Source organism: Arthrobacter sp. NPDC080082, from assembly GCF_040686595.1.
Lineage (GTDB): Bacteria > Actinomycetota > Actinomycetes > Actinomycetales > Micrococcaceae > Arthrobacter.
This window is the reverse complement of sequence record NZ_JBFBKQ010000004.1, coordinates 1-115343: the sequence shown is the minus strand read 5'-3', so window position 1 is coordinate 115343 and position 115343 is coordinate 1. Positions and strand designations below refer to the sequence as shown.

Genomic DNA, 115343 nt, shown 5'->3' with positions numbered 1-115343 from the left:
GCGAGCAGGGCCAGCAACAGCGCCCACGGCACGGGGCCGGGGCCGAAGAGGGACAGTCCGGTCAGGCCCGCGCCGGCGTCGAAGCGCAACGGCTGGCCGAGTGCCTGCTGCCAGAGCGGCGCGGCGTCGAAGCCGAGCGGCAGTCCCGGGTCAGCGAGCAGGGCGCGAGGGCGGTCCAGGGCGGAGAGAGCGAACGGAACGAACAGCGCCAGGCTGGGAAGCAGCGACCACCAGAGCGTGCGTCCCCGGCGGCCCAGCAGGACCGCGCCGAGGACGATCAGGACCAGGGCAGGCACCAGGAGCGAGGGGGCGGCGGCGGTGACGACCGCCAGGGCGAGCCCGGCGGCGGCCGCGGCGGTCCAGGACGGCGTCCCGTTGATGCCGGGTTTGATGGGGGGCTTCTCGGTAAAGCGGCGCTCCCCCGGCGCGGGCACCGCGAAGCGGCCGCGGCCGGGGACGGTGCCGGTGGCGCGCAGCAGCGCCAGGACCAGCAGCGGCAGCATCACGTGGGCCACCAAGGCACCCAGTCGGCCCTGGTTCAGGGCCACCTGCAGCGCCGGGGCGCCGGCCCAGGCCAGCGCGGCGATGAACCGCAGCCGGCGCCGCCGGGTCAGGGCCCCCGCGGCGAACCAAGCCGTCAGGGCCGCCAGCGGCATGGCCAGCAGCAGCAGCCACACGACCGAGGCGTTGGCGTTCCCCGCGCCGAGGACGCCCAGGAACCAGAGCACGAAACCGAAGGGATCCCCGCGCCCTGGCAGCCCGGCGCCAAGTTCCACCCACCAGCCGGTGGCGTGGTCCCAGATCCTGCCCAGCCCGGTGGAGAGCGGGATCAGTGCGCCGCCGGTGACGGCGTCGGCCCGGAAAATGTTCAGCAGCCCTGCCACCGAGGCCGCGGCCGCGAGCAGCATCGCCAGCAGCGCGCCGGCTCCCACCCAGCCGCGGTCCGTTGCGGCCAGGGCGGCGAAGTCGTCGGCGGCGTCGCCGCTGGGCTGCTCGCCCAAAGGGTCGTGGCCCGGCATACCCTCGGCGTCGTCCGAGCCGAGGGACTCGATCAGGGAGCGCCGATGGGCCCAGACCTCGCGGCGGTGGGTCTGCAGGCCCTTGATCACGGAGCGGCGGATCCGGCGGGTGCGCGCGGCGTTGCGGCGGCCGCGGAGAACGGCGGCGGGCCGGGCCAGGGCGCCGAGGGTGGCTACCAACTGGGCCAGTCCATGGCCGGGGTCCTTGAGCGCGATGCTCAGGACAAGTTTGAACAGGCTTCCCAGCAGGGCGCCGATGGCATGCAGGGGCACCTTCCAGGCCGAGGCGTGCTTGAGCCGCAGGTGGACCTGGGCCTTGCGGGCGGAGGCGGGGGTGCCCTGGCCGTGCGGGCGGTGCGCCACGTGGAACATGCGTGCCGTCGGGACCACCACCACGCGGTGGCCGGCCAGGCGGTTGCGCCAGCAGAAGTCGACGTCGTCGCCGGTTCCGGGCAGGGCCGGGTCGAATCCGCCCAGCTGCTCCCAGACGTCCCGGCGGACCAGCATGCCGGCGGAGTTGACGGCAAAGATGTCGCTGCGGCCGTCGTACTGGCCCTGGTCGAGCTCGTCCGCCTCGATCAGGGTGAGCCGCTCGGCCCAACGGCTGATGGAGAGTCCAACGTCGATCAGGCGCCGCTCGGAGTGCCAGTCGAGCTGCTTGCAGCCCGCCACCGTCACCGAGGGCGCGCGTTCGACGGCGTGCAGCAGTTCCGCGAGGGCCTCGGGGGCCGGGGCGGCGTCGTCGTGGAGCAGCCAGACCCATTCGGCGTCGGCGGCCATGCCCTCCCGGCGCGGGGCCAGGGCGGCCAGGCCGGCCTGCACCGCTCCGCCCATGCCGGTCCGGGAGTGTTCAACGGCGGTGACGTTACCGGCGCCGAGCGCCTGCGCCAACAGGGCCGCCGAATGGTCGCGGGATCCGGTGTCGACCCCGATCGCGGCGTCCGCGGGGCGCGTCTGCGCCGCCAGGGCCGCGAGGGTTCTGGGGAGGTAGTCACCGCCGTCGTGGGCTACCACGACGGCGGTGACTCGTACTTCTTGAAGAATTAGACTGCCCGCTTCCTAAGCCTGCGGCGTTCCCGCTCGGAGAGGCCACCCCAGATGCCGAAACGCTCGTCATTGGAGAGTGCGTACTCCAGGCACTGCGAGCGGACGTTGCACGCGCCGCAGACCTTCTTGGCGTCCCGGGTGGAGCCGCCCTTTTCGGGGAAGAACGCCTCGGGGTCCGTCTGGGCGCACAGCGCGTCCGTCTGCCAGCCCAGCTCGCCTTCGTCGTCGAAGTCCTGCTGCGCGGGGAGACCGATCCAGATCGCCTGGGTTACGGTGCCGGCGTCGGGGGCCTGCACCTCCATGGGCGGGTCCAGCGGATCGTCGTCGAGATCCGGGTTCCCCGCCAGGAGAGCCTCGTGGGCTGCGAGGAAGGCCGTGGCCTGGTCCTCCAGCGCGTCCTTGGTCTGGCCGTTGTAGCGGTCCGCGGCCTCCGGATCGGCCGGGTCCACGTACCAATCGCTCGGCACTCCGCGTGAACGGTATTTGGCCGTCGCCTGGCCGGCGACAACTTCCTCTTCATGGATACGCTCTGCAAGCCCCATTGGCGTTTCCCTCTCTGATTGGCAGCCCCTGCTTGACCCACGGACACTCGGTTGAGCGCCGGCTGTTGTGCGGTGGCTTTCGTTCCCTAATTACACGTGTGTAAGTATCGGGGAGTCAAGCGGCAGCAGGGATAATAATCAATTCCTTGGGAATTCCTGAGGCACGCCACGCCCGTGATTTTTTGCGCGGCCTGCGGCCCATCCCCGCCAAATGGGAAGCATGCTGACCACCTTCGGGGGCCTAACGGCGATTTCTGCTCCCTTTTGGCCGACATTCCGGCATCATCGGCGGCGTCCCCCTCCCCCGCGGTGACCGCGCACGTGACGGCACCGATCCGCCCGGCCCCGCGCGCCGTGACCGAGATCACTCGCTGCGGGACGAGGGCAGGTCCGGGGTACTGCCAGGCGGGGCGCGGCGGCCGCCGTGGCAAGATGAACGCCATGAACATCCCCGCCGCCGACCTGATGTCGGCCCTGCGTTCCGGCCAGTCCACCGCCCCGCGCCTGACCTGGTACGGCCCGGACGCCGAGCGCGTCGAGCTCTCCGGCCGGGTGCTGGATAACTGGGTGGCGAAAACCAGCAACCTGCTGCAGGACGAACTGGACGCCGAACCGGGGACCCGGCTGCGGCTCGACCTGCCGGCACACTGGAAATCGCTGGTGCTGGCCCTGGCCGCCTGGCAGTTGGGGATGGAGGTGGTGCTGGCGGACGGCGACGCCGAACTGCTCGCCACGGCGGATCCCGGCCCGGCCGCGGCCGCCGGCGGAGTCGACGCCGTGCTGGCCGTGGCGCTGCCGGCCCTGGCGATGCGCTGGCCGGGCGAACTCCCCAGCGGCGTGCTCGACTATGCGGCGGAGGTCCGCAGCCACGCGGACTTCTTTATGGCCTACGTTGACCCGGAGCCGGACCGGACCGCGCTGCGGGACGCCGCCGGCGTCGACCATCCGCACGGCCGGCTGGTCGAGGACTTCGGGGCCCTGCCAGGGGTTGCGGACGACGGCGCTACTCACAGCGCTGCGGCGCCGCGGTTGCTGGTGCAGGCCGGGGACGGCCTGGAGGCGGCGCTGTCGCGGGCGCTGTGGGCCTGGTCCAGGGACGGCTCGGTGGTGCTGGTGCACCCGGACGTTGCCCTGACCGAGCGGCTGCTAGGCGACGAACGGATCAGCCTCCGCTGATCCGTCGTGCTCTGCCCTGGCCCGAGAAGCAGCCCTACGGGGCCTGGCGTCCGTCCGCCGTCGCGCCCGGGCTTCCGGTCTCGCGGCCGGCAGGCACTGATCCGGCGGCGTGCGGGTGGCGTTCGATGATCTCATGGTCGCCGGAGAACTCGGGCTCGTCGTCGAGTTCCTTGTTGAAGACCAGGAAACGGTAGGCGAAGAAGCGCACCACGGTTGCGACCAGGATGCCGACAACGCCGGCCAGGAACAGCATGTTCTTGTCGGTGATGCCCATGCCGTACTTGGCGAGGGCGGTCAGGCCGGTGGAGATGCCGATGCCGATGCCGTTGATCAGCACGAACATCACGAACTCGCGCAGCACGTTGGCCTGGCGGCGGTGCCGGAAGGTCCAGAAGCGGTTGGCGATCCAGGAGAAGATGGTGGCCACGGTCGCCCCGACGAAGCGGGCCTTGGCCTCGCTGTCGGACATGGGGCCGTGCATCAGGTAGTAGGTCAGGCCGTTGTCGATGACAAAGGCGACACCGCCGACGGCTCCGAACTTCGCTACTTCGCGCCAAAAGAGCGAGGCGAGCCCGCGGATCCGGTCTGCAAGTGTGGTGATCATGACCCTCCGAGGGCGTTGCTGTCTGTGGGGGCCGGGTGGCCGACGGCCCATTTTAGCGCCGTTTCCCCGGAGATTGCCCCGCTGCGGGGACTCACCGGCCCAAATCACGGGTCCGGGGCCTCGTCCGGCGCCGGGTTCGGTAGGCTGGTCGATGTGACTTTTCCAGTAATCGGCGTGGTTGGCGGCGGCCAACTAGCCCGCATGATGGCCCCAGCCGCGACCGCTCTCGGCTTCGAACTCCGTGTCCTCGCCGAGGCTGAGGACGTCTCCGCGGTGGCCGCGGTGGCGAAAGCCCCGGTCGGTGACTACAAGGACCTGGACCACCTGCTGGAGTTCTCCCGCGGGCTGGACGTCCTCACCTTCGACCACGAGCACGTGCCCACCGACCACCTGCGCGCCCTGATCGATGCCGGCGTCAACGTCCACCCGGGCCCCGACGCCCTGGTCAACGCCCAGGACAAACTCGTGATGCGCGCCGCGATCGACCGGCTGGAACTGCCGAACCCGCGCTGGGCCGCGGTGGACGACGTCGACGCCCTCGTCGCGTTCGGCGACGACGCCGGCTGGCCCGTGGTGCTGAAGACCCCGCGTGGCGGCTACGACGGCAAGGGCGTGCGCGTCATCGCCTCGGCCGGGGACGCCGCCGCGTCGGCCGACTGGTTCGAGTCGATGTCCCCGCTGCTGGCCGAGGCCAAGGTCGAGTTCAGCCGCGAACTCTCCGCCATGGTGGCCCGCACCCCGGACGGTGAATGCCGAGCCTGGCCCGTCGTGCACACCATCCAGGTCGACGGCGTCTGCGACGAGGTGATCGCCCCCGCCCTGGACATCCCGCTGGAGGTCGCCGCCGCGGCGGAAGACGCCGCCGTGCGGATCGCCAACGAACTCGGCGTCACCGGCGTCATGGCCGTGGAGATGTTCGAAACCCCCGGCGTCGGCTCCGGCTTCCTGATCAACGAACTGGCCATGCGCCCGCATAACACCGGCCACTGGACCCAGGACGGCTCCGTCACCAGCCAGTTCGAACAGCACCTGCGCGCCATCCTGAACCTGCCGCTGGGTGCCACCGACCTGCTGGGCCCGGTGGTGGTCATGAAGAACTTCCTCGGCGGCGCCAACCAGAACCTCTACTCGGCCTACCCCGCGGCGCTGGCCACCGAGCCGGCCGCCAAGGTCCACAGCTACGGCAAGGCCGTGCGGCCGGGCCGGAAGATCGGCCACGTCAACCTTGTCGGCGGCTCCACCGCCGACGTCGACTCCGTCCGGCAGCGCGCCGGCGCCGTCGCCGCCATCATCCGGGACGGCCGGCCCCAGGCCGCCGCGCCCGGGACCACCGGGGAGACCGAATGACCACCACTGACACCACCGCCGCCCCGCTCGTCGGGCTCGTCATGGGCTCCGACTCGGACTGGCCGGTCATGGAGGCCGCCGCGGAGGCGCTGGCCGAGTTCGGCATCCCCTTCGAGGCCGACGTCGTCTCCGCCCACCGAATGCCCACCGAGATGATCCGCTACGGGCAGACCGCCCACGAGCGCGGCATCCGGGTCATCATCGCCGGCGCCGGCGGCGCGGCCCACCTGCCCGGGATGCTCGCCTCGGTGACGCCGCTGCCGGTGATCGGGGTGCCCGTGCCGCTGAAGACCCTCGACGGCATGGACTCGCTCCTCTCGATCGTCCAGATGCCCGCCGGCGTGCCGGTGGCCACCGTCTCTATCGGCGGCGCCCGCAACGCCGGCCTGCTGGCCGTGCGCATGCTGGCCGCCGGGACGGACGCGTTCGCCGCCGAGCTGCGCACCGAACTGCTGCGCTTCGCCCAGGACCTCAACGACGCCGCCACCGCCAAGGGCGCCAGCCTGCGCGCCAAGGTGGCCGAGGTGTTCTCCGCCGAGAACACCGAACCGCGGGGCGGCCGGTAAGGATTCCCACCATGAGCGAAGGATCCGCCGGCGCGCCGGACACTGACCGGCCCGGGCGGACCCGGCTGACGGACCCGGTCCGGTATCCGCGGGGAGCCGCGCCCGCCACCCTGACCCGCCGCGGGATCCTGCTGATCCTGCTGACCCTCCTGGTTCCCGGCAGCGCGCAGCTGGTGGCCGGCGACCGGCGGCTGGGACGCGCCGCCCTGCGCGTCACCCTCACCGTCTGGGCCCTGGTACTGGTGGGGCTGATCCTGCTGGCCGTCGCACGGCCCACGCTGATCAACCTGGTCGCCAACCCGATCACCTCGCTGATCCTCGTGATCGTGCTCGCGGCCCTCGCCGTCGGCTGGGCGGCCCTGTTCCTGAACACGCTCCGGCTGATCCGGCCGGTGCTGCTGCCCGCGGCCCGCACCCGCGCCGCCGTCGTCCTCGGCCTGGTCGTCGCAATGGTTCTCAGCGCTGGCGGGCTCGGCTACACCGCCTACCTGCTGAATGTCGGCCGCGAGGCGATCGGCACCATCTTCGCCGACGGCCCCGCGATGGAGCCCTCCGAAGGCCGCTACAACTTCCTCATGATGGGCGGCGATGCCGGCGCGGACCGGACCGGCCGCCGCCCGGACAGCCTCTCGGTGATCAGCGTGGACGCCAAGACCGGCGCCTCCGCGATCATCTCGATCCCCCGCAACCTGCAAAACGCCAGGTTCAGCGACGATTCGCCGATGCGGAAGATCTACCCGGACGGCTATAACTGCGGCGACGAGTGCCTGATCAACGCGATCAACACCGAGGTCACCAACGAGCACCAGGACCTCTACCCCGGCGTCGAGGATCCCGGGGCGCAGGCCACGCTCGAGGCCGTCTCCGGCACGCTGGGCATCAAAGTCCAGGCCTACGTCCTGGTGGACATGGACGGCTTCGCCAAGCTCATCGACGCGATGGGCGGGATCCGGATCAAGGCCGGCGGCTGGGTCCCCATCAGCGGCGAGACCATCGACGAGGCCAACGGCATCCACGGCATGCCGCTGGGCTGGATCCCCGCCGGGGACAACACCCTGGACGGCTACCACGCCCTCTGGTACGGCCGTTCCCGAGAATTCGTCGACGATTACGCCCGCATCGCCCGGCAGCAGTGCGTCCAGCAGGCCATGCTCAAGCAGCTCGACCCGGGCACCCTGCTGACAAAGTTCGAGGACATCGTCAAGGCCGGCACCAAGGTGGTGGACTCCAACGTCTCCGCCGGCCAGCTGGGCAGCTTCGTTGACCTCGCCATGAAGTCCAAGGGCCAGCCGGTCCGCCGCCTGACCATCGGGCCGCCGGACTTCGAGGCGTACTTCTCCACCGTCCCGGACTTCGACCGGATCCACCAGGCCGTGGACAAGCTCCTCGGCCCGGCGCCGCAGGCGGGCGCCGGCACCGATGAGCTGCTGCGCCCGGCCGCGGTCCCCGGACCGCTCTCCGCCGCCGGCACCATCTCCGGGCTGTCGGCTCAGACCGCATCCCGCACGGTGCCCGGAACGTCGCCGGCGCCGTCGTCGTCCTCGGATTTCACCCCGGTGACCACGACGCCGGACGGTGAACCCATCACCGAGGAGATGCTCAACGACTTCAAACGCCAGGGCGACGAGCAGTCGATCCGCAACCTGGTTGCCACCAACGGCCAGTGCGCCCCGCTTTAGGATAAGGATCCATGTACGCACTCGAGAACGTCCTCCGCCCCTACGCATGGGGCTCCCCCACCGCGATCGCCGGCCTGCTGGGTCGCCCGGCCTCCGGCGGCCCGGAAGCCGAGCTGTGGATCGGGGCGCACCCGGACTCCCCCTCCACCGCGGCGCGAGCGGACGACGGCGGACCGCTGGCACTGGACGCGCTGATCGCCGGCGACCCGGACCACTTCCTGGGCAGTGAGAGCGTCGCCGCGTTCGGCCCGCGGCTGCCCTTCCTGCTGAAGGTCCTTGCCGCCGACCACCCGCTCTCCCTGCAGGTGCACCCCACCCTGGAACAAGCGCGGGCAGGCTTTGCGCGCGAGGAGGCCGCCGGCGTGGACCGGTCCGCGGCGACCCGCAACTACAAGGACGACAACCACAAGCCCGAGATGATCTTCGCGCTGACCCCGTTCGAGGCGCTCTGCGGCTTCAGGCCGGCTGCCGAGTCCCGCGCCGTGTTCGAGGACCTGGCCCGGGCCTTCGAGCAGGGCGGCCGCGAGGTGCCGGCCCTGCTGCCGCAGCTGGTCGGTGACCTCGCCCGGCCGGAGGAGGGACAGGCCCTGCGCGCCGCGTTCGAACGGCTGATCGGCGGGGGCGACAACGTGGCCGCCGCAACGGCCGCCGTCGTCGAGCTGCTGGCCGCCGGCACCCCGGACGGACCGGACGCCGCCGCCCTCGACACCGTCGGCATGCTCAACGCCGAATACCCCGGCGACCCCGGCGTGCTGATCTCACTGCTGCTGAACCGGATTTCCCTGGCCCCCGGCGAGGCCGTCTACCTGCCCGCCGGTAACGTGCACGCCTACCTGCACGGACTCGGGATCGAGGTGATGGCCTCCTCGGACAACGTGCTGCGCGGCGGCCTTACCCCCAAGTTCGTGGACGTGCCCGAGCTGTTGCGGACCATCGCCTTCGAGGCCGTGGGCGTCCCGGAGCTGCGCGCCGAGCAGACCATGCTGGGCCAGGAGCTGTACCGGCCGCCGTTCCAGGAATTCGCGCTGCAGCGCATCGAACTCGCCCCGGGCGGCGAGGCCGTTCCGCTGGCCCAGTCGGGCGCCGCGGTGCTGATCGTGGTGGCCGGGTCCGTGATGCTGGATTCGCCGAAGGGCGACCTCCGGCTGGACCGCGGCGGCAGCGCCTTCGTGCCGGCCGCCGAGGCGCCGGTGAACGTCCACCCGGCTGGGGACACCGCCGAACCGGCCGTTGTCTTTGCCGTGACCACCGGAATGAAGGCCTGATCATGGACCACTTCCTGCAGGGCCCGGACTGGGCCCGCGTCCAGCGCGACCTGGGCCGCACCGTCCACGAGGAGTCCGGTGACGGCTGGCGCTACCTCGCCATCGAGGAAAGCAACCCGGCCGGCAAGCTCCTCTACGTCCCCTACGGCCCGGTGGCCGGGTCGGTGGCCGCCTTCGACGCCGCGCTGGCCTCGCTGACGGCCCGCGCCAAGGCGTCCGGTGCGGTCTTCATCCGGGTCGAGCCGGTCAGCGCCGGGTTCTCCGCCGCGGAGGCCGACGCGGTCCTGCGCAGCCGCGGCCTGCGTCCGGCACCGGCGAACCTGCAGCCGGAGCTGAGCTGGATCGTGGATCTTGAGCCGGACTTCAAGGAGGTCCTGGCCGGGATGAAGCCGGTCAACCGGAACCTCTACCGCAACATCCACAAGAAGGGCGTGACGTTCCGGGCCAGCCAGGACCCCGCCGAGATTTCGGTCCTGCTGGGATTCCTGCACCAGACGGCGGCCCGCAACGGCTTCAAGCCGCAGAGCGATGAGTACCTGACGCAGGTGGCGCGGACGCTGATGCCCTCGGGCGCCGCGACCCTGTTCATCGCCGAGCTGGAGGGATCACCGATCGCGGCGGCCCTGACGTACGACTCGGCGGACACCCGCACCTACGCCCATGCGGCGCTGGATGACACCCACCGCAAGCTCAGCGCCGGCATCCCGCTGGTGGTGACCCTGATGGCGGACGCCAAGGACAAGGGCCTGAAGCACGTGGACCTCTGGGGCGTCGCGCCGGCGGACCAGCCGGACCACAAGTGGGCCGGGTTCACCGCCTTCAAGAAATCCTTCGGCGGCCGGGAGGTCGCCTACCCGGGCACCTGGGACCTGCCGGTGAACACGCTGCGCTACGGCGGCTACCAGCTGGCCCGGAAGGGCGCCCAGGTCCTGAAGGGGCTGCTCCGCAGGCTGCGGAAGTAGCCCCCGCGGCGGGTTTCGCCGTGCGACACGCAAATACGCCCGCGCCCCCGGAATGTTCGGGGCGCGGGCGTTTTTGCGTGTCGCCAGGCCGCTGGGCGCCGTTACTTGGCCCCGGCGCGCCTCTGCGCCTCGTAGGCGCTGGCCACCATGTCCTCCACCGTGTGCCGCATCTTCCAGTCCAGGTCCCGGGCGGCGCGGGTGCCGTCCGCCACGATCCGGTCCGGGTCACCGGGGCGGCGCGGGCCGATCTCCGGTTCGAAGTCGATGCCGGTCACGGTGGCCATGGCGGTCATGATCTGCTTCACGGACAGGCCGTCGCCGGAGCCCAGGTTGTAGACCCGCTCCAGCGGCTTGCCAGCGGCCAGTGCCTGCGCGGCGGCGACGTGCGAGGCGGCGAGGTCGGCGACGTGGACGTAGTCGCGGACGCAGGTGCCGTCCTCGGTGTTGTAGTCGGTGCCGTTGATCTTCGGCGTCTTACCCGAGGTCAGCGCCCGGAGCACGATCGGGAACAGGTTGTGGGGGCTCGTGTCATAGAGTTCCGGCGAGCCGGAGCCCACCACGTTGAAGTAGCGCAGCGAGGTGTGCTTGAGGCCGCGGGCCACGCCCTGGTCCCGGATCAGCCACTCGCCGATCAACTTGCTTTCGCCGTACGGGGACTCGGGCGAGGTGGCCGTGTCCTCCGTGACGATGTCCACCCGCGGCGTGCCGTAGGTGGCGGCCGAGGAGGAGAACACCAGCTTGTCCACGTCGGCCAGTTCCATCGCCTTGAGCAGGTTGGCCGTGCCGGTGACGTTCTGTTCGTAGGTGAGCAGGGGTTCCTGCACCGAGACGCCGGCGTACTTGAAGCCGGCCAGGTGGATGACGCCGGTGACGCCGTGGTCCACCATGCTGCGGGCCACCACCTCGGTGTCCAAGATGCTGGCGTGCACGAACGGCACGTCCTCCGGGACGAATTCGCGGTGGCCGCTGGAGAGCGAGTCCACCACCAGGGAAGGGATCGAGGCCGCGCGCAACGCCGCGACCACGTGGGAGCCGATATATCCTGCACCGCCGGTTACAAGCCAAGTCATGGCACCACCCTATCGGGGTAAAGCTGATCCCGGCACGCGGGCGCGTACCGGGATCAGGAAATGACGAAGCGGGTGGCCGCTAGTGCTTGCGGGCGTAGCCCTCCCACTTGCTGGCCTGGTGCTCGCCGTCGACGAAGCGGATGGTGCCGGACTTGGAGCGCATCACGATGGACTGGGTGAGGACCTTGTCCTTGGAGTAGCGCACGCCCTTGAGCAGGTCGCCGTCGGTGATGCCGGTGGCGGCGAAGTAGCAGTTGTCGCTGGAGACGAGGTCGTTGGTGGAGAGCACCCGGTCCAGGTCGTGGCCGGCGTCGATCGCCTTCTGCTTTTCCTCGTCGCTGGTGGGCCAGAGGCGGCCCTGGATGACGCCGCCGAGGGACTTGATCGCACAGGCCGCGACGATGCCTTCGGGGGTGCCGCCGATGCCCATCAGGGCGTCGACACCGGTGCCGGAGCGGGCCGCGGCGATGGCGCCGGCGACGTCGCCGTCCATGATGAACTTCGTACGCGCGCCGGCCTCGCGGATCTCGTCCACCAGCGGGCGGTGCCGGTCGCGGTCCAGGATCATGACGTTGAGCTGGTTGACCTTGACGCCCTTGGCCTTGGCGATCAGGTGCAGGTTCTGCTTGACCGGCAGGCGCAGGTCCACCATGTCGGCGGCCTCGGGGCCGGTCACCAGCTTCTCCATGTAGAAGACGGCGGAGGGGTCGAACATCGAACCGCGCTCGGCGACGGCCAGGACGGCCAGGGCGTTGTTGATGCCGAGGGCGGTCAGCCGGGTGCCGTCGATGGGGTCGACGGCGACGTCGACCTCGGGGCCGGTGCCGTCGCCGACGCGTTCGCCGTTGAACAGCATCGGGGCCTCGTCCTTTTCGCCCTCACCGATGACCACGACGCCGTTGAAGTGGACGGTCTGGAGGAAGGAGCGCATGGCGTCGACGGCGGCGCCGTCGGCCTTGTTCTTGTCGCCGAAGCCCACCCAGTGGCCGCCGGCGATGGCCGCGGCCTCGGTGACGCGGACCAGTTCCAGGGCAAGGTTGCGGTCAGGCTCGTCGATGCCGACGGCAAGCGACGGGGAAAGCGTGGAGTACTGCTGGGTGATGGACGCAGGTGACACGTGAACCTCTTCTTCGAGTGGCAATCATCGAACCCGCCCGGCCGGGTGGCGGCCGCAACGGTCGTTCGTCTCTTATCGATCATAGTCACGGCCGCGTCCATCGGTCAGTGGATGACGGCCCCTTACCGGAACCTACTGCCCGGTAGCGTCCCGGCAGGGTCCGGACGGGGGCGCCGGAGGGGGCACCGTGGAATGGGAGATCGGTGCGCCATGGGCGACTATAGAAGGGTGAACGAATTGCAGGAAACGCCGTCCGAGGCGCCCCGAACGCCGGCCCCGGCGGACCAGCCCGTCAAACCCGTCATCCGCGCCGCCGCAGCCAAGCGCGCCAACGCGTCGGTGATCGGCATGATCGTCGCCCTGGTGCTGAGCATCGCGGCGTTCCTTCCGGTGGTGCTGATGAACCCGGCGCCCAAGAGCGACGGCTACCGTCCCAGCATCGACGTCGCCGGCATCGCCGCCAACGCCGCCGGAGTGGCAGGATTCACACCGGTTGCGCCGCAGGCGGGCGACGGGTACCGGGCCAACTACGCCCGGTGGGAGTCCGGCATCGCCACCGGCGTCGCCACCTGGGAGGTGGGCTACCTGACGCCCAAGGATTCCTTCATCGGCCTGGTCCAGACCAGGCAGTCCAACCCCACCTGGCTGCGGGACCAGACCAAGAGCGCCCCGGTCACCGGCACCCGGAACGCCGGCGGCAAGGACTGGGAACTGCGTGACACCGGCAAGGGCGAAAAGAGCATGGTCCTGAACTACCGCGGTACCACCGTGGTGCTCAGCGGACCGGCGACCCTGGCCGAGTTCTCCACCCTGGGCGCGGCCGTGGTCGCGGCGCTGGACAGCAACCCCGCCGCAACAGTTTCTGCGACGGCGGCACCCTCGACGTAAAGTAAGCAGGGTGACCACTCAACTGACTCCCGCCCTCGCCTGGCGCCGCCTGCAGGAAGGCAACCAGCGCTTCGTTGCCGGTGAATCCTCGCACCCGAACCAGGACGCCTCGCGCCGGTCCTCACTGGTGGAGAACCAGCACCCGTTCGCCGTCATCTTCGGCTGCGCCGACTCCCGGCTCGCCGCCGAGATCATCTTCGACCTGGGCCTGGGGGACGCGTTCGTCGTCCGCACCGCCGGCCAGGTGATCGACGACGCCGTCCTCGGCTCGCTCGAGTACAGCATCGGCGTGCTCGGCGTGCCGCTGATCGTGGTCCTGGGCCACGACAGCTGCGGCGCCGTCATCGCCACCAAGGACGCCGTCGAATCGGGCGAGATGCCCGGCGGCTTCGTCCGCAGCCTGGTCGAGCGCATCACCCCGGCCGTGCTGACCTCGCTGCGCAACGGCCACACCGAGGTCAACGACATGGTCGAGGAAAACGTCAAGCAGATCGCTCAGCGGCTGGTGGACAGCTCGCGCACCATTTCCGACGCCGTAGCCAACGGCAGCACCGCGGTGCTGGGCGTGACCTACCGCCTCGCAGAGGGCCGGGCCGACCGGGTCTCCGGGATCGGCGAGCTCTAGGGTCCTCCGCGTGCACCTCATGGGGTCCGGTGGCGCCGGTTCACGGTTTTCGAAGCGGCGCCCCGGCCCAATAAGCTAGCCCCATGACTTCCACAGCAGATTTGACCAACGAAGAATTCCGCATCGAGCACGACACGATGGGCGAGGTCCGCGTCCCGGCCAACGCCCTGTACCGTGCGCAGACGCAGCGTGCAGTCGAAAACTTCCCGATCTCCGGCAAGACCCTGGAGCGCGCCCACATCGAGGCCCTCGCCCGGGTCAAGAAGGCAGCGGCGCAGGCCAACGCGGAGCTGGGAGTGCTCGACGGCGAGCTGGCCCAGGCGATCGCCGACGCGGCCGACGAGGTCGCCGCGGGCAAGTACGACGGCCACTTCCCGATCGACGTGTTCCAGACCGGTTCCGGTACCTCCTCGAACATGAACACCAACGAGGTCATCGCCGAGCTCGCCTCCCGCGCGCTGAAGGCCGGCGGCAGCGACAAGGTGGTCCACCCGAACGACCACGTCAACGCCTCGCAGTCCTCCAACGACGTGTTCCCCACCTCCGTCCACGTCGCCGCAACCTCCGCGCTGATCAACGACCTGATCCCGGCCCTGGGCTACCTGGCCGAGTCCTTGGAGCGGAAGTCGGCCGAGTTCAAGGACGTCGTGAAGTCCGGCCGCACCCACCTGATGGACGCCACCCCCGTCACCCTCGGCCAGGAGTTCGGCGGCTACGCCGCGCAGGTCCGTTACGGCATCGAGAGGATCAACGCCTCCCTCCCCCGCGTCGCCGAGGTCCCCCTGGGCGGCACCGCCGTCGGCACCGGCATCAACACCCCGGCCGGCTTCCCGGAGCGCGTGATCGAGCTGCTCGCCGCGGACACCGGCCTGCCGCTGACCGAGGCCCGCGACCACTTCGAGGCCCAGGCCAACCGTGACGGCCTGATCGAGGCCTCCAGCCAGCTGCGCAACATCGCGATCTCCTTCATGAAGATCAACAACGACCTGCGCTGGATGGGTTCTGGCCCCAACACCGGCCTCGGCGAGATCGCCATCCCGGACCTGCAGCCGGGCTCCTCGATCATGCCGGGCAAGGTCAACCCGGTCATCTGCGAGGCCTCCATCATGGTCGCCGCGCAGGTCATCGGCAACGACACCGCCATCGCCTGGTCCGGCACCAACGGCGCCTTCGAGCTCAACGTCGGCATCCCCGTCATGGCCGCCAACCTGCTCGAGTCCGTCCGCCTGCTGGCCAACACCAGCCGCGTCATGGCCGACAAGATGATCGACGGCATCACCGCCAACATCGAGCGTGCCCGCTTCCTGGCCGAGGCCTCCCCCTCGATCGTGACCCCGCTGAACAAGTTCATCGGCTACGAGAACGCCGCCAAGATCGCCAAGAAGGCCGTCGCCGAGGGCCTGACCATCCGCGAGACCGTCGTTGCCATGGGCTTCCTGGAGCGCGGCGAACTGACCGAGGAGCAGCTGGACACCGCCCTGGACGTCATGTCCATGACCCGTCCGCCGCACAAGGCTTAGGGCCCAGGGGCAGCAACCGGACCCCGCAGGGGCGGAACGACGACGGCGGCCGGTACCTTCCCGCGAAGGTGCCGGCCGCCGCCGTTTGCGGTGTCTGGAGTGCCCGGATCTACCGGCGGACGTGGACTATCGGCGGAAATAAGCGGCCCCGTCGGCCTCGCGGGCCCGCTCGATGTCCTCCAGATGGCCCGGCAGCAGCTCCGGGAAGTCTTCCGCGTGGAACCAGCCCACGGCGAGGGATTCGTCGTCGTTGACCCGGGCCTCACCGGAGACGTAGCGGCAGCGGAACACCAGGGTCAGGAAATGGCAGCTGTCCCCGTTCGGGTAGACCGTGGGTCCCACCGTGTCCACCGAAACCAGCCGCTCGGCCACCGCCACGACGCCGGTTTCCTCCAACACCTCGCGGAGCATCCCGGGCGCCGGTTCCTCGCCGGGTTCCAGGATGCCGGTGATCAGGCCCCAGCGGCCGTTGTCCGCGCGCTGGCCCAACAACACCCGGCCCGCGTCGTCGAACACCACCGCGCGGGCGCCGGGAATCCAGAGCATGTCGTGGCCGACTTTTTCGCGCAGGGTCAGGATGAAGTCGGGGGTGGCCATGCCTGCCAGCCTATCCTGCGGGCAGGAGCAGCATGGCCGCCGCGGAGCCGGCCAGCATGAAGGGTCCGAACGGGATGTCCGACTTCAGGGTCCCGCGACGGGAGGCCAGCAGTGCCACGCCCCAGAGCCCGCCGAAGAGGAAGGCCGCGAAGGTGGCGGCGAACAGGTGCCCCCAGCCCAGGAAGCCCAGGTACAGGCCGAGGACCCCGGCCAGCTTCACGTCCCCGAAGCCCATCCCGGCCGGGTACACGGCGCGCAGCAGGAAGTAGAAGAGCCACAGCGCGGCCGCGCCGGCCAGCACCCGCAGGCCCGGGACGCCGAACAGGGCGGCGGACGTCCCGCCGTCGTGCCCGGTCATCGCCGCCAGCAGCGCCGCGCCCAGCAGCAGAACGCCGGCCACCGGGTAGGCGGGGAAGACGATGCGGTTGGGCAGGAGGTGGTGGCGGACGTCGATCACGGTCAGCCGCACCGCCAGGACCAGGAAGTACAGGCAGGCCAGGGCCGCCAGCCAGAAGGCCGGCGTCGCCGCTCCCAGCTCGCCCAGTCGTTGGATCACCCTCGGATGCTACTCGATGTTGCCCGGCGGACGCTGCGGACGCGGTGCATTGGTGTGACTGGTGTGACTCCGCCGGCATGGGTAGGCTTCCCCGATGACCGATACCGCCGCTTTCTGGCCGCCCTTCGCCCTGAGCCTCCGCACCCCGCGGCTGACCCTGCGCCCCATCCAGGACGGAGACATCCCGGCAGCCATCGACGCGGCCCTCTCCGGCGTGCACGAGCCGGGGCGGAACCCGTTCAGCTCGCCATGGGCCGAGAAGCCCGCCGAGGAACTGGGCCCGAACATGGCGAAGTGGTACTGGCGCTGCCGGGCAGGGATGCGTCCGGAGGAATGGACGCTGCTGCTGGGCATCTGGCACGACGGCGAATTCATCGGCTGCCAGGACGTCGGGGGCAAGGACTTCGCCACGCTTAAGACCGTCGGCACCGGGTCCTGGCTGAAGCGCAGTGTCCACGGCCAGGGCTTCGGCAAGGAGATGCGCGCCGCGGTCGCGCTCTACGCCTTCGACTGGCTGGGCGCGGAGGTGGCCGAGTCCGAGGCGGCCGCCTGGAACCAGCAGTCCCTGGGCGTCTCGCGCTCGCTCGGCTACGAACTCAACGGCACCGTCCGGGTCAACTGGGGCGGCGACTTCCAGGACTCCCAGCGCGTCCGCCTCACGCCCGCCACCTTCAAGCGCCCCGACTGGCCCCTCACAGTCCACGGCCACGAACCCACCGCACGGTTCCTCGGCATCTCGTAGGTAGTTCCCTGCCGCCCTTGGCCGGGTTCCGGGGGCACGTCGGGTGCGGGGCGGCGGCGTCCCGCACGGGGGGCACCCCCGTGGCTGGGTTCGCGGGGTACGTCGGGTTGCGGGGCGACGGCGCCCCGCCGTCGCTTAGACACCTCCCGTCGCTGCGCTGCGGTCGCTGGGCGACCTTCGCTGCGCTCTGGTCGGCGATGCGCTCCTTCGCGGGCCCCCGCAGCCCCGCGCGGGTGCTACGCACGAGCCGCGCCGCGGGCTCTTCGCGTAGTCGCGCATCGCGGCACATTGGCCTCCAGAGGTCGCCCAGCGACCGGCGGGGGCCAATGGGACGTGTCTAAGCGACGGCGAAGGGGCCGTGGCCCGGCGAACCCGGCCACGCCGACAAACGAAGGGGCCGTGGCCCGGCGAACCCGGCCACGCCGACAAACGAAGGGGCCGTGGCCCGGCGAACCGAGCCACGGCCCCTTCGACAGGTGCGCCTAGATCTCAGCCCCCTCGAGCAGGTCCGTTACGAGGGCGGCGATCGGCGAGCGCTCGGAGCGGGTGAGGGTGATGTGGCCGAAGAGCGGGTGGCCCTTGAGGGTTTCGACGACGGCGGCGACGCCGTCGTGCCGGCCGACGCGGAGGTTGTCGCGCTGGGCGACGTCGTGGGTGAGGACGATCTTGGAGTTCTGGCCGATCCGGCTCATGACCGTGAGCAGGACGTTCTTCTCAAGGGACTGTGCCTCGTCTACGATCACGAAGGCGTCGTGCAGGGAGCGGCCGCGGATGTGGGTCAGCGGCATGACCTCGAGCATGCCGCGGTCCATCACCTCTTCGACCACCTCCTGGCTGACCAGCGCGCCGAGGGTGTCGAAGATCGCCTGCGCCCACGGGTTCATTTTCTCCGCCTCTGAGCCGGGCAGGTAGCCCAGTTCCTGGCCGCCGACGGCGTAGAGCGGCCGGAACACGATCACCTTGCGGTGTTCCCGGCGCTCCAGGACGGCCTCGAGGCCGGCGCAGAGGGCGAGGGCGGACTTGCCGGTGCCGGCCCGGCCGCCGAGGGAGACGATCCCGACGGAGGGGTCCAGCAGCAGGTCGATCGCGAGCCGCTGCTCGGCGGAGCGGCCGTGCAGTCCGAAGACGTCCCGGTCACCCTTGACCAGCCGGACCTGCTTGTCCGAGCCCACCCGGCCCAGGGCCGAGCCGCGGCTGGAGAGCAGCACCAGGCCGGTGTTGACGGGCAGTTCGCCGGCGGCGGGGATGAAGACGGGTTCGTGGCCGTAGAGGGTGGCCACGTCCTCCTCGGCGGCGTCGATCTCGGCCAGGCCGGTCCAGCCGGAATCCTTGACGAGCTCGTTGCGGTATTCGTCGGCCAGCAGGCCCATGGCCGAGGCCTTGACGCGCATCGGCAGGTCCTTGGACACCACGGTGACGTCCCGGCCCTCGTTGGAGAGGTTCTTGGCGACGGCCAGTATCCGGCTGTCGTTGTCTCCGCCGCGGAAGCCGGCGGGGAGCACTTCGGCGGAGATGTGGTTCATCTCCACCATCAGGGTGCCGCCGTCGGCCCCCAGCGGAATGGGGCGGTCCAGGCCGCCGTGCTCAACCCGTAGGTCGTCCAGGAGGCGGAGTGCCTTGCGGGCGAAGTAGCCCAGTTCCGGGTCGTGCCGTTTGCTTTCCAGTTCCGTGATCACCACGATGGGCACGATCACCTCGTGTTCGGCGAAGCGCAGCAACGCTCGCGGGTCCGAGAGCAGGACGGAGGTGTCGATGACGTAGCTGCGGGTGGTATCCCCCTGCGGGGCGGCCGCACCGGCGGTGGATTTGGCTCGCGTGGTGCGAGAGGTAGCTTGCGTGCCCTCGGTGGAACTGACGGTGGGCAGTGCTTCGGAAATAGCCACATCGACTCCAGCCCCGGGCCCCCAGGCCCGGAAAGGTTAGTGGTGAGGCGGTTCGGCCCTGAGGCCGGACGCGGCCTCCCATACACCCGGTGCGGACGTCCGCTCCATGTACTGGCCTCCCCGATCAGCCGGCGGTTTGCCCGCTGATGGGATTAACGTACGTCCACCGCGCGTCGATTGCCGGATTATTTTTCGGCGATTCTTGCGGACATCAGGTGATGGGCGGGTGAACGCTTCAGGCCCCGAAGCGGCGCTGCCGGCCGGCGTAGTCGCGCAGGGCGCGCAGGAAGTCGACCTTGCGGAAGGCGGGCCAGAGGGCCTCGCAGAAGTAGAACTCGCTGTAGGCGCTCTGCCACATCAGGAACCCGGAGAGCCGCTGCTCGCCGGAGGTGCGGATGACCAGGTCAGGGTCGGGCTGGCCCCGGGTGTAGAGGAAGCGGGAGATGTCGTCAACAGTGAGCTCGTCGGCGAGCTTGCCGATGTCGGCGCCGCGCGCGACGGCGTCGTGCAGCAGTTCGCGGACGGCGTCAACGATCTCGCGCCGGCCGCCGTAGCCGACGGCGACGTTGACGTGAATCTTCTCGTGCGCCGGGGTGCGGGCGGTGAGTTTGTTCAGCCGCTCGGCCAGGTAGTCCGGGAGCAGTTCGGGGGCGCCCATGGCGTGGACCGAGACGTCCTCGTCCTCGTCCAGGCGGTCCAGGGTGTTGGCGATGATGCCCATCAGCAGCTCGAGCTCTTCGCCGGAGCGGTTCATGTTGTCCGTGGAGAGCATGTAGAGCGTGACCACCTTGACCCCGAGCTCCTGGCACCAGCCGAGGAATTCGTGGATCTTGTCCGCGCCGGCCTGGTGGCCCTGGCTGGTGGGGGCGTTGAACTGCCGGGCCCAGCGGCGATTTCCGTCGACCATCACGCCGATGTGCCGGGGGATCCGTTCCGGGTCCAGAGAGCGCTGCAGGCCGCGCTCGTAGAAGCCATAGAGGAATCCGGGCAGTTCCATCCGGGGATTCACCTGGCTTCCTTGGGTCTGACGGGAGTGCATTCCTAGGCTACCCGCCGCGCGGGCCGGGCCGCGCACCCGGGCCGGGCGATTTACCCCGGCCCACTTGCTACCCGTCGGTAACTTATCCGCGCGTCGAATATTATTGCCGTATGGAACGCAACTCAGCGGAACCCGGACCGAGCCTGTCTCCGCACGGCGACCGCGCCGCGGAGCCGGCACCCCCAGCAGGCGCCTCGCGGGGCAAGGGCGGCGCCGTCGACGAGGCGGCCGTCCGGATCGCCGAGCTGCTCATGATCAAGCCCAAGTGGCGCGGCTGGATCCACACCGTCACCGCCCCGCTGGCGTTCGCCGCCGGCCTGGTCCTGGTGCTGCTGGCCCCCACAACCGAACTGAAGATCGCCTCCGCCGTTTACGCCTTCACCGGGGTGCTGCTGTTCGGCGTGAGCGCGGTCTACCACCGCGGCAACTGGTCCCCGGGCGTGAAGATCGTGCTGAAGCGTCTCGACCACACCAACATCATGCTGGTCATCGCCGGCAGCTACACCCCTCTGGCATGGGCCCTCCTGGACCGGCCCAAGGCAGTGTTCCTGCTCTGGCTGATCTGGACCGGGGCGGTGCTGGGTGTGCTGTTCCGGCTGCTCTGGACGCACGCACCGCGCTGGCTCTACGTGCCGATCTACATCGCTTTGGGTTGCGCGGCCCTGTTCTACCTGCCCGACTTCTTCGCCGCCAGCATCCCCGCCGCCGTCCTGATCTGCGTGGGCGGTGCCCTCTACATCACCGGCGCGGTGTTCTACGCCTTGAAGAAGCCCAACTTCAGCTACAGCCACTTCGGCTTCCACGAGCTGTTCCACGCCTTCACGGTCTTCGCCTTCGCGGCGCACTACATCGCCATCGCGATGGCCGTCCTGGGCTGACCGGGTCTAGCCTGGCCCGCCCGCCGAATCTCCCCACGTGTGGAGCCCGACGGCGGGTTCGCGGCCCGGGCGCGCCGGTCACCGCCGTCGTACGTGGGGAATTTCCGCGCCGCAACCACGGGCCGCGGGACCGTGCCCGCGGCTAGCCCAAGATAGACAAACCCCTGTCAGGGGCGGCCGGCGGCGATCAGTTCCGGCAGCAGGCGCATGTCCTCGAACACGGTGGTTCCGGGCCCGGTCAGCCGCTCCGCGGGGGTCACTCCCCCGGCGTAGGCGAAGGCGTGCATGCCGGCGGCCCGGGCCGCCTGCACCCCGTAGGCGCTGTCCTCGACCACGGCGCAGCGGGCCGGGTCCACGCCGAGGGTCCTCGCCGCGTGGAGGAACAGGTCCGGGGCCGGCTTGCCGTTGCGGACCTCGGTGGCGCTGAAGATACGGCCGGCGAAGCGCGGCAGCAGCCCGGTTTGGCCCAGGGTACGCCGCATCTTCTCGTGGCTGCCGCTGGAGGCCACGCAGTGCGGCAGCTCCAGCCGGTCCAGGGCCTCCTCGATGCCGTCCACCGCGGTGAGGTCCCGTTCGAAGGCCTCGCGGTACCAGTGCTGGTAGACGCTGTCCCAGCCTTCGGCCAGTTCGATGCCGAGGTGGTTCTCGATGCTTGAGACGAAGTTGGCCTCGCTCTTGCCGACGAAGCGGGCGACGATTTCCTCCCGCTCCAGTTCCCAGCCGAGGTCCGCCAGGACCCGCTGGTCGACGTGGACGGAGATTACCTCGGAGTCCACCAGGACGCCGTCGCAGTCGAAGACGACGAGCTCGAAGGGACCTGGCTGAGCGGGGGTTGGGGTCATCCCGCCATGCTAGCCAGTTGCTCCCGCACCTGGGCGGCGGACACCGCCGGGGCGTGGCAGACCATGGCGCGGCAGAGGTACACCACCGGGTCCCCCGTGGTCTCGCGGCCGTGCAGCAGCGGGACCGGGCCCGGCGTGGTGCCAGGTCCCGGCTCGGCATCCTGGACGGCGATGACCAGGCCGGGGCTGGGCGAGCGGAGCAGTTCGCGGTGGAGCGCGGAGCGGGCGGCCGACGGCGGACCGGCGACCGCGGCTTCCACGGGACCGGCGACGGCGGCCTGGGCGGCGGCGAGCAGGCCGCCGGCGGCCCGGGGCGCCTGCCGGGCCAGCGGGGGCAGGAGGGCCAGGATTTGTTCGGCGAGGCTGCGGTGCCCGGTGGAGCCGGTGAGGGCGGCGTAGCTGAGCAGCGCACCGGCGAAAGCCGCCGCGCCGCTGGGGGTGGCGTCGTCGAACGGGTCAGCCCCGGCGCCGCCACCCTGGGCGTTGCCTACCTGGGCGGATTCCCCGGCGGCGTCGCGCAGGGTTCCGCCGGCGGCAAAGCGTTCGCAGGCGGCCAAGAGGATCCCCTCGGCCAGGGCGTACCAGCGGGTCTGTCCCGTTGCGGCGTAGAGCGCGAAGAGGCCCTCGCTGCAGAACGCGTAGTCCTCCAGCAGGCCGCCAATGCCGCGGGCCCGCTCGTCGTGAGAGACCCGGACCAGCAACCCCGGCTCGCCGTCCGTCCCCGGCGTCCAGTGCACCCGTTCCAGATACTCCGCGATCCGCTCGCCGGCGGCCAGGAGCTCTGCCCGGTTCAGTTCGGTTCCCAGTTCGGTTCCGTCCAGCACGGCGGCGGCGTCGGCAAGGGCGCCGAGGGCCAGGCCGTTCCAGCCGGCCACCACCTTCTCGTCCCGGGCCGGCTGCGGCCGCGCCGATCGTGCCGCACGCAGCGCCGGGCGCACCCGCTGCCAGAGCCGGCGGTCCTCCACGGTGAGGCCGGCAGCGGCGGCGCCGCCGGGGTGCAGCGGAACCCCGGACGGGCCGACGTGCATGAGCCGGGCGACGGCGGCCCCGTCGTCCCGGCCCAGGACATCGGCGAGTTCCGCGGCGGTCCAAAGGTAGGTTGCGCCCTCTTGATGGACGTCGTCCACCACAGTGTCCGCGTCCAGGGACGAGGCGAGGGCCGCCAGTTCGCCGGCGGAGTCGGTCAGGCCCAGGGCCGCCAGCATCCAGTCCGCGGTTCCGGCCGCGGTCTCCGCGGCCTCCGCGGCGGGGTACTCGTCGGAGCCGCCCAACCGGACCCAGTGCGCGCAGGCCCGCAGCAGCAGGGCATTGTCGTAGAGCATCTTCTCGAAGTGCGGGAGGGACCAGTCCCGGGTGACCGAATACCGGGCGAACCCTCCGTCGAGCTGGTCGTAGAGCGCGGAGCGGGCCATGGCGGCCAGGGTGCGGCCGGCGATCCCGCGGGCCGTTTCTGCTGTCGCGGACGGGACCGCGGCGTGCCGGATCAGGAACTCCAGGACGGCCGACGGCGGGAATTTGGGGGCGGCGCCGAAGCCACCCCCGGCGTCCTCGGCCGCCGCCAGCGCGCGGACAGCGTCGGCGAGCACCTCCGGGTCCGGGGTGCCCGGCCCGGCATCTGCCGCGTCGCTGCCACTGCCGGGGGGCTGCAGGCGCACGGCGGAGCGGGCGTGCAGGTCCGCCAGCCCGCGGGCCAGCGCCGCGGCGTTGGCTTCCACGGCCTCCCGGCGCTCCGCCCAGGCCACGTGCACCGCTTCCAGCACCTGGCGGAAGGAGGGCCGGCCCGGCATCGGCCGGGGCGGGAAGTAGGTTCCGGCGTGGAAGGCCCGGCCGTCGGGGAGCAGGAACACGGACATCGGCCAGCCGCCCTCGCCGGTGAGCGCCTGGGTGGCGGCCATGTAGGTGGCGTCGACGTCGGGGCGTTCCTCCCGGTCCACCTTGACGGAGACGAAGTGCTCGTTCAGGTACCGGGCGGTCTCCGGGTCCTCGAAGGACTCCCCGGCCATGACGTGGCACCAGTGGCAGGCCGCGTAGCCGATGGAGAGGAAGACCGGCACGTCCCGGTCCGCGGCGGCGGCGAAGGCCGCGTCGCCGAAGGGTTGCCAGTGCACCGGGTTGCCGGAGTGCTGGCGCAGGTAGGCGGAGGGCTCGCCGGCCATGGCGTTGCCCGTCACCGGTGGCTCCCCCGCCGAGGGGGTGTCAGCGGCTTCCGGGTCCCGCGTCACCGTTGGCCTCCGGGCGGGCCGGTCCGGATCCGTCCCTGCCGCCGTCGAGGGTCCCGGCGCCGGGAGTAACGTCGGCTCCCGTGTCAGCTCCGCCCTCGGCCGCGGCGCGTTCTTCCTCCACCTGGGCCCGGTAGCGGACCCGCCGGATCCGGCGCACCATGTCCACGATCAGCAGGGCGCTGAGGATGACGATGAAGGCGGTGAGCACGAATCCCAGCAGGCCCGGGCTGACCTGGTCCTGGTCGAGCCCGGGGCGCAGTGACGGCGTCGGGGAAGGCGCCGGGGCGGTGGCCAGGGCAATGAACAAGGAGTGCACGGGTAAACCTTCTGTGAGGAACTGGGGGTCAGGGCTCCGACGCCGCTTTTCTACGCGGCATAGAAGTCTCTGCTGGGTCTATCTTAGCCCGGCGAAGAAGTCCGTTTCCGGCAGTTCGGCGGGGACCCGGGAGGTGATCAGCGAGTAGTCCTCCCACGGCCAGGTCTGCCGCTGCATCGCCGGGGAGACGGCGAAGAAGAACCCTTCCGGGTCGATCTGCGTCCGGTGCGCGCGCAGGGCGTTGTCCCGGGCTTCGAAGTAGTCCCCGCACTGGATCTGGGTGGTGGTTTCGTGGGTGGGCGCCGGCGGGGTGTGGCCCTCGGCGTCGGCCTCAAGCCAGGCGGCGATCCGCTCGGCGTACGGCGACTGCAGGCCGGCCTCCTCCAGGGCGTAGTGCAGGGCTTTGAACCGTTCCGGGCTGAAGGCACGGTCGTAGTAGAGCTTGCTGGGGGTCCAGGCCTCCCCGGTGCCCGGGTAGCGGTCCGGGTTGCCCGCGGCCTCGAAGGCCTCGACGGCGACGCGGTGGGCCATGATGTGGTCCGGGTGCGGGTAGCCGCCGTTCTCGTCGTAGCTGAGGATCACGTGCGGCTTGAAGGACCGGACCAAGCGGACCAACGGCGCGGCGGCGCGCTCCAGCGGCAGCGTCGCGAAGGATCCGGCCGGCAGCGGCGGCAGCGGGTCGCCCTCGGGCAGGCCGGAGTCCACGAAGCCCAGCCAGCGCTGCCGGATGCCCAGCACCTTGGCCGCGTTAGCCATCTCCAGCCGGCGGGCGCCGGCCATGTCCCGCTTGGGGTGCGGCGCGGACTCCATCTGCGGGTTCTGGATGTCGCCGCGGGAGCCATCGGTGCAAGTGGCCACCAGGACGTCGACGCCGGCCGCGGCGTACATGGCCATGGTCGCCGCGCCCTTGCTGGATTCGTCGTCGGGGTGGGCGTGGACGGCGAGGAGCCGAAGCGGGGCGGACGGGCTGGGGGACGCTGTCATCGTCGGACGGCTCCTCTTTCTTCTCTGGGTGGTTCGAGCCGGGTGATTTCGGGCTGACCGATCCACACTAAACTGGACTGGTGACTTCCGAGGAGCAGCCTGCAGCACCCGCGCCGGCACCCACCAGCCTAGCCAATCGCTACGGCGGTCAAAAGCGCGCCATGGGCGGCAGCTTCGGCAAGGCCGGAAGCACCGCCGGGACCACCGACGGACGCAAGCGCAGGCGCAACCTCCTGATCGCGGCCCTGGCCGTCGCGGTGGCCTTCCTCGCCTGGGTGGCAACCTCCGCAGCCACCGGGTCCGTCAGCTTCAAGGACATCGGCTACAGCACCCCGGACGCCACCCTCGCCCAGCTGGACTTCCAGGTCACGAAGAACCCGGACAGCACCGCCGCCTGCGCCGTGAAGGCCCTTGATTCGAAGTTCGCGGTGGTCGGCTGGAAGGTCGTCACCATCGGCCCGAACGACGCCTCGGCCGGGACCGACGGCGGCCACACCACCGCCCAGCGCGTGACGCTGCGGACCGAATCTCAGGCGGTCTCCGCCGTCGTCGACAACTGCTGGCTGCCTCCCGCCAACAAGTAACGACCGCCCCACGCGTGTGACGCAACGCGTAACACGGTGTGACCTGCGCCGCTCAGGTTCTTTGGTTTATCCACAGCATTGACTACAATGGACCAATACCTTAACCCCGCTGAGCTGGTTGCTGAGTTCCATAAGTGGCCACCGTGGCGGGGTCTTTGCTTGTTTGACCAGTTCGTTTGACCCGTTTTGTTTGACCAGCTTGTTTATCCACCAAAGGAGAAGTCCGTGTCGACCACCAACAGCGCAACTGCAGCTTGGCTTACCCAGGAAGCTTTTGACCGCCTGAAGGCAGAGCTGGACCACCTCTCCGGCGCCGGCCGGGCGGAAATCGTTCAGAAGATCGAAGCCGCCCGCCAGGAGGGCGACCTCAAGGAGAACGGTGGATACCACGCCGCCAAGGAGGAGCAGGGCAAGATCGAGGCCCGCATCCGCCAGCTGACCGTCCTGCTGCGCGACGCCCACGTGGGCGAGGCTCCCGCCGACGACGGAATCGTCGAACCGGGCATGATCGTCGTCGCGAAGATCGCTGGCGACGAGGAAACCTTCCTGCTGGGCTCCCGCGAGATCGCCGGCGACTCGGACCTGGATGTCTTCAGCGAGAAGTCCCCGCTGGGCTCGGCCATCGTCGGCCACAAGGAGGGCGACAAGCTCAGTTACACCGCCCCGAACGGCAAGGACATCACCGTGGAGATCCTCTCCGCGAAGCCGTACGTCGGCTAGCCACCAACAGACGACGCCGGCCCGCCCCTCCTGGGGCGGGCCGGCGTCGGTGTTTAAGGCGCAGGTCCTAAGGCGCAGGTGTTTAGGGCGTCGGAGTGGCGCGCCGGCGCAGCAGCAGTGCCGCGACCACCCCGCCGGCGGCACCGCCCAGGTGCGCCTGCCAGGAGACGTAGCCGGCCACCGTGGGGAGCACCCCGAAGAGGATGCCGCCGTAGGCCAGGAACAGCACCACGGAGAGCAGGATCTGTCCCCAGTGCCGGTTCAGGAAGCCGCGCGCCAGCAGGAAGGCGAACAGCCCGAACACCAGCCCGGACGCGCCCACCGTGATGTTGTGGCCGCCGATCAGCCACACCGTCAGCCCTGAGCCGAGCCAGCTGGAGGCCATCGCGGTGAGGAAGACCCGCAGCCCGGAGAGGAACACCAGGAAGCCGAAGATGATCAGCGGCAGGGTGTTGGAGAACAGGTGGGCCAGGCTGGCGTGCAGCAGCGGGAAGGTGAGGATGTCCACCAGGCCCTCGGGCGTGCGCGGCCGGAGCCCGAACTCCCGGTTTAGTGAATGCAGCATCAGGGTGTTGACGAACTCCACCGCGTAGAGGAACGCCACGAAGGACCCCACCACCGCCAGTCCCTGCCGGGCGCGGGCCGCGGTGGTGCCCCGGCGCTGCTCCCCCTCGGGCGCTTCCAGCACGGCGGCTGCCTAGTGCACCACGATCGGCTGGAACCCCTCGGCCCGGAGCGCGGCCAGGACCTGCTCGCCGTGCTCGTGGCCCTTGGTTTCCAGGTTGACCGTGATGGAGACGTCGCCCATGCTGATCGATCCGCCCACCCGGGTGTGGTCCAGGCCGGTGACGTTCGCGTCGTTCTCGGCGATGATCCGGGCGATGGTGGCCAGCGAACCGGGCCGGTCGTCCAGCATCATCCGCACGGTCATGTACCGGCCGGCGGCGGAGAGGCCGCGCTGGATGACCTTGAGCATGAGCATAGGGTCGATGTTGCCGCCGGAGAGCACGACGGCGGTGGTGCCGGGGTTCTCGATCTTCCCTTCCATCAGCGCGGCGACGCCCACGGCGCCGGCCGGTTCGACGACCATCTTGGCCCGTTCCAGCAGGAAGATCAGGGCCCGGGCGAGGGCGTCCTCGCTGACGGTGACGACGTCGTCCACCAGTTCCCGGATGATGCTGAAGGGCAGCTGGCCGGGGCGGCCGACGGCGATGCCGTCCGCCATGGTGGAGACCCGTTTCAGCGGCACCAGGGCGTCCGCGGCGAGGGAGGGCGGGTAGGCAGCGGCGTTCTCGGCCTGCACGCCGATGATGCGGATGGTTCGGCCCAGTTCCTTGGCGCGGGCCTTCACGGCGACGGCCACGCCGGCGAGCAGCCCGCCGCCGCCGACGCCCATCAGGATGGTGTCCACGTGCGGGATCTGTTCGAGGATCTCCAGCCCCACGGTGCCCTGCCCGGCCACGACGTCGACGTCGTCGAACGGGTGCACGAACACGGCGCCCGATTCGTCCGCGTAGCGCTTGGCCTCGGCGAGTGCCTCATCGACGTTGTGGCCGTGGAGCACCACCTCCGCGCCGTGGCTGCGGGTCGCGGCGAGCTTGGGCAGCGCGACGCCCAGCGGCATGTAGATCCGGGCCTTGATGCCAAGGGCCTTCGCGGCGACGGCCACGCCCTGGGCGTGGTTGCCGGCCGAGGCCGCCACGACGCCCCGCTGCTTCTCGGCCGCGGACAGCTTGGCCATCCGGACGTAGGCGCCGCGGACCTTGAACGAACCGGCACGCTGCAGGTTCTCGCACTTGAAGTAGACCTCGCCGCCCACCAGGCCGCCGAGGGCCCGGGAGGACTCCACCGGGGTGCGGGTAATAATCCCGTCGAGCAGCTTCTGCGCCTCCAGGACATCGTCCAATGTGACGGGAAGGGTCTCGAGGGTATTCACGAACTAGTCTCCTTTTAGGGTTCCTGCGTCGGCGCGAGGGTGGCTTTCCTGCCCGTCGCCCGGGGTGTTGCCGGCTCCGGCCGGGGCGGAAAGGCCCGGTTGGTTGGCGGCTGCCAGCTCTCCATCATGTTCCCACGTTCTGGCCGCGATGTACCGAACGGCCGAGTTTGCTACGGCGAGGATCGGGACGGAGAACAGCGCGCCGGGGATGCCTGCCAGGTAGGAACCGGCGGCGACGGAGAGGATGACGGCCACGGGGTGCAGGGAGACGGCCTTGCCCATCACCAGCGGCTGCAGGATATGTCCCTCCAGCTGCTGGACCAGCAGCACGATGCCGATCATGATCAGCGCGTTGACCAGGCCGTTGGCCACCAGGGCCAGCAGCACGGCTATGGCACCGGTGACCAGCGCGCCGACCACCGGGATGAAGGAGCCGATGAAGACAAGGACGCCCAGCGGCAGCGCGAGCGGCACCCCGATGATCGCGGCGCCGACGCCGATGCCGACGGCGTCGACGAAGGCGACGAACATCTGGATCCGGGTGTAGCTGACCATGGAGCCCCAGCCGCGCCGCCCGGCCCCGTTGACCGCCGGGCGGGCCTTCCGCGGCATCAGCCGGACCAGGAACCGCCAGATCCGCTCGCCTTCGAGCAGGAAGAAGATGGTGACGAAGAGGGCGATCAGCATCCCCGCGGCGAAGTGGCCGGCGGTGCTGCCGAAGGTCAGCGCGCCGCTGACGATGCTGCTGCTGTTCTTCTGCAGCGCGGCGGTGGCCTCCTCGATGTAGGTGTCGATCTGCGCGGCGGTCAAGTGCAGCGGCCCCTCGGAGAGCCAGGTCTGGACCTGCTGGACGCCGGTGAGCGCCTGGCCCCAGAGTTCGCCGAAGCCGGCGGTCAGCTGGCGGCCCACCAGGGCCAGGGCGCCGGCGATCACGCCGATGAAGCCCAGGAGGGTGATGGCGACGGCGAGGCCGTTGGGGACCTTGCGCCGCCGGAGCCAGCGGGTGACCGGGCTGAGCAGCCCGGCGAGGAGGGCGGCGACCATGATCGGGATGATGAGGAAGCTGATCTTGCTCAGCAGCCAGATCAGCGCGCCGGAGACCAGCAGGATCAGGCCCACCCGCCAGGCCCAGGACGCGGCGATCCGGATGCCGTAGGGGATGTCCTCGTCCAGTTCGCGGTCGGTGCGCACGCGGGGCCCGGTTCCGGACGGGGCGGTCCCCTCCCCCGGGGTTCCCGTCGTGATCGGCACTCCCGCCGGCGCGGCGGACAGTGCGGGATCTGCGTAGCCCGGGAGGGTGATTCCGGGGCGGTCGTCGGGACCGGTGCTGTCGGTCGGCAGGGTGGGGCGGGCGTCATCAGCTGGCGTCATTACCCCATAATTGCCTAGCTTGCCTAGGAAAGGAAACGCTACTCGTCCAGCGTGGCGCGGATCCCCCAGGTCATGGAGAACTCCTCGCCGGCGGCGAGCCAGCGCAGCCCGTCACCACTGTTGTACGCGTTCGCCGGGCCGGTCATCGGTTCCAGGGCCACGGCCCGGTTCAGCCCGGGCAGCCGGTCGGTGACGAAGACGTGGACGTAGCGGCAGTGCTCGTCCTGCCAGAGTGTGACGCTGCGCCCGTCGGGGGCGTGCAGCGTGCTGCCGGCCTCGCCGCCGTCGAACTCCAGGTCCGTGTAGGCGCTGTCCAGGTCCAGGTCTCCGGCGCGGCGCCCGGAGCGAATGTCGTAGTCGCCGGCCACGGGCTCGGTATCGCGCGGGATCTGGCGTTCGTCGGTGACCAGGCGGGTGACGCCGGAGACGGTGACGGTGAGGTCCTCGGTGGGCACGTCGCCGATCCGCAGATAGGGGTGGGCGCCCAGCACGAACGGGGCGGAGTCGCGGCCGTCGTTGATGAGGGTCTGCCGGACGGTCAGTCCCAGGTCCTCGCCGAGGGAGTACCGGACCCGGTGCCGGAGCAGGAACGGGTAGCCGTGCTGCGGGAAGACCGCGGCCTCGAGCGTGACGGAGAATTCATCCTCATCCACCAAGGCGTAGCCGGCGTTCCGGAGCAGGCCGTGGCTGGCGTTGTTGTAGCCGACCTCGGTGATGTCCAGCTGGAGTTTCTTGCCGTCGAGGTACCAGATCCCGTCCTCGATCCGGTTGGCCCACGGGGCGAGCATGATGCCGGCGGCGCCCGGGGCGATCTCGTCGTCGGCGTAGGTCTCGGTCAGTGCCACGCCCGCACGGCTGTAGAGCCGCACGCCGCCGGCGAGTTCGGTGATGACGGCGAGAGCATCGCCGCGCCGCAGTTCATACTGCCGGCCGGTGGCGTAGCGGCGGGCCTCGGAGTCGGTTGCTGCGGGGCCGGTTGCGGCGGAGTCAGCGGCGGAGGGGGTGTCGGCGGGAGCGGTGGCGGTCGGTTCCATGGCACCACCGTACCCAACCCGCGGGCTCCCCTCCTAGCGCGCCTTTCCCGTGCTGCGATAGAGCCCCTGATAGACGAAACGGGCCCCGCCGTTAGGCGGGACCCGTTCCCTACTACTTTGAAGCCTGTCGGCCGAAGCCGGCGTCGTGTCAGTCGTCGCCGCGCAAGATGGCCAGCAGGCGGATGATCTCCACGTACAGCCACACCAGGGTGACGGTCAGGCCGAAGGCGGCGGTCCAGGAGAAGCGCTGCGGGGCACCGGCGCGGACGCCGGCCTCGATGCTGGTGAAGTCCATGATCAGCGAGAACGCGGCCAGGCCGATGGCCAGCAGGCCGATGAAGACGCCCAGCGGGATGCCGAAAATCTCGAAGGAGGTACGGAGACCGAACGGGGACTGCACGGCACCGGTCCACATCATCACCATGTTGATCAGCGCGAAAACGGCGTAGCCGATCAGGGCGATCATAAAGAAGCGCATGGCCCTGGGGGTGGCGCGGACCTTGCCGCTCTTGAACAGAACCAGGGTCACGGCGAAGACGGAGAGGGTGCCGATGACGGCCTGCAGGCCGACGCCGGGGAACATGCCGTCGAGGATCCGGGTCAGGCCGCCGAGGAACAGGCCTTCGAGGGCGGCATACGCCAGGATCAGCGCCGGGGAGGGCTGCTTCTTGAAGGTGTTGATCAGGGCCAGGACGAATCCGCCCAGCGCGCCGACCAGCATCAGCATCGAGGCGAGGCCCTGCGCGACGACGAGCGTCACGGCGGCGCCGGCGATCACGGCGGCGAGGCAGGCGGCGGTCTTCATGATGACGTCGTCGAACGTCATCCGGCCCGCGTCAGCGGGCCCGGCGGCAGGGCGGTTGTACAGGTCCTGCAGCTGCTCGCTGCTCATGGCCTGCTGGCCCGCGTTCCAGCCGGCCTGCTGGCCAAACTGGTTCTGCCCGTACTGGGGCTGTCCGTAGTTCTGGCCGTAGGGTGCCTGGCCGTAGTTCTGGCCATAACCCTGGCCGTACGCCTGCGGGGCCGGCGGTGCCTGGGTGGCTCCACGGAAGTTCTTTCCGTTGAAGATCGGATTTCCGCCAAGTGCCATTGCTGGTGTCCTCCAAATAAGGGGGTTGAGTGATGAACTGCGGTGGAGTTCGGTAGTTTCCACGCTACCAATTCCCACGGCCCGCGGGCAGGGTTAGTTCCCGCCGTCGGGCGTCGCAACCCAACCGTGACCTCCCCCGCCCGCCCCGCACGGGGATTGTTTAGGACGCATGGAGATCAACAAAAGTTTTCATTAGCTGAACTAATTGGATACCTGCGTCCAGCTTCACGGTTGTTATGTGATCGCGACGTAATACCTGCTCGGAGCGGCAATTAGCGTCCCGCCGGGGCGGTAACATGAGGCCAACGGGGTGACGGACATCACAACCAGCTTCACCATCAGCTCCATCGCATCGCACCACCGGCTCCACCCGTCCCCCGAACGTTCGCAGCGGTTGCAACGGCGCAACCCAGACCATCCCCACGTGGAGGTTTTCACCTTTGAGAAGCACAACACGAGGCCTGCCCCCGCGGCGCCGCGGCAGAATCATGACAGCTGTAGGCGCGGTCTTCGCCGCCGTCGCAGCCCTTCTGCTCATCGTCGCGCCGGCATCGCAGGCCACGACCCCATCGCCGACACCATCCCCGTCGAGCACCAACTTCCAGAACAGCATCAGCGGCTTCCTCCGCGGTGACGACAGGGCGCCGCTGGCCGGCGTCACCATCACCGCCAAGGGCGAGAACTTCACCGGCACCACCAAGTCGGCCGCCAACGGATCCTGGAACATCGGCGTCCCCACCCAGGGCACCTACGAAGTCGAGCTGGACACCAAGACCCTGCCGGAGGGCGTCAAGCTCGCCGAGGGCCAGGAAAACCCCCGCAAGGTCACCTTCAGCCAGACCTCCAACCTCTCCGTGGTCTTTGCCTTCGGTAAGGGCATCGTGGTCCAGCAGCAGGACTTCGGCCAGAACCTGATCAACCGCCTCGTCGCCGGCCTGAGCTTCGGCCTGCTGCTGGCCCTGGCGTCCGTTGGCTTGTCGCTGATCTTCGGCACCACCGGCCTTACCAACTTCGCCCACGGCGAGATGGTCACCCTCGGGGCCGTCCTGGTCTTCGCCTTCAACGCCATGAACCTGCCGTTCTGGCTCGCGATCATCCTGGCCCTCCTCGGCGGCGGCCTCTTCGGCTACGTCCAGGACGCCGGTCTCTGGAAGCCGCTGCGGCGCCGCGGGACCGGCCTGGTGCCGATGATGATCGTCAGCATCGGGCTGGCCCTGGCGGTCCGTTACGTCATCCAGTTCTACTTCGGCGGCGCCACCCAGCAGCTGCCGTTCGCGCAGAGCGCCGAGATCCAGATCGGCCCGATCTCCATCTCACCGAACAACCTCTGGTCCCTGCTGATCAGCGTGATCGTCATCGCCGTCCTCGGCGTCGTGCTGCTGAAGACCCGCCTGGGCAAGGCCACCCGTGCGGTGGCCGACAACCCCGCCCTTGCCGCGGCCTCCGGCATCGACGTCGACTCAGTGATCCGTATCGTCTGGGTCACCGGCGGCATGCTGGCCTCCCTTGGCGGCATCCTGTGGGCCTACTACCGGCCTGGCGTCACGTTCGACATGGGATCCCAGATCCTGCTGCTCATCTTCGCCGGCGTCACCCTGGGCGGCCTCGGCACCGTGTGGGGCGCCCTCTTCGGCTCCATCATCGTCGGTATCTTCGTGGAGCTCACCACCGTGTTCGGCCTCGCCGCCGACCTCAAGTACGTGGGAGCCCTCTTCATCATGATCGTTGTCCTCTTGTTCCGGCCCCAGGGCATCCTGGGCCGCCGCGAGCGCGTGGGTTAGGAGACAAACATGGACTTCGGATTCATTCTTTCCAGCGCTGCCGGGGAAATCTTCAGCCCGACGACGGCGGCGTACGCACTCGCCGCGCTCGGCCTGGCGGTGCACTTCGGCTACTCGGGCCTGCTGAACTTCGGCCAGGCCGGCTTCATGGCGGTGGGAGCCTACGGCTTCGCCATCTCCACCCTGAGCTTCCACGTGCCGTTTTTCGTGGGCCTGCTGATCGCCGTCGTCTGCTCGGCGATCTTCGCCCTGCTGCTCGGCATCCCCACCCTGCGGCTGCGGGCCGACTACCTGGCCATCGTCACGATCGCGGCCGCGGAAATCGTCCGTTACATCGTCACCACCAACCAGCTGACCTCGGTCACCGGTTCGGCCAACGGCCTGGCCGCCTTCGAGGGCGACTTCTACGCCATGAACCCGTTCCCCGAGGGCTCCTACTTCGGCATGAACAACCGCGACTTCTTCATCCGGGTCGCCGGCTGGGCCCTCGTGATCGTGTGCTGCGTCCTCGTCTGGCTGCTGATGCGCAGCCCGTGGGGCCGCGTCCTCAAGGGCATCCGTGAGGACGAGAACGCCGTCCGCTCCCTCGGCAAGAACGTCTACGCCTACAAGATGCAGGCCCTGGTCATCGGCGGCGTCCTCGGCGCCCTCGCCGGTATGGTCTTCACCCTCCCCCGCGGTGCGGTGCAGCCGGCCAACTACGGCACCGAGCTGACGTTCTTCCTGTACACCTGCCTGCTGCTCGGCGGCCTCGGCACCGTGTTGGGACCGGTCGTCGGCGCCATGATCTTCTGGGTGGTGCTGTCCCTGACCCAGGGCGTGCTCTACGGACTGATCGAGTCCGGCGCCGTCACCTGGCTGAACACGGTCCAGGCCGGTCAGCTGCGCTACATCCTGGTAGGCATCGCCCTGATGCTGCTGATGATCTTCAGGCCGCAGGGCGTCTTTGGCAATAAGAAGGAGCTGGCGTTCGCATGAGCATGCACAGCCAAGAACCCAAGGCCGGCGCCGGCACCACGGCCGACGCCGAGACCATCGATTACATGACGGACTCCCGTCCGATCGCGGCCGGGGAGATCGCGCCCGGCTGCAAGAAGCGGGACCCGATCGTGGTGGCGGAGAACGTCACCCGCAGCTTCGGCGGCATCAACGCCGTCGACGTCGAATACCTGGAAATCCCGCGGCACAAGATCACCGCCCTGATCGGCCCGAACGGTGCCGGCAAGACCACCCTCTTCAACCTGCTGACCGGTTTCGATACCCCGAACACCGGCAAGTGGCAGTTCGAGGGCAACAGCCTGGCCGGCGTCTCCTCCTACAAGGTGGCGCGGATGGGCATGGTCCGCACCTTCCAGCTGACCAAGGTCATGGGCAAGCTCACCGTGATGGAGAACATGCGCCTCGGCGCCTCCAACCAGTCCGGCGAGAAGCTCTACAAGGCGCTGTTCAAGGGAATCTGGGGCGGCGAGGAGAAGCGCATCACCGAGCAGGCCGAGGTGCTGCTGCAGAAGTTCAAGCTCGACGCCAAGAAGGACGACTACGCGGCGTCCCTCTCCGGCGGCCAGCGCAAGCTCCTGGAGATGGCCCGTTCCCTCATGGTCCGGCCCAAGCTGGTCATGCTGGACGAGCCGATGGCAGGCGTGAACCCGGCGCTGACGCAGTCGCTGCTGGACCACATCAAGAACCTCAAGGCCGAGGGCATGACCGTGTTGTTCGTCGAGCACGACATGCACATGGTCCGCCACATCGCCGACTGGGTGGTGGTCATGGCCGAGGGCAAGATCGTCGCCGAGGGCCCGCCCGCCGAGGTGATGAAGAACCCGGCCGTGATCGACGCCTACCTGGGCGCCCACCACGACGTCGACCTCGGCGACTCCGAGGGCATCAAGGAGCTCGCCGCCGAGCTCGAGGCCGACGACGAATCGATCGTCGGCACCGAGAACGCCGGCATCATCTCCTCCGATGTGATCGCGACGGAAACCGCCGACGCCGGAACCGCGCCCGCCGCGGGTGCGGCGCATGGGCGTCGGAGCGCCGAGGAGCCGAACCATGGCGAACAGCCGCACAGCACAGTGAAGGACGCAGAATGAGCGCCACGAGCCCCGCCCCCGCCGCGCAGAGCGGATTCGACGGCGACTCGGTCGTCAAGGTCACCAACCTGGTGGCCGGCTACATCCCGGGCGTCAACATCCTCAACGGGTGCAGCATCGAGGCCCGCAAGGGTGAACTGATCGGCATCATCGGGCCCAACGGCGCCGGCAAGTCGACCCTGCTCAAGGCCATGTTCGGCCTGGTCAAGGTCCATTCCGGCTCCGTGGTGGTCCGCGGCCAGGACATCACCGGGCTGAAGGCGAACAAGCTGGTCACCAAGGGCGTCGGTTTCGTCCCGCAGACCAACAACGTCTTCGCGGCCCTGACCATCGAAGAGAACCTGCAGATGGGCATGTTCCAGCGGCCCAAGGACTTCGCCAAGCGGTTCGAGTTCGTCGCGGACCTCTTCCCGGAACTGGCGAAGCGGCGTGCCCAGCGCGCCGGTTCCCTCTCCGGCGGGGAACGCCAGATGGTCGCCATGGGCCGGGCCCTGATGATGGACCCGGCGGTGCTGCTTCTCGATGAGCCCTCGGCCGGCCTCTCCCCCGTCAAGCAGGACGAGACCTTCCTGCGGGTGCACGAGATCAACCGGGCCGGCGTCTCCGTGATCATGGTCGAGCAGAATGCCCGCCGCTGCCTGCAGATCTGCGACCGCGGCTACGTCCTGGACCAGGGCAAGGACGCGTACACCGGCACCGGCCGGGAGCTGATGAAGGATCCCAAGGTCATCCAGCTTTACCTGGGCACCCTGGCCGACACCGTCGAGTAGTTCCAGGCTCCCCCTCCGAAGGGTCGTCACCACACCGGTGGCGGCCCTTCTGCATGCCTTGGCGCCCGCGGCCTGTATCCGCCCGGCGCCGAGGTTTCCGCTGCGATTTCAGACCTCCGCGCCCCGGACCCGAGGTGCCCTCGTCCGAAACCGCCGCGGGTGTCCGGAACCGCCGCCTCAGCAGGAGCACCCACGTTACTTAGTGACGGCTCAGGCGCCCGTTCAGGTCGCAGTGGACTCTCCGCGCTGATCCCGCCTCCACCGACCCCCACCGGCCCCGGACCTCCTCCGCGCGCCCGTTTCCGCCCAGCGTCGAGGTTTCCGCGGGGGAATCGGACGGCCGCATCCCGGACCAGCGGTGCCCCTGTCTGAAACCGCAGCGGACACTCCCCGCTGCTCCCACCTACACCGCGCCTTCACAGGCCCCGACACCCCACCGTCGCCACGTATCCGTCCGATGTGGAGTTTTCGCGCCGGTTTCGGACTTCCGCACCCGGGACCCGACGTGCGAATGTCCGGAACCGCAGCGGAAGTCCGGGACCGTCGCCTGAGGCGCCCCTGCCGGTCCACTCCCTGTTTCACCGCGTCATACGAATGTTTCCGCCCGGCGTCGAGGATTCCGCGGCGGAATCGGACCTGCGCACCCCGGACCCGGCGTGCCCGAGTCCGGAACCGCAGCGCAAATCCGGAACCCCTGCGGAGAGTCCAGGCAGTACCCGCAGACGCAGGAAACCCCCGCCCAGATGGACGGGGGTTTCCTGTATGTCAGTCAGAGGCGGGGCTTAGAGCTTGCCGAACTCTTCCTTGACGGGCTTGTAGCTGTTGTCATCCTGGTACTCGTAAATGCCGATGTAGGCTTCCGTCGGGTCACCGGCGTCGGAAAACGTTACGGGGCCGGACTGGCCGTCGTAGTCGATGTCCTTGCCGTTGCGGAGCAGGGTGACGCAGGTGGCGAAGCTGTTGCACTTCTCGCCGCCTTCGGAGACGTCCTTGAGGTGCTTGGCGATCTCCGTGCCCTTGGTGCTCTTGGCTTCCTCCGCGGCCAGGGCGATCAGGTTCACGGCGTCGTAGGACTCGCCTGCGTAGCTGTAATCCTTCAGCGCCGGGTCGATGCCGAGCAGCTTCTTCTTGAAGTCATCCTTGGCGAAGGTACCGGGGATGGTGCCCTGGGCGCCCTTGAGGGTGCCTGCCTTGAAGTCCTTGCTGTAGTCGGACATGTTGCCGTCCACCATGAAGATCTGCGTGGGCTTGACGCCCTTGCCGGTGATCAGCGGAACGATGCTCTTGGCCTGGTCGAAGGTGATCAGTGCGATCGCGTCCGGCTTGGCGGCGAGGACCTTGTCCACCTGGCTGCTGAACTGCGAGTCACCCTCGTTGAAGAGTTCCTGCGCCACAACCTTGCCGCCGGCGGCCTCAACTGCGGACTGGATGTTCTTGGCCAGGCCGGTGCCGTAGGCGTCGTTGAGGACGATCATGCCGACGGTCTGGGCGCCACAGGTGGTCATGTAGTTGCCCAGGACCTTGCCCTGCAGGACGTCGGAGGGAGCGGTGCGCCAGTAGAGGCCCTTGTCGTCCCAGGTGGTGAAGTCCGGCGAGGTGTTGGCCGGGGAGAACTGGATGACGCCCGCGCCGGTGATCTGGTTGATCACGGTCTTGGAGACACCGGAGGAGGCGGCGCCGATGATGGCGCTGACACCCTGGCCGAGGAGCGCGGTGGTGGACTGCGTGGCGATGTCGGTCTTGGTGTCGCCGGAGTCGCGGTGGATGACCTCGACCGGCTTGCCCAGGACGCCGCCGGCATCGTTGATTTCCTTGATGCCGAGGTTGACGCCGGCGATTTCCGGCGGGCCAAGGAAGGCGAGCGAACCGGTGGTCGGCAGCAGCGAACCGATCTTCAGCGGGGTATCCGTGGTGGTCGAGGAAGCGGGCACGGAGCCTGCGGCGCTGGCCGAGCTGCTGGCAGCTGCGGAGGCGCTGGGAGCCGGGCAGGAAATGCCGCCGGCCTGGCTGGAGGCCGAAGCCGAGCCGGAGCCGCTGGACGAGGGCGTGGACGAACCGCCACAAGCCGTAGCCAGAAGGGCGACGCCGATGCTAAGCGCGGTGAGCTTGGCAATGCGCGGCGCCGCCTGGGGGAGTGAAGTCATAGAGAGGTCTCCTCGATCGAAAGGTGCGAACGGCCTTTGACGCGAAAGATCAGGTGTTCCTGATTTAGCTTCAAGCTAGTGCAATTTCAGCCCGAAAATAAGTGACTACGGTCACATCCTTATAACACTCGTTGCCTAGGGGGAATCAGGCCCCCAAACCGCCCCCAAACCCCTCCCCGGGCCGCAAAGAGCACCCGAGAGGACGCACCCGGATGACACAAAACCGCCCCGGCCCTTCACAAAGGAAGGGCCGGGGCGGCGACGTTGTACCCCAGGTGGGACTCGAACCCACAACACGCGGATTTTAAGTCCGATGCCTCTGCCAATTGGGCTACTGGGGCGCCGGACAATCGTATCGTGCCGGCACCCCTCAGCCGTGGCCACCGTCGGCGTCGAAGGGCGCCGCGTACCGGAAGGTGCCGTTCACTCCCCCGGGCCAGAGCGCCAGCGGCAGCAGCTGGAAGTACTCGCCCCACGCCGGGTCCGGCGCCTGCACTCCGAGGGAGGTGGAGGGAACGAAGCCAAACCGAGCATAGTAGTCCGGGCTGCCGAGGAGGGCGATGCCCCGCTCCCCCGCGGCGTTGGCCCGGCTGATGGTCTCCTTCATCAGGGCCGAGCCGATGCCGTGCCGCTGCAGCCGCGGCGTCACCCCCAGCGGGCCGAGCCCCAGCAGCTCCAGCTCCCCCACCCGGCCGCGGGTGCTGATCACGTGGCCCACGATCTCGCCGTCGAGCTCGGCGACAACGCTGAACGCCGGCAGGTACTCCCCGCACTCGAAGAGGGCCGCCAGCAGCCCCACCTCCTCGGGTTCGCCCTCGACCGGCTCCCCGGTGACCGGGGAGATCGCGAACGCCGCGCGGGTCAGCTCGAGCAGGGCCGGGCGGTCCCCCGGATGCTCGTCGCGCAGCACCAGCCGCGGTTCCGGGGCCGGGGTGCCGCCGCTGGCGGACCGGTTGGCGGCGGACAGTTCGTGGAGCACCTCAAGGGCACGTTCGGCGTCGGGGACCGGGACGAGCAGGTGATCGTGGTGGAAACCGGCCAGGACTTTGACGCCGATCTTCGCCTCGGCCAGGGCGGCACTGATGGCGGCGGTCAGGCCGGCGGCCCCGTCCGCGGAGGGGACCTGGGCGGTGATCCAGGCCGCCGCATGGTCATAGGGCAGGTCCTGGGCGTCGGCGTCGGCGCGGGGCAGCACCACGGTGAGCCCGTCGGCCTCGCGGACGGCGGCGGCGATGTGGCCGCTCAGCGGCCTGCCCTCGGGCCAGCGGACGTAGACATACTCGCCTTCGCGGACCGCCGGATGCATCGAGGCGAGCAGGGCATGCAGGTCTTTCTCGGCCGGGGTCATGGCCCCAGTCTAGGCACGCTACCAGGGCCCGGGGCCAGGAGTGCGTCCGCCACAAGCGGTACAACGACGACGGCGGCCGCTCCCCTGCGTGGGGAACGGCCGCCGTCGTGGTGACTGCGGGTGGACTACTTGGCGTCCGCCGGCTTGGGGGCCGGGGTGGCCGCGGCGACGAACGCGCCGCGCGGGTTGTCCAGGTCCATCAGCTGGGTGGTGTCGCGGCCTAGGAAGAGCTGCCAGAACCAGCCGGAGATCACGCGGATCTTGCGCTCGACCGTGGGCATTGCCAGGCCGTGGTAGCCGCGGTGGGCGAGCCAGGCCAGCGGGCCCTTGAGGCCGATGCGGCCGATCAGGTTGATGTTCGCGACGCCCTTCCATTCGCCGAAGCCGGCGACGGCGCCCAGGTTCTTGTGCTTGTAGTCCTTGAGTTCCTTGCCCCAGCGGGAGGCCCACAGGTTCTTGGCGAGGCGCTTGGCCTGGCGCAGCGCGTGCTGGGCGTTGGGGACGCAGGTGCCGTCCGGGAGGCCCTTGCCCGTGAGGTCGGGCACGGCCGCGACGTCACCGGCGGCCCAGGCGTTCTCGATGATGCCTTCGTCGCCGGCGATGCGCAGGTCCGGGAGGACGCGCACGCGGCCGCGGGGCTCGAGCGGGAAGTCGGTGGAGCGGACCATCGGGTTGGCCTGCACACCGGCGGTCCAGACGAGGGTGTCCGACTCGAACTCCTGTGCGGGGGTCTTGTCCGGCAGGTTGATCAGCTTGATGGCACCCTCGGCGTTGTCCAGCGAGGTGTTCAGCAGCACCTCGATGCCGCGGCTGCGCAGGTGCTCGACGACCCACTCGGCCTGCTGGGCGGTGACCTCGGGCATGATGCGGCCCATGGCCTCGACCAGCACGAAGCGGATTTCTTCCTGCTTGACGCGCGGGTTCTTCTTGACCGCGGCACGGGCCAGGTCTTCCATTTCGGTGATGCACTCGATGCCGGCGAAGCCGCCGCCGACGACGACGAATGTCAGGGCGCGGGCGCGCTCGACCGGGTCGGTCATCAGGGAGCCGGTCTCGATCCGCTCGAGGACGCTGTTGCGCAGGGCGACGGCTTCCTCGATGGTCTTCAGGCCGATGCCCTTGTCCGCGAGGCCCTTGATCGGGAAGGTGCGGGTGATGGCGCCGGCGGCCAGGACGACGTCGAAGTACGGGATCTCGAAGTTCTCGCCGCCGTCGGCCGGGGCGACCACGGCGGTGCGGTTGGCGTGGTCGATCGAGAGGACGCGGCCCTCGATGAGCTCGGTCTGGGTCAGGTGCCGGCGGTGCGAAACGACCGCGTGGCGTGCCTCGATGTTGCCGCCGGCAACCTCAGGCAGGAACGGCTGGTAGGTCATGTAGGGCAGCGGGTCGACGACGGTGACAATGCCACCGGCGTTTGCGATCTTCTTCTGCAGTTTGAGGGCTACGTACAGGCCGACGTACCCGCCGCCGACGACGAGTACCCTGGGACGGTCCTGGAGCTGAGGAGTGGATGCCATGGGTCCAGAATACCGCACTTTGTGAAAACCTTCACTAACTATTCGGGGCTGTGACGTCGTCCGGCTCCGGGACCGTGGCGGCGGCCTCCGGGGCGCTCCCCCGAACCGCCCGGCGGAGCTGGATGGCCGCCCCGGCGATGATGCAGACGATCAATCCGCCGAAGCCCAGGACCACCAGCGCGGGCACGGCGGTATCCGCCGGGGACGGCGCCTGGGCCACCGGGACCGAGGGCTCCGGCAGGGCCGGCGCGGCGCTGGAGGGCGGGGGCGCGGCGGCCGGCGCCGAAGTCGCCGGAATGCCCCGCCGGTGCACGCGGATCCAGTCGGAAATGGTGCCCAGCGGGTTCACCGTGGTTTCTGGGACGTCAGCCTTCAACGCCGCCTCGGCATTGAGCACCCCGTAGCCGTAGAGCGGGTCCTTGCCGGGGGCGCCGGAGTCCTTGGCGGTGCTGACGATCCGGTTGATCACCTGGCTGGCGGTCATGTCCGGCCATTTGGAGCGGATCAGGGCGGCGACGCCGGCGACGATCGGGGTGGCACCGGAGGTTCCGGCCCACTCGGCGTAGCCGCCGCCGGGCAGCCCACCAATGAGGTTCTCGGCCGGGGCGGCGACGCCGATGCTGATGCCCTGGGAGGAGGAGTCGATGCTGGCGGCGCCCTTCCGGTCCAGTCCGGCCACTGTCAGCACACCGGGAATCGTGGCAGGGGCGCCGACCTGGACGTTGCCGCCCACGCGGTTGCCGGCCGCCGCGACGATGACGACGTCCTTTTGTTCGGCGTAGAGGAACGCCGCGTCCCAGCTCTGCGGCCACTCCGGAGAGGTGCTGCCGAGGGAGATGTTGATGACTCGGGCACCGTTGTCCACGGCCCAGCGCACGGCGGCCGGGATCTGGTCCTGGTCGCTCTTGCCGCCGGGGTTGGCCGAGCCGAGCCAGGTGGAGACGGAGAGGATCTGGGCCTCGGGTGCGACGCCGACGATCCCGTCCGGTCCCGGCCCGGAGGCGGTGGGACTCGGGCTGGGCGAGGGCGCGTCGGTGGCCGGGGCAGGCTGGTGGCCGCGGCCGGCGAGCATCGTGGCCACCAAGGTGCCGTGTTCGGGCTTGGCCCCGATGCTTTTCTGCCCGTCGGGCGCCCCTGCACCGGAGATGTCCGTTCCGCCGGCCAGCGCGCCGGCGAGGTCGGCGTGCTTGCCGTCCACGCCGCTGTCGATCACGGCCACCTTCACGCCGGCGCCCTTGGAGACCTCCCAGGCCTTGGTGATGCCGGATTCGGCGAGCCAGTATTCCTTATCCCGCGTGCTGTCGGCTACGGCGGCCGGGGCCACCGTCAGGGTGGCTGCGGCACTGGCGCCGGCGAGGGCCACGGCAATCAGGGCTGAGACGGTCCGGCTCAGCCGGGCTGGTGCTCTGGTCATTCGGGTCCAATCGGCGCTTCGACTGCCGGAGCCGCAGCGTGGCGCACGGCGCTAGCTGATGCTCAGGGCAATTCCGTCAAGAATATCGTGTTCGCTGGTCACGGCCGTGGTGATGACGCCGCCGGTGGCCTCCGCCATCCGTTCGGCAATCCGGCGCCACACGAGTCCGCCGGCGCCGATCACGTCCACGCGGCCCGGGTGCATATAGGGCAGCGCGGCCCGGTTCTCCCGCGGCATGTCCAGCAGCGAGGTGCATGCGGCGCGCACGGCGTCCAGTCCCAGTTCGGTGGCGTGGATGGCGTCCGCGGAGTATTCCGGCAGCTTCAGGGCGTGGGCGGTGATGGTGGTGACGGAGCCCGCGACGCCGATCAGGGCGGTGGCCCGTTCCAGCGGCACGGTCCGGGCGGCCTCGTCGATGGCAGCGTCGACGTCGGCGGTGGCGGCGGCGACCTGGTCCGCGGTGGGCGGGTCGGCTTTGAGGTGCCGCTCGGTCATCCGGACGCAGCCGACGTCGACCGAGCGGGCGGCGATGACGCCGTCGGCGTTGCCGAGGACGAATTCGGTACTGCCGCCGCCGAGGTCGACGACGAGGACGGGGTCGGTCCCGCGGAAGGGCAGGACACTGCTGGCGCCGGCGAAGGACAGCGCAGCCTCCTCGTCGCCGGAGATGACCTCGGGCTCGACGCCGAGGAGTTCGCGGACGCCGTCGATGAAGACCTGGCGGTTGCGGGCGTCGCGGGTGGCCGAGGTGGCGACGAAGCGCACGCTCGCGGCGTCGTGCCGGCGGATCAGCCCGGCGTAGTCGGCGGTGGCGGCGAGGGTGCGCTCGAGGGCCTCGGGCGCGAACTCCCCCGTGGCGTCGACGCCCTGGCCCAGCCGGACCACGCGCATCTCACGCACGACGTCAGTGAGCTTGGGCGCGGCCGGATCGGTAGTGTCGACGTCGGCGATCAGCAGGCGGATGGAGTTGGTGCCGCAGTCGATGGCGGCGACGCGGCTCACTGGGCCGCCCCGTCGGTCGTGCCGGCTGCAGAGGCTGCGGACGCGTCGGAGCTTTCGGCCCGGTTCCTGCGCACGGGTGCCGGCCGGCCGACGATATCGGGCAGGCCCTGCGGGCCGTGGCGGCTCAGGTCCCGGCTGGGGGCCTCGCCGGCGGTGTCCCAGGCACCGTCGCAGTAGCAGCGGTCCCGCGTCCACCATTCGGCGATCGCGTCGATGGCCTCGTCGCCGAGGGGGTTGACGCCGGGACCGGCGGCCAGGGAGTGGCCCACCAGGACGTGCAGGCATTTAACCCGGGTGGGCATCCCGCCGGCGGAGACGCCGTCGATCTCGGGGACCGGGCCGGTGCCCGAACGTTCGCCGATCTCGGCGCGGGACTGAAGGTAGGCCTCGTGGGCGGAGCGGTACCGGTCCGCGAGCTCTGCGTCTTCGACGAGCCGGTCGTTCATCTCGTTCATCAGGCCGGCGGCTTCGAGCCGGGACACGGCCGAGGTGATAACCGGGTGCGTCAGGTAGAAGGTGGTGGGGAACGGGGTGCCGTTGCTCAGCCGCGGGGAGGTCGCAGCGACCAGCGGGTTGCCGCAGACGCAGCGGGCGGGGATCTCGACGACGTCGCGCACCGGCCGGCCCAGCTGGCGGCTGAGGACGTCGAGGTCCCGGGCCGTCGGGGTGCGGTGGTCCGCGGCGGGGCCGCCGGTTCCGGACTGGGGGGCGTCCACTCGGTTCTGGTCCACGGGTGCGGCACCTTCCTGCCCTGTTGGGAGGACCGGGTCCGGTGCTCCGGCGGCGGGCGCCGCTTTTAGTCTGTTGCTGATCGGCGGATGGATTCCCAGAGGGAGTCCACCCACGGCAGGGTTTCCTGGCTGTCGCCGCTGGTCGCGGCGGCGCCGGTGGCCGGGGTGTCGGCGGGAATGTCGCTGCCGAACACCCAGTACCCGGTTTCGCCGGGCATAACCATGTTAATCCGGTCGCGGGCCTGCTGTTTGACGAAGTTGGGGTCCTGCCAGCGTGAAATCTGCCGCTTCAGGTCCGCCTGCTTGGCCTGGCTGGCGGTGATGTCCGCCTGGAGGCCGGCGATTTCGGAGCGCTTCTCGAGGAAGATCTTGACCGTGGGGGCCAGCAGGATGGTGATGGCCACCATGACCAGGGCCAGCGCCAGCATCCGGCCGGAGAAGGCCTTGGCGGGGACGGGGTCGGTGCTGTCCGTGACGCGCTCGACGACGGGCTTGCTTCCCGGCGTCGTGCCGGACGCGCCCTTGGGGGTGCCGGCAGCGGGGCGGGACGCGGGGGCGCCCGGAGTCGCGGCTGCGGTGGCGCCGTTGGCGGTCCGGCCCGGGGCGGGGTGTGCGGTGCGGCTGGTGCCCGGTCCGGGGACCTGCGACGGGGCGTGGGCCTGGCGGGATCCGCCGAAGTCGGCCCGGATCACGTCGCCGCCGTCGGGCTCCCCCCGGCCGGCGGCCGGTGCAGTAGCTGCCGGCGCGGCTGCCCTGGGAACTTTGGGACGGCGGGTTGCCATGTCACTCCTTCACAACTGGCCGGCACATTGGCCGGACCGGGGGCCAGCTCCGGCCGGCCAAAACAGAACCGGTGGCCATGGTTCTTTCCACCATAGCCACCGGTCACTGGTTATTGCGGGTACTAGCCCTTGAAACGCGGGAAGGCGCTGCGGCCGGCGTAGCGTGCGGCGTCGTCCAGCTCCTCCTCGATGCGCAGGAGCTGGTTGTACTTGGCGACGCGCTCGGAGCGGGCCGGGGCGCCGGTCTTGATCTGGCCGGCGTTGGTGGCCACGGCGATGTCCGCGATGGTGGTGTCCTCGGTCTCGCCGGAGCGGTGGGAGGTGATGGTGGTGTACCCGTTGCGCTGGGCCAGGGAGACGGCGTCCAGGGTCTCGGTCAACGAACCGATCTGGTTGACCTTGACCAGCAGGGAGTTGGCGGTCTTGGCGTCGATGCCGGTCTGCAGGCGCTCCGGGTTGGTGACGAAGAGGTCGTCGCCGACGATCTGGACCTTGTCCCCGATGCTGTCGGTGAGGGTCTTCCAGCCCTCCCAGTCGTTCTCGTCCAGCGGGTCTTCGATGGAGACCAGCGGGTAGTCGGCGACCAGTTCGGCGTAGTAGGCGCTCATTTCGGCGGAGCTCAGGGTCTTGCCCTCGAACTCGTAGGAGCCGTTCTTGAAGAACTCGGAGGAGGCGACGTCCAGGGCCAGGGCCACGTCCTTGCCGGGGGTGTACCCGGCGTTCTTGATGGCTTCCTGGATCAGGTCCAGGGCGGCGCGGTTGGAGGGCAGGTTCGGGGCGAAGCCGCCCTCGTCGCCCAGGCCGGTGGCCAGGCCCTTGGACTGCAGCACGGCCTTGAGCGCGTGGTAGACCTCGACGCCCCAGCGGAGGCCCTCGGAGAAGGTCTCGGCGCCCAGCGGGACAACCATGAATTCCTGGATGTCGACGTCGGAGTCGGCGTGCGAGCCGCCGTTGAGGATGTTCATCAGCGGTACGGGCAGGACGTGGGCGTTCGGGCCGCCCAGGTACTTGTACAGCGGCAGGTCTGCGGAGGCGGCGGCGGCGTTGGCCACGGCCAGGGAGACGCCCAGGATGGCGTTGGCGCCGAGCTTGCCCTTGTTGGCGGTGCCGTCGAGGTCGATCATGGCCTGGTCGATGCTGCGCTGGTCCGTGGCGTCGAAGCCGATCAGGGCCGGGGCGATCTGGTCGATGACGGCGTCGACGGCCTTCTGGACACCCTTGCCGAGGTAGCGGCCCTTGTCGCCGTCGCGCAGTTCCACCGCCTCGTGCTCGCCGGTGGAGGCGCCGGAGGGAACCGCCGCGCGGCCGATCTGGCCGTCGGAGAGCAGGACTTCAACTTCTACGGTCGGGTTGCCGCGGGAATCGAGGATCTCGCGGGCGTGGATGGCATCGATAAGCGCCATGGAAATGCTCCTTTGGGTGAAGCGGTGTGTTGGGTATCTGACTGCTGGAAACTCAGGGGTGGTCAAGCCATCGTGGACGTCCTCGTCACCCCCTAGCCTAGTCCAGAGGGGCCGGGGTTACGGAAAGTTATTAAGTCCCGGCTACGTCCCGGGACGGGGTGCCCCGGCGGCGGGATCCGGGGGTGCGGTCCCGCCCGCGGCGGCGGCCTGGAAGCGGCGGTTGGCGGCCCGGAGCGCCCGTTCGGCGTCCAGCCCCCGGGCCCGGGCGGCGGCCACCATGGCGAACAGGGCCTCGCCCAGCTCCTCCTCGGTGTGCGGATCGGGCGCGGGTTCGGTTCCGGCCCGGGTTCCGCCTGGTTCGGGCACGACCGCGGGCACGACGGCGGCCGGCCGGGCGGGCAGGCCGGCCCGCTCCGCGCGGTCGAGCAGCTTCTGTGTCCGGGCCAGGGCGGGCAGCGCAGCCGGGACGCCGTCGAAGGCATGGCCGAGCCCGGACTTCTCCGCCCGCTTCACCGCGTCCCAGGTCTGCACGATCTCCTCCACCGTGGCGGGGAAGGTCTCGTGGAGGGTGCCGTCGGGACGGAAGACGTGCGGGTTGCGGCGGATCATCTTCTCGCGCAGGCCGCGGGCGACGTCGACGAAGTCGAAGGCGCCGCGTTCCTCGGCCAGCCGGGCGTGCAGCACCACCTGGAGCAGCACGTCGCCCAGCTCGGCGCGGAGTTCGGCGTCGCCGTGCCCGCCCTCGATGGTTTCCGCCGTCTCGAAGGCCTCCTCGAGGAGGTACTCCACGAGGGAGTCGTGGGTGAGGGCGCCCATCCAGGGGCAGTGGAGTCGTAGCTGGGCGATCACGTCCAGGAGCGCATCCACTGCCCCGGAAGGAGCGGCCTCGGGGTTGCTAGCCAAGGTCGGCGTAGGCCTCGTTGATGTACTCGACCAGGGCTTCCTTCTCCTCCAGCGGGAGGAAGGCGGCCTCGGCGGCGTTGAGGGTGAGTTCCAGCAGGTCGTCGAGGTCGTAGTCGAAGGTTTCCACCAGCAGTTCGAACTCGTCGGTGAGGGTCACGCCGCTCATCAGCCGGTTATCGGTGTTGATGGTGACGTTGAAGCCCAGCTGGTAGAGCATGTCCACGGGGTGGCTCTCGATGCCCTCGCCGAAGCCGGAGATGGCGCCGGTCTGCAGGTTGGAGGACGGGCAGATTTCCAGGGCGATGCCCCGGTCCCGGACCCAGCCGGCGAGGTCGCCGAGGGTGACCATGCCGATGGTGTCGGGAACCTCGTCGCCCTCGGTCCCGTCGGCCTCCGCTTCCTCGAATTCGATGCTGACGTCCTCGGCGATCCGGACGCCGTGGCCCAGGCGGAGGGCGCGGCCGTCCACCAGGGCGGACTGGATGCTTTCCAGGCCGGCGGCCTCGCCGGCGTGCACGGTGGCCGGGAAGTTGTGCTGGGCCAGGTAGGTGAAGGCGTCCTTGAACCGGGAGGGCAGGAAGCCGTCCTCGGCGCCGGCGATGTCGAAGCCGACGGCGCCCTGGTGGCGGTGGCGGACGGCGAGTTCGGCGATTTCCTGGCTGCGGTCGGCGTGGCGCATGGCGGTGATCAGCTGACCCACCTGAATCTCGCGGCCGGTTTCGGAGACGGCCTCGACGCCGGCGTCGAGCCCGGCCTGGACCGCCTCGACGACCTCGTCCAGGGTCAGTCCCCGCTGCAGGTGCTGCTCGGGTGCCCAGCGCACCTCGCCGTAGACGACGCCGTCGTCGGCCAGGTCCTCGACGAATTCCTTGGCGACCCGGAAGAGGCCCTCCTTCGTCTGCATCACGGCGATGGTGTGGTCGAAGGTCTCGAGGTAGCGGACGAGCGAACCGGAGTCGGCGGACTCCCGGAACCACTCCCCCAGCGCCACGGGATCGGTGGACGGCAGGGTGTGCCCGACCTCGGCGGCCAGGTCGATGATGGTGGCCGGACGCAGTCCGCCGTCCAGGTGGTCGTGGAGGGAAACCTTCGGCAGGACCTTCAGGTCGAACTCGAGGTCAGGGGCTTCGTCAGCAATAGTCTCAGTCACGCTCCCACCATAGGGTCGGACGGCGCCGCGGCGCTACTTCCGCGAGGCGTCGCTTGGCGTGTGCCGGGCCGGGGCCACGGCCTCGTGGGCGGGCTCCGGCGCGCTCCCGTGAGCGGACTCCGGTGCAGCCTCGCCGGCGGCCTCGTCGCGGCGGCCCAGGCGCTTGTGCCACCAGCGCAGCGCGTGGTCCACGACAACGCCGAGCACGATCGCGAAGACGACGGCGATCCCGGCGCTGAGCAGCGGGTTGTGGTGCAGCCACGGGAACGAGCTGGCCAGGAGGCCGATGCCCAGCGAGTACACCACCCAGGTCAAGCAGGCGAAGGCGTCGAGCAGGAAGAAGCGGCGGTGCGGGAATCCCGTGGTGCCGGCGACGTAGTTGACCGCGACGCGTCCCCAGGGAATGTAGCGGGCGGTGAAGATCAGCACGGCGCCGCGCTTCTCGAGCTCGTACCGGGCCCAGGCGAAGACGCGCTGCACCTTGGGCTTGCGCATCCAGCGGAAGCGTTCCAGCCCGATCCGGCTTCCCAGCAGGTAGGCCATGTTGTCGCCGGCGATCGCGCCGACCAGGGCCGTCAGGCCGAGGATCCAGAGGTTGGGCTCACCGCTGTGCCGTGAGTACGCGGCGAGGGCCACGATCAGGGTCTCGCTGGGCACCACCATCGCGAAGCCGTCGACAAAGAAGAAGACCAGCAGGAGGGGGTAAATCCACCATTGGCCGGCGGCATGGAGCACGGCCTCATTAATGAACTCCACGCGGGCTGTGCTCCTCGGAAACTGAACTGGTGCGGACAACGGAAAGGGTGCGGAACGGGAGGCGTCTCACGCCGTCGTCGACGGGGTGATGTGCATCGCATCCCAGTGTCCCATGCCCGGCTCCCCCGGCGCTACGCGGCGAGGTCACGGCGGTGCGCGGGGTCGTCACGGCGCCTTCATCGGGCTTCCCCGGCGCAGCCGGTTCAGGACCAGGTCCACGGCGATGCCGAGCAGGACCGCGCAGATGATGGCGATGGTGGCGGCAAGCAGGTGGTTGTGATCGAACCATTGGCCGAAGAACAGTCCAATGCCCACCGAGTACGCGCCCCATAGGACCGCGGAGAGCGCGGTGAGGCCGACGAACTGGGGCCGGGAATAGCCGGTTGCCCCGGCGGTGAGGTTGACGGCAACTCGGCCGATGGGGATGAAGCGGGCCACCATGATCAGCGATGCGGGCCGTTTCCTCAGCTCCCGGCCGGCCCAGGCCAGCGCCCGCTGGGTCCGGTAGCCCCGCATCCAGCGCCAGCGGTCGGTCCCGGCAGAACGGCCGATCGCATAGGCGATGTTGTCTCCGGCGAAGGCCCCGGCGGCGGCCACGGCGAGCAGCAGGACCGGGTTGGGAACGCCGGCGCTGGCGGTGACGGCGGCCAGGCCCACCACCACGGACTCGCTCGGCACCGGCGGGAAGAACCCGTCGACGAGGCAGCAGGCGAACACCAGGATGAGAACCCACGGCTGGCCCGCGGCTGCCAGGATGAAGTCGTTAATTGCCTGCACGGTTTCCTAACGCACGGCGGGACCCGGTTTCTCCCGGACTGCTGTGCAGCCAGTGTACTGCCGGGTCCCCGCGGTGGTCTTAGGCGATGCGGTCGATGATCAACTGCTGGGCCGGACGGGATCCCTCGGGGGCAATCACGGCGGCGTGCTCCAGTGCTTCCTTGGCCCGGTCGAACTTCTCCGGGGTGTCGGTCAGCAGCGTCATCAGCGGCTCGCCGGCCCGCACAGTAGCGCCGGGCTTGGCGTGCATCCGCACGCCGGCGCCGGCCTGGACCTGGTCCTCCTTGCGGGCGCGACCGGCGCCCAGGCGCCAGGCCGCGACGCCGACGGCCATAGCGTCGAGTTCCACCAGCACGCCGTCGGCCTGGGCGTAGATGGTTTCGGATTCCTTGGCCACCGGCAGCGCCGCGCGCGGGTCGCCACCCTGCGCCTCGATCATCCGGTTCCAGACGTCCATGGCGCGGCCGTCCTTGAGCGCGGCCCGCGGGTCGGCGTCGTGGACGCCGGCGCAGGCCAGCATCTCCTCGGCCAGCCGGACGGTGAGTTCGACGACGTCCTCGGGACCGCCGCCGGCGAGCACCTCCACGGACTCCTCGACCTCGATCGCGTTGCCGGCGGTCAGGCCCAGCGGGGTGTTCATGTTGGTGAGCAGGGCCACGGTGTTGACGCCCGCGTCCTTGCCCAGGGCCACCATGGTCTCGGCCAGCTCCCGGGCGCGCGTCTCGTCCTTCATGAACGCGCCGCTGCCCACCTTGACGTCCAGGACCAGGGAGCCGGTGCCCTCGGCGATCTTCTTACTCATGATCGAGGACGCGATCAGCGGGATCGCCTCGACCGTTCCGGTGACGTCGCGCAAGGCGTAAAGCTTCTTGTCCGCCGGGGCCAGGCCGGCGCCGGCGGCGCAGATGACCGCGCCCACGTCCTGCAGCTGGGCGAGCATTTCCTCGTTGCTGAGGTTGGCCCGCCAGCCCGGGATCGCCTCGAGCTTGTCCAAGGTGCCGCCGGTGTGGCCCAGGCCGCGGCCGGAGAGCTGCGGGACGGCGACGCCGAAGACGGCCACCAGGGGCGCCAGCGGGAGGGTGATCTTGTCCCCCACGCCGCCGGTGGAGTGCTTGTCCGAGGTGGCCTTCACGCCGCCGTCGGGCCGGCGCAGGCTGGAGAAGTCCATCCGCTCGCCGGAGGCGATCATCGCCGCGGTCCAGCGGGAGATCTCCGCACGGTCCATGCCGTTGAGCAGGATGGCCATGTTCAGGGCGGCCATCTGCTCGTCGGCGATGGCGCCGCGGGTGTACGCGTCGATGGTCCAGTCGATCTGGGCGGCGCTGAGCGTGCCCTTGTCCCGCTTGGTGCGGATGATGTCGACGGCGTCGAAGGATTCCGTGTTAGCGGAAGAGTGGGTGGACGGGGTCATCGGGTTTCCTCCAGATGTTGGGGGCCAAAGGCGTCGGGCAGCACCTGGTCCATCGTCTTGATGCCCTGGGTGGTCATGAGTTCCATGTCCGGGGCGCGGAATTCGTAGAGCAACTGGCGGCAGCGGCCGCACGGCATCAGGACGGTGCCGTGCGCGTCGACGCAGTAGAAGGCGCGCAGCGTTCCGCCACCTGTCATCTGCAGGTTGCCCACCAGGGTGCACTCGGCGCAGAGGGTGAGGCCGTAACTGGCGTTTTCGACGTTGCAGCCGCTGACAATCCGACCGTCCGCGGTGAGGGCGGCGGCCCCTACCGGGAAGGACGAATAGGGCGCATAGGCGTTCCGCATCGCCGCGATGGCGGCGGCCTCGAGGGCCGCCCAGTCCACCGCGGCGGTGAGGTCCACGGGCTCGACGTCGGGGGTTCCGGTCACGCCGGTCACCCCTTCACGTACGGTATGCCGCCGGCCGCGGGCGGCCTGGACCGTCCCACCAGCCCGGCGACGGCGATCACGGTCAGGGCGTAGGGCAGCATCGCCATGAACTGGCTGGGCACCGGCGAGCCGATGATGGTGATGATGCTCTGCAGGTTGTCGGCGAAGCCGAACAGCAGCGCGGCCAGGAAGGCCCCGATGGGGTTCCAGCGGCCGAAGATCATGGCGGCGAGGGCGATGTAACCGCGGCCACCGGACATATCCTTGCTGAACGCGTCCACGGACACGAGGGTGAAGAAGGAACCGCCGATCCCGGCGATCGCCCCGCCCATCAGGACGTTGATGAACCGGGTGCGGTTGACGTTGATGCCCACCGTGTCGGCCGCCTGCGGGTGTTCGCCGACGGCGCGCACGCGCAGGCCCCACTTGGTGTGGAACAGCCCGACGTAGACCACGATCACGGCGATGTACATCAGGTAACCCACCAGGGACTGGCGGAACAGGATGGGTCCGATGATCGGAATGTCGGCCAGGAACGGGATGTCCACCGGTTGCAGCCTGCCCGGCTTGTTCAGGTGCTCCGGGTCCGCGGTGAGCAGGGTTGAGAACAGGAAGCTGGTGAGTCCGCTGATCAGGACGTTGAGCACGACGCCCACGATGATCTGGTTGACCAGGTACTTGATGCTGACCACGGCCAGGACCAGGGAGACCAGCGCACCGGCGATCGCGGCGGATACCAGGCCCACGTAGACGTTGCCGGTGATGGTGGCGACGACGGCGGCGGAGAAGGCGCCCAGCAGCAGCTGGCCCTCGATAGCGATGTTGACCACGCCGGCCCGCTCGCAGAGCACGCCGGAGAGGGAACCGAAGACCAGCGGCACGGCCAGCGTAACGGCGCCGGCCATCAGGCCGCCGAGGGAAATGGAGGGTTCCGGGTCGCGGCCGCCGGCGACGATCCAGATCATGAAGCCGACCAGGAAGACGACGGCGAACAGCCCGCCCACCCAGCCGGGAGTGCGGCGGCGCTGCAGGGTCAGCCAGATGGTGTAGCCGGCCAGGGCCAACAGCAGCACCGAGCAGATCCAGCCGAACACCATCGAGGGCACGGTGACCTTTTCCACCTGCGCGACGCCGAGGGCGGCCAGGCCCAGGACGACGACGGCGGCGATGGTGGTAGCGGGGATCCAGCGGTCCACGGGTCCGCCGTCGCGCCGCTGGCTGATCCAGCGGTAGCCGACGTAGGCCGCGGCGGCGAGGGCGACCGCCAGGGTGATCCAGGCCGCGGCGGAGGAGGCGTTCGGGTCGCGGGCCTCGGCGATCCGGAAGCCCGCGGACTTGGTGTTGGCCAGGAAGCCGAACAGGACGGTGCCGAGGACGGCCAGCAGGCCCAGGCCGACGCCGGCCTTCCAGCTCACCAGCTCGGACGCGGCCGGGTTCCCGGCCTTGCCGCCGGGGGCGGTGGCGCCGCCCTTCCCGGTGCCCGGCGTGCTGGCCGGGGAGTGTGTGGTGGCGCTCATGCTGCCGCTCCGCTCTTCACGCCGCCGGCGTGCGTGCCGGCGGTCCCACTCGTGGTGGTCTTTTTCTTACGGGGGTTCAGTCCGAAGATCGCCCGCACCAGCGGGGGTGCCGCGATGAACAGCACGATCAGGGACTGGATGACCAGGACGATGTCGATCGGGGTCTGGGTCTGGGCCTGCATGGCCACGCCGCCGGCGCGGAAGGCACCGAACAGCAGGCCGGCGAAGAACGTTCCCCACGGCGTCGAACGGCCCAGCAGGGCGACGGTGATGGCGTCGAAGCCGATCGAGGCGGCGACGCCGCCGGAGAGGTACTTCTCCGTGCCGGAGACCTGGGCGATGCCGGCGAGGCCGGCCAGGGCGCCGGCGATCGCCATCACCAGGATGGTGCTGCGGGCGACGTTGATGCCGGCGGTGCGTGCGGCGCTCGGGTTGGCGCCGACGGCCCGGAACTCGAAGCCGATGGTGGAGCGGTTCAGCAGCCACCAGACGAACACGGTGGCCAGGATCGCGGCCAGGAACCCGGCGTGCAGGCGGAACTGCGGTCCGAGCAGCTCCGGGAACAGGGCGCTGGGGTCCAGGAACGGCGAGATCGGGTTGGTGGAGCCCTTGCGCTGGAACGCCGGGGTGGTCAGCAGGAACAGCAGCAGGAAGTTGGCGATGTAGTTGAGCATGATCGTGACGATCACCTCGTGGGCGCCGGTACGGGCCTTCAGCAGGCCGACGACGCCGCCCCAGACCGCGCCGCCGACCAGGCCGGCGACGATGACGACGAGCAGGTGCAGCCCGATGGGCAGGTGCCAGGCGAAGCCGGCGTAGGCGCCGAACAGGGCACCGAAGATGATCTGGCCCTGGGCGCCGATGTTGAACAGGCCGGCGCGGAAGGCGAGGGCGACGCCGAGGCCGGCGCAGATCAGCGGGGTGGCGACCGTGAAGGTCTCCGTGATCGGGTACAGCTGGGCGGACAGGTCGGCCCCGGCCCAGTTGAAGATCGATCCCTGCACGAGTGCGGTGTAGGGCCGGATGACCTCGGTGAGCAGGTCGCCGGGCTGGGCGAAGAAGTACCCGGCCGCGGCGGCGACCTTCGGGTTGGTCACGGCCATCAGGATGCCGCCGAGCACGATCGCCAGCAGGACCGAGAGCACGGAGACCATGGCGTTGCCGGTGAAAATCTTGTGCATGACCGAGCCCTCGCGGTCACCGCCGTGCAGCTGGGTGGCGGCGGGCACAGCCGAGGGAGGCATCTGGCCGCCGGCGGTGTCGAGGGCGACGTCGGAGGCGACGGCCTCCTTCGTGGTGCCGCCGGGCGTTTGCGGTTCGGGGGTGGTGCCGCCGGGCGCCTGGGGCTCAGGGGTTGTCTTCTCAGACATGGGTTTCTCCTTCGTGGCCGGCAGGCTCCGGGAGCGCCGTCGTCGTCGTGCCGCTGGGGGCTTGGGCGGAGGCGCTGGCTTCGGCTTCGGTGGCCGGGACGCCGGCCATCATCAGGCCCAGCACGTCGCGGGAGGTGGTGGCGGGCACGATGCCGACCAGCTTGCCGCGGTAGAGCACGGCGATCCGGTCCGCCAGCTGCATGACCTCGTCGAGTTCGGTGGAGACGATCATGACCGGGGTGCCGTGGTCGCGTTCGGCGATGACGCGCTTGTGCACGAATTCGATCGAGCCGACGTCCAGGCCGCGGGTGGGCTGGGAGGCGATGAAGAGCCGCAGCGGGCGGGAGAGCTCGCGGGCCAGCACCACCTTCTGCTGGTTACCGCCCGAGAGGGTGCCGACGGCGGCGGCGACCGAGGGGGTGCGGACGTCGAATTCCTCGACCTTTTTGGCCGCGTTCTCGGCGATCACGGAGGGCTTCATCCCGACGCCGCGGGCGAACGGGGCCTTGTCGTAGAGGTCCAGGATCATGTTCTCGGCAATGGTGAAGGTGCCGACCAGGCCGTCGAGGGTGCGGTCCTCGGGGACGAAGCCGACGCCGGCGCCGAGGACGTGCTTGACGCTCTTGCCCAGCAGTTCCTCGCCATCGAGCGTGATGGAGCCGGTGACGTGCGGCTGGACGCCGAGGATCGCCTCGGTCAGTTCGGTCTGGCCGTTGCCCTGCACGCCGGCGATGGCCAGGACCTCGCCCTTGGCGATGTCGAAGGACAGCCCATCGACGACGTGTTGGCCGTTGTGGTCGGTCACTGTGAGGTTCCGGACCGTAAAGGTCACGTCGCCGGTCTTCGCGGGGGCCTTGTCCAGGTTCAGGCTGACGGCACGTCCCACCATGGCGGAGGCCAGCTCGGTGGGTGAGGCGGAGGGGTCGGCCTGGCCGACGACCTTGCCGCGGCGGATGACAGTGATGGTGTCCGAGATGGCCTTGACCTCGCGGAGCTTGTGCGAGATGAAGACGATCGACTTCCCGTCCCGCTTCAGCTGCCGGATGATGTCCAGGAGTTCGTCGGTTTCCTGCGGGGTGAGCACGGCGGTGGGCTCGTCCAGGATCAGGACCTCGGCGTCGCGGACCAGGGCCTTGATGATCTCGACGCGCTGCTGGACGCCGACGGGCAGGTCCTCGACCATCGCGTCGGGGTCGACGTCGAAGCCGTACTGGTCCGAGATCTGCCGGATCTTCTCGCGCGTGGCGTCCAGGTTCAGCAGCCCCGCGGCCTTGGTGGTCTCGTTGCCGAGGGCCACGTTCTCGGCCACGGTGAAGACCGGGATGAGCATGAAGTGCTGGTGGACCATGCCGATGCCGGCGGCCATCGCCTCGCCCGGATCCTTGAAGACCACGGGCTTGTCGTCCACCAGGATCTCGCCCTCGGTCGGGTCGTAGAGACCGTAGAGGACGTTCATCAGGGTGGACTTGCCGGCGCCGTTTTCTCCCAGCAGGCAGTGCACCTGCCCGGGTTCGACGACCAGGTCAATGTGGTCATTGGCTACCAGGGATCCGAAGCGCTTCGTGATCCCCTTCAGTTCGAGTTTCAAAACCCCAACCAATCTGTCTGTGTAAATGGACTGCTCCGGCGCCGTGGTCGGCGGCAGCGCAGCGGGTGATCCCAGCCTAGTGTCACGGGTGGTTGCTGGGCAGGGTGGTGGCCGGGCGGGCTTCCCCAGAGGCGGCCCGGCGGGGTGCCGGGAGGCCCCGGCAAAACAGAACGCGCTGCCCTTCGGCCGGGTGACGGCGGAAGGGCAGCGCGCCCCGCGGTGTGGTGCTTACTTGGTCGGGCTGGACTTCGACTCGACCTTGACGGTGCCGGAGATGATGTCCTTCTTCAGCTGGTCCAGCTCGCTCTTGAGGTCGGCCGGAACAGCGGAATCCAGGTCGTGGAACGGGGCCAGGGCCACGCCGCCGTTCTCCAGGGTGCCGATGTACGGGGCGGCGTCGAACTTGCCGTCCTTGTCGTCCTTGATGACGGATTCGACGGCGGTGGACATGGTCTTCTGCACGGAGGACAGGATCACGGACTTGTACTCGGCGGCGGTCAGGTAGCCGTCGGAGTCGACCCAGATGAGCTTGGCGTCCTTGCCCTTGGACTTGGCGTCCAGGATGGCGCTGCCGGCGCCGCCGCCGACCGGGCCGGCGACGGGCAGGACGATGTCCGCGCCCTGGTCCAGGAAGCCCTGGGTCAGGACCTTGCCCTTGTCGACCTGCTTGAAGTCGCCGACGAAGGTGCCGTCCTGCTTGTCCTTGTCCCAGCCGAGGAGCTGGACGTTCTTGCTCTTCTTCTGGTTGTAGTACTTCACGCCGTCGGCGAAGCCGTCCATGAAGATGGTGACGGTGGGGATGTTGATGCCGCCGAAGGTGGCGACCTTTCCGGTCTTGGAGGTTCCGGCGGCCAGGTAGCCGGCCAGGAACGCGGCCTGGGCCGTGTCGTAGACGATCGGCTTGACGTTCTTCGGGAAGGTCGGGTCGTTGTAGTCGATGATCGCGAAGTGGTTGTTCGGGTTGGCCGTCGCGATGGACTTGGTGGCGTCGCCGAGGAGGAAGCCGACGGTCACGGTGAGCTTGCAGCCCTGCTGGACCATGGAGCGGAGGTTCGGGTCGTAGTCCGTGTCAGCCTTGGACTGGACGTGCTTCTCGTTGATGCCGAGGTCCTTGGCGGCGTTCTGCAGGCCCTCGTAGCCGGACTGGTTGAACGACTTGTCATCGAACCCGCCGGAGTCGGACACCATGCAGGCGGTGTAGTCGGACTTGGTGGCCGAGCCTGAGGCGTTGGACGAGGACGGGGCGGCGCCGCAGCCGGTCAGCAGCAGGGCGGCCGCGCCCGCGGTGGCGACGCCGGCCATGGAACCGCGCTTGAGAGTTGCGCGCAGTGAGTTCTTCAAAGTTCCTCCAGGAAGGGGTAGGCGATGCGACGGGTGTTCAATGACTGTCCGCTTACGGTGTTGCTCCCGAAACACTGTTGTCACTGAGGCGTTCGCAGCGCTGCGCCGAGGCGCACTGATGCCAGCTACTTTAGTGGCCTGCAACACGTCGAGTAACACAGTTCACAGCGGTTTCCCAGATTGTTGAGAAGTTGTTACCAACGCGCTCCCCTACCCTTCACCCGGCCCTGCCCCCGGGCGTGCGAAAGGGCCCCGGACTATGGTCCGGGGCCCTTTCGTAGCCGCACGCGGTGCGCGGGTCGGCTGTTTACTTAGAGGCCTGCTTAGAGGCGGACGAGCATCTTGCCGGTGTTGGCGCCGTCGAGCAGGTCCATGAAGGCCTGCGGGGCGTTCTCCAGGCCGTCCACGATCGTCTCGTCGTAGCGGATGGTGCCGTCGGCAATCCAGCCGGAGACCTTCTCGACGAACTCGCCCATGTACTGCCAGTAGCCGCCCACCAGGAAGCCCTTGAGGGTCAGCTGCTTGCCGATGGCCAGCATCAGGTTCCGCGGGGCCGGGGTCGGCTCGGTGGAGTTGTACTGCGCGATGGCGCCGCACATGGCGACGCGGCCGCCGACGTTCATCACCGAGAGCGCGGCTTCGAGGTGCTCGCCGCCGACATTGTCGAAGTAGACGTCGATGCCCTTCTCCCCCGCGGCGTCCTTGAGCAGGTCGCGGACCGGGCCGTCGTGGTAGTTGAACGCGGCGTCGAAGCCAAGCTCGAGCAGGCGGGCGACCTTCTCCGGGGTGCCGGCGCTGCCGATGACCCGGGAGGCGCCCATGGCCTTGGCGATCTGGCCCACCAGGGAGCCGACCGCGCCGGCGGCGCCGGAGACGAAGACGGCGTCGCCGGGCTTGAAGTCGGCAACCTTCAGCAGGCCGGCGTAGGCGGTCAGGCCGGTCATGCCGAGGGCGCCGAGGAAGGCCGACGCCGGGGCCAGGTCCGTGCGGGCCGGCGAGGTGGCGGCGGCATCCAGGACGGCGTATTCACGCCAGCCGAGGCTGTGCACCACGGTGTCGCCGACCTTGCGGTCCTCGGAGCGGGAGGCGATGACCTCGCCCACGGCGCCGCCCTCCATGGCCGCGTCCAGGGCGAACGGCGCGGAGTAGGACTTCACGTCGTTCATCCGGCCGCGCATGTACGGGTCGACGGAGATGAAGAGGTTGCGGACCAGCACCTGGCCGTCCTGCAGCTCCGGCAGGGCCGACTCGGCCAGGCGGAAGTTCTCCGGCACGGGGCGGCCGTGCGGGCGGGAGGCCAGCTGGATCTCGCGGGTGCTGGTGGGAAGGGTGGTGTTCTCGGTGCTCATGCGGCGACCTCCATGATGGTGATGTCTACGGTGATGTTGCCACGGGTGGCATTGGAGTAGGGGCAGACCTCGTGGGCCTTGGCCACGAGCGCCTCGGCGGTCTCGCGGTCGACGGCGGGCAGCGCGATCTCGAGTTCGGCGGCGATGCCGTAGCCGGCGCCGCCGTCCAGGGCGCCGAGGTGGACCTTCGCGGCGACGGCGGAATCGGTCAGGTCCGCCTTCTGCTGGCGGCCCACCAGGCGCAGGGCCGAGTGGAAGCAGGCGGCGTACCCGGCGGCGAAGAGCTGCTCCGGGTTGGTGCCCTCGCCGCTGCCGCCGAGCTCCACCGGGCTGGCGAGCGTGACGTTGAGCTTGCCGTCATTGGTCTGGGCGTTGCCGTCGCGTCCTTCACCGGAGGCGAGGGCCTCCGCGGTGTAGAGGGTTTTCATGGGGATCCAATCTGTCGGGGTGGGGAAAGTCAGTGGTGTGGCCGCCGGGCGGCCCGGTCGCCGTCAGTGGCCGGCGTGCAGGGCGGCGGCCAGCCGGGTCAGGGTCTCGCGGAGCTGGTCCAGCTCCGCGGCGGAGAGTCCGGCGGCGTCGGCCAGGCGCTGCGGAATACCGGCGGCGCGGGCGCCCAGGGCTGCACCGGCGTCGGTCAGGAAAACCTCGACGCGCCGCTCATCCTCGGCGGACCGGCGCCGTTCCACAAAGCCCAGCGCCTCGAGCCGCTTCAGCAACGGGGACAGCGTGCCCGAGTCCAGGCCGAGCTCCTCGCCGAGGTCGCGGACGCTGCGTGGCTGGTCCTCCCAGAGCACCATCATGGCCAGGTACTGCGGGTAGGTCAGGCCCAGCTCCTCCAACATCGGCCGGTAGGCCGCCGTCGCGGCGCGGGAGGCCGAGTACATGGCGAAGCACAATTGCCTGTCGAGGCGGGGCGCCTCGGGCCGGGTCACGGCGTCGGGGGTCTCTGCGGAAGCGGGCATGGTTCCACCCTACGGACATTTTCAGTTGTACGCAACTCAGTTGTGCACAACCTAACGCACCGGCCGTGGTGGCGTGCGGAAATCCCCCACGTTCGCCGTCGTCATCCGGCGTGTCCGCGGGACCCGACGGCGCGTCGCGGCGCCGGGCAGGCGAAGGTGGGGAATTCCTGCAGGGAAGCCAGACGGTGAGGTTGAGTCGCTACTACTGCCCGAGGTCGCGGAGGGTGCGCAGGGCGGCGGCGGTAAGGACCCGGATGCCCAGGCCCAGGGCGCGCTCGTCCAGGATGTAGTCGCCGCGGTGCAGGTCGTACTCCTCGCCGCCGGGGGTCTTGGTGCCCAGCCGCATCATGGCGCCGGGCAGGTCGGCCAGGAACCAGGCGAAGTCCTCCCCGCCCATGGACTGCGGGGTGAGCACCACGGAGCTCTCGCCGATCTCGGCGCGGGCGGAGGCCTCGATCAGGGCCGTCTCGTGCTCGGAGTTGACCACCGGCGGGACGCCGCGGGTGTGCTCGAGGTGGACGTCGACGCCATAGGGTGCGGCGATCTGCTGGACCACCTCGTCGAGGATCCGGCCGGCGCTGTGCCAGGCGTCCCGGTCCAGGCAGCGCATGGTGCCGGCCATGTAGCCGCTGGCCGGGATGGCGTTCGGGGCGGCGCCGGCGGAGATGTGGCCCCACACCACGGAGACTCCGCTGCGCACGTCCACCCGGCGGGACAGGACGGCGGGGACGTTGATGGCGATCTGGGCGAGGGCGAAGACCAGCTCCTCGGTCAGGTGCGGGCGGGAGGTGTGGCCGCCGCGGCCGGAGAGTTCGATCTTGATGGTGTCGGAGGCGGAGGTGATGGCGCCGATGCGTGTGCCGATCTTGCCCACCTCGATCCGCGGGTCACAGTGCAGCGCCAGGATCCGGGGAACGCCCTCGAGGACGCCCTGTTCGATGCAGGCGTGGGCGCCGCCGGGCATGGTTTCCTCGGCCGGCTGGAAGATGATCCGGACCGTCCCGCCCAGCGGGGAGGCTTCGTGCATGCGCTGCAGCACCAGGGCGATGCCGAGCATGGTGGTGGTGTGCACGTCGTGGCCGCAGGCGTGCGTGACCCCGTGGTTCTTGGAGGCGAACTCCAGCCCGGTTTCCTCGATGATCGGCAGCGCGTCGATGTCGCCGCGCAGCGCGGTGGCGATGGGTCCCTCCCCCACGTCCACGGTCAGGCCGGTGCCTTCCAGGCGGCGCGGCTTCAGTCCGGCGGCCTCCAGCCGGCTGGCGAGCTTGTCCGTGGTGCGGAATTCCTTGAAGGACAGCTCGGGGTGCGCGTGCAGGTCACGGCGGAAGTCGATCAATTCCGGCAGGAGGGGCTCCAGCCAGGGTTCCACGCGGGTGGTGGGCTCGGCCTCGGTAGTGTAATTGCGCACTCAATCACTGTAGCCACAGTCCAAAAAATAGCGGCATCCCGGACGGCGCATTACGCACCGCCGCCCGGGTACCCATCGGGTCCCGGGCGGCGGTGAAAGCGCAGGTCAGCGGCGTTTAAGCGTGGCCAGGCTAGAGGACGTCCGTGTCGCCGCTGGCCTTGAGGGCGTCGACGGCGGCCTTGACCCGCTGCGAGTGGGCCTTGGTGGTGACCAGCAGGGCGTCGGGGGTGTCCACGATCACGACGTCCTTGATGCCGATCAGGGCGATGACGCGCTTGGTGTCGGTGACCACGACGCCGCTGGCGTTTTCGGTGAAGACCCGGGCGCCGGCGCCGATCACGGTGACCTCGTCGACCTCCTTGGCACTGTTGAGCCGGCCCACGGAGGCGAAGTCCCCGACGTCGTCCCAACGGAAGGTGCCGGGCACGACGGCGACGTCCCCGGCCTCGGCGGCGGGCTCCGCCACGGCGTAGTCGATGGCGATCTTGGGCAGCGTGGGCCAGACCCGGGCGGTGACCTCGTCACGCAGCGGGGTGTCCCACGCCTTGGCGATCTCCTGCAGGCCGGCGAACAGCTCCGGCTGGTTGGCCTCGAGGTGCTTGAGCATCAGGGACACGGGGGCGACGAACATGCCGGCGTTCCAGACGTATTCCCCGCTGTCCACATACTGCTGGGCGACGTCTTCGCTGGGCTTCTCGACGAACTCAACCACCGTGTGGGCGCTGGGTGCGTTCGGGACGCTGAGCTGCTCACCGGCGCGGATGTAGCCGAACCCGGTGGAGGGGTGCGTCGGCTTGATGCCGATCGTGACAATCTTGCCGTAGGCGGCCGTGTAGATGGCCTCGCGGACGGCCTCCTGGAACAGCTCGTCGGGGCTGATGACCTGATCCGCGGCGAAGGAGCCCATGATGGTGTCCGGATCGCGTTCGTAGAGGATGGCGGCGGCCAGGCCGATCGCGGCGCCGGAGTCCTTCGGCTCGCTCTCCAGCACCAGGTCGGCGTCGTGGATCTCCGGCAGCTGGCGGCAGACGGCCTCGCGGTGGGCGTTGCCGGTGACGACCAGCATCCGACTGCCGGCCAACGGCTCCAGGCGGTCGTAGGTGGCGCGCAACAACGTGCTGCCGGACCCGGTGAGATCGTGCAGGAACTTCGGGGCCGCGGCGCGGGACAGCGGCCAGAGGCGCGTGCCGACACCCCCGGCCGGGATCACCGCGATGAAACGGTCCAGGGGCGAATCCGCGGCGGCATCATGCGGCTCGAGGCCGGTCACATTATCAGTAGTCATCACGGCCACTCTAACCGACACCCGCTCCACAGCCCCGGATCAAGGTCCTCAAATCGGCCCTTAACGCCAGCGAATGTGGCGTTCGTCTCAAAACCGGGCAAAAACCGCGGAAGCTCCCCGCCGTACCGCCGCCCTGAATTGAATAAGCTGACAGCGAAGCCTAGATTTAGGCTTGAGCTTACGAGTGCTCTCGCAGCAGGCGTTCCCCCCGCGTGGATCCCATGCCAGCGCCGCTGTGTTGCAGGGAGGTTTATTCAGTGCCGACAAAACCAGCTGGCACCTTGTACCGCGGCCGTGAAGGCATGTGGTCCTGGGTTGGACACCGCGTTACCGGTGTAGTGATCTTTTTCTTCTTGTTGGTCCACGTGCTGGACACGTCGTTGGTGCGTGTGTCCCCGGAGGCATACAACGCCGTGATCGGCTCTTACAAGAACCCCCTCATGGCCCTGGGTGAAACGGGCCTCGTCGCGGCGATCGTCTTCCACGCCTTCAACGGCCTCCGGATCATCGCCGTCGACTTCTGGAAGAAGGGCGCCAAGTACCAGCGCCAGATGCTGTGGACGGTTCTGGCCCTCTGGGTCATCGTCATGGTTGGCTTCTCCATCCGCCACCTGTCCCTCGCCCTCGGAGGTCACTAGCCATGAGTGCAACGCAGATCCAGACCCCGCGCTCCGGCAAGGTCGGCGCGGGCCGCGTCGCCCCGAAGTACAACCGCAACGGTTCCTCGAAGGGCAACTTCGAGATGCTGGCATGGCTGTTCATGCGGCTCTCCGGCGTCGTGCTGGTGGTCCTCATCTTCGGTCACCTGTTTGTGAACCTGATGGTCGGCGGAGGCATCCACGCGGTCGACTTCGGCTTCGTCGCCGGCAAGTGGGCCGACCCGTTCTGGCAGGTCTGGGACCTGGCGATGCTGTGGCTGGCCATGCTGCACGGCAGCAACGGCGTCCGCACCATCATCAATGACTACGCCGAGAGGGACGCCACGCGCCTGTGGCTGAAGATCGTGCTGTACGCGGCCGCCGCGGCAATCGTCATCCTCGGCACCCTGGTGATCTTCACCTTCAACCCCTGCCCCGTGGTCGACGGCGTGCAGCTGCCCGGCGGGTTCTGCCCCGCCCCGTAGCCGCCCCGGTCCCCGGCCGCTGAGTCCTGCCTGCCCGGCGGGCAGGAACAGCGGGCCCCACCGTCCTGGTCTCGCCGGCGGTGTTCACAGCGAATTTTGAGAGAAAGAGCATCTGGTATGCAGGTCCATAAGTACGACGTCGTCATCGTCGGCGCCGGTGGCGCGGGCATGCGCGCAGCGATCGAATCCGGTCAGCGCGCCCGAACAGCGGTACTGACCAAGCTTTATCCCACGCGCTCCCACACCGGCGCGGCACAGGGCGGCATGTGCGCCGCCCTGGCCAACGTCGAGGAAGACAACTGGGAATGGCACACCTTCGACACCATCAAGGGTGGCGACTACCTGGTTGACCAGGACGCCGCCGAGGTCATGGCGAAGGAAGCGATTGACGCCGTCCTGGACCTCGAGAAGATGGGCCTGCCGTTCAACCGCACGCCCGAGGGCCGGATCGACCAGCGCCGCTTCGGTGGCCACACCCGCGACCACGGCAAGGCCCCGGTCCGCCGCGCCTGCTACGCCGCCGACCGCACCGGGCACATGATCCTCCAGACCCTGTACCAAAACTGCGTCAAGCACAACGTTGAGTTCTACAACGAGTACTACGTGCTGGACCTGCTGACGGTTGAGGAAGACGCGGTCCGCGAGGACGGCACCCCGTACAAGCAGAAGCGCGTTGCGGGCGTCGTGTCCTACGACCTGGCCTCCGGCGAACTGCACGTCTTCCAGGCCAAGTCGGTCGTGTTCGCCTCCGGCGGCGCCGGCAAGGTCTTCAAGACCACCTCCAACGCCCACACGCTTACCGGTGACGGCATGGGCATCGCGTTCCGCCGCGGTATCCCTCTGGAGGACATGGAGTTCTTCCAGTTCCACCCGACAGGCCTGGCCGGCCTGGGCATCCTGCTCTCCGAGGCGGCACGAGGCGAGGGAGCGATCCTGCGCAACTCCGAGGGTGAGCGCTTCATGGAGCGCTACGCCCCCACCATCAAGGACCTGGCGCCCCGTGACATCGTGGCCCGTTCCATGGCCAACGAGGTCCGCGAGGGCCGCGGCTGCGGCCCGAACAAGGACTACGTCCTCCTGGACCTGACGCACCTGGAGCCGGCGCACATCGACGCCAAGCTCCCGGACATCACAGAGTTCGCCCGCACCTACCTGGGCGTGGAGCCGTACACCGAGCCGGTCCCGGTCTTCCCGACCGCGCACTACGCCATGGGCGGCATCCCCACGAACATCAGCGCCGAGGTCCTGCAGGACAACGACACGATCGTCCCGGGCCTCTACGCCGCCGGTGAGGTCGCCTGCGTTTCCGTCCACGGCTCCAACCGCCTGGGCACCAACTCGCTGCTGGATATCAACGTTTTCGGCAAGCGCGCCGGCGTCGCCGCCGCCGAGTACGCCAAGACCGCCGATTTCGTGGAACTGCCCGCGGATCCGGAGGCCTACACGCTGAACCTGCTGGAGCACGTCCGCACCGCCAACGGCACCGAAAAGGTGGCCCAGATCCGCAAGGAACTGCAGGACACCATGGACGCCAACATGCAGGTGTTCCGCACCGCCGATACGCTGAACCAGGTCCTGGCGGACATCGCGTCCTTCGAGGAGCGCTACCAGCGGATCAACGTCCAGGACAAGGGCAAGCGCTTCAACCTTGACCTGCTCGAGGCCGTCGAGCTGGGCTTCCTGCTGGAGCTTGCCAAGGTCATGACCGTGGCGGCCCTGCACCGCGAAGAATCCCGCGGCGGACACTTCCGCGAGGACTTCCCCGAGCGCGACGACGAAAAATTCATGAAGCACTCCATGGCGTACAAGGATGAGCACGCTCCGGCGGACGGTTCCGCCGAGGCGATCGCCGGCATCCGGCTGGCTACCAAACCGGTGGTCTTCACGCGCTACGAGCCGATGGTGAGGAAGTACTAAGATGACCGCTGAACTCGCTGAGCCAGCCTCCAAGATCGAACTGCCCGCCGGCGTCGGCGGCGGCGGGGAAATCCCGTCCTTCGACGTGACGCTGCGCGTGCGCCGCTACAACCCCGAGGTCTCCGAGGAGGCCACCTGGGACGACTTCCAGGTCACCATGTACGGCACCGACCGCGTGCTGGATGCCCTGCACAAGATCAAGTGGGAGCAGGACGGCAGCGTCTCCTTCCGCCGGTCCTGCGCGCACGGCGTCTGCGGTTCCGATGCCATGCGCATCAACGGCCGCAACCGCCTGGCCTGCAAGACCCTGCTCAAGGACCTGGACACCACCAAGCCCATCACGGTCGAGCCGATCAAGGGCCTGCCGGTCGAAAAGGACCTGATCGTGGACATGGAGCCGTTCTTCCAGTCCTTCCGCGAGGTCATGCCGTTCCTGATCAACCGCGGCCACGAGCCCACCAAGGAACGCCTGCAGTCCGCCGAGGACCGCGAGCGGTTCGACGACACCACCAAGTGCATCCTGTGCGCCGCGTGCACCTCGTCCTGCCCGGTGTTCTGGACCGACGGCCAGTACTTCGGCCCGGCCGCGATCGTCAACGCGCACCGCTTCATCTTCGACTCCCGCGACGATGCCGGCGACATGCGCCTGGAGATCCTCAACGACAAGGAAGGCGTGTGGCGCTGCCGCACCACCTTCAACTGCACCGAGGCATGCCCGCGCGGCATCCAGGTCACGCAGGCCATCGCTGAGGTCAAGCAGGCCATTCTGTCCCGCAAGGTCTAAGTACCGCTAAGCCCTCCACGGGCACAGCACCACGACGACGGCGCCTTCCACCCTTGGGTGGGGGCGCCGTCGTCGTGTTACCCTCCCACGCCCCTCCCCCGCTACATCCCTCGAAAGGCCCCCGTGTCCCGCTCAGAAAAAGTCACCTTCGAAGGTTCCACCGGCGAACTGCTCTCCGGGGTCATCGACCTGCCCGAGGGCCCGGTGAAGGGCTGGGGCGTGTTCTCGCACGGCTTCACCCTGGGCAAGGACAGCCCGGCCGCCTCCCGGATGTGCAAGGCGCTGGCGGACAACGGGGTGGGCATGCTGCGCTTCGACAACCTGGGCCTGGGCGGCTCGGCGGGCGAATGGTCGGCCGGGTCCTTCAGCCACAAGGTGGCGGACACGGTCCGGGCGGCGGAGTTCATGCGCGGCTCCGGGCGGCCGGTGTCGCTGCTGGTGGGCCACTCCTTCGGCGGTGCCGCCGTGCTGGCGGCGGCCCACAGCATCCCGGAGCTGGACGCGGTGGCCACGGTGGGCGCGCCCTTCTCGCCCAAGCACGTGGCCCACGTCTTCGACGCGGCTTTGGACCGCATCCTCAGCGAGGGCAGCGCCGAGGTGGACCTGGGCGGCAAGCGGATGGAGATCCGTCGGCACTTCGTGGAGGACCTGGAGAACGCGGACCTCACCGACTGCATCCGCCGGCTGCACAAGCCGCTGATGGTACTGCACTCCCCCACGGACACCACGGTGGGCATAGAGAACGCCAGCAGTATCTTCCAGACCGCCCGGCACCCGCGGAACTTCGTCTCGCTGGAGGGCTCGGACCACCTGCTCACCGGAAAGGGGCAGGCGGCCCGGGCGGCGAAGATTATTTCGGCGTGGGCCGATCAGTACCTCGACGCCGGAAACTAGCCGGCGCCCGCCGCGGGCGCACGCGCGGCTCGGAGGGGGTCCGGCCGGGCTGGACCTGGCGGGCGCCCCAGCCGAGGGTCTTGTCCACCGGGCCGGCGGACCGGTCTGATTCGCGCACGGCGGACCAGGAGGCGGAGACGAGGTAGACCTGGCTGACCAGGTTGAACCAGACCAGCAGCCCGATGATGATGGCGAACGGGGCCAGGATCGGGTTGCGGCCCGAGCTGGCCAGCAGTTGGGTGCTGAAGAACTGCAGCACCGTGGTGCCTGCGGCGGCCATGATGGTGCCCTCCAGCAGCGCCCGCCGCGACAGGCGCACCCCGGCCGCCACCCGGAACATGATCAGGGCGGTCCCCCATGCCAGCAGCAGGGGCACCACGATGGTCACCGACGTGGTCAGCGGACCGGCCAGCAGCGGGTCCAGGTGCAGCAGGCCGGCAACCCAGTCGGCGGCCGTGCCGAACACCAGGGACGCGCCCGCGCTGACCACCAGGGCGGCACCGAGAAGCAGCAGGGTCCCGGCGTCGCGCAGGATCTGCAGCACGGGCAGGATGGGCCGCGGGCCCAGCTGCATCATGCCGCGGACGCCGTCGCGGACCCCGCTGATCCAGCCGAGCGCGGTGAACACCGTGACGGCGGCGGCAATCAGGGCGGTCCAGCCGAGGTTGGACGGGTTGAGCAGCTGGTGCGGGTCCACCAGTCCCGGGCCGCCGTTGACCTTAAGCAGGCCGGGGGCGGCGCCGGCGACGCTGCGGATGACCTGTTCCAGCAGGGCGGGCTGGCCGTTGAGGATCAGCCCGGCGAGGGAGAATCCGGTGGCCAGCAGGCCGGTGATGGAGAAAAACATCCGGAAGCCGATGCCCGCGCTCAGGAGCGGGCCGCGCTGGAGGTTGTAGTGCATGAAGGCCCGTTGCGGCCGGAAGGTGTTGATCTTCGCGAACAGCAGCGGCATGCCCGCCAGGACGTTGCCACCGGAGCGGCGGGCCTTGACCCAGTCCATCCGCTTGTGGATGACCTCCAGTCGCAGTCCGGGCAGGTCCGTGGGTGCGGGTGGGCTAGCGGGGGCCTTCTGTGGCGTCTTCGCCTCGGTGGTGGTCACGTTCGCTGCCAAAGTCCAGTTCTTCCCGTAGCTGCCAGATGCCGTTGTCATCGTGCTCGTAAAGACCCATGCTAGCCACCGGGAAGCTGGCCCTGTAATCCTTCAGCGCCGTTTCGGCCTCGTCGAGGCTTTCGGGGGCGACGTCGTGGGCCACGGTGACGTGCGGGTGGTAGGCGAAGGGCAGCTCGCGCTCCAGCGGGCCGCGCTGCAGCTGCCGGTGCAGGTCCACGCACTCGCCGAACCCCTCCTCCACCTTCAGGAACACCACCGGGGAGACGGGCCGGAAGGATCCGGTGCCGGCGATGGTGACGGTGAAGGGCTCCTGCCGGCCGGCGACTTCGCGGACGTGCCGCCGGGTGGCCTCCCAGTCCCGGGTGGTGGTGGTGGTGACCAAGGTGATGTGTGCGGGCACCGTGGCGGCCAGCGGGTCCCCGAAGGAGGCCCGCCAGCGCCGCAGCTCCTCGGCGATCCTGGGCGGGAAGCCCAGGATCACGCCGATGCTGATGCCGTCCTCCGGAGCTTGCGTGTCCTGACCCGCGGGCGCGGCCGCCGAGGGGGCGGTGCCGCCGGTGTCCCGGGACATTCCCGTGGACGTGCCGGTTTCGCTCGCGGTGACGTTGCTGGCGAAGGACATTGCCCTAGATGTCTCCCCGTGCCCCGGCGTACGGCAGGAAGCCCACCTTGGCGTACACGTCCTTGAGGGTGGCCGCCGCGGCTTCCCGGGCCTTGTCCGCGCCGACCGCCAGGAGGCGGTCCAGCTCGGCCGGGTCGGCCAGGAGTTCGTTGGCGCGGTCGCGGATCGGGCTCAGGTGTGCCGTCACCACCTCCGCCAGGTCGACCTTCAGGTGGCCGTACATCTTGCCCTCGTAGGCCGCGGTGAGCTGCTCGATGGACTGCCCGGTGATGGCCGAGTAGATGGTCAGCAGGTTGGAGACGCCCGGCTTGTTCTCCCGGTCGAAGCGGATCTCGGTGCCGGTGTCGGTCACGGCGGACTTGATCCGCTTGGCGATCAGCTTCGGCTCATCCAGCAGGTTGATCAGGCCGGCCGGGGACTCGGCCGACTTGGACATCTTCGCCGTCGGATTCTGCAGGTCGTAGATCTTCGCGGTCCCCTTCTGGATGAAGGGCTGCGGCACGGTGAAGGTCTCGCCGAAGCGGGAGTTGAAGCGCTGGGCAAGGTCGCGGCTGAGCTCGACGTGCTGGCGCTGGTCCTCACCGACGGGGACGCCGTGCGGCTTGTACAGCAGGATGTCCGCGGCCTGCAGGATCGGGTAGGTGAACAGGCCCACGCTGGCCTGGTCCGAGCCCTGCTTGAGCGCCTTGTCCTTGAACTGGGTCATCCGGGAGGCCTCGCCGAAGCCGGTGATGCAGTTCAGCACCCAGGCCAGCTGGGCGTGTTCGGGTACCTGGGACTGGACGAAGAGGGTGCACTTGTCGACGTCGACGCCGCCGGCGATGTACTGGGCGGCGGTCACCCGGGTGCGGCGGGCCAGCTCGGCCGGGTCCTGGGGCACGGTGATGGCGTGCAGGTCGGGGATGAAGAAGACGGCGTCGTATTCGTCCTGCATCCGGACCCAGTTCACCAGGGCGCCGAGGTAGTTGCCCAGGTGCAGCGAGTCGGCGGAGGGCTGCATTCCGGAGAGGATCCGCTGGCGGGTGCCGGGGGCAGCCGCCGGTGCGGCATCGGTGGAGGGGGTGGCGTCGGGGATCAGCGACGCGGTGGCGGGAGAGGTCATGGGGAAAGCCTTAAAACTAGAGCCGGTAGTCCACTACCAGCGGGGCATGGTCGGAGAAGCGGGTATCCCAGGACGGCGCCCGGTCAACGACGGCCTGCACCGCTGCGGTGGCGAGGGCAGGGGTGGCGAGGTGGTAGTCAATCCGCCAGCCCGTGTCGTTGTCGAAGGCCTGTCCCCTTTGCGACCACCAAGTGTAGGGGCCGTTGACGGTACCCGCCAGGCCCCTGTGAACATCCTTCCAGCCGATCTCCTCGCCCATGAAGCGGTCGAAATAGGCACGCTCCTCGGGCAGGAAGCCGGCACGTTTGACGTTGCCCTTCCAGTTCTTGATGTCCAGCTCCGTGTGGCCCACGTTCAGGTCCCCCACCACCAGGGCGTGGTCGCTGTGCTTGGACAGTTCCGGCAGCCGGGCCAGCATGAGGTCCAGGAAGCGGAACTTGTCGTCCTGCTTCGGGGTCCCGGCCTCGCCGGAGTGAACGTAGGCGCTGACCACGGTCAGCGTGGCGGGGTTACCGGCGGCGTCGCGGACGATGTAGTCCGCCTCCACCCAGCGGCCCGCGGTCGCGAAGTAATCGTGGCCGATGTGTCCCCGGGTGGCCGTCGGCTCCGTGCGCGAGGCGATGGCGACGCCGGCGCGGCCCTTCGCCTCGGCTTCGGCGTGCAGGATGTGCCAGTCGTCGCCGAGCAGGTCCCGGACCACGGCGTCGGGCGCGCGGACCTCCTGCAGGCAGAGGATGTCCACCTCGCGCGCCGCCAGCCATTCCGCCATGCCCTTTTTGTAGGCGGCGCGGAGGCCGTTGACGTTGACCGTTGCGATGCGAAGGTGGTCCTTCTCCAATGCCGAGCTCACCCGATCCACTCTAGTCGATGATGGTTCCGCTCACCGGCTCGTCGGAGGAGCCGCCGGACTTGATCATGTCCCGGGCGTTGGTGGCGGTGATTTCGATCGTCTCGAGGGCGCGGCGGATGGTGTCCTGGTCCGAGGCGGCGCCCTTGGCCCGTTCCTGCTCGACGACGCGGACCTGCACCTGGACGATCTTGAAGGAGTGGTCCAGCTTCATGTCGCGGACCTCGTCGGCCTCCCGGCGCTCCCCGACGACGCGGGTGCCGCCGTGGTCGGCGCTGCCGGCCGACGGCGCCCGGCCTACGGCGGAGTTGAAGGCGTTCTGCGCCTCGTTGAGCTTGGCCCCGGCGCGCTTGGCGGCCTTCTGGATGCTGAAGACCACGAAGGAGGCCAGCGCCAGCCAGAAGAAGGCGATAACGGCGACAACCCAGCCCACGACGTCGTTCTGGTTCGCCGCGAAGATGACGGCCACCAGGAAGGCGATGATGAACACCGTCATGCCGAGGCCGCCGATGCGGAACATCGGGTTCTTGCCGGCGGCGGCGAACGGGGACGTGGTGGAGGAAGGGTTGCCGAGGGATCGCATGGGTCCATTATCGCAAACGGCGTGCACCGCCCGTGGCGCTTCCACCCCCGGCGAACGGACCGACGTTGTCCCGGGCCGCAGGGCCCACGGGAAGGCCGCCGCCGGGGCCGCTACTTCAGGAACAGCCGGCGCAGCCGGCCCGTGGTAAGGGCGACGCCGAGCACGATCATCACCAGGTAGTAGCCGATGTGTAGCGCTGTGGAAGCGTCGAAGGCGCCCACGCTGATCTGGCGGAGCAGCTCCACCCCGTGCCAGAGCGGCATGGCCTGGATCAGCAACTGGATGGGTCCCGGGTAAACACTCAGCGGGTAGAAGGTGGCACTGAAGAGGAACATGGGCAGCATGATGAAGTTGATCCAGTCCATCTGCTGGAAGGTCTTCATGAAGCTGGTGATGCCCATGCCGAAGCTGGCGAAGCCGAACGCGATCAGCACCGAGGCCGGAATCATCAGGATGGCCCACGGGGTGGTGATCAGGCCCATCACGCCCATCACCGCGGTGAACCCGGTGGCGTACATGAGGCCGCGGAGCAGGGCCAGGAAGATCTCCCCCATCGCGACGTCGATCGGCCCCAGCGAGGTGTAGAGCATGCCCTGGTAGAGCTTGGCGAAGTTCATCTTGAAGAAGACGTTCCAGGTGGAGTCGTACACGGCGCCGTTCATGGCCGAGACCGCCAGCAGCGCCGGGGCGATGTACGCGGCGTAGGAGATCTCCTGGCCGCCGGGGCCCTGCACCGTGCCGACGATCGCGCCGAGGCCCACGCCCATGGAGATCAGGTACAGCACGGGCTCGAAGAAGCCCGAGAGCATCACCATCCAGTTGCTGCTCTTGGTGGCCATCAGCCCGCGGGCGACGACGGCGCGCACGTTGCGCGAGTACAGCGGGCCGAAGCGGCGGGCGCGGGCGGCGTCGGTGACGCTGGGGGCGCCGTCGTGGTGTCCGGCGGTGGCAAGCGTGCTCATGCACCCATCCTTGTGGCGAACTGGCGCCGGGTCAGGACCCAGCCGAGGACCGTGAGGCCGGCCAGGACAATCAGGTGGACGGCGCTCAGCCAGGCCGGCTCGGGGTAACCGTAGGTGACCACCCGGCCGAGCTCTGTGCCGTGCCAGATCGGGGAGATCCAGCCGACCCAGCGCACCCCCAGGGGCAGGGTGTCCAGCGGGAAGAAGGTGCCGGAGAACAGGAACAGCGGCATGACTATGAAGCGCATCACCATGGCGAATTGGCCCTTGTCCTCCTTGATCCGGGCCGCGTAGGCCATCAGGGGCAGTCCGAAGGCGAGGCCGGCCAAGGTGGCGATGAGGATCGAGACCCAGCCCCAGCCGCTGGGTGAGGCGCCGAACAGGGTCACCACGCCGAAGTAGATGGCTGACTGCAGCAGGAACCGGACTGTCACGGCGATGATCTGTCCGGCGGCGATCTGTTCCGGGGTCAGCGGGGAGGCGTGCGGGCCGTAGTAGACCCGGCGCCACTTGAATCCGTCCATCACCGGGAAGGTGAACTCGTTCGCGGCGGTCATCACGGCCGCGGAGATCAGCAGGGCCGGGGCGATGAAGGTCAGGTAGCTGACGCCGCCGAAGGCCGCGGCGGAGTTTGAGTCCACCAGCGTGGCCAGTCCCACGCCCATGGCGAAGAGGTAGGCGACTGGCTGGCCCACGCCGTACATGACGATGGTCCAGCCGTAGCCTTTCATCACCCGCAGGACCTGTTCGGCGTAGTAGAACGCACCCCAGCGGCGGGCCTTGGCCGCGGAGACCTCCGGCGCGTGGGCGCGCCCGGTCCCGGCCCGCGGCTCCGGGCGGGCCGCCGTCGTTTGTCCCGGCTCGGTCACGGCCGGATTCCTAGTCAACGAGGCTCCGGCCGGTCAGGCGCAGGAAGACGTCCTCCAGCGAGGAGCGGCGCACCAGCGAGGTGACGGGGCGGAGGCCGCGGGCGGAGACCTCTTCCAGGGCGGCCTCGCCGTCGTTGGCGTAGATCAGGACGCGGTCCGGGAGGGTTTCGACGCGTTCGCCGATGCCCTCGAGTTCGGCGCCGACGGTGGCGTTGCGGGCGGACCCGAAGCGCAGTTCGAGCACCTCGCGGGTGGAGTATTCGCGGATCAGGCTGGCCGGGGAGCCCTCGGCCATGATCCGGCCCTTGTCCACCACGATCAGCCGGTCGCAGAGCTGCTCCGCCTCGTCCATGTAGTGGGTGGTGAGGATCAGGGTGACGCCCTGTTCCTTGAGCCGGAACAGCCGGTCCCAGAGGATGTGGCGGGCCTGCGGGTCCAGGCCCGTAGTGGGCTCGTCCAGCAGCAGGATCTTGGGCTCATTGATCAGGGAGCGGGCAATCGTGAGGCGCCGCTTCATGCCGCCTGAGAGCGCGTCCACCTTCGCCTTTGCCTTGTCGGTCAGCTGCGCGAACTCCAGCAGTTCGTCGGCCTTGGGCTTGAGGTAGCTCATCGGCAGGCCGAAGTAGCGGCCGTAGACCAGCAGGTTGTCCCGGACCTTGAGCTCCTCGTCCAGGTTGTCCTGCTGCGGAACCACGCCCAGGTGCGCGCGGACCTCGGGGCCGTGTTGCTCCGGGTCCAGGCCCATGATCGTCAGGGAGCCGGAGGTGCGCTGGGAGACGCCGCCGATCATCCGCATGGTGGTGGACTTGCCGGCGCCGTTGGGGCCCAGCAGGCCGAAGGCCTCGCCGGCGGGCACGCGGAAGCTGATCCCGTCCACGGCGGTCATGTCGCCGTAGCTCTTGGTCAGGTTCTCGGCGGTGATGACGTACTGGGCGGGGCCGGATTCGGCGGCGCTTTCCACGGGCGATTCTTTTGCGGCGAGTTCAGGCACCCGAAACACGCTAGTCCATCCGGGCAAACCATGAAAGAGTCTTTTCGTAAATTCTTGGGACTTTTCGGGCCAGGAAACCCAACTGACTCGCAGCTGGGGCCGTTTTGGGTGCTGAAAACGGCCTCAGCTGCGAGTCAGTTGCGGTCGTTAGTCCTGGAGCTGGCGTTCGGCGGTCTCCACCACGTTGGCCAGCAGCATGGCGCGGGTCATCGGTCCCACTCCCCCGGGGTTCGGGGAGATCCAGGCGGCGACGCCGGCCGCGGCGGGCTCCACGTCCCCGGTCACCACGGCCTTGCCGTTGCCGTCGTCGACTCGGCTGACGCCCACGTCCAGCACGATCGCGCCGGGCTTGAGGTCCGCGGCCTTGATCATGTGCGGCTGGCCGGCGGCGGCGATGACGACGTCGGCCTGCCGGATTTCGGCGGGCAGGTCCACGGTGCCGGTGTGCGCGAGGATGACCGTGGCGTTGACGTCCTTGCGGGTCAGCAGCAGTCCCACGGGCCGGCCGATGGTGACGCCGCGGCCCACCACCAGGACGCGCTTGCCCTTGAGGTCGATGCCGTGGCGGGTCAGCAACTCAATGCAGCCCTTGGGCGTGCAGGGCAGCGGGGAGGTCATCGGCCCGGACACGTTGGCCACCAGGCGGCCAAGGTTCATCGGGTGCAGGCCGTCGGCATCCTTGTCCGGGTCCATCGCCTCGAGGATGACGTCCTGGTTGATGTGCTTCGGCAGTGGCAGCTGGACGATGTACCCGGTGCATTCCGGGTTCTCGTTCAGTTCCCGGACCACGGCCAGCAGTTCCTCCTGGGTGGTCTCCTCGGGCAGGTCGCGGCGGATCGAGGTGATGCCCACCTCGGCGCAGTCCTTGTGCTTGCCTCCGACGTACCAGGTGCTGCCCGGGTCGGAGCCGACGAGGATGGTGCCCAGTCCCGGGACGACGCCGCGGGCCTTGAGGGCGGCGACGCGTTCGGTCAGTTCGGCCTTGATGGCGGCCGCGGTGGCCTTGCCGTCGAGGATGCGGGCGGTGCGGGTTTCGGTCGTGTCGTTGGTCAACCGGATCACCACTGCTCGTGCTGCGGGTACAGCGGGAAGTCGGCGGCGAGCTTGTCCACGCGGGACTGGAGGGCCTCGACGTCGGCGCCGGTGCCTGCCTTGAGGGCGGTGGCGATGATGTCGGCGACCTCGGTGAATTCCTCTGCGCCGAAGCCGCGGGTGGCCAGGGCCGGGGTGCCGATCCGCAGGCCGGAGGTGACCATCGGCGGGCGCGGATCGAACGGAACGGCGTTGCGGTTCACGGTGATGCCCACGGAGTGCAGCAGATCCTCGGCCTGCTGGCCGTCCAGCTGGGAGTTGCGCAGGTCCACCAGGACCAGGTGCACGTCGGTGCCGCCGGTGAGGACCGAGACGCCGGCCTCGGCGACGTCGGCCGCATTCAGCCGGTCGGCGATGATCCGGGCGCCCTCAAGCACGCGCTCCTGGCGTTCCTTGAACTCCTCGCCCGCCGCGATCTTGAACGCCACGGCCTTGGCCGCGATGACGTGCATCAGCGGGCCGCCCTGCTGGCCGGGGAAGACGTTGGAGTTAATCTTCTTGGCCCACTCCTGCTTGGCCAGGATCACGCCGGAGCGCGGCCCGGCGAGGGTCTTGTGCACGGTGGAGGTAACGACGTCGGAGTGCGGCACCGGGCTCGGGTGCAGGCCGGCGGCCACCAGCCCGGCGAAGTGCGCCATGTCGGTCCAGAGCAGGGCCCCGACCTCGTCGGCGATCGAGCGGAAGGCGGCGAAGTCGAGGTGGCGCGGGTAAGCGGACCAGCCGGCGATGATGACCTGCGGCTTCTCGGCGAGCGCCTGCTCGCGGAGCTTGTCCATGTCCACCCGGAAGGTGTCCTCCTCGACCTGGTAGGCCGCGACGTCGTACAGCTTGCCGGAGAAGTTCAGCTTCATGCCGTGGGTGAGGTGCCCGCCGTGGGCCAGGGACAGGCCCATGATCTTGTCGCCCGGGGTGATCATCGCGGAGAGGGCGGCGGCATTGGCCTGCGCGCCGGAGTGCGGCTGGACGTTGGCGAACTCGGCACCGAAGAGGGCCTTGACCCGGTCGATCGCGAGCTGCTCGGCGACGTCGACGTATTCGCAGCCGCCGTAGTAGCGGCGGCCCGGGTAACCCTCGGCGTACTTGTTCGTCAGCACGGAGCCCTGGGCTTCCATGACGGCGCGGGGGGCGAAGTTTTCGGAGGCGATCATTTCCAGGGTGCCGCGCTGGCGGCCGAGCTCCTGGTCCAGGACGGCGGCAATCTCGGGATCGAGTTCAGCGAGGGGCTGGTTGCTTACGGCTGCTGAAGAAAGGCGAAGGGAAGTAGTCACGAAGAACTCCTGGCTTGGCAACGGTCACTGCTGTGAGGTCAGGTTACCGGCTGGTCCGCGCTGGCGCCGCTAGATGACGGTGCCTGCGGGAGGGCAGCGCGGGGCTGCCAACCGGAAAAACATGACCCTCGGCCCAGGCGTACGATCCGTGGTCTGCGTGCGTGCCGCTCCCTGGTGGTAAGCCACCCAACGCCAGTTGCGACAGGTTAAGCCTATCCCAGCCGCGGGTAGGCTGTTCTATCGTGACTGACGACCAGCTGACTGCCTCCTATATCCTCACCCTCTCCTGCCCGGACCGGCCCGGCATCGTGCACGCGGTGGCCGGCGCCCTGCTGGTGGCGGGCTGCAATATTACGGACTCGCAGCAGTACGGCAGCGAGGGCACGGGCACCTTCTTCATGCGGGTGGAGGCGACGACGGCGGCCCCCGAGTCGGAGCTGCTCGCCGCCCTGGAGCCGGTGGCACAGGCCTTCGGCATGCAGTGGAGCCTGAACCCGGCCGGCAGGAAGCTGCGCACCCTGCTGATGGCCAGCACCTCGGCGCACTGCCTGAACGACCTGCTGTTCCTGCAGCGCTCCGGCACGCTGCCGATCGAAATCCCCGCGATCGTCTCCAATCACCGCGACCTCGCAGGCCTCGCCGAGTTCTACGGCATCCCCTTCCACTACATCCCCGTCACGAAGGACACCAAGGCCCAGGCCGAGGACGCCCTCCGCGCCCTGATGGCCGAGCACGACGTCGAACTGACCGTCCTGGCCCGCTACATGCAGATCCTCTCGGACGAGCTCTGCACCGAACTGACCGGCAAGGCCATCAACATCCACCACTCGTTCCTGCCCTCCTTCAAGGGCGCCAAGCCGTACCACCAGGCGCACGCCCGCGGCGTGAAGCTGATCGGCGCCACCGCGCACTACGTCACCGCCGCCCTGGACGAGGGCCCGATCATCGAGCAGGAGGTCATCCGCGTGGACCACCGGCGCACCGCCGAGCAGTTCGTGCAGATGGGCCGCGACGTCGAGGGCCGCACCCTGGCCCAGGCCGTGCAGTGGCACGCCGAGCACCGGGTGCTGTTGGACGGCAACCGGACAGTCGTCTTCAGCTAGCCGTTTCCGGGAGGGCCCTTGCCGCGTGCGCGGCCGGGGCCCTTTACTGGAGCCATGACCACACCCGTGACCAGAAACAACGGGGCGCAGCGGCTGGACGACTTCGTGGCCCTGCTCAAGGAGGAGGGCCGGCACGCCGTGCTGGGCCTGGACTGCGGCACGGGCGCCGAGGGCCTCGCCTTCGTCCGTGCCGGGCTCCACTTCACCGGCGTGGACGCCTCCGAAGAGAACATCCACGCCGCCCGCGCCCACGGCCTCTCCGCCTCGGTTGCAACCGCCGCGGCCCTGCCGTTCGCGGACGCAGCCTTCCCGGCCGTCTGGGCCCCGGACGCCCTGGCCGGACTCGACGCCGAGGCATCGGACGGCGCCCTCCGCGAACTCCGGCGCGTGGCCGAACCCGGCGCACCGATCGCCGTCGTCCTCCCGCAGGGCGGCCCGGACGCCGGTGCCGGACCCGGCTTCACGGTTCTCCGCGCCTGATCCGTGCCTGATCCGTGCCTCCCGGCGCTCCCGCAGGTCCGGCCGCTGTCCTAGGCTGGGGTCCATGACTCCCGTTTACGCTTTCGCCGGCGAGACCCCGGCCGTCCACGACTCCGCCTTCGTTGCCCCGAGCGCCTCGATCATCGGCAACGCCACCCTCGCCGAGGACTCCAGCGCCTTCTACGGCGTCACGGTCCGCGCGGACACCGCCGCCATCAGCGTCGGGGCCGGCAGCAACCTGCAGGACAACGTGGTGCTGCACGCGGACCCGGACTTCCCCTGCACGGTGGGCGCGGGCGTCAGCATCGGCCACGGCGCCGTGGTCCACGGCTGCACGGTCGAGGACGACTGCCTCATCGGCATGGGCGCCACGGTCCTCAACGGCGCCGTGATCGGCGCCGGCTCGCTCGTGGCGGCGGGCGCCGTCGTGCTCGAGGGCACCGTCATCCCGCCCCGGTCGCTGGTTGCGGGCGTGCCCGCCAAGGTGCGCCGGGAACTGACGGAGGAGGAGTTCGACGGCGTCCGCCACAACGCCGCGCACTACCGCGAGCTCGCGCGGGCGCACCGCGAGCTGCACCGCTGATCCGTAAGGGGGTATTCGGGGGCGGGCGCGCCGCGGCTTGCGTTAACTTCTTGACTACAAACCCCTGATGGTGCACGCTTCTTTGCATGCCCTCACCAACGCGCTCAACGAGGAGCCGCACGAAAAACCCCGGGTCGCAGTCCGCGCTCCGCCATTTGAACCAGCAACGGATCATCGAATGCCTGCTCGCCGGCCCGTCCACGCAGGCTGAACTGGCCCGGCAGACCGGGCTCTCCACGGCCACGGTGTCCAACATCGTCAAGATCATGCAGGACGCCGGGCTCGCCTCCACCGAACCGACCACCAGCTCCGGCCGCCGGGCCCTGAACGTCCGGCTCAACAGCCAGGGCGCCGTGGCCGTGGGCATCGACTTCGGCCGCCGGCACCTGCGCGTGGTGCTGGCCTCACTGAGTTACCACGTCCTGGCCGAGGAGGCGGTGCTCCTGCCGCTGGGCCACCACGCCGAGGACGGCATCGCCGCCGCCGTCGCCGTCCTCGACCGGCTGCTCGATACCGGCGGCGTCGAACGCAGCGCCCTGGTGGGTGCCGGCGTCGGCATCCCGGGCCCCATCGACCGCCGTTCCGGCACCGTCGCCCAGGGCGCCATCCTCCCGGAATGGGTCGGCATCAACATCCTGGAACGGCTCGAGGAAGCCCTGGATCTGCCGATTTTCGTCGACAACGACGCCAACCTGGGCGCCCTCTCCGAGGTGACGTGGGGACCGCACAGCGGCACCAGCAACCTGCTCTTCCTCAAGATCGGTTCGGGCATCGGCGCGGGCCTGATCATCAACGGCATGCCTTACTACGGCAACGTCGGCATCACCGGCGAAATCGGCCACGCCACCATCCACGAACACGGCCTGGTCTGCCGCTGCGGCAACCGCGGCTGCCTGGAAACCGTCGCCTCCACCACGACCATGCTGGAGTTGCTCAGCCGCGGCGACGACCGGCCCATGACCAGCGAGGACATTGTCCGCAAGGCCCTCGCCAAGGACTCCGCCACCCTGCGCGTGGTGGACGACGCCGGCCTCGCCGCCGGGCGTGCGCTGGGCAACGTGGCCAACCTGATCAACCCCGAGGTGATCGTCGTCGGCGGGCCGCTGGCGGGCCTCGGCGAGCTCCTGCTGGACCCCATCCGGCGGGGCCTGATCCGGCACGCCGTGCCCGTCATCGGCGAGACCACCACCCTCACCATGTCCTCCCTGGGCGACCGCGCCGAGGCCCTCGGGGCAACCGCACTGGTCTTCCAGCAGGCCGGAATCCGGCGCAACTAGCTCCACCGTTATCCGTCCGTTGCGTTAAAGACTTGACGACAACGACGTGATCCAGTTTACTTTTCCATCAGACGGCCCTGCGGTTTGCAGGGGCGGACAACGAAGTCATGCATTGGAGGCGTAAGGGCAGATGACGTCCCTCGACACGCACAGCGATCCCGTAATTCTCGAGATGCGCTCCATCACCAAAGAGTTCCCCGGCGTTAAAGCTTTGGCCGAGGTGAACCTGCGGGTGAAGGCCGGCGAAATCCACGCCATCTGCGGTGAAAACGGCGCCGGCAAATCCACCCTGATGAAGGTCCTTTCGGGCGTTTACCCCCACGGCAGCTACACCGGCGACATCGTCTACCAGAACGAAGTCCAGGAGTTCAAGGACATCCGGGCCAGCGAGCACGCCGGCATCGTGATCATCCACCAGGAACTGGCGCTGATCCCCGAACTGTCCATCATGGAAAACATCTTCCTGGGCAACGAACCCACCAAGCGCGGCGTGATCGACTGGGCCGAGGCCCGGCTCCGCTCCACCGAACTGCTCGCCCGCGTGGGCCTGCGCGAGGACCCGGACACCCCGGTCAAGGAGATCGGCGTCGGCAAGCAGCAGCTGGTCGAGATCGCCAAGGCGCTGAACAAGAAGGTCAAGCTCCTCATCCTCGACGAGCCCACCGCGGCCCTGAACGAGTCCGACTCCCAGCACCTGCTGGACCTGATCCTGGGCCTCAAGGGCCGCGGCATCACCTCGATCATCATTTCCCACAAGCTCAACGAGATCGAGCAGATCGCGGACTCCATCACCATCATCCGCGACGGCAAATCGATTGAGACCCTCGATGTGAAGGCCGACGGCGTCGACGAGGACCGCATCATCAAGGGCATGGTGGGCCGGACCCTGGAGTCCCGCTTCCCGGACCACACCCCGAACATCGGCGAGACCTTCTTCGAGGTCAAGAACTGGACCGTGGGCCACCCGCAGATCCAGGACCGTCTGGTCTGCAAGAACTCCAGCTTCTACGTCCGCCGCGGCGAGATCGTCGGCTTCGCCGGTCTCATGGGCGCGGGCCGCACCGAACTGGCCCGCTCCCTGTTCGGCCGCTCCTACGGCCGCTTCATCTCCGGCCACGTCTACAAGGACGGCAAGGAGATCCACCTCAAGACGGTCAAGCAGGCAATCAATGCCGGCCTTGGCTACGTCACGGAGGACCGCAAGTCCCTGGGCCTGAACCTCCTCGACGACATCAAGGCCACCACCGTCTCGGCGGCGCTGAAGAAGATCAGCAAGCACAACGTGGTCGACGCCGACCAGGAGTTCACGGTCGCGGAGCAGTACCGCAAGTCGCTGCGCACCAAGACCCCGTCGGTGGAGGAAGGCGTCGCGAAGCTCTCCGGCGGCAACCAGCAGAAGGTCGTCCTGGCCAAGTGGATGTTCACCGACCCGGACCTGCTGATCCTCGATGAGCCCACCCGCGGCATCGACGTCGGCGCCAAGTACGAGATCTACGGCATCATCCAGCAGCTGGCCAACCAGGGCAAGGGCGTGATCGTCATTTCCTCGGAACTGCCGGAGCTGTTGGGCCTCTCCGACCGCATCTACACCATCTTCGAAGGCGCCATCACCGGCGTGCTGACCAAAGAGGAAGCCAGCCAGGAAAGCCTGATGAAGCTGATGACCTCCGCCCGCAAGACTGCCTGACCCCGGGCGATCCAGAACAATCCGGACTACAAGGACTGACACAATGAACGCGCTCAAGAAGCTCTTTGGCGGCAACACCCGCCAATTCGGCATGATCTTCGCCCTGGTTGCGCTGATCGTCTTCTTCCAGATTTTCACCGAGGGCCGCACGCTCACCCCGGGCAACGTCATCAACCTCTTCAACGGCAACTCCTACATCCTGATCCTCGCGATCGGCATGGTGCTGGTCATCATCGCCGGCCACATTGACCTCTCCGTCGGCTCCGTGGCCGCGTTCGTGGGTGTCAGCGTGGCCCTGATGATCCGCGACTGGGGCATCCCGTGGTACCTCGGCATCCTCTTCGGCCTGCTCCTGGGCGCGCTGATCGGCGCCTGGCAGGGCTTCTGGACCGCCTACGTCGGCATCCCGGCCTTCATCGTGACCCTCGCCGGCATGCTCCTGTTCCGCGGTTTCAACCAGTACGTCGGCAAGTCAAACACCATCCCGGTGCCCAACGACTTCCAGTACATCGGTTCCGGCTACCTGCCCGAGGTGGGCCCCAGCACCGGCTACAACAACCTGACCGTGCTGCTCGGCCTGCTCGGCGTCGCCTACGTGGTCTTCAGCGAACTGCGCGCCCGCCGCAAGGCCAAGTCCCTCGGCGCCGACGTGACCGAGAGCTGGGTGACCATCACCAAGCTGGTCCTGATCTGCGCGGCCATCCTCTACGCGACGTACCTCTTCGCCACCGGCCGCCCGGGCACCTCGTTCCCCATCCCCGGCCTGATCCTGGCCGTCCTGGTCCTGCTCTACGGCTTCATCTCCTCGAAGACGGTCATCGGCCGCCACGTCTACGCCGTCGGCGGCAACCGCCACGCGGCCGAACTCTCCGGCGTCCAGTCCAAGAAGGTCAACTTCCTGGTCATGATGAACATGTCGATCCTGGCCGGCCTGGCCGGCATGATCTTCGTCGGCCGCTCCACCGCCTCCGGCCCGTTCGACGGCGTCGGCTGGGAGCTGGACGCGATCGCGGCAGTCTTCATCGGCGGCGCGGCCGTGACCGGCGGCGTCGGCACCGTGATCGGCTCGATCGTCGGTGGCCTGGTGATGGCGGTCCTGAACAACGGCCTGCAGCTGCTCGGCGTCGGCGCCGACCTGACCCAGATCATCAAGGGCCTGGTCCTGCTGATCGCCGTCGCCTTCGACGTCTACAACAAGTCGCAGGGCAAGAAATCGATCATCGGCATGATGATGAAGAACTTCGGCCGCAGCAACGAGATCAAGGCCGACGAGACCACTTCCACCAAAGAGGTCATCGCCAAGGAATCCTGACCGGATCCCTTCCCAGTTACCACCGAGTCTCCACACACCACCAAAAAGAAAGTGAACCAAGCAATGCAAATGATTGGTAAAGCAGGAAAGGCAGCAGCAATCGCTGCTATTGCGGCACTGGCGCTGACAGCCTGCGGCCGTGCCGACAGCGGATCTTCCGGTTCCGCGAGCAGCGGCGGCGAGGCGTTCCCCAAGAACTCCCCGATCGGCGTCGCCCTCCCGCAGAAGACCAGTGAGAACTGGGTCCTGGCCGAGAAGCTGTTCAACGATGGCCTCAACGGTGCAGGCTTCAAGGCTGATGTTCAGTTCGCCAACGGTGGCGTTTCCGAGCAGCAGAACCAGATCAGCGCCATGGTCACCAAGGGTGACAAGGTCATCATCGTCGGTGCCATCGACGGTGCGCAGCTGGGTACCCAGCTGAAGCAGGCCAAGGACGCCGGCGCGACTATCATCGCGTACGACCGTCTGCTGCTGAACACCGAGAACGTCGACTACTACGTCGCCTACGACAACTTCAAGGTTGGCGTGCTGCAGGGCCAGGCCCTGCTGGACGGCATGAAGGCCAAGAAGCCGACGGGCCCGTACAACATCGAACTGTTCGCCGGTTCCCCGGATGACGCCAACGCGAAGGTCTTCTTCGACGGCGCCATGAGCGTGCTGAAGCCGAAGCTGGACGACGGCACCCTCAAGGTCGTTTCCGGCCAGACCTCCTTCGAGCAGGCCGTGACCCAGGGCTGGAAGGCTGAGAACGCCCAGCGTCGTGCCGACACCCTGCTCAGCGGCAGCTACGGCAGCGCCACCCTGGACGGCGTCCTGTCCCCGAACGACACGCTGGCCCGCGCGGTCCTGACCTCGGTCAAGGCTGCAGGCAAGCCGCTGCCGGTTATCACGGGTCAGGACTCCGAGGTTGAGTCCGTCAAGTCGATCATGGCCGGTGAGCAGTACTCCACCATCAACAAGGACACCCGCAAGCTCGTTGAGCACGCGATCACCATGGTCAAGGACATCCAGGCCGGCAAGAAGCCTGAGATCAACGACGACAAGTCCTACAACAACAAGGTCAAGACCGTTCCGGCCTTCCTGCTGGAGCCGGTCATCGTGACCAAGGAGAACGTCAAGACCGCTTACGTCGACGATCCGGTACTCGGACCGATCACCAAGTAGTCTTCCGCTTCACCATTAGGGCCCCGGCTCCCCCGCAGTTTTCGCTGCGGGAGGGTCGGGGCCCTGGTGCGTCCGGGGGTTGGTTCGGAGGGAGTTTCCGCCGCGGTTCGGCGGCGGTTCCGGACTTCGCGGCGGTTTCAGCTTTTCGCGGCGCTTCCGGACGGGCGCGGCCCGGGTCCGGGGTGCGGCTGCCCGGAAACGGCGCGCTTTTCCGGAACGGGCGCGCTCGTGGGTTAGCAGGACGTGGGTGCGGTAGCTGGCGGGGAACGACGACGACGGCGCCCCGGGTGAGAGGATGGCAGCATGAACGCCCCGATCGCCAGGCCCTGGCTCTTTGACCAACCCGACCAGGATCCCCGGACCGCCACCGGAGCCCGGTTGCGGTGGGGCGTCATCGCCACCGGCGGGATCGCGGCCACCGTCACCCGGGACCTGGAGCTGCTCGCGGACGCCCAGCTGTACGCGGTGTCCTCCCGCAGCCAGGCCGCCGCGGACGCCTTCGCCGCGGACTACGGTTTCGCCCGCGCCTACGGGGACCGGGACGGGGTTCCGGGCTACGAGCACCTGCTGGCCGACGACGCCGTCGACGTCGTCTACGTCGCCACCCCGCACGCCCAGCACCACGCTATCGCCAAGGCCGCCCTCCTGGCCGGCAAGCACGTCCTCTGCGAGAAGGCCCTCACCGTCAATGCCCGCGAGGCGGCCGAGCTGATCGACCTGTCCCGCGCCAACGGACTGTTTTTGATGGAGGCCATGTGGAGCCGGTTCCTGCCGGCGATGCAGCGGGCCTTCGAGATCGCCGCGTCGGGCGAGATCGGCCAGGTCCAGTGGGTCGGCGCGGACCTGGGTTTCCCGGCCCCCTACTCCCCCACCTCCCGGCTCTGGGCACCCCGGGACGGCGGCGGCGCCCTGCTGGATATCACCATCTACCCGCTGCTCTGGGCGCTGGGCACGCTGGGCTTCCCACAGACGGTCACCGCCACCGGTTTCGTCAACGACGACGGCGTCGACGCCCAGAACGCCCTGACGCTCGGCTACCACCACGGGGCGCAGGCACAGCTGACCTCCTCCCTCCTGGTGCACGGGCCGCGCACCGCCACCGTCGCCGGGAACAAAGGGTTCCTGCAAAGCCTGGGATCCATCAACAACCCCCGGGAGCTGCTGGTCCGGGTGGGCTTCGACGACCCGCGGACGGAACAGTTCACCACGGTGGGCCGCGGCTATAGCTACGAGCTGCGCGAGGTCACCCGCTGCATCCAGCAGGGGCTGACCGAGAGCCCGGTGATGCCGCTGCAGGACTCCCTCGACACCATGCGATTGTTCGATGGCGTCCGCGCCCAGCTGGGGGTCAGCTACCCCAACGACGTGCAGGTCCGCTGACGCCGGACCCTGGCCGACGCCGGCCGGCGGACCAGGAACCCGGAATCCGGGACTAATAGTGTCCTCCCGCTCTGGACGCGCCACTACCCCTGGATCTACGCTATAGGCCAATCATCGAGCCTTTCCGGGGAGGGGTGTTGCGCATGCGTGAAGCGGCGGGCCCTTCCCCCCTGCGCCTCCGGCTCCGGCGGCTGCTCCTGGCCCTGCTCGCGGTGTGTGCCTGGCTGACGCTGAGCGCCGCCGCTGCCAGCGCAGACGAACCGGCCGCCGTCACCGCCGGCCACCTGGAAACCTCGCTGGGCACCATGATCCAACTGCCCATGACCGACGAGGCGCTCGAGGCCGCCGCGACACCCGCCCCGGATCCGACGCCGACGGCCACGGCTCCTGCCGTCGAGGCGACGCCGGTGTCTCCGGCACCCGCGCCCACCGAATCGGCCCCTCCGGTCAGCAACCCCCAGCCGGACCCGGCCCCCGCTCCCGTCACCGCCCCGGAGCCGACCGTACAAGATCCACCAGTGCAGGAACCTGCCCCGGCTCCCGATCCCACTCCCGCCGTCCCGGCACCCGTGCAGCCCGCAGACCCCGTCGTCGTGCCCGTTCCCGTGGTCACACCCCCGGTTCCGGTGCCGCCCGTGGCCACCCCGGCGCCGCCACCCACGCCCGCCCCGGCCCCCACCACCCCGGCGCCGACACCCTCAGCCACGGCTCCGGCTCCTGCTCCCACTCCGGTGGTCACCGTTCCCGTGGTAAGTGTCCCGGCGCCGCCCGTTCCGGTGTTGCCCGTCATCGACCCCCTGGCCGGATCCACCGGCACCACCCCTGCCACCCAGACGCCCGCGCAGTCGGCCCCGGCAGCCTCTCCCCAGGCCGCCGAGGCCGCTTCCCCGGCCCGGCCCGCCGCCTCCGGCCAGCCCACCGGTCCCGCCAGCCCGGCCCCCGCGGTAACTGTCGCAGCCGTCGACACGGCGCTCTCCTGCAGTCCGGCCCCCGTGGTCGCGCGCCCGAACGTCGGCAGCATCACCAGTTACGCTGCCACACACCCGTCGTTCACCCCGGCACTGGTCCTGCCTGAGCCGAATCTGCCCGCGCCAGCGCCCGGCACCGCGCCGGCAGGGTCGGCGGGCACCGCCGCGCCCGCAGGAGACAGCGCCCCCGCAGCGCCCGCCGGCAACACCGACCTGCCGCACCCCTGGGGCGGGGGAACCGGCTTCCCGGCTCCCACCGCGCTCCCGCCCGCCCCCGGCTCGGGGTCCGGCGGCGGCCCCACCGCCGGAAGCGCGGCCGGAACCGCCGCCTGGCTGCCTGATGCCTTCCTCGTCGTACCGCCGCAGGGCTTCGAGCCCATCAGCGGCCCGCTCCAGCACGCCTACCGCGCCGTCACCGCGGATCCCGGCTCTTCTCCCGACTAGCTGGACCGTCCTCTGCAGCATCGCTGTGCAGAGAACCGTCCCGCGGGCCGCCCCTTGCGCCCGCCACCAGCTCGTCAGGAGAAGTTTCCATGTGCCTCACCCCCCGCCGGACCCCGGCACCCGTTTCCCGCTTCACCCAGCGTCCCGCCGTCGCGCCACGCCGCCAGCAGGTCCCGCGCCGCCGCAGCCGCGTCCTCCCGGCCACTGCGGAACGCCCGCCGTGACACCGGCCGCCCCGCGCAGGTTCTCGTGAGCGCCGGGGCGTGGTCGTTGGGTCCGCTGGGGGATCCAACGGCCCCGCAGGCCCCGGCGGAACCCTTCAATCCCATGCCAGCAAGGCGCCGTCGCCGCACAGCTCAGTCGTCCGCGGCGGTGCCCCTGTCAGAAAGGTCCAGACCAGGAACAAGCGCACAGCACCAGTCATGTACCAGCACCACCATGGGGGCCATTCCGTCCCCGCGCCGAACCGCGATACCCATACCCGTATCATTTCCTTAGGACGCCACCGCGGCGTCGGAAGCAACAGGGGGTACCCGTGGACACGTCGCCCAACGAGGTCACGGCCGAGATTCTCAGCGGCCGCTACCGACTGGGAGAGGTCATCGGCCGGGGCGGAATGGCTTCGGTCTACACCGCCAGGGACGAGAACCTGGGCCGCGACGTAGCGCTGAAGCTCTTCGCACCCCAGGCCTCCGACGCCGACGAACTCCGCCGGCAGCAGGCCGAAATCGAGCTACTGGCCACCCTCAACCACCCCGGCCTGGTCACCCTCTTCGACGCCGGCACCGACACCCGCCTCCCGGACGAGCCCCGCCCGTTCCTGACCATGGAACTGGTGGACGGACAGGACCTCCGCACCCGCATCCGGCACAGCCCGCTCCCCCTGGACGAGGTGGCCGTGATCGGCGCCGGCCTGGCCGACGCCCTCGCCTACGTCCACTCCCTCGGCATCATCCACCGGGACCTCAAACCCGCCAACGTCCTGCTGGTCCGGACCCGGCCGGGCGAGCCGCTCCGGCCCAAGCTGACCGACTTCGGCATCGCCCGGATCGCCGACGGGACCCGCCTCACCGCCACCGGGACGATGGTGGGCACCGCCGCCTACCTCAGCCCCGAACAGGCCCGCGGCGCGGACATGGGCCCGGCGAGCGACATCTACTCCCTGGGCCTGGTGCTTCTGGAGTGCATCAAGGGCACCGTGGAATACCCGGGAAGCGCCGTCGAATCGGCGGTCGCCCGGCTGCACCGGGCCCCCGCCATCCCCGACGACGTCCCCGCCGCCTGGGCCGGCCTCATCCGTGCCATGACGGCACTGGACCCGCTGGAACGCCCGGCCGCCGCCGACCTTGAGCCCGTCCTGCGCCAGGCCTTGGTCTCCCCGGATCACCTGCCCGGCCCGCTGGCCGAGCAGCAGACCCGCGTGCTGCCCGCGCCCCCTGCCCGGCCGCCCAGGTCAGCGAGGGGTCCGGCCCGGGGCTGGTCGCGGAATGCGGGCAAGGGTGCGGCCGCGGGTTCAGATGCAGCCTCGACGGCGCGGACGACGGCGCCGGGTACCGCCGCGCTGCCGCCCATCCCGTCGACTGCCGCACTGCCCACCTCCCGGCCGGGTCTCTCAGCAGTGGCGGGCCGGGGCGCCGCCCGGCGGCCGCTGGGCCGGCGGGCCAAGCTCCTGCTGGGCCTCGCCGTCGTCGTGCTGCTCGCGGTTGCCGCCGCCGTGGTGCTCTCCCTGACCGCGGCGCCCGCCGCACCGCCGCCGGTCCCGTACCCGGCAGTGACGGGCGACATCGGTGAGCACCTGAAACAGCTGCAGGAAAGCGTGAACCCATGACCGGACTGTCTTTCACTGGCGCGCGCCGCGTGAACCGCCGTGTCGCCGGCGCCGCGTTGGCCCTGATCGTCGGGGCAGGCGCGCTGGCGGGCTGCGCCTCCGTCGCCCCCGACCTGGACGCCGCCGCAGCCGGCCAGCTGCAGTCGCGCGTCCTCGCCGTCACCCAGGCCGCGGCCGCCGACGATTCCCCGGGTGCCCTGAAACAGCTGGATGAACTGACCACCGCCCTGGATACCGCCGCGGCCGACGGCAAGGTCTCCTTCAAGCGGCACCAGAGCATCAAATCCTCCATCGACGCCGTCCGGAACGACCTGAACGCCCGGATCGCCCAGCAGCAGGCCGCCAAGGATGCAGCCGCCAAGGCCGCGGAAGAGGAGAAGGCCGCGCAGGCCGCCCGCGACGCGGCGGCCAAGGCGGCTGCGGAACAGGCGGCCGCCGACCAGGCCGCCGCCCAACAGGCTGCCCAGCAGGCACAGCAACAGGGACCCGGTAAGGCCAAGGGCGGCAAGAAGGGCGGCTAGGGCCGCCGGACTTTTGCCGTCGCCGCCCCGGCCTTCGTGCGCGGACTTTGCCGGATGCCCCGTTGCGGATAGCTTGTGAATCAGGCCGCAGAGAGCCGGGCTTTATCCGACCAGAGGAGTACAGAGCGCATGGCAACAGTGCAGGAATCCATCGACGTCAACGTCCCCGTCAAGCAGGCCTACAACCAGTGGACCCAGTTCGAGGATTTTCCCCAGTTCATGACGGGCGTCGACAGCGTCCGGCAGCTCGATGACACCACCGTCCACTTCGAGACCAGCATCAGGGGCGTCCAGCGCGCCTACGATGCCCGGATCACGGCGCAGGAACCGGACCGGCTGGTGGCGTGGGAGAGCATCGACGCCCCGCGAAACGCCGGCACGGTGCGCTTCACCGAGCTCACGCCGGGCTCCGTGCGGGTCGACGTGGAGCTCAGCTGGGAGCCCGAGGGTGCCGTGGAGAAGCTCGGCGCAGCCGCCGGGCTCGACTCCCGGCAGGTGGCCGCAGACCTGGAGCGGTTCAAGAAGTTCATCGAGGACCGGGACTTCGAGACCGGCGCCTGGCGGGAACGCGTCAACAACGGTGAGGTCGACTCCGGGCTGACCCCGGTGACGGACCCGGACTACGACGTGATCGGCACGGGCGCTCCGCAGAACACCGACCCGGACCTGGCCACGGAGCCGGCGACCGGCCCCGCAGCGGACGCGGACGACGCCACCGCCGCAGGCGGACGCCGCGCCGACGACTAGCGACGGATTCGAAACAACAGCTTAAACGCCGACGGCGCACCGGACACCCGGTGCGCCGTCGGCGTTTATCGCCTCAGGTGCCTAGCCCAGCAGGGACAGGGCCTTGCTGAAGGTGGCGGAGGGACGCATCACGGCAGAGGCCTTGGCCTCGTCCGGGCGGTAGTAGCCGCCGAGGTCCACCGGGGAACCCTGGACGGCCAGCAGCTCGCCGACAATGGCTTCCTCGTCGGTGCTGAGGGTCTTGGAGACCTCGGCGAAGGCCTGGGCGAGTTCGGCGTCGTCGCTCTGGCGTGCCAGCTCGTCGGCCCAGAACTTGGCCAGGTAGAAGTGGCTGCCGCGGTTGTCCAGCTCGCCGGCCTTGCGCTTCGGGGACTTGTCCTCGAGCAGGAAGGTGCCGGTGGCGCGGTCCAAGGTGTCCGCGAGGATCTGGGCGCGGGCATTGCCCGTGGTGGTGGCCAGGTGCTCGAAGCTCACGGCCAGGGCCAGGAACTCGCCCAGGCTGTCCCAGCGCAGGTGGTTTTCCTTGAGCAGCTGCTGGACGTGCTTCGGGGCGGAACCGCCGGCGCCGGTCTCGAACAGGCCGCCGCCGTTGATCAGCGGAACGATCGAGAGCATCTTGGCGCTGGTGCCCAGTTCGAGGATCGGGAACAGGTCCGTGAGGTAGTCACGGAGCACGTTGCCGGTGACGGAGATGGTGTCCTCGCCCTTGCGGATGCGCTCCAGGGTGAAGGCGGTGGCCTCCTCCGGGGACATGATCTCGATCTGCAGGCCCTCGGTGTCGTGGTCCTTGAGGTATTCCTCGACCTTGGCGATCATCCGGGCGTCGTGCGCGCGGGTCTTATCCAGCCAGAACACGGCCGGGGTCGCGGAGGCCCGGGCGCGGGTGACGGCCAGCTTGACCCAGTCGCGGATCGGCACGTCCTTGGTCTGGCAGGCACGCCAGATGTCGCCCGGGGAGACCTGGTGTTCGATCAGGACGGTGCCCTCGTCGTCGACCACCTGGACGGTGCCGGCGGCGGTGATCTCGAAGGTCTTGTCGTGGCTGCCGTATTCCTCGGCGGCCTGGGCCATCAGGCCGACGTTCGGGACGGTGCCCATGGTGGTGGGGTCGAAGGCGCCGTGGGCGCGGCAGTCGTCGATGACCACCTGGTAGATGCCGGCGTAGCTGCTGTCCGGCAGGACGGCGAGGGTGTCCGCCTCCTGGCCGTCGCGGCCCCACATGTGGCCGGAGCTGCGGATCATGGCCGGCATGGAGGCGTCCACGATCACGTCGGAGGGGACGTGCAGGTTGGTGATGCCCTTGTCCGAGTCGACCATGGCCAGCTCGGGGCCCTCGTTGAGGCCCTTGGTGATGGCGGCCTCGACGTCGCCGCGGATCTCCTCGGGGAGGTCCTCCAGGCCGTTGAGGATGGAGGCCAAGCCGTTGTTGGGGCTGAGGCCGGCGGCGGCGATCTGCTCGCCGTAGGTGGCGAAGAGGTCGGCGAAGTAGGCCTTGACCACGTGGCCGAAGATGATCGGGTCGGAGACCTTCATCATGGTGGCCTTGAGGTGGGCGGAGAAGAGCACGCCCTCTTCCTTGGCGCGGGCCACCTGGGCCTTGAGAAACTCGTCCAGGGCGGCGGCGCGCATCACGGTGCCGTCGATGACCTCGCCGGCCAGGACCGGGAAGGCTCGCTTGAGGACCTTGACGGTGCCGTCTTCCTTGACCAGCTGGATCTTGAGGTTGGTATCGGCCGGGATCACCACGGACTTCTCGTTGGAGCGGAAGTCGTCGGCCTCCATGTGGGCCACGTTGGTCTTGGATTCAGGGGTCCAGGCACCCATGCTGTGCGGGTTCTGGCGTGCGTAGTTCTTCACCGACAGCGGCGCGCGGCGGTCCGAGTTGCCCTCGCGCAGCACCGGGTTCACGGCGGAGCCCTTGATCTTGTCGTACCGGGAGCGGATGTCCGTCTCCTCGTCCGAGGCCGGGTTGTCCGGGTAGTCCGGGAGGGCGTAGCCCTGGCCCTGGAGCTCGGCGATGGCGGCCTTCAGCTGCGGCACGGAGGCGCTGATGTTCGGCAGCTTGATGATGTTGGCTTCAGGCTTCTTGGCGAGTTCGCCGAGTTCGGCGAGCGCGTCGCCGATGCGCTGGTCCTCGGTGAGGTAGTCGCCGAAGACGGCGATGATGCGGCCGGCAAGCGAAATGTCGCGGGTCTCTACCTCCACACCGGCCGTCGAGGCGTAGGCCTCAATGATCGGCAAGAACGAATAGGTAGCCAGCATCGGCGCTTCGTCGGTGTGGGTATAGATAATCTTGGCCATGCTTGGGCGTCTCCCTGAAAGTCTGCGGAAATCTTTGTTATCTCAACGGCTCTAACTTACCCGAGGTGGCGGCCTCGGCGCTTGTTCGGGACGGCCGGCGGCAGTCAGGTGAAGCGGGCACGACGGCGGGTAGCCGCCCAAAAGCGATATGACAAGTTTTGACAAGATGCTTTACAGGCTCGTCATAGTGCCGTAGGTTCGATGCCATCACCGCGGCCCGTCCCCGAGGGCCGCACCGCACCCGCACGCAAAAGGATCCCCATGCGCACACGCAAATCCCTGGGCACCAGCCTGCTCAGCCTCTCCGCCGCAGCCCTGCTCGCCGTCGTCGCCGCCGGCAGCGCCACCGCCTCTCCCGGCGGTGCCGGACGCGCGCCCTCGGGCACTCCGGACGTGGCCAGCCACACCGTGACCGAGGCCGCCGGCGCGGACTACTGGACGCCCGAACGGATGCGCAACGCGATCCCCGGCGACGTGCTGGCCACTAAGGCCGTGAACCGCGGTGCCGCGAAGGCCGATGCGGGCAAGCCCGTTGAGGTGGGTGCGCCGGCGAAGGTGGAGGGAACCACCCCGACGCTGCAGTCCAAGCAGGTCCAGACCAAGGCCAACGCCAGCGAGAACCCCGTCCCGCACATCGGCAAGGTCTTCTTCACCCTGGCCGGCGCCAACTACGTCTGCTCCGGCAACTCGGTGACCTCGGCGAACAAGAGCACGGTGTCCACCGCCGGACACTGCGTCAACGAGGGCCCGGGCGCCTTCGCCACCAACTTCACCTTCGTCCCGGCCTACCTCAACGGCTCGGCACCCTACGGGAAGTGGACGGCCAAGGCCCTCTACACCCCCACCCAGTGGAGCTCCGGCGGCGACATGACCTACGACACCGGCTTCGCCGTGATGAACACCCTCAACGGGAAGACCCTCTCCGACGTGGTCGGCGCCTCCGGTGTGCAGTTCAACGCCGCCCGCGGCCTGAGCTACAAGTCCTTCGGCTACCCGGCCGCCGCCCCGTTCAACGGCGAATCGCTCAAGAGCTGCAGCGGCACCGCCAAGAACGATCCCTACAACCCGCAGTTCAACACCCAGGGCATCCCGTGCAACATGACCGGCGGCTCCTCCGGCGGCCCGTGGTTCATCGGCACCAGCTCCTCCGGCTACCAGAACTCGATCAACAGCTACGGCTACGGCAGCAACTCCACCACCATGTACGGCCCGTACTGGGGCTCGGTCATCCAGCAGGCTTACAGCACCGCCGCCGCGTCCTAAGCACCAGTTCCCCGACTATCCGCGCCCAAGGGAAAGGAAAAGACAGGGCAACGCGGGGTTCCACCGCCGGCCGTCCCCCTCGACAGGCCGGCACCGGGACCCCGCGTTCCCGCGCCCGCCGCCGTACGCGGACAAAACAAACAGCTGCCGTGCCCTTCCCGTCGGGGAAGGGCACGGCAGCTCTGGTTTATGCAGGATCCACGAGCCGCCCGGTCTCCCGGGCGGGAATTCCTAGTGGAAGAAGTGGCGGGCGCCGGTGAAGTACATCGTGATGCCGGCGGCGTTGGCCGCGGCGATGACTTCCTCGTCCCGGACGGAGCCGCCGGGCTGGACGACGGCGCGGACGCCGGCGTCGATCAGGATCTGCAGGCCGTCGGCGAACGGGAAGAACGCGTCCGACGCCGCGACGGCGCCGCGGGCCCGCTCCGGGGCGTTGGTGGCATTGGCATTGGACGCCCCGCCGGCGCCGTCGACATCCGACTCCACGGAGACGCCAAGGGTGTTGGCCCGTTCGACGGCGAGGCGGCAGGAGTCGAGCCGGTTGACCTGGCCCATGCCGATGCCCACGGCGGCGCCGTCGGCGGCCAGCAGGATGGCGTTGGACTTGGCCGCGCGGCATGCGGTCCACGCGAAGGCGAGATCGGCGAGGGTCTTCTCGTCGGCGGCCTCACCGGCGGCGAGGGTCCAGTTGGCGGGGTTGTCGCCGTCGGCGTCGACCTTGTCCGTGGCCTGGACCAGCATGCCGCCGGAGACCTGGCGGAACTCGGTCGGGTAGCGGCCGTAGCCCTCGGGCAGGGTCAGCAGGCGGATGTTCTTCTTCTTGGAGAGGATTTCCACCGCCCCATCCTCGAAGCCCGGGGCGATGACGACCTCGGTGAAGATGCCGGCGACGGTCCGGGCCATGCCGGCGGTGACGGTGCGGTTGGCCGCGATCACGCCGCCGAAGGCGGAGACCGGGTCGCAGGCGTGGGCCTTGGCGTGGGCGTCGGCGATCGGGTCCGCGGCGTCGGCGGAGCCCACAGCCACGCCGCATGGGTTGGCGTGCTTGATGACCGCGACGGCGGGCTGGTCGAAGTCGAACGCGGCGCGCAGGGCGGCGTCGGCGTCGACGAAGTTGTTGTAGCTCATGGCTTTGCCGTGCAGCTGGTCGGCCTGCGCGATGCCGGCCGGGGCGGCCTTGTCCACGTAGAGGGCGGCCTGCTGGTGCGGGTTCTCGCCGTAGCGCAGCACCTCGGAGCGTTCCAGCGCCAGGCCGGCGTACGCGGGCCAGTCGATGACGCCGTCGCCGTCCTCGTCCAGGAACTGGCTGGCGGTCCAGGTAGCGACGGCGGTGTCGTACGCCGCGGTGTGCGCGAAGGCCTTCGCGGCCAGCCGGCGGCGGGTCTTCAGGTCGAAACCGCCGGCGGCGGCGGCTTCCACGACCGAACCGTAGGCGGCCGGGTCAACCACGATCGTGACGGCGGCGTGGTTCTTCGCGGCCGAGCGCACCATGGCGGGGCCTCCGATGTCGATCTGCTCGACGACGTCGTCCTGCGCGGCACCGGACTTCACGGTCTCCACGAACGGGTAGAGGTTCACGACGACGAGGTCGAAGGGCTCGATGGCCATGTCCTCGAGGGTCTTCATGTGGGCGGGAACCCGGCGGTCCGCGAGGATGCCGCCGTGAACGCGCGGGTGCAGCGTCTTGACGCGGCCGTCCAGCATTTCCGGGGAGCCGGTGACTTCTTCGACTTCCTGCACGGGGATCCCGGCAGCCGCGATCTTCTTGGCGGTGGAACCGGTGGAGACGATCCGGACGCCGGCGTTGTGCAGGCCCTGGGCGAGCTCCTCCAGGCCGGTCTTGTCGTAGACCGAGATGAGGGCCCGGCGAATGGGGACACGGTCGATGGACACACGCTCATGCTGCGTAAAGCTCACAAAAGTCTCCGTCTTATATCGCGGCGCGGCCGCGGCGGGTGGGGATGCGGCCAGTTTATCGCGTCGCCCCGGACTTCCCCCTCCCGGAGCCGCCGTCCGGGCCGAGTGTGAAGCTGCCCCGCGTGCCGGGGCCGGCCACCTCCCCGGCCGTCGGTCCGGGCACGTAGAGTTCTTGCAGGAGGCCAGATATGAACACTTACACCACGGTGCCCAGCGGCGAACAGGTGGTCCAGGAACTGCCGTGGCGGTGGAAGGTCCAGGGCCGGATTTTCCTGATCGGCGGGTTGGGTTTCATGTTCGACGCCTGGGACGTCACGCTCAACGGCATCCTCATACCGCTGCTGTCCAAGCACTGGTCGCTCGGGCCGGGGGACGCCGCCTGGATCGGTACCTCCAACCTCATCGGCATGGCCCTCGGCGCCTTCGTCTGGGGCACCATCGCGGACACCATCGGCCGGAAAAAGGCCTTCTCCGCCACGCTGCTGATCTTCTCCATCTTCACCGTGCTCGGCGCCCTCTCCCCGGACTTCACCTGGTTCGTGGTGTTCCGCTTCCTGGCCGGGTTCGGCCTAGGCGGCTGCATCCCGGTGGACTACGCGCTGGTGGGTGAGTTCACGCCGCGGAAGCAGCGCGGCCGGGTCCTCACCGCGATGGACGGCTGGTGGCCGGTGGGGGCCGCGCTGTGCGGCTTCGTCTCCGCCGGGCTGGTGGCGGCGTTCGCGGACTGGCGCCTGACCATGCTGATCATGGTGCTGCCTGCGCTGCTGGTGGTCTGGGTCCGCCGTAGCGTCCCGGAGTCGCCGCTGTTCCTGATCCGGAAGGGCCGCCGCGAGGAGGCGGCCGCCGTGATCGATTCCCTGGTGGCGGCCACCGGCGGGCAGGCCCGGGCGTACAGCCTGCCCGAGCCGCAGGACGTCCCCCGGCTCTCCGCCGGAAGCGCCTGGACCCAGCTGCGGGCGCTGTGGCGCTACGACTGGAAGATCACCACCGCGGCCTGGGCCCTGTTCTTCTCAATCCTGCTGGTCTACTACCTGTCCCTGACCTGGATGCCGCGGATCCTGATCGGCGCCGGATTTGAGGAGTACAAGGCGTTCCTGACCACGGCCTCGATGGCCGCCGTCGGGCTGCTCGGCGTGGTGGTGGCTGCCCTGCTGGTGGAGCGGACGGGACGCAAGTGGATCCTGGCGGTCACCGGCCCGCTCTCGGCCCTGATCCTGGTGGTGGTCGCCGTCGTCGTGGACATCCCCACGGCCGCCGTGTTCTGGCTGCTGCTCTTCGGCTTCGTGGTGCAGGTGGCCATCCCCGTGCTGTACGCCTACGTCTCCGAGCTATACCCGACCGAGCTGCGCGGCACAGGCTTCGGCTGGGCCTCGACCTTCTCCCGGGTGGGTGCCGGCTTCGGGCCGCTGCTGTTCGCGGCGGTGCTCTGGCCGCAGCTCGGCTTGGCCACCTCGTTCGCCCTCGCCGGCGGGCTGGTGCTGGTCTCGGTACTGTGGATGGCGTTCTTCGCCCCGGAGACCAAGCAGCGCCGGCTGGACTGACGCCCACCCCTAGCACGCCGAATGCCCTATCACTTGCGGTTGCCATTCCTCCTCGGAAGCAACCGTAAGTGATAGGGCATTCCTCGTGGCGTCCTACTGGATGCAGGTCACGTAGACCGTGAGCGCCGTCCCCCTGGACTGGGTTACCGTCCAGCCATTGGCGCCGGAGGGCTGGCTGGACAGTACCTGATTCCCGCTGGTGGCGATGGAGGAGAATCCTCCGCCGACGGCGACCTTCCCGGCCGGGCACGTCGCCGTTACCGAGGTGGCCGTCGTTCCGCTGGCCGTCGTCACGCTGACGCTGGTGGACGCCGCGGCGCCGGTCGGGCCGGCGGGACCCGTAGCGCCGGTGGCTCCGGTGGCACCCATGTCGCCGGTGGCTCCCTTCTCGCCCGGGGCGCCCTGCGGACCCGCTGCTCCCGTGGCGCCGGTCGCCCCGGTGTCGCCCTGGGGGCCGACGGCGCCGGTGTCACCCTTGTCGCCCTTGTCGCCCTGAGCACCTTGCGGACCGATCGGGCCGGTCTCACCCTGGAGGCCGGTGGCACCGGTGTCCCCCTTCTCACCCTGCTGACCTGTGGCGCCGGTGTCGCCCTTCTCACCCTGCGCACCGGCGGCGCCCGTGTCGCCCTGGTCCCCCTTGGCACCGACGGCACCGGTCTCCCCGGTGTCGCCCTTCTCGCCCTGCGGACCGACGGCGCCGGGGTCGCCCTTTGCCCCCTGGAGACCTTGGATGCCCTGGTCGCCCTTGTCGCCCTGGACGCCAGGCAAACCCTGGATGCCCTGGGCGCCGGCCGGGCCCATCGGTCCCGCCGGTCCGGCCACGCCTTGAATGCCCTGGACATTCCACGTGATCGGGGTTTCCTTCTTGGGGTCGCAGCTCTGCCCTGCGGCAAGGACCCGGAGCTGGCCGCCGTTGTTGACGTTGTAGCAGCCGTTGATCTCGCCGCTGCCGGACGTTGTCGTCACGGCATAGGCGGCAGAAACGGCACCCGTTCCGAGAACGAGCGCCGCGGTGAAGCCAAGGACTTTGGGACTGGTTTTAGCAAAGCTGAAGCGTGACAAGAGGACCCCCAGAGACGGAAGAAGCGGATGAGACGGCGTCAGCCTACGGTCCGGTAGGCACCGAAAACCGGGTCGTCAGTACTCGTCTTTACCCTTCCGCTACCCGTCTTTTTCGCGGTGTACTCGTTCTTGCGCACCGCGCTACTTGGCCTCGAAAGGCAGACGGCGCCGCCGGGACTGCCGCCTTCTCTACCCCCTCAGACGCCGAATGCCCTATCACCTGCGGTTGCCATTCCGGTCCGTTGGCAACCACAAGTGATAGGGCATCTGTATCCGTGGGGGCGTTACTGCCCGGCGGCGGCGAGGTCGTGGAGGGTCGACACCAGCAGTCGCCGTTCCACGGTCTTGATCCGCTCGTGCAGGGTCTCCTCGGTGTCGCCGTCCTCCACGGTCACAGCCTCCTGGGCGATGATCGGGCCGGTGTCCACGCCGGCGTCGGCCCAGTGCACCGTGCAGCCGGTGACCTTGACCCCGTACGCCAGGGCGTCTCGGACGCCGTGCGCGCCGGGGAAGGCCGGCAGCAACGCGGGGTGGGTGTTGAGGTACTTGCCGTCGAACGCGGCGATGAAGTCGGCGCTGACGATCCGCATGAACCCGGAGGAGACGACGACGTCGGGCCGGTAGGCGGCGACGGCTTCGGTCAATGCCGCGTTCCAGGCGGCGCGGTCCAGGTAGACCTTGAAATCCACCACGAAGGTGGGGATCCCCGCGGCGGCCGAGCGCTCCACCCCGTACGTCCCCGGACGGTCCGCGCCGACGGCGGCGAGCTCCACGTCCAGGTCACCGGCCCGGACGGCGTCGATGACGGCCTGCAGGTTCGAACCGGTACCGGAAACAAGGACTACGATGCGCATTGACTTAGCTTAGGCGGCCGCTCGCGTACGCTGGAAACCATGAGTTTCCCCCGGGGCGGCAACGCCGAGTCGCGGCTGCGAACATTGAATCTGTTCCGCGCCTTCATCGTAGTGGTCCTGGGCTCGTTCTTCGTCTTCCAGCTCGACGTCGCCTACCTGTGGCTGGCCGCGCTGCTCACCCTCTGCGCTGTGGTGCTCGGCGTCGTCCTGCTGGTGCGGGCCCTGAAACTCCGGGAGTCCCGGATGGTGCTCTTCGGGACGATCTCCGGGCTGGTGGTTACCACCGTGATGGTGCTGATGCTGCTGGTCAGTTCAGTGTTCTACACCCAGATCCGCGATTACCAGCAGTGCGCGCGGCAGGCCCTCACCGAGCAGGCGGCCTCCACCTGCCGGGTCACGCTGGAGAAATCCCTGCCCGCCCCGCTCCGCTAGGACACCCGCGTCCGGGCTCAGTTGCTCCGGGCTGACGAGGACGAAGAGGCGGTCGACGCCGAGAGGTCAGCTTCCTGCAGCCGCTGCCGGCGTTCCAGCCACGGCCCCGCGGCGTAGCCGATAACGACGCCGGCGCCCACCTCGGAGGCGACGAACAGCGCCGTCACCACCGGGTCCGGCCCGATGTCCGTCAGCCGCCCGATCCCGGCAGAACCGCGGGCCAGCCACGCCAGCCCGGCCGCGAGCGCCCCGGCCACGACGCCGATCAGCGCGCCGAGGACCAGCGTGGAGAAGGTGGCGGTGAACCAGCGGGCCTTGACCTTGATGGAGAGCCATTCGTCGAAGTGGTTCTCCCCCTCGCGCAGGAACCACCAGCCGGCCAGGGCTCCGGCCAGGACGGGGACCACCAGCGCCACGAGGGCGTAGTCCAGCGGGCCGGAGGGCAGCGCGGCGAACACGGGGATGGACGGCAGCGGCCCGACGGCGGTGGCCAGCGGCCCGGCCTGGGAGCCGATACCGAGGGCGAAGCCTGCCCCGGAGGCCCACGCGAGGGCGAAGACCACCATGTTGGGAAGGTAGCCCAGCTGCGCGATGGTCAGGGCAGCCCCGCCCACCGGCCCGGCATTCAGGCCCTCGTAGACGTCGATGATCAGGTTCCAGTGGATCAGCAGGTCCACGGCCAGCAGCGCCGCGGCCATCGCCAGGGTGGCCATCACGGCGACGAACCCGGCCTTGATGGCGGAGCCCAGGTAGGAACCGGCCCAGCGAGAGTGCTGGCTGGTGCGGCTGATCCAGGCCACGGCGTCGACGCCGATCAGCCGGCTCCAGGACCCGGCCTCGCGGCGCGCGCCCACCACCATGCCGAGGGCGTAGGGAATCAGCGGGACGGCGGAGGCGGCCCAGAGGCTCACCCCCACCTCGGCGGTGCGGCAGAGGAAGCCGGTGGCGAACCCGAACGCGGCGTAGGTCAGCCAGGACCCGACGAGTGCCTGCCAGAGCTGGTCCGTGTAGGAGGCCCGGGCCAGCCGGCGGCCGGCCCGCCAGGCGAGCAGGAACGGGATGAGGGTCAGGCCCAGCGGGATCAGGGTGAGGGTGCCGGAGTCCGGGCGGGCGGCGGCGTCGGCCCCGACCCCGTTCAGCAGCAGCGGGACGCCGTGGATCAGCAGCCAGGCCTGCCCGGCCAGTCGGGCCAGGAACTCGAAACCGCTCTCGCGGAAACCGTCGCCGGCCCAGACGGCCACGATCGGCGCGATCACCACCAGCGCGGAGATCACCGCGGCCTGTGCGGACTCGAGTGCCCCCTGCAGCCACAACGGCATCGGAAGGCCACGGTCCCCGGTCTGATCAGCGCGCAGTTTCATCGTGATCCATCGTGCCACGCGGCGGCCTCCGAGCCGGGATCCGACAGGCGTCGGGGGCCGGATTCCCGGCGCTTTTTTGGCCCCTCCGCCGTAAAATTGAACTGTCCGCAATCAGTGGTTGGAGGCAGAAAATGACTACCGCATCCCCACATGCACACGGCGTCCATTTCGGACGGACAGACGTCCAGAACGTCGGCATGGGTGTGGGTATTGTCCTCATGGTCGTGGGTGTCCTGGGATTCATTCCGGGCATCACCACGCATTACGGCGAACTCCGGTTCCTGGGACCGGATTCGAATGCCATGTTCCTGAACCTGTTCCAGGTGTCGATGCTGCTGAACATCGTGCAGTTCGCGATCGGCGGGACCGGATACGTCATGTCCCGCAACAGCATGGGGGCCCGGAATTACCTGATGGGATTTGGCCTGTTGTACATCATCTTCGCCGTCTACGGGCTGATCGTGGGCGTCGGCTCGGCGGCCAATTTCCTGGCTTTCAACACCATGGATAACTGGACCCACATGGTGCTGGGCGTGGCGATGATTGGCGCCGGCTGGCTGCTCTCACGGCACCTGGCCGAAGACGCAGATACCCGGTAAACCACCACCGGGAAAGGGAGCCGCGAATGAGGAGCGAGTTCAACTAATCCGATAAGTCGTAGTACCCGCTGGTGCGGGCCCGGGCAGCGTCCCGAAGCCCGCACCAGCCTTCTTTTGCCCAAATGCTGGACTTACCCGGCGCCGTCACCCCAGACTGGCCTGACGCACCGTCGCGAAAGGTTGGCCATGCCTGATCTCACGTCCCTCATCCCGTTCTTCGCCGTCGTCGCTGGGGTGATCGTCGTCGTCGCCCTCGTCTGGGTGGCGGTGAAGCTGATGTGGAAGGTGGCGGAGCCGAATGAGGCGCTCATCATCTCCGGGCTGACCCGGGGAACGCTGGAAACCCGGGACGGCATGGACTTCAAGATCGTCACCGGCAAGGGCGCTCTGGTGGTGCCCGGCCTGCAGACCGTCCGGGCACTCTCCCTGACCCTGAACGAGACCGAACTCAAGGTCTCCTGCGTGACCTCCCAGGGCATCCAGGTGATCGTCGAGGGCGTGGTGATCTACAAGATCGGCGACGCACCGCCCTTCATCGCCAACGCGGCCCGCCGCTTCCTCGGCCAGCAGCCGAAGATGCAGAGCCAGGTCTACAACGTCTTCGAGGGCCACCTGCGCTCGATCATCGGCAGCATGACCGTGGAGGAGATCATCCGCGAGCGGGACAAGCTGGGCTCCCAGGTCCGCAGCGCCAGCGGCGTGGAGATGGAGAAGCTGGGCCTGGTGGTGGACTCGCTGCAGATCAAGGACTTGCAGGATCCCACCGGCTACATCCAGAACATCGCCAAGCCGCACATCGCCCAGGTCAAGATGGAGGCCCGGATCGCCGAGGCCACCCGCAACCGGGAGGCCGCGGAGCGGGAGGCCGAGGCCGCCGCACAGATCGCGGACGCCCAAAGCCTCTCCGCCATCAAGCAGTCCGAGGCGCAGGCCAACGCCGAACGCGCCCGCGCCAACGCCGCCCAGGCCGGGCCGCTGGCGGACGCCACCGCCCGGCAACAGGTGGTGGTGCAGGAGACCGAGGTGGCCAAGCTGGAGGCGGACCGGGAGGAGCAGAAGCTGCAGACCACCATCCGCAAACCCGCGGACGCGAAGGCCTACGCCAAACGGACCGAGGCGGAGGGCCAGAAGTCCGCGGACATCAGCGCCGCCGAGGCCCTGGCCCGCCGCACTGAACTCGAGGCCCAGGCCAACGCCCGGCGCACCGAGCTGCAGGCGCAGGCCAATGCCAACGCCGCGGCGGCCGCCGCAGGCGCCACCCGGGTGACCGGCGAGGCGGAGGCCGCGGCCACGAAGGCCCGCGGCGACGCGGCCGCGTCGGCCATCAAGGCCAAGGCCCTCGCCGAGGCAGACGGCATCAAGGCCCGGGGCGAGGCCCTGGGCACCAACCAGGACGCGGTCATCTCCCAGCAACTCGCGGAGAACATGCCCGGCATTGTCGCCGCGGCCGCGGAGCCGTTCGCGCACGTGGGGCAGCTGACGGTGCTCAACGGCGGCGAAGGCCTGAACCGGATGGTCGGCGGCATCCTCGCCCAGGTGGGCGACTACCTCCCCGCGCTGCGGAGCTCGCTGAAGAACGGCCGCGACGGCACCCGGGCGGACGGCACGCGGGCGGACGGTACACCGGGACCCCAGAGCCGCACCGCCCCGAAGCAGCCGACGCCGGGCAGCTAGGAACGCCGAATGCCCAGGAACGTCGACCGGAGCCTCACCGGGCGGATCGGCCGGGTCTCCGGCCGGGTAGGCCCGGGGACGCTCGGTGAGGTGATGCTGCCGTTCCGCGGCGGCATCAGCGCCTTCCACGCCCACCCCTTCGACAAGGAAAGCAGCTTCGCGGTGGGCGAGGAGGTCCTGGTGATCTACTACGAGCCTCCCCAGACGGTCTACGTGGACGAACTCCCCGACGTGCTCCGCGGCGGCAGCCGGCCCTGATCCCCGCCTGTTAACCCAGTCTTCCCCCGCACGCCACGCCCGCCACCCCGGGCCGTCAGCCGCGGCACCCACGGTGGAGGGGTGAGGATCGCACTCGTCGCCGAATCATTCCTGCCCCAGATGAACGGGGTCACCCACTCCATCCTGCGGGTCCTGGAGCATCTCCAGTCCCGCGGTGACGAGGTGCTGGTGATCTGCCCCTCCGGACAGGACACCGGCGTCCCGAACGAGGTCTACGGGGCCCGGATCCACCGGCTCCCCGCGCTCCCCCTGGCCGGCTACACCAACGTTCGGGTGGCGATGGGAGGCGTGGCCCGGGTCAAGCGAATCCTTGCCGGCTACGCGCCCGACGTCGTCCACCTCGCCTCCCCCTTCGTGCTGGGCTGGCGGGCGGTGCAGGCAGCCCACCAGCTCGGCATCCCCACCGTGGCCATCTACCAGACCGAGGTCCCCGGCTACGCGGCCCGCTACGGCGTCCCCTACCTGGAGAACTGGGCGTGGAACCGGGTGGAGCAGATCCACCTGCTGGCCACCCGGACCCTGGTTCCCTCGACCTTCGCGCTGCAGCAGTTCCGCGGGCGGGGCATCCCCAGGGTCAGCATGTGGCGCCGGGGCGTGGACACCGCACGGTTCCACCCGGCCAAGCGCGACGACGGCTGGCGGGCGGCCGTCGCCCCGGCCGGCGAGCGCATCATCGGCTACGTGGGCCGGCTCGCGGCCGAAAAGCAGGTGGAGGACCTGGCAGTGCTGGCGTACCTCCCCGGCACGCGGCTGGTGATCGTGGGCGACGGCCCGCAGCGGGCCGCCCTCGAGGCGGCGCTGCCGGGCGCCCTGTTCACCGGGTTCCTGGGCGGCGAGGACCTCGCCCGGACCGTGGCCTCCTTCGACCTGTTCGTCCACCCCGGCGAATTCGAAACCTTCTGCCAGACCATCCAGGAGGCCATGGCGTCGGGTGTGCCCGTAGTCGCCACCGGTCGCGGCGGCCCGCTGGACCTGGTGGAGAACTCGCGCACCGGCTGGCTGTACGAACCCGGGGACCTCGCCGGGCTGCGCGCCCGGGTGGCGGACCTGGCCGGCGACGGCGCCAAGCGCCGGGCCTTCGCCGAGGCCGCCCACGCCGCGGTCCAGGGCCGGACCTGGCACGCCCTCGGCGAGGAACTCGTCACCCATTACCGCGAGGTCTCCACCGGCGTACCGGCACCCGCCGGCGCCGCCTCCACCACCCGCCCCGGAAGAGGAGCAACCCTGTGAAAATTTCCGTGATCGGCTGCGGCTACCTCGGCGCAGTGCACGCCGCCACCCTCGCCTCGATGGGCCACAGCGTGGTGGGGATCGACGTCGACGCCGCCAAGGTCGCCCAGCTGGACCGCGGCGCCGCCCCCTTCCACGAGCCGGGACTGGACGAGCTGCTGCGCGACGGGCGGGCCAACGGCCGGCTCACGTTCTCCACCAGCTTCGCCGACGCCGCCGGGGCGCAGCTGCACTTCCTCTGCGTCGGCACCCCGCAGTCGAAGACCTCTGACGGCGCCGACCTCAGCTACCTGATCGCCGCCACCGAGGCCCTGCTGCCGTTCCTGGCCCCGGGCTCCGCCGTCGTCGGCAAGTCCACCGTCCCGGTGGGCACCGTGGACATGCTCGGCGGGGTGCTGGCGGCCAGGCCGGACGTGCTGCTGGGCTGGAACCCCGAGTTCCTGCGCCAGGGCACCGCGGTCAAGGACTCCCTGGTCCCGGACCGGCTGGTGTACGGCGTCCCCGGCGGGGCGCACGCGGCGGAGCAGCCGGGCAGCGCGGCGGCCGCCGTCGCCGCGGCCCTGGACGCGGTTTACGCCCCGCTGCTGACGGCCGGGATCCCCCGGCTGGTCTGCACCTTCGCCACGGCCGAGCTGATCAAGTCCGCCGCGAACGCCTACCTGGCCACGAAGCTGAGCTTCATCAACGCCATGGCGGAGCTCTGCGAGGCCGCCGGCGGGGACGTCACCGAGCTGGGCGCCGCGATGGGCCTGGACCCGCGGATCGGCGGCCGGTACCTGCACGCGGGCCTGGGCTTCGGCGGCGGCTGCCTGCCCAAGGACATCCGCTCGCTCCGCGTCCAGGCCCGGGAGCTGGGCGTGGACTCGGTGGACGACTGGATGGCCACGGTGGACGGGATCAACCGCAACCAGCGCTCCCGGACGGCGGCCGCGGCCCGGGAGCTGTGCGGCGGCAGCGTGGCCGGACGCCGGGTCACGGTGCTTGGGGCGGCGTTCAAACCGGACACCGACGACATCCGGGATTCCCCCGCCCTGGACGTCGCCCGGCGGCTCGCCGACGACGGCGCCCACGTCACCGTCACCGACCCCGCGGCCGTCAACAACGCCTGGCTGCACCACCCGCAGCTGCGCTTCGAGGCCGGCACGGACGCGGCCCTCGACGGCGCCGAGCTGGTGCTGCTGCTGACCGAATGGGAGCAGTACCGGATCCTGGACCCCCGTGCCGCCGGGGACCGGGTCCGCCGCCGGGTCCTGCTGGATGCCCGGAACGCGCTCGACGCCGGGGCCTGGACCGCGGCCGGCTGGACGGTGCGGGGGCTCGGCCGTGCCGGGGCCGGGTCTGCACACGGCGCCGCGCTGCCCCGCTGACGGCCGGGACCGTCGTCGGCCCCTATGATCACTGAGGGGAGGAACTACTTTGCACCAACGTCGGTCTCACAGTCGCGCGGTCCCGGCCGCATGACCATTTCAACGCGCTCCGAGGAGGACGCCCGGCTCCGCGAGGCCATGTCGCTGCTCGCGGCCACCCTCGAATCGACGGCGGACGGGATCCTCGTGGTCAGCGGCGACGGCCGGATCACCTCCGTCAACAACCAGTTCCTCTCCATGTGGGGCGTCCCCCGGGCCCTGGTGGACACCGGCGATGACGAGGCCGTGATGGGCTTCGTCCTGGGCCAGCTCGCGGACCCGCAGGCATTCCTGGCCAAGGTCACCGCCCTCTACGCAGACCCGGAGGCCGAGAGCCACGACGTGCTGTCCTTCCGCGACGGCCGGACCTTCGAACGCTACTCACGCCCGCAGAAGGTGGGCGACCGGGTGGCCGGCCGGGTCTGGAGCTTCCGCGACGTCAGCCAGGCACGCCGCGACCAGGAACGCATCACCCAAGCCATGGCGGACCTCGCCGCGCAGGCCGGCCAGCTGCGCTCCCTGGCCTTCAACGACCCGCTGACCGGGCTCTCCAACCGCCAGCTCTTCAACGACCAGCTGGCCCACGCCCTGGCCGGCCCGTGCGGCACGGCCGTCGACGTGCTGCTCCTGGACCTGGACGACTTCAAGGAAGTCAACGACATCCACGGCCACCACGCCGGGGACCAGATGCTGATCGAGGTGGGGCGCCGGCTCCGCGCCTGCGTCCGCCCCTCCGACGTTGTAGCACGGCTGGGCGGCGACGAGTTCGTGGTGCTGATGGTGGGATCGCTCGACGCCGACGCCGCGGCGGCCCGGATCGTCGGGTCCCTGAAGGAGCCGCTCTGGGTGGACGGGTCCATGCTGCGGCCCAGCCTCAGCCTGGGCCTGGCCTCGATCAGCGCCGATGCCTACGACGCGTCCGAGCTGCTGCGCCGGGCGGACATCGCCATGTACGCGGCCAAGGCGGCCGGCAAGAACCGCTACCTGCGCTTCCAGCCCGAGATGATGACCGCGCTGCTCGAACGCGCGGACCTCGAGGCCGGGCTGCGCGCCGCCGTCGAACGCGGCGAAATCACCGTCCACTACCAGCCGATCGTCGCTTCCCGTCTCGGCCGCGTGGTCAAGGTCGAGGCGCTGGCCCGCTGGGAGCGCAACGGGGTCCTGGTGCCGCCGCAGCAGTTCATCCCCGCCGCCGAACGCAGCGGCCTGGTGGTGGAGATCGGCACCGAGGTGCTGCTGCGCGGCTGCACCGAACTGCAGCCTTGGCTGGCCGCGGACCCGGCCCGGTCCCTCGCCGTGAACGTCTCCGGCGTGCAGCTGCAGCAGGGCAACGTCCCGGAGCTACTGCTCTCCACCGCTGCCGCGTGCGGGGTGGACCCGCGGCAGCTGGTGGTCGAGGTGACCGAGAGCGTCTTCTTCGACGACGATTGCCAGGTCCACCGCCAGCTGGTGGAGCTGCGCGGCGCCGGCGTCCGGGTGGCCCTGGACGACTTCGGCACCGGCTACTCCTCCCTGGGCCGGTTGCAGGACCTGCCCGTGGACACCCTGAAGATCGACAAGTCCTTCGTCCAGATGATCCGTACCGGCACCGAGCACCTGCCCATCCTCAACTGCATGATCAGCATGGCCCACGGCCTGGGCCTGACCGTCACCGCGGAGGGCGTCGAGACCCTGCAGCAGGCCCGGTACCTGGTGGAGCGGGGATGCGATTCACTGCAGGGCTATATGCTCTCCACCCCGCAGCCGGCGGCCACCCTGCCCGCGGCGCTGGCCCTGGCGGAGGCCGCCGCGGCTGCCCTGCGCGGCGACACCGCGGCCCGAAGGTCCCCGTTACTGTGATTTGGCTCTCATGGCCCTATGATGCTTGAAAGTTGTTGGCCACCGCTCGGCCGGCGGCACTTGACATCAAAAGCCTGGGGGCTGGCATCACCGTGGAACAAGGACTCGCAGAGACCCTGCTGACGCAGGGTCCGGATGCGCTGCTGCTGCTGACCACCTCAGGGCTGATCTCCTACGTCAATCCCGCGGCCGAACGGCTCTTCGGGTACCAGGCCTGCGAGCTGGTGGGCGAGGAGCACACCCGTCTCCTGGCCAAGGACGACCGCGGCGGATTCCTGCGCATCCTCGGCCGGTTGGGCGGCGACAGCACCTTCGGCATCAAGCCGTTCCCCGGGATCGGGCTGCACCGCAACGGGAGCGAGATCCAGTTGGAGCTCACCTGTTCACTGGTCAGCACCGGGACCCGGACCTCTGTGGCCGTGGCGGTCCGGGAAACCACCTACCGGGACACCGACGCCGGGCGGCGGCACGCCATTTCCATGCTGGACGCGACACTGGAGACGACGGCGGACGGCATCGTGGTGGTCTCCAACTCAGGGCAGATCACCGGCGTCAACGAACAGTACCTGAGCCTCTGGGGCATGCCGCGGGAGATCCTGGCCGAGAACGACGCCTACGCGCTGGTGAAGTTCATCGCCACGAAACTGCAGCACCCGGACTGCTTTAAGGCCAAGGTGGCCGAGCTCTACGCCAACCATGAGCTGCACAGCCAGGACGTGCTGGAATTTCAGGACGGCCGCACGGTGGAGCTGGACTCGCGCCCGCAGACGGTGGCCGGCGAGGTGGTGGGACGGATCTGGAACTTCCGGGACGTCACGTCCCGGACTGTGGCGGAGGACCAGGCCCGGCGCGCGCTGGAGGAACTGGCCCAGCAGGCGGACCAGCTTAAGGCCCTGGCCTTCCAGGACCCGCTGACGGGCTTGGCCAACCGCATGCTTTTCAACGAGCGGGCCTCCGCCGCGCTGGACTCCCCCGGCTCCGTGGCCGTGCTGCTGCTGGACCTGGACGACTTCAAGGAAGTCAACGACATCCTGGGCCACCACGCGGGCGACCAGATGCTGGTCGAGATCTCCCGCCGGCTGCAGAACTGCGTGGGCCCGCACGGGACGGTGGCCCGCCTGGGCGGGGACGAATTCGTGGTGCTGCTGGAAGGCTGCGGGGACTCCGACGCCGTCGCGCAGCGGATCGTGAAGACCCTCAACGCCCCGGTCACGATCGAGGGCGCCTTGCTGCGACCCAGCCTGAGCCTGGGCGTGGCCAAGCGCGGCGAGGACAAAGTGTCCTCCGCCGAACTCCTGCGCCGGGCCGACGTCGCCATGTACGCGGCGAAGGAGGCCGGGAAAAACTGCTACGTGCACTTCCAGCCGGAGATGCTGGCCACCCTGATGGAACGCACCCAGCTAACCGCGGGGCTGCGCCAGGCGGTGGAACTGGGCCAGATCAAGGTGTTCTTCCAGCCGGTGGTCTCCGCCAACCGGCGTGAGGTGGTGCAGTTCGAGGCGCTGGCCCGCTGGGAGCGCGACGGCGTCATCATGGCACCGGACACCTTCATCCAGACCGCAGAACGCAGCGGCCTGATCCGGGACATCGGGGCGGAGGTGTTGCGGCAGAGTTGCGCCGAACTGCAGCCCTGGCTGGCCGAGGACCCGGGCCGGACCCTGGCCGTCAACGTCTCCGGGGTGCAGCTGCAGCACAAGGACTTCGCCGAACGGGTGCTGGACATCGCCGCCTGGAACAACGTGGACCCGCACCAGCTGGTCCTGGAGGTCACCGAGAGCGTCTTCTTTGACCCGGCCTCGCACGTGATCGCCCAGCTCAGCCACCTCCGCGCCGCCGGCATCCGCGTGGCACTGGATGACTTCGGCACCGGCTACTCCTCGCTGGGGCGGCTGCAGGAACTGCCGGTGGACGCGGTGAAGATCGACAAGTCGTTCGTCTCCATGCTCCGCACCGGCGAAGAGCGGCTGCCCATCCTGACCTCGATGATCCATATGGCGCACAGCCTGGGCCTGCGGGTCACCGCGGAAGGCATCGAGACGCCCGCCCAGGGCCGATACCTGATCGAGCACGAGTGCGACGCCCTGCAGGGCTACCTCTTCTCCCGGCCCGCGCCCGGGGTGCAGCGCGGGGCGGCGCTGGCACAGTCCGTGGAGGCCATCGAGGCGCTGCTGGAACCGCTCGTCGCGTACTAAGGACGGCCTGCCACGGCCCCTTGTCCGGTACTCCGGACGACACATTCGGGGGCTTTGGAAATAAGTGCCGCGGCGCGGGGCTGGTATGCCGGCTGGCGCATATGATGGGGCGGATATTCATCGAATCACTTGCTTCCGGGGGGACAGCACCACTATGGACTCAGCATTCGCACACACCGTGTTGGACCACATCCCGGACGCGTTGCTGCTGCTTGCCCCCGACGGCTCCGTCACCTTCCTGAACCGCGCCGCGGAGCGGCTCTTCGGCTACCCCCGGGCCCAGTTGCTGGGCGCGGATTACAGCCTGCTGCTGGCCGAGGCGGCGCGTGAGGGCCTGCACGCCACCGTGTCCGGGGTGCTCGGCGCAGCGCACGACGGCGGTGCCACGGCTGGCGCCAACGGTACGGCCCCGGTGTTCGCCGGCGCCGGCCGCCGGGCGGACGCCTCCGAGTTCCCGGTGGAAATCACCTGCGCCGCGCTTCCCGGCGGCGGCCCGGCCGCCGTCGCGCTCTCCGCCCGCGCCGCCGCACCGCGCGCGACCACGGCACGGCCCGCACCGCTGGCGCCGGGCCAGGCCGCTGCCGGCCGCCCGGGCACTCTGGAGTCCCAGCTGGTGCCCGGCACCACCGGGGTCCTGCCGCGGCTCACGCCGGTGGAGCACGACGACCAACTGAAAGCCGCCGTCCTCCGCGACACCCTGACCGGCCTGCCCAACGGCACCTTGTTCAACGAGCGCCTGGCCGCGGCACTGCGCCGCGAGGACTCCGTGGACGTCGTGATCATCAACGTGGACGACTTCCGCACCTACAACGACATGCTGGGCCGCTCCGCCGCGGACGAACTGCTGGTGGAGGTCGCCAGCCGGCTGCGGAACTGCATCCGACCGCACGACACCGTGGCCCGCCTCGGCGGCGACGAGTTCGTGGTGCTGCTCACGGACTGCCACAGCATCTCCGCGGTGGCCAAGCGGATCTCCGACTCCCTGTACGCCCCGGCACGGATCGGCGGGTCCACGGTCCGGCCGGCGGCGAGCATGGGCCTGGCGTCCCGGACGGCGCAGACCCAGGACGGTGCGGAGCTGCTGCGGCAGGCCGACTCGGCCCTGAGCGCGGCCAAGGCCGCCGGGAAGAACACCTGGCTGGAGTTCCGGCCGGAGATGCTCGCGACGCCCACGCACCAGTCCGGCGGCGAGACCGGGCTGCGCCAGGCGGTGGAGCTGGGCCAGATCTCGGTGCACTACCAGCCGGTGGTCTCCCCCGGCCTCGGCGCCGTGGTCCAGTTCGAGGCGTTTGCCCGCTGGGAGCGGCACGGCAAACTGGTGCCGCCGAACCAGTTCCTGCCGGTGGCCGAACAAAGCGGCCTGATCCGGGAGATCGGGGACGAGGTAATGCGCCGGGCCTGCGCCGAGATCCGCCCGTGGCTGGCCGGCGACGCCGCCTACAGCGTGGCCGTGAACGTCTCAGGCCTGCAGTTCCAGCAGCGTGACTTCGCCGGCGACGTGCTCGGCATTGCCGCGTCCACCGGGGTGAATCCGCGCCAGCTGATGCTTGAGCTGACCGAGAGCGTGTTCTTCGACGCCGACTCGGACGTGATCCGCCAGCTGCACCAGCTGCGCGAGGCGGGCGTCCGGATCGCCATGGACGACTTCGGCACCGGGTATTCCTCGCTGGGCCGGCTCCGGGAGCTGCCGCTGGACCAGGTCAAGATCGACCGCTCCTTTGTGGCCATGATCAAGACCGGCAAGGAGCACCTGCCGTTCTTCCGGACCATGATCAACGCCGCGCAGGCCCTGGGCCTGAAGGTCACGGCCGAGGGCATCGAGACCCCCGCGCAGGCCAAGTACCTGATGGATCTGGGCTGCGATGCGCTGCAGGGCTACCTGTTCGCCAAGCCGGCGCCGGCCAGTGACCTGGCCGGCACCATGGGCAGCGCCCTGGACGCCATCGACACCGTCGAGGCGGCCGGGTAAGCCTCCCCGGTTCGGCTCAGACCACTTCCGGTTTAGGCCCGCCTCCCGGGTCAGTCGCCCGGGTCAGCTGCCCTTCGGGGCCACCATCGCCTCGCTGCGGTCCCACAGCTGGCGCGCCAACCCGCCGTCATACGCCAGCTTGTTGGCCTTGGAGAGTGCCCGCTTGGCGTAGTACCCGCCGGAGGTCCAGTCCGTGCCCGGGGTGCCGTTGGCGAGCCAGACGAGGGTGTCCGCTCCCTGCTCCGGGGTCAGCATGAAACGCTTCAGGAAGCTCGTGTACGCCACGCGCATGGGGCTGGTGGACTCGGCCGCGAAGTTGGTGGCGACGCCGCCGGGGTGGAAGGCCGCCGTCGAGATCCCGGCGTCGTGGTAGCGGCGGTGCAGTTCGCTGGTGAAGAGGATGTTGGCGAGCTTGGCGTTACCGTAGGCCCGGTTGGTCGAATACTTACGCGCCGCGTCCAAGTCGTCGATGTCGAAACGGGCGAAGATCGAGTTGGCCACGCTGGAGGTGTTGATGACCGTGGCGCGGCTGGCGGTCAGCACGTCCATCAGCTCCGTGGTGAGCAGGAACGGCGCCAGGTGATTGACCTGAAAGGTCTTCTCGTGGCCGTCCACGGTGAGCTGCCGATTTCCCATGATGCCGCCGGCGTTGTTGGCCAGCACGTCGATCCGCGGGTACTTCTCCTTCAGCTCCGCCGCGAGCCGGCGGACCTGGGCCAGCTCGGCAAAGTCGGCCACGAAGTGGTCGGCACCTATTTCCCCGGCGATCTGCGCCGTTTTCGCGGCGGAACGCCCCACGACGACGACGTTCTCGCCTTGCGCCGCCAAGGTACGGGCCGCGGACGCGCCGATCCCGTCGCTGGCGCCGGTGATGACAATGGTCCGTGCACTCAAGGTGGCCTCCCGTGGCTGCTGATCGCTGGTGTTACTCAAGGGTAGTCAACGCTTGGGGCTTCTGGGCTGTTCCTTTGACTGTTCCCGGGCAGGTAGTCCGGGCGGTGGATCCAAGAGGTCCGCCGTGTGGGGCAAGTAGTCGGTACGCCTGACGTAGGGCCGATCCGCTCATAGCCTGAAGGCTAGTGGGAGTACCGGGCCCGCCCGGACACGAGAGAAGGGATCATCGTGCGCTCAGCCCTCACATTGCTCGGTCTGACTGGGGGGACACCGGTCGTCAGGGCAAACCGTCACCGGCAGCTGTCTGTCGCTGCCCTCACCCTCGAGAGGGTGGTCCCATGAAGCACCGCTCAGTCCCCTGGATCGTCTGCCTGGTCGCCGCCGCGGTGCTCTCCAGCAGTGCCCTGCCCACCGCCGCGCCGGGTCCGGCCGCGGCTCCGCCGCCGGAGGTCTCCAGCGACGCCGGAGCGAACGCGCCCGCACCCATGAGCGGCGCGCTCGGCGGCGGACCGGACGCACCCCAGGCCGTCGGCGCGGCGCCGGCCGTGGTGCCGCCCGCCCCCGCAGCCATCAAGGCTCCCGCGGCGGACACCATGGCCGCTCCGGCGGTAGCCGCTCCCCCTCCCCCGAATCCGGTGGGTGTGCCCGGGAGCTGGAACCTGGTCTTCAACGACGACTTCAACTCCCTGAACACCGCGGCCTGGACGCCGTACTGGTTCGATGACTGCGACCTCAAGTCGGTCAAGAACAATGTGAAGACCTGTTCCAGCAACGTCCGGATCGCCAACGGAGAGGCCGTACTGCAGCTTAGCGACGTCTCCTCGGGGGCGCTGCTCTCCACCAACCCCAACGACGGCGTGGCCGGGCACACCGGCTTCCAGTTCACCACCGGTTACGCGGAGGCCCGCATCTTCTTCCCGGGCACCTGTGAGACCAGCATCAGGAACTGGGGCGCCTGGTGGACCGCCGGCCAGGCCTATCCCTCTACCGGGGAGATCGACATCGCCGAACCGCTCGCCGGGGACATGTGGAGCGTGTACCACTCCGCGGCGTGGAAGAAGAGCCGGATCGTTCCCGGGTGCTGGGCCGGCGGCTATCACACGTACGGGGTACTGCGTAAGCCGGGTGCCAACGAGGTGTACTACGACGGCGTACTGGTCCACTCCTACGCCACCAGCGACAACGTCAGCCCGCACTACCTGCTGCTGAACATCGGGGTGTGGCGCGGTGCCAGGATTCTCGGTGAGGCCGGGGCCATGAGGGTGGACTATGTTCGGGTGTGGGAGTAGCCGGCGCCCTGTCTGAGCCCTGTCTGAACCTTGCCTTGGTGGTTAAAGTGGGAGAGCCTCCAACCGTGTGGTTGGAGGCTCTCGACCTAAATGATGTTCCGGCGGTGACCTACTCTCCCACACCCTCCCGG

Annotated in this window: 103 protein-coding genes and 1 tRNA gene (1 of these 104 running past the window's edge); 46 read left to right on the top strand and 58 right to left on the bottom strand. The window is 69.4% G+C overall.

What is annotated here, in order from left to right; translation table 11 throughout:
* Together AB0O44_RS09615 and AB0O44_RS09610 are read right to left on the bottom strand one after the other, a co-directional pair.
* On the bottom strand, positions 1-2063 hold the 5' portion of the coding sequence (locus tag AB0O44_RS09615; protein ID WP_364137305.1) for a glycosyltransferase family 2 protein. The gene continues 1495 nt to the left of window position 1, outside the view; 2063 of the gene's 3558 nt are visible here — the first part of the coding sequence; the start codon lies at positions 2061-2063; the stop codon falls past the left edge of the window.
* The gene (locus AB0O44_RS09610) at positions 2063-2608 is read right to left on the bottom strand and encodes a WhiB family transcriptional regulator (RefSeq protein WP_290258534.1); all 546 of its coding nucleotides are present in this window, start codon (positions 2606-2608) and stop codon (positions 2063-2065) included. Before AB0O44_RS09610 ends, AB0O44_RS09615 begins: the two co-directional genes overlap by 1 nt.
* 441 nt (positions 2609-3049) lie before the next feature.
* Here AB0O44_RS09610 and AB0O44_RS09605 point away from each other — a divergent pair, with 441 nt between their 5' ends.
* A complete protein-coding gene (locus AB0O44_RS09605; RefSeq protein WP_364136857.1) occupies positions 3050-3784 on the top strand; it encodes a TIGR03089 family protein in 735 nt (244 codons plus the stop codon).
* Positions 3785-3818: 34 nt separating this feature from the next.
* On the opposite strand, the gene AB0O44_RS09600 is transcribed toward AB0O44_RS09605, so the two are convergent.
* Positions 3819-4388 (bottom strand): GtrA family protein, encoded by a 570-nt coding sequence (locus AB0O44_RS09600; RefSeq protein WP_364136855.1) that lies wholly within the window; start codon positions 4386-4388, stop codon positions 3819-3821.
* Positions 4389-4589: 201 nt separating this feature from the next.
* Here AB0O44_RS09600 and AB0O44_RS09595 point away from each other — a divergent pair, with 201 nt between their 5' ends.
* From AB0O44_RS09595 to AB0O44_RS09575, 5 genes are read left to right on the top strand one after another with little or no spacing between them, the layout of a single operon-like run.
* Positions 4590-5735: a 5-(carboxyamino)imidazole ribonucleotide synthase gene (locus AB0O44_RS09595; RefSeq protein ID WP_364137303.1), complete on the top strand. Its 1146-nt coding sequence runs from the start codon at positions 4590-4592 to the stop codon at positions 5733-5735.
* Complete coding sequence (gene purE / locus AB0O44_RS09590) at positions 5732-6301, top strand: 5-(carboxyamino)imidazole ribonucleotide mutase (protein ID WP_364136853.1); 570 nt, start codon at positions 5732-5734, stop codon at positions 6299-6301. The genes AB0O44_RS09595 and purE overlap by 4 nt, the downstream gene beginning before the upstream one ends.
* 11 nt (positions 6302-6312) lie before the next feature.
* On the top strand, positions 6313-7980 hold the full coding sequence (locus AB0O44_RS09585; RefSeq protein WP_364136851.1) for an LCP family protein: 1668 nt from the start codon (positions 6313-6315) through the stop codon (positions 7978-7980).
* An 11-nt stretch (positions 7981-7991) separates the two neighbouring features.
* Entirely contained in the window at positions 7992-9245 is a 1254-nt protein-coding gene (gene manA, locus AB0O44_RS09580; RefSeq protein ID WP_364136849.1) for a mannose-6-phosphate isomerase, class I, read from the top strand.
* Positions 9246-9247: 2 nt separating this feature from the next.
* Positions 9248-10207, top strand: coding sequence for a peptidoglycan bridge formation glycyltransferase FemA/FemB family protein (locus AB0O44_RS09575; RefSeq protein WP_364136847.1), 960 nt, complete (start codon positions 9248-9250; stop codon positions 10205-10207).
* Positions 10208-10308: 101 nt separating this feature from the next.
* On the opposite strand, the gene galE is transcribed toward AB0O44_RS09575, so the two are convergent.
* Positions 10309-11277 carry a UDP-glucose 4-epimerase GalE gene (gene galE / locus AB0O44_RS09570; RefSeq protein WP_364136845.1) on the bottom strand — a complete coding sequence of 323 codons (969 nt, stop codon included), beginning with the start codon at positions 11275-11277 and terminating at the stop codon, positions 10309-10311.
* Positions 11278-11356: 79 nt separating this feature from the next.
* A complete protein-coding gene (gene glpX / locus AB0O44_RS09565) occupies positions 11357-12394 on the bottom strand; it encodes a class II fructose-bisphosphatase (protein ID WP_290258543.1) in 1038 nt (345 codons plus the stop codon).
* A 228-nt stretch (positions 12395-12622) separates the two neighbouring features.
* On the opposite strand from glpX, the gene AB0O44_RS09560 reads away from it, so the two are divergent.
* The 3 genes from AB0O44_RS09560 to AB0O44_RS09550 all read left to right on the top strand — a co-directional run bounded on the left by AB0O44_RS09560 (position 12623) and on the right by AB0O44_RS09550 (position 15427).
* Positions 12623-13282, top strand: coding sequence for a DUF4245 domain-containing protein (locus AB0O44_RS09560; protein ID WP_364136843.1), 660 nt, complete (start codon positions 12623-12625; stop codon positions 13280-13282).
* 10 nt (positions 13283-13292) lie between these two features.
* The gene (locus AB0O44_RS09555; protein WP_290258545.1) at positions 13293-13907 is read left to right on the top strand and encodes a carbonic anhydrase; all 615 of its coding nucleotides are present in this window, start codon (positions 13293-13295) and stop codon (positions 13905-13907) included.
* An 83-nt stretch (positions 13908-13990) separates the two neighbouring features.
* A complete protein-coding gene (locus AB0O44_RS09550) occupies positions 13991-15427 on the top strand; it encodes a class II fumarate hydratase (RefSeq protein WP_364136841.1) in 1437 nt (478 codons plus the stop codon).
* Between the two features lie 126 nt (positions 15428-15553).
* On the opposite strand, the gene AB0O44_RS09545 is transcribed toward AB0O44_RS09550, so the two are convergent.
* Positions 15554-16024 carry an NUDIX domain-containing protein gene (locus AB0O44_RS09545; protein WP_364136839.1) on the bottom strand — a complete coding sequence of 157 codons (471 nt, stop codon included), beginning with the start codon at positions 16022-16024 and terminating at the stop codon, positions 15554-15556.
* A 10-nt stretch (positions 16025-16034) separates the two neighbouring features.
* Entirely contained in the window at positions 16035-16580 is a 546-nt protein-coding gene (locus tag AB0O44_RS09540; protein ID WP_364136837.1) for an A24 family peptidase, read from the bottom strand.
* A gap of 94 nt (positions 16581-16674) precedes the next feature.
* On the opposite strand from AB0O44_RS09540, the gene AB0O44_RS09535 reads away from it, so the two are divergent.
* Positions 16675-17322 carry a GNAT family protein gene (locus tag AB0O44_RS09535; protein WP_364136835.1) on the top strand — a complete coding sequence of 216 codons (648 nt, stop codon included), beginning with the start codon at positions 16675-16677 and terminating at the stop codon, positions 17320-17322.
* A 482-nt stretch (positions 17323-17804) separates the two neighbouring features.
* Here AB0O44_RS09535 and AB0O44_RS09530 read toward each other — a convergent pair whose 3' ends face one another.
* Both AB0O44_RS09530 and AB0O44_RS09525 read right to left on the bottom strand, forming a co-directional pair.
* Positions 17805-19205, bottom strand: coding sequence for a PhoH family protein (locus AB0O44_RS09530; protein ID WP_364136833.1), 1401 nt, complete (start codon positions 19203-19205; stop codon positions 17805-17807).
* A gap of 235 nt (positions 19206-19440) precedes the next feature.
* A complete protein-coding gene (locus AB0O44_RS09525) occupies positions 19441-20202 on the bottom strand; it encodes an isoprenyl transferase (RefSeq protein ID WP_364137301.1) in 762 nt (253 codons plus the stop codon).
* A gap of 278 nt (positions 20203-20480) precedes the next feature.
* On the opposite strand from AB0O44_RS09525, the gene AB0O44_RS09520 reads away from it, so the two are divergent.
* Positions 20481-21122: a hemolysin III family protein gene (locus AB0O44_RS09520; RefSeq protein ID WP_364137299.1), complete on the top strand. Its 642-nt coding sequence runs from the start codon at positions 20481-20483 to the stop codon at positions 21120-21122.
* 167 nt (positions 21123-21289) lie between these two features.
* On the opposite strand, the gene AB0O44_RS09515 is transcribed toward AB0O44_RS09520, so the two are convergent.
* The 4 genes from AB0O44_RS09515 to mca form a co-directional block, all read right to left on the bottom strand.
* Entirely contained in the window at positions 21290-21964 is a 675-nt protein-coding gene (locus AB0O44_RS09515) for an HAD family hydrolase (protein WP_364136831.1), read from the bottom strand.
* The gene (locus tag AB0O44_RS09510; protein ID WP_364137297.1) at positions 21961-24120 is read right to left on the bottom strand and encodes a DUF255 domain-containing protein; all 2160 of its coding nucleotides are present in this window, start codon (positions 24118-24120) and stop codon (positions 21961-21963) included. Before AB0O44_RS09510 ends, AB0O44_RS09515 begins: the two co-directional genes overlap by 4 nt.
* Positions 24121-24160: 40 nt before the next feature.
* The gene (locus tag AB0O44_RS09505; RefSeq protein WP_364136829.1) at positions 24161-24502 is read right to left on the bottom strand and encodes a hypothetical protein; all 342 of its coding nucleotides are present in this window, start codon (positions 24500-24502) and stop codon (positions 24161-24163) included.
* Positions 24503-24580: 78 nt separating this feature from the next.
* Positions 24581-25486: a mycothiol conjugate amidase Mca gene (gene mca, locus AB0O44_RS09500; RefSeq protein ID WP_364136827.1), complete on the bottom strand. Its 906-nt coding sequence runs from the start codon at positions 25484-25486 to the stop codon at positions 24581-24583.
* Positions 25487-25566: 80 nt separating this feature from the next.
* On the opposite strand from mca, the gene AB0O44_RS09495 reads away from it, so the two are divergent.
* Together AB0O44_RS09495 and greA are read left to right on the top strand one after the other, a co-directional pair.
* The gene (locus AB0O44_RS09495; RefSeq protein ID WP_364136825.1) at positions 25567-26070 is read left to right on the top strand and encodes a DUF4307 domain-containing protein; all 504 of its coding nucleotides are present in this window, start codon (positions 25567-25569) and stop codon (positions 26068-26070) included.
* A gap of 225 nt (positions 26071-26295) precedes the next feature.
* A complete protein-coding gene (greA, locus tag AB0O44_RS09490; RefSeq protein WP_290258557.1) occupies positions 26296-26790 on the top strand; it encodes a transcription elongation factor GreA in 495 nt (164 codons plus the stop codon).
* Between the two features lie 82 nt (positions 26791-26872).
* Here the strand turns inward: greA and AB0O44_RS09485 are convergent, their stop codons facing one another.
* The 5 genes from AB0O44_RS09485 to AB0O44_RS09465 form a co-directional block, all read right to left on the bottom strand.
* Positions 26873-27478 carry a rhomboid family intramembrane serine protease gene (locus AB0O44_RS09485; protein ID WP_364136823.1) on the bottom strand — a complete coding sequence of 202 codons (606 nt, stop codon included), beginning with the start codon at positions 27476-27478 and terminating at the stop codon, positions 26873-26875.
* Positions 27479-27487: 9 nt separating this feature from the next.
* Positions 27488-28726: a threonine ammonia-lyase gene (gene ilvA, locus AB0O44_RS09480; RefSeq protein ID WP_290258559.1), complete on the bottom strand. Its 1239-nt coding sequence runs from the start codon at positions 28724-28726 to the stop codon at positions 27488-27490.
* A 3-nt stretch (positions 28727-28729) separates the two neighbouring features.
* Positions 28730-30097 (bottom strand): AI-2E family transporter, encoded by a 1368-nt coding sequence (locus AB0O44_RS09475; protein ID WP_364136821.1) that lies wholly within the window; start codon positions 30095-30097, stop codon positions 28730-28732.
* 38 nt (positions 30098-30135) lie between these two features.
* Positions 30136-31131: an aldose 1-epimerase family protein gene (locus tag AB0O44_RS09470; protein WP_364136819.1), complete on the bottom strand. Its 996-nt coding sequence runs from the start codon at positions 31129-31131 to the stop codon at positions 30136-30138.
* 148 nt (positions 31132-31279) lie between these two features.
* Positions 31280-32221 (bottom strand): Bax inhibitor-1/YccA family protein, encoded by a 942-nt coding sequence (locus AB0O44_RS09465; RefSeq protein ID WP_364136817.1) that lies wholly within the window; start codon positions 32219-32221, stop codon positions 31280-31282.
* 488 nt (positions 32222-32709) lie between these two features.
* Here AB0O44_RS09465 and AB0O44_RS09460 point away from each other — a divergent pair, with 488 nt between their 5' ends.
* The 4 genes from AB0O44_RS09460 to AB0O44_RS09445 are packed head-to-tail and all read left to right on the top strand — an operon-like array spanning position 32710 to position 36862.
* Complete coding sequence (locus AB0O44_RS09460; RefSeq protein WP_290258563.1) at positions 32710-34002, top strand: branched-chain amino acid ABC transporter permease; 1293 nt, start codon at positions 32710-32712, stop codon at positions 34000-34002.
* 9 nt (positions 34003-34011) lie between these two features.
* On the top strand, positions 34012-34980 hold the full coding sequence (locus AB0O44_RS09455) for a branched-chain amino acid ABC transporter permease (RefSeq protein ID WP_290258564.1): 969 nt from the start codon (positions 34012-34014) through the stop codon (positions 34978-34980).
* Positions 34977-36092, top strand: coding sequence for an ABC transporter ATP-binding protein (locus tag AB0O44_RS09450; protein ID WP_364136815.1), 1116 nt, complete (start codon positions 34977-34979; stop codon positions 36090-36092). Before AB0O44_RS09455 ends, AB0O44_RS09450 begins: the two co-directional genes overlap by 4 nt.
* The gene (locus AB0O44_RS09445; protein ID WP_290258566.1) at positions 36089-36862 is read left to right on the top strand and encodes an ABC transporter ATP-binding protein; all 774 of its coding nucleotides are present in this window, start codon (positions 36089-36091) and stop codon (positions 36860-36862) included. The genes AB0O44_RS09450 and AB0O44_RS09445 overlap by 4 nt, the downstream gene beginning before the upstream one ends.
* A 782-nt stretch (positions 36863-37644) precedes the next feature.
* Here the strand turns inward: AB0O44_RS09445 and AB0O44_RS09440 are convergent.
* The 24 genes from AB0O44_RS09440 to AB0O44_RS09325 form a co-directional block, all read right to left on the bottom strand.
* Positions 37645-39006: an ABC transporter substrate-binding protein gene (locus AB0O44_RS09440; RefSeq protein ID WP_290258567.1), complete on the bottom strand. Its 1362-nt coding sequence runs from the start codon at positions 39004-39006 to the stop codon at positions 37645-37647.
* Positions 39007-39273: 267 nt separating this feature from the next.
* A tRNA-Leu gene (locus AB0O44_RS09435) sits at positions 39274-39347 on the bottom strand.
* Positions 39348-39376: 29 nt separating this feature from the next.
* The gene (locus AB0O44_RS09430) at positions 39377-40354 is read right to left on the bottom strand and encodes an ACT domain-containing protein (protein ID WP_364136812.1); all 978 of its coding nucleotides are present in this window, start codon (positions 40352-40354) and stop codon (positions 39377-39379) included.
* Positions 40355-40479: 125 nt separating this feature from the next.
* Entirely contained in the window at positions 40480-41871 is a 1392-nt protein-coding gene (locus tag AB0O44_RS09425; RefSeq protein WP_364136810.1) for an FAD-dependent oxidoreductase, read from the bottom strand.
* Positions 41872-41905: 34 nt separating this feature from the next.
* Positions 41906-43285: a S8 family serine peptidase gene (locus AB0O44_RS09420; protein WP_364136808.1), complete on the bottom strand. Its 1380-nt coding sequence runs from the start codon at positions 43283-43285 to the stop codon at positions 41906-41908.
* Positions 43286-43336: 51 nt separating this feature from the next.
* Positions 43337-44287, bottom strand: a complete 951-nt coding sequence (locus AB0O44_RS09415; protein ID WP_364136806.1) for a Ppx/GppA phosphatase family protein — start codon at positions 44285-44287, stop codon at positions 43337-43339.
* The gene (locus AB0O44_RS09410; RefSeq protein ID WP_364137295.1) at positions 44284-45003 is read right to left on the bottom strand and encodes a DUF501 domain-containing protein; all 720 of its coding nucleotides are present in this window, start codon (positions 45001-45003) and stop codon (positions 44284-44286) included. The genes AB0O44_RS09415 and AB0O44_RS09410 overlap by 4 nt, the downstream gene beginning before the upstream one ends.
* 80 nt (positions 45004-45083) lie before the next feature.
* Entirely contained in the window at positions 45084-45800 is a 717-nt protein-coding gene (locus AB0O44_RS09405; protein ID WP_364136804.1) for a septum formation initiator family protein, read from the bottom strand.
* Between the two features lie 122 nt (positions 45801-45922).
* Positions 45923-47203 carry a phosphopyruvate hydratase gene (gene eno / locus AB0O44_RS09400; RefSeq protein ID WP_364136802.1) on the bottom strand — a complete coding sequence of 427 codons (1281 nt, stop codon included), beginning with the start codon at positions 47201-47203 and terminating at the stop codon, positions 45923-45925.
* A gap of 141 nt (positions 47204-47344) precedes the next feature.
* Positions 47345-48019: a MazG nucleotide pyrophosphohydrolase domain-containing protein gene (locus tag AB0O44_RS09395; protein ID WP_364137293.1), complete on the bottom strand. Its 675-nt coding sequence runs from the start codon at positions 48017-48019 to the stop codon at positions 47345-47347.
* 79 nt (positions 48020-48098) lie between these two features.
* Entirely contained in the window at positions 48099-49256 is a 1158-nt protein-coding gene (locus AB0O44_RS09390) for an adenosine deaminase (RefSeq protein ID WP_364136800.1), read from the bottom strand.
* A gap of 33 nt (positions 49257-49289) precedes the next feature.
* Positions 49290-50012: a DedA family protein gene (locus AB0O44_RS09385; protein WP_364136798.1), complete on the bottom strand. Its 723-nt coding sequence runs from the start codon at positions 50010-50012 to the stop codon at positions 49290-49292.
* Positions 50013-50177: 165 nt separating this feature from the next.
* Positions 50178-50789 carry a DedA family protein gene (locus AB0O44_RS09380; RefSeq protein WP_364136796.1) on the bottom strand — a complete coding sequence of 204 codons (612 nt, stop codon included), beginning with the start codon at positions 50787-50789 and terminating at the stop codon, positions 50178-50180.
* 79 nt (positions 50790-50868) lie between these two features.
* Positions 50869-52200: a thymidine phosphorylase gene (locus AB0O44_RS09375; RefSeq protein WP_364136794.1), complete on the bottom strand. Its 1332-nt coding sequence runs from the start codon at positions 52198-52200 to the stop codon at positions 50869-50871.
* The gene (locus AB0O44_RS09370; protein ID WP_290258859.1) at positions 52197-52631 is read right to left on the bottom strand and encodes a cytidine deaminase; all 435 of its coding nucleotides are present in this window, start codon (positions 52629-52631) and stop codon (positions 52197-52199) included. The genes AB0O44_RS09375 and AB0O44_RS09370 overlap by 4 nt, the downstream gene beginning before the upstream one ends.
* A 5-nt stretch (positions 52632-52636) precedes the next feature.
* The gene (locus tag AB0O44_RS09365) at positions 52637-54148 is read right to left on the bottom strand and encodes an ABC transporter permease (RefSeq protein ID WP_364136791.1); all 1512 of its coding nucleotides are present in this window, start codon (positions 54146-54148) and stop codon (positions 52637-52639) included.
* A complete protein-coding gene (locus AB0O44_RS09360; RefSeq protein ID WP_290258857.1) occupies positions 54145-55518 on the bottom strand; it encodes an ABC transporter permease in 1374 nt (457 codons plus the stop codon). The genes AB0O44_RS09365 and AB0O44_RS09360 overlap by 4 nt, the downstream gene beginning before the upstream one ends.
* Positions 55511-57106 carry an ABC transporter ATP-binding protein gene (locus AB0O44_RS09355; RefSeq protein ID WP_364136789.1) on the bottom strand — a complete coding sequence of 532 codons (1596 nt, stop codon included), beginning with the start codon at positions 57104-57106 and terminating at the stop codon, positions 55511-55513. Before AB0O44_RS09355 ends, AB0O44_RS09360 begins: the two co-directional genes overlap by 8 nt.
* Before the next feature lie 228 nt (positions 57107-57334).
* Positions 57335-58447 (bottom strand): BMP family ABC transporter substrate-binding protein, encoded by a 1113-nt coding sequence (locus tag AB0O44_RS09350; protein ID WP_290258855.1) that lies wholly within the window; start codon positions 58445-58447, stop codon positions 57335-57337.
* Between the two features lie 323 nt (positions 58448-58770).
* Positions 58771-59796 (bottom strand): NADP-dependent oxidoreductase, encoded by a 1026-nt coding sequence (locus tag AB0O44_RS09345; RefSeq protein ID WP_364136787.1) that lies wholly within the window; start codon positions 59794-59796, stop codon positions 58771-58773.
* Complete coding sequence (locus AB0O44_RS09340; RefSeq protein WP_364136785.1) at positions 59793-60224, bottom strand: organic hydroperoxide resistance protein; 432 nt, start codon at positions 60222-60224, stop codon at positions 59793-59795. The genes AB0O44_RS09345 and AB0O44_RS09340 overlap by 4 nt, the downstream gene beginning before the upstream one ends.
* Positions 60225-60287: 63 nt before the next feature.
* Positions 60288-60758 (bottom strand): MarR family transcriptional regulator, encoded by a 471-nt coding sequence (locus AB0O44_RS09335; protein ID WP_364136783.1) that lies wholly within the window; start codon positions 60756-60758, stop codon positions 60288-60290.
* A 202-nt stretch (positions 60759-60960) separates the two neighbouring features.
* Positions 60961-62166 (bottom strand): amidohydrolase, encoded by a 1206-nt coding sequence (locus AB0O44_RS09330; protein ID WP_364136781.1) that lies wholly within the window; start codon positions 62164-62166, stop codon positions 60961-60963.
* Positions 62167-62296: 130 nt separating this feature from the next.
* On the bottom strand, positions 62297-63451 hold the full coding sequence (locus tag AB0O44_RS09325) for a mannose-1-phosphate guanylyltransferase (RefSeq protein ID WP_364136779.1): 1155 nt from the start codon (positions 63449-63451) through the stop codon (positions 62297-62299).
* 257 nt (positions 63452-63708) lie between these two features.
* On the opposite strand from AB0O44_RS09325, the gene sdhC reads away from it, so the two are divergent.
* The 5 genes from sdhC to AB0O44_RS09300 all read left to right on the top strand — a co-directional run bounded on the left by sdhC (position 63709) and on the right by AB0O44_RS09300 (position 68169).
* Positions 63709-64089 carry a succinate dehydrogenase, cytochrome b556 subunit gene (sdhC, locus tag AB0O44_RS09320; RefSeq protein ID WP_290258849.1) on the top strand — a complete coding sequence of 127 codons (381 nt, stop codon included), beginning with the start codon at positions 63709-63711 and terminating at the stop codon, positions 64087-64089.
* Positions 64090-64091: 2 nt separating this feature from the next.
* Positions 64092-64574, top strand: a complete 483-nt coding sequence (locus tag AB0O44_RS09315; RefSeq protein ID WP_290258848.1) for a succinate dehydrogenase hydrophobic membrane anchor subunit — start codon at positions 64092-64094, stop codon at positions 64572-64574.
* 117 nt (positions 64575-64691) lie between these two features.
* A complete protein-coding gene (gene sdhA / locus AB0O44_RS09310; RefSeq protein ID WP_290258847.1) occupies positions 64692-66491 on the top strand; it encodes a succinate dehydrogenase flavoprotein subunit in 1800 nt (599 codons plus the stop codon).
* A 1-nt stretch (position 66492) separates the two neighbouring features.
* Entirely contained in the window at positions 66493-67275 is a 783-nt protein-coding gene (locus AB0O44_RS09305; RefSeq protein WP_290258846.1) for a succinate dehydrogenase iron-sulfur subunit, read from the top strand.
* A 123-nt stretch (positions 67276-67398) separates the two neighbouring features.
* Complete coding sequence (locus tag AB0O44_RS09300; RefSeq protein WP_364136776.1) at positions 67399-68169, top strand: alpha/beta fold hydrolase; 771 nt, start codon at positions 67399-67401, stop codon at positions 68167-68169.
* Here AB0O44_RS09300 and AB0O44_RS09295 read toward each other — a convergent pair.
* From AB0O44_RS09295 to glyA, 10 genes are all read right to left on the bottom strand, one after another.
* The gene (locus AB0O44_RS09295) at positions 68126-69169 is read right to left on the bottom strand and encodes a YihY/virulence factor BrkB family protein (RefSeq protein WP_364137291.1); all 1044 of its coding nucleotides are present in this window, start codon (positions 69167-69169) and stop codon (positions 68126-68128) included. The genes AB0O44_RS09300 and AB0O44_RS09295 overlap by 44 nt on opposite strands.
* A 55-nt stretch (positions 69170-69224) precedes the next feature.
* Entirely contained in the window at positions 69225-69902 is a 678-nt protein-coding gene (locus AB0O44_RS09290; protein WP_364136774.1) for a 2'-5' RNA ligase family protein, read from the bottom strand.
* A gap of 4 nt (positions 69903-69906) precedes the next feature.
* Positions 69907-71004, bottom strand: coding sequence for a tryptophan--tRNA ligase (gene trpS / locus AB0O44_RS09285; RefSeq protein WP_364136772.1), 1098 nt, complete (start codon positions 71002-71004; stop codon positions 69907-69909).
* Positions 71005-71020: 16 nt separating this feature from the next.
* A complete protein-coding gene (locus tag AB0O44_RS09280; RefSeq protein WP_364136770.1) occupies positions 71021-71854 on the bottom strand; it encodes an exodeoxyribonuclease III in 834 nt (277 codons plus the stop codon).
* A gap of 10 nt (positions 71855-71864) precedes the next feature.
* Positions 71865-72434 (bottom strand): hypothetical protein, encoded by a 570-nt coding sequence (locus AB0O44_RS09275; RefSeq protein ID WP_364136768.1) that lies wholly within the window; start codon positions 72432-72434, stop codon positions 71865-71867.
* Between the two features lie 110 nt (positions 72435-72544).
* On the bottom strand, positions 72545-73396 hold the full coding sequence (locus AB0O44_RS09270) for an ABC transporter permease (protein ID WP_364136766.1): 852 nt from the start codon (positions 73394-73396) through the stop codon (positions 72545-72547).
* Positions 73393-74265, bottom strand: a complete 873-nt coding sequence (locus tag AB0O44_RS09265) for an ABC transporter permease (RefSeq protein WP_364136764.1) — start codon at positions 74263-74265, stop codon at positions 73393-73395. The genes AB0O44_RS09270 and AB0O44_RS09265 overlap by 4 nt, the downstream gene beginning before the upstream one ends.
* Positions 74266-74275: 10 nt before the next feature.
* Positions 74276-75151 (bottom strand): ATP-binding cassette domain-containing protein, encoded by an 876-nt coding sequence (locus tag AB0O44_RS09260; protein ID WP_290258869.1) that lies wholly within the window; start codon positions 75149-75151, stop codon positions 74276-74278.
* A gap of 252 nt (positions 75152-75403) precedes the next feature.
* Complete coding sequence (locus tag AB0O44_RS09255) at positions 75404-76309, bottom strand: bifunctional methylenetetrahydrofolate dehydrogenase/methenyltetrahydrofolate cyclohydrolase (RefSeq protein WP_364136762.1); 906 nt, start codon at positions 76307-76309, stop codon at positions 75404-75406.
* Positions 76310-76314: 5 nt separating this feature from the next.
* Positions 76315-77616 carry a serine hydroxymethyltransferase gene (gene glyA / locus AB0O44_RS09250; protein WP_364136760.1) on the bottom strand — a complete coding sequence of 434 codons (1302 nt, stop codon included), beginning with the start codon at positions 77614-77616 and terminating at the stop codon, positions 76315-76317.
* A gap of 242 nt (positions 77617-77858) precedes the next feature.
* Between glyA and purU the strand changes: the two genes are divergently transcribed.
* The 12 genes from purU to AB0O44_RS09190 all read left to right on the top strand — a co-directional run bounded on the left by purU (position 77859) and on the right by AB0O44_RS09190 (position 91110).
* On the top strand, positions 77859-78719 hold the full coding sequence (gene purU / locus AB0O44_RS09245; protein ID WP_364136758.1) for a formyltetrahydrofolate deformylase: 861 nt from the start codon (positions 77859-77861) through the stop codon (positions 78717-78719).
* 54 nt (positions 78720-78773) lie between these two features.
* The gene (locus AB0O44_RS09240) at positions 78774-79199 is read left to right on the top strand and encodes a class I SAM-dependent methyltransferase (protein WP_364136756.1); all 426 of its coding nucleotides are present in this window, start codon (positions 78774-78776) and stop codon (positions 79197-79199) included.
* Positions 79200-79263: 64 nt separating this feature from the next.
* Positions 79264-79782, top strand: coding sequence for a gamma carbonic anhydrase family protein (locus AB0O44_RS09235; protein ID WP_364136754.1), 519 nt, complete (start codon positions 79264-79266; stop codon positions 79780-79782).
* Between the two features lie 86 nt (positions 79783-79868).
* On the top strand, positions 79869-81059 hold the full coding sequence (locus tag AB0O44_RS09230) for an ROK family transcriptional regulator (protein WP_364136752.1): 1191 nt from the start codon (positions 79869-79871) through the stop codon (positions 81057-81059).
* 130 nt (positions 81060-81189) lie between these two features.
* Positions 81190-82746, top strand: coding sequence for a multiple monosaccharide ABC transporter ATP-binding protein (gene mmsA, locus AB0O44_RS09225; RefSeq protein ID WP_364136750.1), 1557 nt, complete (start codon positions 81190-81192; stop codon positions 82744-82746).
* A 43-nt stretch (positions 82747-82789) separates the two neighbouring features.
* Entirely contained in the window at positions 82790-84058 is a 1269-nt protein-coding gene (gene mmsB, locus AB0O44_RS09220; RefSeq protein WP_290258831.1) for a multiple monosaccharide ABC transporter permease, read from the top strand.
* 63 nt (positions 84059-84121) lie between these two features.
* Positions 84122-85222 carry a sugar-binding protein gene (locus AB0O44_RS09215; RefSeq protein WP_290258830.1) on the top strand — a complete coding sequence of 367 codons (1101 nt, stop codon included), beginning with the start codon at positions 84122-84124 and terminating at the stop codon, positions 85220-85222.
* 303 nt (positions 85223-85525) lie between these two features.
* Positions 85526-86602, top strand: coding sequence for a Gfo/Idh/MocA family oxidoreductase (locus tag AB0O44_RS09210; RefSeq protein WP_364136747.1), 1077 nt, complete (start codon positions 85526-85528; stop codon positions 86600-86602).
* 143 nt (positions 86603-86745) lie between these two features.
* Positions 86746-88014, top strand: a complete 1269-nt coding sequence (locus AB0O44_RS09205) for a hypothetical protein (protein ID WP_364136745.1) — start codon at positions 86746-86748, stop codon at positions 88012-88014.
* 535 nt (positions 88015-88549) lie between these two features.
* Complete coding sequence (locus AB0O44_RS09200) at positions 88550-89842, top strand: serine/threonine-protein kinase (protein ID WP_364136743.1); 1293 nt, start codon at positions 88550-88552, stop codon at positions 89840-89842.
* The gene (locus AB0O44_RS09195) at positions 89839-90363 is read left to right on the top strand and encodes a mucin-associated surface protein (protein ID WP_364136741.1); all 525 of its coding nucleotides are present in this window, start codon (positions 89839-89841) and stop codon (positions 90361-90363) included. The genes AB0O44_RS09200 and AB0O44_RS09195 overlap by 4 nt, the downstream gene beginning before the upstream one ends.
* 129 nt (positions 90364-90492) lie before the next feature.
* Entirely contained in the window at positions 90493-91110 is a 618-nt protein-coding gene (locus tag AB0O44_RS09190; RefSeq protein ID WP_364136739.1) for an SRPBCC family protein, read from the top strand.
* Positions 91111-91191: 81 nt separating this feature from the next.
* Here AB0O44_RS09190 and AB0O44_RS09185 read toward each other — a convergent pair whose 3' ends face one another.
* The gene (locus AB0O44_RS09185; protein ID WP_364136737.1) at positions 91192-93411 is read right to left on the bottom strand and encodes an NADP-dependent isocitrate dehydrogenase; all 2220 of its coding nucleotides are present in this window, start codon (positions 93409-93411) and stop codon (positions 91192-91194) included.
* Between the two features lie 261 nt (positions 93412-93672).
* Here AB0O44_RS09185 and AB0O44_RS09180 point away from each other — a divergent pair, with 261 nt between their 5' ends.
* Positions 93673-94674: a hypothetical protein gene (locus AB0O44_RS09180; protein ID WP_364136736.1), complete on the top strand. Its 1002-nt coding sequence runs from the start codon at positions 93673-93675 to the stop codon at positions 94672-94674.
* A 231-nt stretch (positions 94675-94905) separates the two neighbouring features.
* Here the strand turns inward: AB0O44_RS09180 and purH are convergent, their stop codons facing one another.
* On the bottom strand, positions 94906-96591 hold the full coding sequence (purH, locus tag AB0O44_RS09175; protein ID WP_364136734.1) for a bifunctional phosphoribosylaminoimidazolecarboxamide formyltransferase/IMP cyclohydrolase: 1686 nt from the start codon (positions 96589-96591) through the stop codon (positions 94906-94908).
* A gap of 188 nt (positions 96592-96779) precedes the next feature.
* Between purH and AB0O44_RS09170 the strand changes: the two genes are divergently transcribed.
* Complete coding sequence (locus tag AB0O44_RS09170; RefSeq protein ID WP_290258821.1) at positions 96780-98132, top strand: MFS transporter; 1353 nt, start codon at positions 96780-96782, stop codon at positions 98130-98132.
* Between the two features lie 93 nt (positions 98133-98225).
* Here the strand turns inward: AB0O44_RS09170 and AB0O44_RS09165 are convergent, their stop codons facing one another.
* Positions 98226-99098: a hypothetical protein gene (locus tag AB0O44_RS09165; protein WP_364136732.1), complete on the bottom strand. Its 873-nt coding sequence runs from the start codon at positions 99096-99098 to the stop codon at positions 98226-98228.
* A gap of 380 nt (positions 99099-99478) precedes the next feature.
* A complete protein-coding gene (gene purN, locus AB0O44_RS09160) occupies positions 99479-100048 on the bottom strand; it encodes a phosphoribosylglycinamide formyltransferase (RefSeq protein WP_364136730.1) in 570 nt (189 codons plus the stop codon).
* Between the two features lie 39 nt (positions 100049-100087).
* Here purN and AB0O44_RS09155 point away from each other — a divergent pair, with 39 nt between their 5' ends.
* Complete coding sequence (locus AB0O44_RS09155) at positions 100088-100480, top strand: hypothetical protein (RefSeq protein ID WP_364136728.1); 393 nt, start codon at positions 100088-100090, stop codon at positions 100478-100480.
* A 17-nt stretch (positions 100481-100497) separates the two neighbouring features.
* On the opposite strand, the gene AB0O44_RS09150 is transcribed toward AB0O44_RS09155, so the two are convergent.
* Positions 100498-101841, bottom strand: a complete 1344-nt coding sequence (locus AB0O44_RS09150; RefSeq protein ID WP_364136726.1) for a DUF6350 family protein — start codon at positions 101839-101841, stop codon at positions 100498-100500.
* Between the two features lie 131 nt (positions 101842-101972).
* On the opposite strand from AB0O44_RS09150, the gene AB0O44_RS09145 reads away from it, so the two are divergent.
* The 8 genes from AB0O44_RS09145 (at position 101973) to AB0O44_RS09110 (ending at position 113029) form a co-directional block, all read left to right on the top strand.
* On the top strand, positions 101973-102440 hold the full coding sequence (locus AB0O44_RS09145) for a DUF4383 domain-containing protein (RefSeq protein ID WP_290258816.1): 468 nt from the start codon (positions 101973-101975) through the stop codon (positions 102438-102440).
* Positions 102441-102626: 186 nt separating this feature from the next.
* On the top strand, positions 102627-104114 hold the full coding sequence (locus tag AB0O44_RS09140; protein ID WP_364136724.1) for an SPFH domain-containing protein: 1488 nt from the start codon (positions 102627-102629) through the stop codon (positions 104112-104114).
* A gap of 9 nt (positions 104115-104123) precedes the next feature.
* Positions 104124-104372, top strand: coding sequence for a hypothetical protein (locus tag AB0O44_RS09135; protein ID WP_290258814.1), 249 nt, complete (start codon positions 104124-104126; stop codon positions 104370-104372).
* 81 nt (positions 104373-104453) lie between these two features.
* Positions 104454-105623 carry a glycosyltransferase family 1 protein gene (locus AB0O44_RS09130; RefSeq protein WP_364136722.1) on the top strand — a complete coding sequence of 390 codons (1170 nt, stop codon included), beginning with the start codon at positions 104454-104456 and terminating at the stop codon, positions 105621-105623.
* Positions 105620-106990 carry a UDP-glucose/GDP-mannose dehydrogenase family protein gene (locus AB0O44_RS09125; protein WP_364136720.1) on the top strand — a complete coding sequence of 457 codons (1371 nt, stop codon included), beginning with the start codon at positions 105620-105622 and terminating at the stop codon, positions 106988-106990. The genes AB0O44_RS09130 and AB0O44_RS09125 overlap by 4 nt, the downstream gene beginning before the upstream one ends.
* Positions 106991-107080: 90 nt before the next feature.
* Positions 107081-108868 carry an EAL domain-containing protein gene (locus tag AB0O44_RS09120; protein WP_364136718.1) on the top strand — a complete coding sequence of 596 codons (1788 nt, stop codon included), beginning with the start codon at positions 107081-107083 and terminating at the stop codon, positions 108866-108868.
* 92 nt (positions 108869-108960) lie between these two features.
* Entirely contained in the window at positions 108961-111060 is a 2100-nt protein-coding gene (locus AB0O44_RS09115) for an EAL domain-containing protein (protein WP_364136716.1), read from the top strand.
* 154 nt (positions 111061-111214) lie between these two features.
* Positions 111215-113029, top strand: coding sequence for an EAL domain-containing protein (locus tag AB0O44_RS09110; RefSeq protein WP_364136714.1), 1815 nt, complete (start codon positions 111215-111217; stop codon positions 113027-113029).
* Positions 113030-113092: 63 nt separating this feature from the next.
* Here the strand turns inward: AB0O44_RS09110 and AB0O44_RS09105 are convergent, their stop codons facing one another.
* Complete coding sequence (locus AB0O44_RS09105) at positions 113093-113923, bottom strand: SDR family NAD(P)-dependent oxidoreductase (protein ID WP_364136712.1); 831 nt, start codon at positions 113921-113923, stop codon at positions 113093-113095.
* A 338-nt stretch (positions 113924-114261) separates the two neighbouring features.
* Here AB0O44_RS09105 and AB0O44_RS09100 point away from each other — a divergent pair, with 338 nt between their 5' ends.
* A complete protein-coding gene (locus tag AB0O44_RS09100) occupies positions 114262-115212 on the top strand; it encodes a family 16 glycosylhydrolase (protein WP_364136710.1) in 951 nt (316 codons plus the stop codon).
* Positions 115213-115343: the final 131 nt, after the last annotated feature.

Excerpts from the sequence above, each read along its gene's own strand:
- galE (WP_364136845.1), bottom strand. The coding sequence starts at position 11,277 with ATGACTTGGCTTGTAACCGGCGGTGCAGGATATATCGGCTCCCACGTG.
- AB0O44_RS09585 (WP_364136851.1), top strand. The coding sequence starts at position 6,313 with ATGAGCGAAGGATCCGCCGGCGCGCCGGACACTGACCGGCCCGGGCGG.
- AB0O44_RS09185 (WP_364136737.1), bottom strand. The coding sequence starts at position 93,411 with ATGGCCAAGATTATCTATACCCACACCGACGAAGCGCCGATGCTGGCT.
- AB0O44_RS09475 (WP_364136821.1), bottom strand. The coding sequence starts at position 30,097 with ATGACGCCAGCTGATGACGCCCGCCCCACCCTGCCGACCGACAGCACC.
- AB0O44_RS09275 (WP_364136768.1), bottom strand. The coding sequence starts at position 72,434 with ATGCGATCCCTCGGCAACCCTTCCTCCACCACGTCCCCGTTCGCCGCC.
- AB0O44_RS09600 (WP_364136855.1), bottom strand. The coding sequence starts at position 4,388 with ATGATCACCACACTTGCAGACCGGATCCGCGGGCTCGCCTCGCTCTTT.
- AB0O44_RS09360 (WP_290258857.1), bottom strand. The coding sequence starts at position 55,518 with ATGTCTGAGAAGACAACCCCTGAGCCCCAGGCGCCCGGCGGCACCACC.
- AB0O44_RS09235 (WP_364136754.1), top strand. The coding sequence starts at position 79,264 with ATGACTCCCGTTTACGCTTTCGCCGGCGAGACCCCGGCCGTCCACGAC.
- AB0O44_RS09545 (WP_364136839.1), bottom strand. The coding sequence starts at position 16,024 with ATGGCCACCCCCGACTTCATCCTGACCCTGCGCGAAAAAGTCGGCCAC.
- AB0O44_RS09260 (WP_290258869.1), bottom strand. The coding sequence starts at position 75,151 with ATGACCGCCGTGGACGGGATCAGCTTCCGCGTGCCCGCCGGCGAGGCC.
- AB0O44_RS09465 (WP_364136817.1), bottom strand. The coding sequence starts at position 32,221 with ATGGCACTTGGCGGAAATCCGATCTTCAACGGAAAGAACTTCCGTGGA.
- AB0O44_RS09315 (WP_290258848.1), top strand. The coding sequence starts at position 64,092 with ATGAGTGCAACGCAGATCCAGACCCCGCGCTCCGGCAAGGTCGGCGCG.
- AB0O44_RS09155 (WP_364136728.1), top strand. The coding sequence starts at position 100,088 with ATGAGTTTCCCCCGGGGCGGCAACGCCGAGTCGCGGCTGCGAACATTG.
- AB0O44_RS09290 (WP_364136774.1), bottom strand. The coding sequence starts at position 69,902 with ATGTCCTTCGCCAGCAACGTCACCGCGAGCGAAACCGGCACGTCCACG.
- AB0O44_RS09550 (WP_364136841.1), top strand. The coding sequence starts at position 13,991 with ATGACTTCCACAGCAGATTTGACCAACGAAGAATTCCGCATCGAGCAC.
- AB0O44_RS09365 (WP_364136791.1), bottom strand. The coding sequence starts at position 54,148 with ATGAGCGCCACCACACACTCCCCGGCCAGCACGCCGGGCACCGGGAAG.
- AB0O44_RS09460 (WP_290258563.1), top strand. The coding sequence starts at position 32,710 with ATGACAGCTGTAGGCGCGGTCTTCGCCGCCGTCGCAGCCCTTCTGCTC.
- AB0O44_RS09375 (WP_364136794.1), bottom strand. The coding sequence starts at position 52,200 with ATGACCCCGTCCACCCACTCTTCCGCTAACACGGAATCCTTCGACGCC.
- sdhA (WP_290258847.1), top strand. The coding sequence starts at position 64,692 with ATGCAGGTCCATAAGTACGACGTCGTCATCGTCGGCGCCGGTGGCGCG.
- AB0O44_RS09140 (WP_364136724.1), top strand. The coding sequence starts at position 102,627 with ATGCCTGATCTCACGTCCCTCATCCCGTTCTTCGCCGTCGTCGCTGGG.
- AB0O44_RS09100 (WP_364136710.1), top strand. The coding sequence starts at position 114,262 with ATGAAGCACCGCTCAGTCCCCTGGATCGTCTGCCTGGTCGCCGCCGCG.
- AB0O44_RS09595 (WP_364137303.1), top strand. The coding sequence starts at position 4,590 with ATGATGGCCCCAGCCGCGACCGCTCTCGGCTTCGAACTCCGTGTCCTC.
- AB0O44_RS09515 (WP_364136831.1), bottom strand. The coding sequence starts at position 21,964 with ATGACCCCAACCCCCGCTCAGCCAGGTCCCTTCGAGCTCGTCGTCTTC.
- AB0O44_RS09305 (WP_290258846.1), top strand. The coding sequence starts at position 66,493 with ATGACCGCTGAACTCGCTGAGCCAGCCTCCAAGATCGAACTGCCCGCC.
- AB0O44_RS09230 (WP_364136752.1), top strand. The coding sequence starts at position 79,869 with ATGCCCTCACCAACGCGCTCAACGAGGAGCCGCACGAAAAACCCCGGG.
- AB0O44_RS09270 (WP_364136766.1), bottom strand. The coding sequence starts at position 73,396 with ATGAGCACGCTTGCCACCGCCGGACACCACGACGGCGCCCCCAGCGTC.
- AB0O44_RS09340 (WP_364136785.1), bottom strand. The coding sequence starts at position 60,224 with ATGAAAACCCTCTACACCGCGGAGGCCCTCGCCTCCGGTGAAGGACGC.
- AB0O44_RS09195 (WP_364136741.1), top strand. The coding sequence starts at position 89,839 with ATGACCGGACTGTCTTTCACTGGCGCGCGCCGCGTGAACCGCCGTGTC.
- purE (WP_364136853.1), top strand. The coding sequence starts at position 5,732 with ATGACCACCACTGACACCACCGCCGCCCCGCTCGTCGGGCTCGTCATG.
- AB0O44_RS09440 (WP_290258567.1), bottom strand. The coding sequence starts at position 39,006 with ATGACTTCACTCCCCCAGGCGGCGCCGCGCATTGCCAAGCTCACCGCG.
- AB0O44_RS09510 (WP_364137297.1), bottom strand. The coding sequence starts at position 24,120 with ATGGCCGGCGAGCCCTCCGCCTACCTGCGCCAGCACTCCGGCAACCCG.
- AB0O44_RS09605 (WP_364136857.1), top strand. The coding sequence starts at position 3,050 with ATGAACATCCCCGCCGCCGACCTGATGTCGGCCCTGCGTTCCGGCCAG.
- AB0O44_RS09425 (WP_364136810.1), bottom strand. The coding sequence starts at position 41,871 with ATGGCATCCACTCCTCAGCTCCAGGACCGTCCCAGGGTACTCGTCGTC.
- AB0O44_RS09135 (WP_290258814.1), top strand. The coding sequence starts at position 104,124 with ATGCCCAGGAACGTCGACCGGAGCCTCACCGGGCGGATCGGCCGGGTC.
- AB0O44_RS09445 (WP_290258566.1), top strand. The coding sequence starts at position 36,089 with ATGAGCGCCACGAGCCCCGCCCCCGCCGCGCAGAGCGGATTCGACGGC.
- AB0O44_RS09575 (WP_364136847.1), top strand. The coding sequence starts at position 9,248 with ATGGACCACTTCCTGCAGGGCCCGGACTGGGCCCGCGTCCAGCGCGAC.
- AB0O44_RS09335 (WP_364136783.1), bottom strand. The coding sequence starts at position 60,758 with ATGCCCGCTTCCGCAGAGACCCCCGACGCCGTGACCCGGCCCGAGGCG.
- AB0O44_RS09450 (WP_364136815.1), top strand. The coding sequence starts at position 34,977 with ATGAGCATGCACAGCCAAGAACCCAAGGCCGGCGCCGGCACCACGGCC.
- AB0O44_RS09180 (WP_364136736.1), top strand. The coding sequence starts at position 93,673 with ATGCGCACACGCAAATCCCTGGGCACCAGCCTGCTCAGCCTCTCCGCC.
- AB0O44_RS09610 (WP_290258534.1), bottom strand. The coding sequence starts at position 2,608 with ATGGGGCTTGCAGAGCGTATCCATGAAGAGGAAGTTGTCGCCGGCCAG.
- AB0O44_RS09535 (WP_364136835.1), top strand. The coding sequence starts at position 16,675 with ATGACCGATACCGCCGCTTTCTGGCCGCCCTTCGCCCTGAGCCTCCGC.
- manA (WP_364136849.1), top strand. The coding sequence starts at position 7,992 with ATGTACGCACTCGAGAACGTCCTCCGCCCCTACGCATGGGGCTCCCCC.
- AB0O44_RS09150 (WP_364136726.1), bottom strand. The coding sequence starts at position 101,841 with ATGAAACTGCGCGCTGATCAGACCGGGGACCGTGGCCTTCCGATGCCG.
- mca (WP_364136827.1), bottom strand. The coding sequence starts at position 25,486 with ATGACAGCGTCCCCCAGCCCGTCCGCCCCGCTTCGGCTCCTCGCCGTC.
- AB0O44_RS09325 (WP_364136779.1), bottom strand. The coding sequence starts at position 63,451 with ATGACTACTGATAATGTGACCGGCCTCGAGCCGCATGATGCCGCCGCG.
- AB0O44_RS09470 (WP_364136819.1), bottom strand. The coding sequence starts at position 31,131 with ATGGAACCGACCGCCACCGCTCCCGCCGACACCCCCTCCGCCGCTGAC.
- AB0O44_RS09430 (WP_364136812.1), bottom strand. The coding sequence starts at position 40,354 with ATGACCCCGGCCGAGAAAGACCTGCATGCCCTGCTCGCCTCGATGCAT.
- mmsB (WP_290258831.1), top strand. The coding sequence starts at position 82,790 with ATGAACGCGCTCAAGAAGCTCTTTGGCGGCAACACCCGCCAATTCGGC.
- AB0O44_RS09110 (WP_364136714.1), top strand. The coding sequence starts at position 111,215 with ATGGACTCAGCATTCGCACACACCGTGTTGGACCACATCCCGGACGCG.
- AB0O44_RS09345 (WP_364136787.1), bottom strand. The coding sequence starts at position 59,796 with ATGAGCACCGAGAACACCACCCTTCCCACCAGCACCCGCGAGATCCAG.
- AB0O44_RS09405 (WP_364136804.1), bottom strand. The coding sequence starts at position 45,800 with ATGGCAACCCGCCGTCCCAAAGTTCCCAGGGCAGCCGCGCCGGCAGCT.
- AB0O44_RS09240 (WP_364136756.1), top strand. The coding sequence starts at position 78,774 with ATGACCACACCCGTGACCAGAAACAACGGGGCGCAGCGGCTGGACGAC.
- AB0O44_RS09455 (WP_290258564.1), top strand. The coding sequence starts at position 34,012 with ATGGACTTCGGATTCATTCTTTCCAGCGCTGCCGGGGAAATCTTCAGC.
- eno (WP_364136802.1), bottom strand. The coding sequence starts at position 47,203 with ATGGCGCTTATCGATGCCATCCACGCCCGCGAGATCCTCGATTCCCGC.
- AB0O44_RS09205 (WP_364136745.1), top strand. The coding sequence starts at position 86,746 with ATGCGTGAAGCGGCGGGCCCTTCCCCCCTGCGCCTCCGGCTCCGGCGG.
- AB0O44_RS09420 (WP_364136808.1), bottom strand. The coding sequence starts at position 43,285 with ATGACCAGAGCACCAGCCCGGCTGAGCCGGACCGTCTCAGCCCTGATT.
- purN (WP_364136730.1), bottom strand. The coding sequence starts at position 100,048 with ATGCGCATCGTAGTCCTTGTTTCCGGTACCGGTTCGAACCTGCAGGCC.
- trpS (WP_364136772.1), bottom strand. The coding sequence starts at position 71,004 with ATGACCTCTCCCGCCACCGCGTCGCTGATCCCCGACGCCACCCCCTCC.
- mmsA (WP_364136750.1), top strand. The coding sequence starts at position 81,190 with ATGACGTCCCTCGACACGCACAGCGATCCCGTAATTCTCGAGATGCGC.
- AB0O44_RS09295 (WP_364137291.1), bottom strand. The coding sequence starts at position 69,169 with ATGGACTGGGTCAAGGCCCGCCGCTCCGGTGGCAACGTCCTGGCGGGC.
- AB0O44_RS09395 (WP_364137293.1), bottom strand. The coding sequence starts at position 48,019 with ATGGGCGCCCTCACCCACGACTCCCTCGTGGAGTACCTCCTCGAGGAG.
- AB0O44_RS09170 (WP_290258821.1), top strand. The coding sequence starts at position 96,780 with ATGAACACTTACACCACGGTGCCCAGCGGCGAACAGGTGGTCCAGGAA.
- AB0O44_RS09120 (WP_364136718.1), top strand. The coding sequence starts at position 107,081 with ATGACCATTTCAACGCGCTCCGAGGAGGACGCCCGGCTCCGCGAGGCC.
- AB0O44_RS09145 (WP_290258816.1), top strand. The coding sequence starts at position 101,973 with ATGACTACCGCATCCCCACATGCACACGGCGTCCATTTCGGACGGACA.
- AB0O44_RS09525 (WP_364137301.1), bottom strand. The coding sequence starts at position 20,202 with ATGGAACTGCCCGGATTCCTCTATGGCTTCTACGAGCGCGGCCTGCAG.
- AB0O44_RS09215 (WP_290258830.1), top strand. The coding sequence starts at position 84,122 with ATGCAAATGATTGGTAAAGCAGGAAAGGCAGCAGCAATCGCTGCTATT.
- AB0O44_RS09190 (WP_364136739.1), top strand. The coding sequence starts at position 90,493 with ATGGCAACAGTGCAGGAATCCATCGACGTCAACGTCCCCGTCAAGCAG.
- AB0O44_RS09210 (WP_364136747.1), top strand. The coding sequence starts at position 85,526 with ATGAACGCCCCGATCGCCAGGCCCTGGCTCTTTGACCAACCCGACCAG.